Below are 115,343 nucleotides of genomic sequence, written 5' to 3'. Positions count from 1 at the left end.
CTGCAGCTGCGCCGCTTCATAGAGCACGCCCGTGTAGACGGACCTGGCAGGGGCGCACGGCATGTCGTACAGGTTGCGTTGGGCGTGGACTTCGCCGAAGGCTCGTTCGCCGACGCCGAGCGTCGAAAGCGCGTTTTTGCTTCGGGACGCCGCGACGAGTTTGTCGGCCACTGCGCGGCGCGCGTCCGTCAGCTCCGGAAAGGCGAGCGACGGCAGATCGAGTGTCGGCCCCTGCAACGGCGCGGTCTTGCCCTCGGAGGGCGGGAGGAGAATTCGCATGTTCATTCACTCTTTCATGTCTGAATCGGGAGGGCGTGTTTAAATCGTGCGGGGTTTGGCTCTTTGATCAGGCGGCGGCCGGGCCAATGAGGGCGCCCAGGCGTTTGAAATGGCCGCGGGCTCGAGGGACGAGGCCGCCGACGCTTCTGCCGAATCGGCCTCCGAGGCGATTCGAGGTAGGATTCTTCCTGCGAATGAGTCGGCCAGGCGGCCGCGTGGGTCGGCTTCGGCCGCGTCCACGAGGAACGTCCGGGCTCCACAGGGAACGGCGGTGGGTAACACCCACCCGGGGCGACCCGCGGGAAAGCGCCACAGAAAACAAACCGCCGCGCAAGCGGCAAGGGTGAAACGGCGGTGTAAGAGACCACCGCGCTTCGGGCGACCGAAGCGGCAGGGCAAGCCCCGCCGGGAGCAAGGCCAGACAGCGCGCGATGAGGCTTCCCGTCTAGCGCGCGGGTGGGCCGCTTGAGCCGCGCGGCAACGCGCGGCCTAGAGGGATGGCCGCCGCCGGATCCGCAGCGGATCCGGAACAGAACCCGGCGTATCGGCTGACTCATTCGCCCCACCCTCTCAATGGTCCCGCCTTCCACCGGTTCGGCTGCCTCGGCGGCGCCTTTCATTTGCCTGTGTTTCGCCGTCGCCGCTCGCGGCGTGCAGAGAACGACGTCGATCGCCGCCCCGCCCGACGCGTCACGGGCGCAGGCCGAGCTCGGGGTCGGAAGGAAGAGTGAGGATCTCCGCCCCCTCTTCCGTCACCGCGAGGGTGTGCTCCCACTGGGCAGTCCTGCCGCGGTCCCGGGTCACGACAGTCCATCCGTCGTCCCACTGGTCCCAGGCGATGTCGCCCAAGGTGAGCATCGGCTCGATTGTGAAGACCATGCCGACCTCCATGACGGTCGCATGGGAAGGGGCGGCGTCGTAGTGGGGGACGATGAGTCCGGAATGGAAGGCTTCGCCGACGCCGTGGCCCGTGTAATCCTCGACGACGCCGTAGTCGAACCGTTTGGCGTACGATTCGATGACGCGGCCGATGACGTTGATCTCCCTGCCGGGCTTGACGGCTTTGATGCCTCTGAGCGTAGCGGCGCCCGTGCGTTCGACGAGCAGGCGCGACTCCTCGTCGATCTCGCCGACGGCGAACATGGCGTTCGTGTCTCCATGGACCCCGCCGATGTAGGCTGTCACGTCCAGATTGACGATGTCGCCGTCCTTGAGCACGGTCGAGTCTGGGATCCCGTGGCATATGACCTCGTTGACCGACGTGCAGATCGATTTCGGAAAGCCCATGTATCCAAGGCACGAAGGGTAGGCGCCGTGGTCGCACATGTACTCGTGGGCGATGCGGTCGAGCTCGTCGGTCGTCACCCCGGGCGCGACGGCCTTGCCCGCCTCGTAGAGGGCGTCTGCCGCGATCCGGCCGGCCGTGCGTATTCGTTCGATCGTCTCGGCGTCTTTGACGTCGGAGGCGGTGACGGCCTCCGGGCCGGGGTGGAACATGTATTCAGGGCGTTCGATGGCGGGGGGAACGACTCTCGGCGCGGAGACGGCGCCGGGAACGAGGGTGCCCAATGGAGCGCGTTCAGCAAGCATGGTACAAGCATAGCCATGTAAAGCGGTTCCGCTGAGGCGAATGTCCGCCTTCCCCGGCTCGAGCCTCGAAGCCTCCCAGGGTTTAGACGGCGTCCCGGGGGGGGCGGAAGCCGCTCATGGCCCAAGGCGCCGTTCGGACCTTAGAAGCTGTTCTCCTCCGTCGGGAAGCCCCTTCCCTTGACCGCGTCGCGGAAACCGGCGGCTGCTAAGGCCAAGGCGCCTCCCACGTCGCCGAATCGCTTGGAAAACCTGGGGCTCCAATCGGTCATCCCGGCCATGTCCGTCCAGACGAGCACCTGCCCGTCGGTCGCCGCCCCCGCACCGATCCCGATCGTCGGAATGCGGAGAATCCTCGTCACTTTCTTGGCTACGTCGGCTGGAACCATCTCCAGGACGACGGCGGAGGCCCCGGCCTCTTGGACTGCGACGGCGTCCTCGATGACGGCGTCCTTTTGCTCTCCTCGGCCCTGAACCCGAGGGCCGCCGAGCCTGTTCTCCGATTGCGGGGTGAATCCGATGTGGCCGACGACGAGGATCCCGGCCTCGACGATCGCTTTGATGGCGGAGGCCTGCCGGATCCCCCCTTCGAGTTTGACCGCGTGGGCGCCGGCTTTGATCAGGCGGACTGCGCTGGCGACCGCTCGCTCGGACGATTCCTCGTAGGATCCGAAGGGAAGGTCGGCCACGATGAAGGCTCTCTTGGCTCCGCGGGCGACGGCGGCGGTGGCGACTTCCATCTCCTCCAAGCTGACGGAAACGGTGGATTCGTAACCGAGGTAGGTGTTGCCGTAGGAATCGCCGACGAGAAGGACGTCGATTCCGGCGGCGTCGAAGATCCTCGCCGTGACGGCGTCGTAGCAGGTCAACATTGTGATGGGCTCGCGCTGTTCCTTCATCCGGCGAAGGTGCTGGACGCGGACTCGCTTGACTGTGTTCTCGCTCATTGCGCTCCTAACGTTTGCGCCCCATTGTACGGCCGAAAACGGCGACGCGCCCGCGGGGAGACTTCGTTCGCACGCGGGGGAGGCATGCTGCCCCCGCGTCGCAGCCCGAGGCGAGACATGCGCCGAGGGCCAACGCCAAATGGATAGGAATACCCGTTATCGTTGAGTGGGCGACGACGCGTCCAACGGTTGCGTAAGATAGTGGGCGGAAGGAGGAGCTCTGGCATCTCTTATGTATTACGCAGGCATCAGCGGCGGGGAGTTCCTCGCGGGCATCGTCATCCTTGTGCTCTCGACGGTCGTTTTCGTGGCGGCCTTCTGGCCGAATCGTCAGTACAAGGACGTCGAACGGGGGATGTCCCCCAAGCCCGGGAAGCGATCCCGAATCGGCAGGTACCGAGACGGAACCCCTCCGGTCGTTGCCGAGCCCCCGTCGATGACGCCGGCGGAGGCGGGATTCGTCGCACTCGACTGCGGGCCCTCCGACATGACCCTTGCGACGATCGTCGACTTGGCCGCGCGGGGATACCTCTACATCGTCGAGTATCAGGAGCTGGCCATTCCCCGCAGCACCATAGTCGTCGTCGTCCGGAAGAGGCCGGGGCCGGAGTGCGACGAGGTCGAAAGGGAACTGCTCAACCTATTCCAGACGCCGGGGGCCGCGGAGGCCTCGGCCTTCGTTTCCGCCAGACCGTTCGACGCCCGCTACTTCAGGTCGCAGCTGCTCGGCACCGGAGTGGCCAAGCTCGGCGCGCCCACGGCTCGGGCTTCGGGGCTTCGACGCTCGATCTCGCAGCGTTTGGGGGCTTTCGTCTTCCGGCGGGCCGTCGAAGACCACGAGTGGTTCGACCGCTGGCACGAGGCCGTGGTCAGCGCGGGCGCGCTCATGCTGGTAGGCGGCGCCGTTGCGTGGGTCGTCGCTGCGATCGGATGGTTTGCAGGCTACATCAGCCATTTCTGGATGATCGTCTTCGGCATCGCCGCCCTCGCGGGGGCGGCCACTTTCGCCGGGACGGAGGGCCGTTCCGCCGACGGCAGCGTCGCCCACGACCAGGCGCTCGGATTCCGCCGCTTCCTCGTCGAAGGCTCACAGAACGCCGACCCTCGCCGCCTCAGCAGGTACGCGGGGTGGGCGGTCGCCCTCGACTGCGTCGACGAATGGGCGAGGTCCCTCGACGGCCTCACGGAAAAGGGGGCGGTCGAGGAAATGGCCCCGTGGCTCACTTCGACCGAACGGAACCTGGCCGCCTGGAGCGACGTCGCTGATGTGATCAGGCATCTTCGCGCGAGGATCCACGCCGAAGACAGCTCCGACGACTCCTCCGACCCTCTGCCGCCTCTGCGCGCGGGCTGGAATGGCACGCCCTCGTCGTGGCCCGAAGACAAAGCCCGCCCGGGAGGGTGAGCTCCGCCCCGAAGGGTGGCACAATGGGAGCCTAGCGAAGGAGCGTCATGGAGCGACAGCAAGAGTACGTCCTGCGGACGATCGAGGACAAGGGCGTGCGCTTCGTGCGCCTGTGGTTCACCGACGTCGTCGGGCAGCTGAAATCGGTCGCGATCGCCCCGGCGGAACTTGAAGAGGCCTTTGAAGAGGGCATCGGCTTCGACGGTTCGTCCATACAGGGTATGACTCGCGTCTACGAGGACGACATGACTGTGCGGCCCGACGCCGAGACGTTTTCGATCCTTCCGTGGCGCGGCGAAGACGTTCCGGTGGCTCGAATGTTCTGCGACGTGCTCACGCGCGACAACGAACCCGTGCGCTCCGACCCGCGGTCGATCCTCAGGCGCACGCTCGACAAGGCCGCGGACATGGGCTTTTCGTGCTTTGTCCACCCCGAGGTCGAGTTTTACCTTTTCCATCCCGAGAACGATCCGAACAAAGAGCCCGTCCCGATCGACAATTCCTCCTATTTCGACCACGTGACGCGCTCACTCGCGCAGAACTTCAGACGCGACGCGATTCTCACCCTCGAAGACATGGGCATCTCGGTCGAATTCTCCCATCATGAAGCCGGGCCAGGGCAGAACGAGATCGACCTGCGCTCCACCGACGCCCTGAGAATGGCCGACAACGTCATGACCCTCAAAACGGTCGTCGAGCAGATCGCCATCGAACAGGGAGTCCACGCCTCCTTTATGCCCAAGCCGCTCGTCAACTCCCCGGGCAACGGAATGCACACCCACTTCTCGCTCTTCGAGGGGGACAGGCCTGCGTTTCATGACGCGACGGGCCCGGGAGGCCTGTCGCGAACCGGTCAAAAGTTCGTCGCCGGCCTCCTGCGCCATGCCCGCGAGATCACGGCCGTGACGAATCAGTACGTCAACTCCTACAAGCGTCTCTACAGCGGCGACGAAGCCCCCTCCTACGTTTATTGGGGGCCCTACAGCCGCTCGGCGCTCGTGCGAGTGCCGGCGCACAGCCCGAACAAGCCCCAATCGACCAGAGTCGAATACCGCGCCCTCGACTCAGCCGCGAATCCCTACCTCGCCTTCGCCGTCGTCCTGCGCGCCGGTCTGCGCGGAATTGAAAGAGACTACGAACTTCCCGTGCCGACCGAGACCGACGTCGCCTTCATGTCCGACCTTGAGCGCGAAATTTCGGGCATCGAGGGACTCCCGAGCTCCCTGGGGGAGGCCGTCGACCTCATGAAGGCCTCCGAGCTGGTGGCCGAGACCCTGGGCGAGGACTGCTTCGACTACTTCTTGCGCGACAAGCGGCACGAGTGGAACGTCTACCACCGCCAAGTCACGCCGTTCGAACGCACGCGCTTCCTTCCGACCTGTTGACCGCCATGCGCGAACAATCCGTCTCCTCGCGCCTGCGCAAAGCGGGCTTCGCCGACCCCTCCAAGGCCGGACGGCTCCTCGAAGAGTGCGCGCAGCACGGAATCGATCCGCCGCCAGTCGAAGCCTTCGCCCAGGCCGCCAGCCCGGACCAGTGCCTCCTCCTGCTCACGCGCCTGGCCGAGGCGTGTTCCGACAAGCAGGCGTTGAGCAGCCTCCTCGCCGGGCCTTCGCGCCCTCGGCTCTTGGCCGTCCTCGGCCTGTCGAAGGCGCTGGGGGACTTCCTCGTGGCCCACCCCGGCGCCGAGTCGTTTGCGGGGCTCGACGCGGCAGTCTCCCTAGGGGACTTCACCGAGGAAGCGGAAAAGCGCGGCGCACTCGCCGCCGTCGGAGCGGACCGAGGCCGACGCCCCGTCGCCGACAAGGCGGGAGCCGAGCCGGTCAACGCTCTGCGCCGCTGGTACTACGGTCGAATCCTCGCGATTGCGGGGTGCGATCTGACCTGCTCCGACACTCTGGAGGCCATGCCGGAGGTGTCGGCTGCGATCTCCGCCGTCGTCGCCGGAGCGCTGGAGGCCGCGCTCGCGATCGCCCGCGCCGAGACGCCCGGGGCCGAGAACGTCGATCTGACGGTCGTCGCCATGGGGAAGACCGGGGCGAGCGAGGTCAATTACATATCCGACGTCGACGTCGTCTACGTGGCGCGGCCTGCGGCGGACGCCGGACTGCCAGACGGCGCAGGCACAGGGCTTCCAGACGGCGCCAGCGAGGGCGGAGGCGGCAATCGCACAGAACGGACCGAAGAGGCGGTGGAGGACGCACTGGAGGTCGCCTCGAAGCTCGCCTGCCTGACGGCCCGGATTGTCTCGGCGCCCGCAGCGGAGCCGGGGCTGTGGGTCCTTGATGCCAATCTGCGGCCCGAAGGCAAGGACGGACCGCTCGTTCGAACCCTGGAATCGCACGTCGCCTACTACAAGAGGTGGGCCAAAGGCTGGGAATTCCAGGCGCTGCTCAAGGCTAGGCCGATTGCCGGCGACGTCGAACTCGGCGAAGAGTACATGGCCGCGCTGTGGCCGATGGTCTGGGAGGCGGCCGGCCACGAGAACTTCGTCGAGGATTCGAGGGCGATGCGCCGCAGGGTGGAAAACCACGTCCCCGCCCGGGACGCGAATCGCCAGCTCAAATTGGGCAAGGGCGGGCTTCGCGACGTGGAGTTCACGGTTCAGCTCCTCCAACTCGTCCACGGCCGGACCGACCGTTCCCTGAGGGTGCGGGAGACCGTCGAGGGCCTTCGCCGTCTGCGCGACGGCTCGTACGTTTCGCGCGCCGACGCGGAAAAGCTCGACCGCGACTACAGAACCCTGCGTGTGCTCGAGCACCGGGTGCAGCTCAGGCGCCTGCGGCGAACCCATCTTCTGCCCACGGGCCCGGACGACCTGCGCGCGCTCGCCAGGGCAATGGCCCTGCCCGGCGTTTCCAGCGCCGAGGACCTGGAACGTCTGTGGCATTCGACGCGGCGGGAAGTCCGCTCCCTCCATCAGGAGATCTACTATCGCCCTCTGCTCCCGGAGGCCGCACGCCTCTCGCCGGACGACATCGCCCTCGCCGAAGGTCCGGCCAAGGCCCGTCTGGAGGCCATCGGATATAGGGACGCCGCGGCGGCGCTGCGGCACATCGGCGCGCTCACGGACGGAATATCGCGCGGGGCCGCCATCCAGCGCCAGCTTTTGCCCGTCATGCTCGGCTGGTTCGCACAGGGGCCCGACCCCGACGCCGGACTCCTCGCCTTCCGCGTGCTCTCCGAGCGCATGGGCCGCACATCCTGGTTCCTTCGGTCGCTGCGCGACGGCGGGGCGGCGGCCGAGAGGCTGTGCATCCTTCTGTCGACGTCGCGCTATGTCGCCCGAGAGCTGCCGAACATCGCCGAATCGGTGTCGTGGCTCCTCGACGACGGAGGGCTCGCCCCCCGCGGGCGCGAGGAACTCGAAGGCGAGCTGGCCTCTATGATTTCGCGACGGTCGGACCCCAAGGAGATCGCCCGGGCGGGCCGTTACCTCAGGCGGCGCGAGCTGCTGCGCACGGCCATGGGCCAGGTGCTCAGGATGGTCGATCCCGTCTCCTCGCGGGCCGCCATTTCGAGCGCGGCGGACATCGCCGTCGAGGCGGCTCTGCGAGGGGCGGTTCCCGCTGCCTGCGAGAAGCTCGGGCTGGAGGGCGCGCTCAGCTCCTACGTCGTCGTCGCCATGGGGAGGGCAGGCGGCAAGGAGATGGGGTACGCCTCCGACGCCGACGTCGTTTTCGTGCACGAGCCCCACGACGGCGCGGATCCGGCCGCCGCCGCGAGGCTCGCCGAGGAAGTGGCCTCCCAGACGATGAAACTGGCGGGCGACGTCGATAGCGAGCCTCCCCTGCGCGTCGATTCCGATTTGCGGCCCGAGGGGCGCCGCGGCCCGCTGGCCCGCACCCTCGACTCCTACGCCGAATATCTCCGGCGCTGGGCGCATACCTGGGAGCTTCAGGCCCTTCTGCGGGCGCGTCCGTGCGCGGGGGACGAGGCGACCGGTCGGCGTTTCATCGAGACGATCGACGCCTTCCGCTACCCCGAGGGCGGCCTGAGCCAGGAGCAGATCCGCGAGGTGCGAAGGATGAAGGCCAGGGTGGAGACCGAGCGGATTCCGAGCGGGGTTTCGCCGAACCGCCATCTCAAACTCGGGCGCGGGGGATTGGCCGACGTCGAATGGACCGCCCAGCTTCTCCAGCTGTGCCACGCGTGGAACCACCCGGCGCTGCGAACGGTCTCGACGCTCGAGGCGCTTCGCGCCGCCGCCGCGGCGGGTCTCTTATCCGGCGACGAGGAGCGGCGGCTCGTGCGATCGTGGGAGCTCGCCTCTGCGCTTCGCGACATCAACGTCCTCGCATCCGGCAGGGCCTCGGGCAGCAGAATCGACGTCCTTTCGCATGAGATTCGAGACCTCGCGACCGCCGCGACGATCCTGGGGCGCGACGTCGCCGTAAAACACGACATCGAGGAAGAGTACATGCGTTCGGCCCGGCGCGCCCGAGCCGACGTCGAAAAGGTATTCTTCGGCGTGGAGACCTGAAACGAAAGACAATCATGCGAATCTATCTCATAAGGCACGGCCAGACGACGAACAACGTCCGCCGCATTCTCGATTCGAACCCTCCCGGCGCGCACCTGAGCGACCTGGGCCGCGAACAGGCAGCGGGCCTCGTAGGAGCCTTCGACGGCGTGCATTTGGACGCCATTTACGTCTCGTCGCTGCGCCGCACGGGGGAGACGGCCGAGCCTCTTGCCCTCTCGCGCGGCATCGATCCGGTGGAACTGGACGGCCTGCGGGAGATCGAAGCGGGATCCTGGGAGGGCGGAAGCGACGAATCCACCTATCGCGGCTACCTCGGAACGGTTCAACAGTGGCTTTCCGGCCGGCTCGAGGAGCGGATGGGAGGCGGCGTCACCGGAGCGGACGTGCTCGAACGGTACGACGCGGCGATCGGCTCGATAGAGGCTAGCGGAGCACACACTGCGGCCGCCGTCAGCCACGGGGCGGCTATAGGCTTTTGGACGTGCATGAGAGCGTCGGGCATCGACAGCCGCGCCGTCGAACGGGCTTTGAACCTCGACGTGGCCCCTTTGCAGGTGTTGAAGAACGGGCAGATGTGCGTGATCGAAGGAGACCTCGCCAGCGGTTACCGGGTTGTCTCATGGAACGGGGCCCCGCCGGGCGAGAGCCGCTGAGCGGGGGCGCTCGGGCGTTTTCGAAGCACGTCGGCGACATGCGGCCGTTGACGCCGCGTTCAGGAAACCCGGGCGGCGCGCTGTAGAGTGCGGCCGTCTGCGACTGCTTGCCGTTCGGCCTTGAGGGTCCTCGGCCATGGCGTGCCTCACGAGTCGTGGCTCAGGACCTTGTCAAGGAAGTCGCGGGTGCGCTGGTTGCTTGGGTTGACGAGGACGTCCTCCGGGGAGCCGCTCTCGACGATGCTTCCCTGGTCCATGAAGACGACGGTGTCGGACACTTCGCGGGCGAAGCCCATCTCGTGGGTCACGACCAGCATCGTCATACCCGAAGCAGCCAAATCCTGCATGACGGCGAGAACCTCGCCGACCAGCTCCGGGTCCAGCGCGGATGTGGGCTCGTCGAAAAGCATGAGGTCCGGTTCCATCGCCAGAGCGCGGGCGATGGCGACCCGCTGCGCCTGTCCGCCTGAAAGCTGGGCCGGATAATGGTCGGCCCTCTCCGCCAGCCCCACCCGCTCGAGGAGCTCGCTCGCCTTGGCTTTGGCTTTGCTCTTGTTCGCCCCCTTGACCTTGATCGGCGCTTCGACGACGTTCTCGAGCGCCGTCATATGCGGAAAGAGATTGAATCTCTGGAAGACCATGCCGATCGGCGCGCGTTGGGCCGCGAGTTCCTTGGGACGCAGCTCGTACAGGCGCCCTTCGGCATCCTGGCCGTACCCCATGAGTATGCCGTCCACGTGTATCGAGCCCGCCTGAATCTCCTCCAGAACGTTGACGCATCGCAATAGCGTCGACTTCCCCGAACCGGACGGTCCGAGGATCGTGCAAACCTCGCCCGCCTCGACTTCGAGCGACACTCCCTTGAGGACGTGCAGCTCGCCGAAGAATTTGTGGACGTCTTGTATCTCAACCATTGCCATGTGTTTCTCCTAGGGTGTCCATTGGCCCGAGTTGCCGCCCGGCGTCGTGTGGGCGGCGTTGATCGCCTCTTGCCTAGACTCGTTCCGCTTGCGCTTGCGCCGCCGGGATGCGCGCGACGTCGAATTCGTCGATCCCTTTCCGTAGTATGCCTCCAGGCGTGCCTGGCCGATCATGAGCACTGACGTGATGACTAGGTACCAGATCGCGGCGACGACGAGGAATGGAATCGGCAGGAGCGTCTGCGAGCCGTAGTCCGTCGCCACTTTCGTCAGCTCGAAGGTGAAGGGAACGGCGGTGACGAGGGAGGTCGTCTTGAGCATCGAGATCGTTTCGTTGCCGGTGGGTGGAACGATGACTCGCATAGCCTGGGGGATGATGATCCGATAGAGAATTTGCCGGGGGCTCATTCCCAGTGCCTGAGCGGCCTCTTCTTGGCCTTTGTCGACGGAGTTGAGGCCCGATCTGATGATCTCGGAAAGATATGCGCCTTCATTCAGGCCCAGCCCGACGATCGCCGAAACCGCTGCCGTGAACAGGTCGTAGGTGCGGAAGCTGAAGAACTCCTCGCCGAAGGGCACGCCAAAGCTCAGACGAGGGTAGAGAACGCCTATGAGCCCCCAGAAGATTAACTGCGTGTAGACCGGCGTCCCGCGGAAGAACCAAATGTAAAATGTGGCGACCGCCCGCATGATCGGGTTGTCCGAGCGCCGCATAATCGCCATCAGGATCGCCAGGACGATGCCGATGGCCATGGATGCAACCGTCAGAATGAGCGTCCAGCCGATTGCCCGAAAGATCTCCACCGTGAAGAGCGTCTTCCATATGAGCTCCCAGTGGAAGTTCTTGTTCGTGGCGACGCTGTGAATGCCCATCGCGGCCAGGAGGGCGAGGATGGCGGCAGCCAGCCACCGGCCGTAGTGCGGAACGGGGATTGCGCGGATGAGCTGAGGCTGCTCTTCGGCCTGCTGACCGCCCTTTTTAGCCTGTCGGGCAGCGGATTCCGCTTCTTTGGCGGGGCGGGCGGATCCAAGTGGTTTGATTCCCTTGGTTTGTTTCGCCTCTGGAGCCTTGCCTTTTTGCTCGTTGCCGTTTTGCTCGGCAGGCTTGTTTGCAGTGTTCGAATTCATGTCACACCTTCGGATTGAGGAGCGCCTTGGAGGCGATGTTCTCGTCGATGTTCCAGGACTTGAAGATCTTTTTGAGCGTTCCGTCGTCCATGAGGGACTGCAGGGACGCTTGAATGGCTGCCGTCAGAGCAGGGTTGTCTTTTGAGACGACGATTCCTTGCGGCGCCTTCTCCATGATCGGCCCGGCGGCTTCCAATGCGCCCTTGGCTCTGTGGATGGCGTAGTTGATCACCGAGGAGTCGGCGGTCATGGCTTCGATTTTCCCTCCGCTCAGCGCCAGGGTGACGTTCTCTTGGGCGTCATATCGCTGTATCGTCGGTTGTTTATGGCATTTCTTCGCTGTTTTGGCGACGGCCTCGTCTTGGAGAGTGCCCGTTTGGACGCCGATCGTCCGCCCGCATATCGACCCGGGCGTGAACTTCGAGGGGTTGCCGGCCGCCACCGCCCAAGAGGTGCCCACCTCGTAGTACTGGATCATGTTGAAGTTCGCAGTTCGCTCGTTGGTGATCGTGAAGGCCGAGGCTCCCGCTTCGTAACGTTTGGGAATTCGGGGGAGAATCGAATCGAAACTGGACTCTTGGATCTCCAAGTCGAGCCCCATTCGCGCGGCGACGGCTCTCATGACGTCCATTTCGTAGCCGACCGGCGTCTCTCCCTGCTTGAAATCCGCGGGGGCGTAATAGAGGTTCGACCCGATCGTCAGCTTCCCATCGGCTTTTGCGGCCCGAGGAACCATTGCGGCGATCTTGGGGTCGGCGCGCACTGATGAGGCGTCGAAAACCGCTATGTCGGACTGGTTGTAGTCACGGACGGCGTCGTCGGCCGAACCGCAGGACGCAAGTGCAAGCATGCACGCGCACGCGACGGCGACGACGCGGGTCTTTCTCAGCATGGACACTCCAGACTTCAGGGCTTGCGTGTTTTGACTTATCAATAAATAACTATAAATAAATGCTAATAGTTATGCAAGAAGTGTGGCGGACGTTATAAGGCAGCGGGGAGTCCGGTGGGAGGCAGCAAAGTCCGTTAGGAGGCGGCAGAGTCCGGTGGGAGGCAGCAAAGTCCGTTAGGAGGCGGCAGGACGGAGAGCCCTGGCGTTTTATGGGAAGCTTTTATGGATTTTGGGTGTTTTTCATTGATCGCAGGCCGCTTCTCATGCGATCCGGGTACTTTTCTTGGCTCGAGGAGGGGCTTTCATGGACCCCGGATGCCTTTTCGGGCCGCGATGTCAGGCTTGTCCCTGGAGGGCGCCATTGGAAACGGGGGCACCTGGTCATTTACGAGCACGATGTTGTTTACGAGCGCAATCGTTCGACGAACGGCGCCGGATCCAGCCCTCTGCCTGGAAGTCTGGACGGATGAGGCCGCGACGACGTCGGCCCGCCCCGCAGGGCCTGGCCAAACGGACGACGCCGCGAATAAAGCCGATCAGCTCTCCGCCGCCCGCCGGGCCGGGCACGCGGCGCCGCTCCGTTGCCGAGTTGCCGCTCGAACGTCTCGCCGTCCGCCGGGCCCGGCATCTAAGCCGACCGCCGAGCGGGGCGCTGCGCTTCTAGATGTCGTAGTAGAGAGCGAATTCGTAAGGGTGGGGGCGCTGGCGCACAGGAGCTATCTCGTTGGCGGTCTTGTAGTCGATCCACGTGCGGATGAGGTCCTCGGTGAAGACGTCGCCCTCGAGGAGATAGTCGTGGTCCGCCTCGAGCGCGCGAAGCGCGTCCTCGAAAGACTCCGGCAGCTGGTCGATCAGTGCGTGCTCCTCGGGCGGGAGCTCGTAAAGGTCCTTGTCGATCGGCTCGGCCGGCTCCGTGCGATTCTTGATGCCGTCGACGCCCGCCATGAGCTGCGCGGCAAAAGCGAGGTAGGGATTGGCGGAGGGGTCCGGCACCCGATACTCGACCCTTTTCGCCTTTGCGGACGAGCCTGTGACGGGGATGCGGATGCAGGCCGAGCGGTTGCGGGCCGAGTAGACGAGGTTCACCGGCGCCTCAAAGCCGGGAACGAGCCTGTGGAAAGAGTTGATCGAAGGATTTGTGAAGGCGAGGAGCGAAGGGGCGTGCTCGAGGAGTCCCCCGATGTACCAGCGCGCCATGTCCGACAGGCCTCCGTAGCCCCTCTCGTCCGCGAAAAGCGGAACGCCGTTCTTCCACAGTGACTGATGGCAGTGCATGCCGGAGCCGTTGTCGCCGAAAAGGGGCTTGGGCATGAAAGTCGCCGATTTGCCGTGTTCGAATGCCGTGTTCTTGATGATGTACTTGAACTTCATGAGGTCGTCGGCTGCGGCGAGAAGCGTGCTGAAGGTGTAGTTGATCTCTTGCTGTCCGCCGGTGCCAACTTCGTGGTGCGCGCGTTCGACTTCCAGGCCGACGTCGGCGAGGCGAACCGACATCGCGTCTCGCAAATCGCAGAAGTGATCGTTCGGTGAAACGGGGAAGTAGCCTCCTTTGAGCCGCGTCTTGTATCCGAGGTTGGCCCCCGCTTCGTCCCGGCCGGTGTTCCACCATCCGGCCTCGGAGTCGATGGCGTAAAAGGAGGAATTGACCTGTGAGTCGAAGCGGATGTCGTCGAAGACGTAAAACTCCGCCTCGGCGCCGAAGTAAACCGTGTCTGCGATGCCCGTCGAGTGCAGATACTCCTCGGCGCGGCGGGCGATGTTCCGCGGATCGCGGGGATAAGGCTCGCCCGTGAAAGGGTCGACGATGGAAAAATTCATGACCAGGGTCTTTTCGATGCGGAACGGATCGACGTATGCCGATGTCACATCGGGAACGAGCTTCATGTCCGACTCGTGGATGGCCTGGAATCCTCGGATCGACGAACCGTCGAACATGAGGCCCTCGGTGAAGACGTCGTCTTTGAAGGCGTCCACGGGAATGGAGAAGTGCTGCATGACGCCGGGCAGGTCGCAGAACCTGACGTCGATGAACTTGACTCCTTCCTCTCGAGTGTAGGCGATGGCTTCTTCCGCGGTTGAGAACACGGTCACTCCTTAATGCTCTTCGTCTGTGAGGCGATGGGGAGTCCGCCGACGTCGCACACGCGGGCGGAATGCCTCGAACACTTGCATGTTACCCGGCTGTCTGGAGCTTCGCTGCATGTGTTCCAGGGGTGTGACCGACCATGCTTGGCGTTTGGCCGTCTGTTTCTTGCGCGATCCACGGTTGGCTCGACTTGTCGGGGCGGCTGCTTCGCGAGGCGAGTCGGCCCGTGTCAGTTTCCTCGCAGAGCGCGGCGGTTGGCGCGGGCCTTGGCGGGGTCGATGCCCTTCGGGATGGGAAGGGCCTTTGAGTTCAGGGCGTCCAGGCGGTTGGAGAGCGCAGCGACTTCCTGGCTGGTGATGGCCTTGGGGAACTTGCGCATCTCCTTCTCCAGAGCCATGAGTTTTGTCTGATCGTCGTCGTTGCCGACGTTGATGACGTGAATGGGAGTGTTGGGGGCGACGCGCTTGAGGGCGCGCTTCTCCTCGGCGACGAGGTTGCGCACGCGCTGCGTGGGGCCTTCGGTGACGAGGACAATTCCGGCTCGGCCGACCGCCCTGAAGAGGAGGTCTTGGGTGCGGGCGTTGAATCGGACGGGTTCCGTGGTGACGTTCCAGCCGCGCCCGATGTTGTCGAGCACCGCGGAGACGGCTCCCGGCATTCCGTCGATTTGGCCGTAGCTCGCCCGCCGCACGAGCCGCACGAGGGTGATCATCGGCAGGATGAAGGCGAGCATGACGCCGAAGACGATCCAGAAGAAGCCGCCTAGGACGATTGTGAGGACGATGCCGACGAGCAATCCCAGGGCGGCGGCGCCGAGGAGCGCCCAGCCCACCCACGGGTAGGAGCGTTTGGTGATCTTGTATGCCTCGCCGATGACCTTGTACCAGCGTTGCTTTTTGGGCTTTTTGCCGTTCTTGTCCTTGGCCATGTCAGTCCTTCCTCCGAACACCCAGATTCTAGTGGATACTGCCGCGCGGGCCAATGTGATGGGGTCTGTGGGAACGGCGCGTGTGCTCTCGCGGGGGTCTGTGGGAACGGCGCGTGTGCTCTCGCGTTTGTGCTCTCATGGGCTTATGAAGCGAGCGTTGGCGTTGTCATTCGGCGGAGGACTCCGCTTGACGCTGCGACCGGGCGGTGTTTCGACGTCACGGCGGCGAAGTTGCGACGCTGCGGCCCAAGCTGCTGGGCGTAGAGGCGGTCGATGCGCGCACGTGGAGGGTGAGGACGGTTCAGGAGGAGTTCACGACGACGGACGGGTGGTCGGCGGGGCCGCGCAATCCTTGATGTTCGCTTTGGAAAGCCGTGGACAGGCCTTTGCGTTTGCGCGACGTTGCAGAGTGCTCGGCTGCGGCTGCCCTTGCGAAGGGCGGGTCGCCGCGCAGACATGCGAAAGCCCGCAGGGCGTGCCGAGCCTTTCGGTTCGTGGCGCCCTGCGGGCAAAATCGACCGGTCCGCGGCGGGATCGGCTCGTTCGAGCTCGGATCCGAAACCGAGGGGAAACTCAGATTCCCAGATCGCCCTCAAAATCGCCCGACTCGAGTCGCTTCTTCAAGTCGGAGAGGTAACGTCCGGCGTCGGCGCCGTCGACCAGGCGATGGTCGTAGCTCAGCGCAAGGTAGACGAAGGAGCGAATGCCGATCGCCTCGTTGCCGTCCGCGTCCTTGATCACCGCGGGGCGCTTGACGATCGTGCCGACGCCGAGGATCGCCACCTCGGGCTGGTTGATGATCGGGGTGTCGAACAGCGCGCCGGCCGAACCCGTGTTGGTGATCGTGAAGGTGGAGCCGGAAAGCTCGTCTGGCCCGATCTTCCCGCCGCGGGTGCGGGAGGCAAGGTCGGCAATCGACTTGGCGATGCCCGTGATGTTGAGGTCGCCTGCGTTTCTGATGACCGGAACCATGAGGCCCTTGGGGGCGTCGACGGCGATGCCGATGTGCTCGTGGTCCCAGTAGTGCACCTTTTTGCCCTCGATCGACGCATTGATCTTCGGGTGCGACTTGAGCGCGTCGACGGCGGCCTTGACGAAGAAGGGAAGGAACGTCAGCTTCGCCCCCGTCTTCGCCTGGAACTCCTCCTTCTTCGCGCCGCGGAGGGCGACGATGCGGGTGACGTCCGCTTCGATGACCGTGGTCAGCTGGGCGGAGACCTTGAGGGAGTCGACCATGCGCTCGGAGATGACCTGGCGCAGGCGGCTCATCTTCTGGGTGGTGCCGCGCAGCTGCTCTGCCTCGGCCGAGGGCTTGCCCGAGGACGCCGCGGAAGCCGGGGCCTTCGCGGCTGCGGCCTGCCTTTGAGCCTCCTCAGCCTGTCTCTTCGCCTCAACGAGGGCGTCGATGTCCTGCCTCCTGATGCGTCCGCCGACGCCGGTGCCCGTGACCTCGGCGAGGTCGATTCCCTTTTCCTTGGCATACTTCCGGACGATGGGCGTGACGTAGCCCGAGGCCTCTCCGGCGGCTGCGACGGCCGAAGCGGCGTGCTTCGGCGAGGCCGCGCGCTTGGCCGGGGAATCGGCGGCGCCCGGCGTGTTCGACGCCGGAGCTGCGGGCTGGACGGGCTTGGCAGGCGCGGCCGCAGCAGGAGGCGTTTGAGGCGCGGGCGGGGGAGTCGGCGCCGCGACGGCTGGGGCCGGCTGCGCGGGAGCGGCGGCCGGCGCCGCGGAGGCGTCGCCGATCAGGGCGAGGACGGTTCCCACTGCGACGGTCTCGTCCTCGCCCACGGCGATGGAGAGAAGCACGCCGGAAGCCGGTGCGGGGACCTCGGTGTCGACCTTGTCGGTGGAGACTTCCAGAAGCGGTTCGTCGGCTTCGACTGCCTCGCCGACCTGCTTGAGCCAAGTGGTGACAGTGCCTTCGGCGACGGACTCGCCGAGTGCAGGCATGCGGACTTCGACGCCTGCGGCGGGGGCGCCGGACGAGGACGGCGGAGCCGCGTCGCCGCCTGCCGCCGGTTCGACCGGAGCCTGGAGCTCGGGAGCCGGGGCTGCGGGGGCGGGCGTTTCAACCGGAGCCGTCTCCGTGGGCGCAGCGGCGCCCGAGCCGTCGCCGATGTAGCCGAGGACCGTGCCGACGTCGACCTCTTCGTCTTCGCCCACGAGGATCTGCTCGAGCACCCCGGAGGCGGGGGCCGGGACCTCGGTGTCGACCTTGTCGGTGGAGACTTCGAGGACGGCTTCGTCCACCTCGACCGCCTCGCCGACCTGCTTGAGCCACGTGGTGACCGTGCCGCTGGAGACAGACTCGCCCAGCGCGGGCATCTTAATCGGTTCAGACATGATTCCCTACTTCTTAGTTGTGAGTGTGCAAGGGCTTGCCGGCGAGGGCGAGGATCGCCTCGCCGATCGACTCGTTCTGAGTTGGATGGGCGTGAATGAGACCGTCGAAGTCCTCAGGCTGTGCCTCCCAAGAGACGAGCAGCTGACCTTCTCCGACCTGCTCGCCCATACGGGCGCCGATCGCGTGGAAGCCGACTATGGGCCCGTCCTTGACCCGCACGATCTTGACGAAGCCCTGCGTGCCGAGCATCTGCGACTTGCCGTTGCCCGCAAGGTTGAACTCGACTGCCTCGACGTTGCCCTTGCCGTACTTTTCCTCGGCTTTGTTCTGGTTGAGGCCCACGGAGGCGATCTCAGGGTTCGAGAAGGTGACCCTGGGAATGAGGTTTTCGTCGATGGCCCTGGGGTTCAGCCCGGCGATCTCCTCCGCGACGAAGATTCCCTGAAGGAAGCCGCGATGGGCCAGTTGCAGCCCCGGAACGATGTCGCCCACGGCGTACACGCCGGGAACGTTCGTGCGCAGCCGCTCGTCCGTCAGGACGAAGCCGCGGTCCATCGAGACCCCCTGCTCCTCATAGCCGAGGCCCGACGTCGCCGGGCCCCGCCCGATGGCGACGAGCAAATAATCGGCGGTGAAGGACTTTCCGTCCTGCGTGTGGACCGTCACGGAGGATTCGTCCTGCTCGGCGCGTTCGAACATCGTCTTCGTCGAGAACTTGATGCCGCGCTTGCGGAAGGAGCGCTCCAGCTGCTTGGAGACCGAGGGGTCCTCGTTGGGAACGAGGCTCGGAAGGCCTTCGACGATCGTCACGTCGACGCCGTAAGAGCGCCACACCGAGGCGAACTCCACACCGATGACGCCGCCTCCCAGGATGATCGCGGAGTTCGGAACGCGGTCCATGTTGAGGGCCTGGTCGGAGGTGATGATGCGGCCCGCAATCTCCAGGCCCAGGGTTTTCGAGAAGGACCCCGACGCCAAGACGACGTTCTTTCCGCGGTAGAGCGTTCCGTCGACGTCGACGGTGTCTTTCGAGACGAGGCGGCCCCACCCGTTGACCGTCTCGACGCCGCGCGACGCCACGAGCCCCGTCAGTCCCTTGTACATGCGCTGGACGACGCCGTCCTTGTACGAGTTGAGGGCATCCATGTCGATGCCCTCAAAGCTTCCGCGAACGCCGATGGAGCCGCCTTCGCGCATTTCGTCGGCCACTTCGGCGGCGTGCAAGAGGGCCTTCGTGGGAATGCATCCGCGATGAAGACATGTGCCGCCGACCTTGTCCCCTTCGACAAGGGCAACTTTGAGTCCCAGTTGCGCCGCTCGCATGGCCGCGGCGTATCCGCCGCTTCCCGCTCCGAGCACCACGACGTCGTATTCGAGAGTCTCAGCCACGTACCTCTCCTTCGAGTTGATTTAGGTTGGACGTAGTACTTATGTCCCAATTATCCACCTAAGTGGTTGATTTCGCACTCTCCCATTGTGCCACCTTTCTCTCTCTTCCGGCTTACCCTTAGATCCATGGGTCTGTTTTCACGAAAGAGATCGCCGGGCACGTCCGGCTCGTCGAGGCGCGGCCAGGCGCAGGCGCGTTCGGCGACGACCGCGCACTTCCGGGAGTTCGTCGCCACGCGCCAGGGCGTGGAGGCCTATTACGAGGCCGAGACTCCGCGCGAGCCGTCCGCCCTCATGCTCGTCGCGCGCGACGGCGAATGGACGCGCCGCAAGGTCCCCGGCCTCAGAGACGGCGCGAGGCTCGCCAATGAGCTGGGAATTCCGTTTTACGAGGTCGTCAAAACGGGATATCCCGACTCCGTTCGCCAGTGGAACGAAAGGAAGAGGCGCGGCTGACGGCCTAAAGGCCGCTGAGTCCTCGACGCGGCCGCCTTACGCCCGCAGCGGAACCGCGGGATGCCGCAGGCGAACGGGAAGGGGCCTACGCGCCTTGCGAGCCCATCGCCTTTGCGGCCCGCTCAATGTGGCGCACGAGGGTGCGCACGCCGTAGCCGGTCGCCCCGGAGGGAGTGCACCCCCAGCCTTCTCCCGTGTTGAAGGACGGGCCGGCGATGTCGAGGTGGGCCCATTCGGCGTCGCCGACGAAGTGTCGCAAAAAGACGCCCGCCACGAGCATCCCGGCTTCGGGTCCGGCCGTGTTTTTCATGTCCGCGACGTTCGATGAGAGGGAGGTCTCAAGATAATCGGGCAGGGGCATGGGCCAGAGAATCTCGCCGGCGGACTCTGCAGCGGCCGCGATGTCCGAGACGAGGTTCGAAGAGCCCATGAGGCCCGCGCACCGCGTGCCGAGGGCTCGAATCTGCGCCCCGGTTAGAGTGGCGACGTCGATGACCTCGTCTGGACTCTCCCGCGAGGCGAGGGCGAGGCCGTCGGCGAGGACGAGGCGGCCTTCGGCGTCGGTGTTCGTCACCTCCACGGTGGTTCAGTCCGCAATGCGCAGGACGTCCCCGACCCTGATTGCCGAGGCGGAAAGCATGTTCTCCGCGACGCACAGCCAGGCGGTGACCCTCGCGGGAATTCGAAGCCCCGCGCACGCCTGCACAGCCGCCGCGGCGGAGGCGGCGCCCGCCATGTCCGTCTTCATGTCGGCCAGGCCCTCGTGGCTTTTGAGCGACATGCCGCCCGAATCGAAGGTTATGCCCTTGCCGACCAGCGCGATGTGGACGCGGGCGCCGACGGGGTTCCACTCCATCCTGACGAGGCGGGGCGGCTCCTGCGAGCCTTTGCCGACGCCGAGCAGGCCGCCGCAGCCTTTGGCTCGAAGTTCTTCCTCTTCGAGCACTTCGACGTCGATCGCCGAACCGCCTGCGTCGTCGGCCAGCGATCGAATCCGGCGCACGAACTCCGAAGGCCCGAGGTCCCCTCCCGGAGTGTTGACGAGATCGCGCACGGCGCACTGCGCCTCGAGGATGCGGCGAACGCGCTTGACGGGGGCGGCCGGGACGCCAGTGACAACCGACACTTTCGTCGCGGCGCCTGCCCCGCTCTTGTACGCGGTGAAACGATAGGCGCCCAGCCCGGCCCCCTCTGCGAGCGCTTCGAACTCTTTGGCGTTCGCATGCGGCATATCGACGACGACGCTGCGCGCCTCTCCCGCCGCCCGCACGCCTGCGCCCGCGGCTTCGCGCAGATCGCCGGGCGACGGATCCGGCGGCAGCGAGACGGCGATGATTTGGCGATGCTCTTTCGAACGGGAGACAATTCGATGGGTCGCATTGGGCAAGGACATGTCGGCCAATCCCCGAAAGGACGCGAGAATGTCGTCGCGTTCGTCCTCGTCGAGGATGGAGGAGAGGACGTTCCCCCTGGAATGGGCGACCACCGCGGTGGCGTCGGATGGGGCTGAGCTCGGCGAAATCGCGGCAAACGGGGTCATGGACACCATGATAGACGGGAAGGAGCGTCGAATGACCGACGGGGTTGAACTGCACGACGGGCGGCAAACCGCCACGGGCTGGCCGCGCGTCATATTCGTTCTCCTGGCCGTCGGTTCGGCGATTTTTCTGTGGAGGGGAATCGTCGCCTCGACCGACGATTTTCTCGGCGGGCACGGCGCCCGCGGGAGTCTGACCCTCCTTTCCGCCGCCGCTTGGGCGGCGGGGACCATCGGCGTGGTGCACAACGGCAGGAGAATGCGCAGGGTCGCCACCGCCTGCTGGGCGGCCAACCTTTGCGCCCCCTTCGCGGCCTTGACGCCTTTCGGGGACTTTCTCGACCGGGTGAGCCCTTGGCACGACGCAGGAAGCACCTATTTCTATCTTCCGACCGTTGGCGCGCTGGCGGCGCTCGCCTGGTTGGCGTGGTCGATGCCGGCGAAGATAGCCACGCGCAACGGAGGATGAGATGCTCTACCGCCTTCTCTACAAGCACGCTCTGGCGAAAACCGATCCTGAGCAGGCTCACAAAACGGCCATGCGCCTCATCGGAGCCTTTGGACGGTCGCCGTTGGCCCGGCTGAGCTCGGCGACGGTCGGGCATTTGGGCGGCGACCGCCTGCGAGGCCTGCTCGCCCGCCCCGTTCCCGGCAGGCTCGGCCTGGCGGCCGGGCAGGACAAGAATGCCACAGCCGTCCTCGGAACGATCGCCATGGGCTTCGCCTTCACCGAGGTCGGCACGGTCACGCCGTTGCCCCAGCCGGGCAACGACCGCCCGCGGCTGTGGCGCCTGCCGGAGGAGCGCGCCTTCCGCAACCGCATGGGCTTCAACAACGACGGCGCCGACGCCGTCGCCGAGCGGCTCGCCATGCTGCGGCTGACTCGGCGCGGACGGGCCTGCGTCGTCGGCGTCAACGTCGGCAAGAACAAGTGGGTCGAAGCGGCCGACGCCCCTGCCGACTACGCTGTGTGCGCCAGAAAGCTCGCGCCCTACGCCGACTATTTGGTCGTCAACGTCTCCTCGCCGAATACCCCCGGCCTGCGCGATCTTCAAGCCGTCGAGTCGCTCAGGCCGATCGTGCGCGCCACGCGCGAGGCCGCCGATCTCGCCGCCGGCCGCCGCGTCCCGATTCTCGTGAAAATCGCCCCCGACCTCGGCGACGCCGACGTCGACGGCGTCGCCGACCTGGCAGTCGAGGAGGAGATGGACGGCGTCGTCGCGACGAATACGACCGTCGCCCACTCCCACGGCGAAGGAGGACTGTCCGGCGAGCCGGTTCGCGCGAGGGCCCTGGAGGTCGTTTCCCGTTTGAGGAAGAGGCTCGGGCCGGATTACATCGTCATCGGCGTCGGGGGGATCTTCACGGTGAGCGACGCGGAAGCGATGGTGAGCGCCGGCGCCGACCTCCTCGAAGCCCTCACTGGCTTCGTGTACGAGGGGCCTCTCATGCCAGGCCGGATCAACCGCGCTTTGGCCCGCAAATAGCCTTCCGCGCGGTTAGCCTTTTCGCGCAAATAGACCAGCTCGCGCAAGCGGGGCGGCCGAAGTGACTGCCAGCAAGCAAGTTAAAGCCTAGCTCTTCGCGCAAGCGGGGCGGCCGCCGCACGGCCTAGGCCGACGTGCGCGTCGGCGGGCGGCTGCTCCTCAGCCCTTCTTTCGCTCCGCCTTTGCCTCTTTGTAGTCGGCGTCGCCGGCCCCCGCCGGAATGTTCCCGGGCGCGACCTGGGGGCGGGGCATGCGCCAACGCCTGGGATAGAAGGCGCGGCTGAACAGCTGCATGGAGAATCCCCGAGGAATGCGGTCTGCGCCGAACTTGTGCTCCGCCAGCACCCGCGCGCGGCGCACGTTCTTTCCCGTCCACACGGCGATGACGATGAAGATCGCGTAGACAGAGACTGTGAACACGACGAACAGGCGCGGAGCGAATCTCTGAACGAACAGCCCGGCAAGAAGGAGCAAAGCGAGCGGCATGAAGTACGAGCCGGGAGAGAACCGCGAATCGATGACGTCGCGGCCGAAACGGCGAACCGGGCCGGCGTGCTGGGGAGGCATGTTCCGCTCGTCGCCCGTGCGCATGGCCTCCTGCTGCTTGTTCCACCGGGCGGTGTTCGCCTCGGACCGTTCGCGCTTGAGCTCCCTGCGCTCCTCCCTGGACATCGCCTTGCGATTGGCGACGATCGGCTGCCTGTTGGCCGCGTTCGCCTTCTTGCGCGACGGCGTGGGAGTGGCCTTCTTCGGGGTGTAGCCCTTGCGCGGTTTGGGGGCGGCCTCCTCGACTTCAGGCTCGGGGGTCGCCTCGGTTTTCTTCTTGCCGAACACTGCGGCTCCATCTACTCGCGGTCATTGACGCGTATAAGTCTACGTTCCATTTTCCGCTCCGCGCGCCTCCTCCGGTGCGCACACCCGTTCCCCGAGTGTGCGCTCCCGCCTCGGCCCGCCGGCGCCTTTCCCCCGCAGCCTTCGTCTGCGCGATCGTCGTTTCTCGGTTCTGTCTCTTCCGGCCTGTAAAGTCTGTTCTTCCCGACCTGCAAAGCGAGGGGAGGGGACGACGCCGGAAAGCCGGGCTTCGGCACAGAGCAGAGCGCGGAACGGCAGAGCGCAGGGCATCGGTGGAACGGATACCCTAGAAGAATGACTGCTTCAGATACAATCGCCCGTCGCGTAGACGAAAATCTGCCCGCCACGAGGTCGGAGCTGGAATCCCTCGTGAGAATCCCCTCGGTGTCCGCGTACTTCCCAGACAACGCCGACGATATGCGCCGCAGCGCCGAGCGAGTGGCCGAGCTGGCGCGCCTGCGGGGGCTCGACGCAGAAGTCATCGAAGTCGTCGCCCCGGGCGGCCTCGCAGGGCGCCCCGCGGTCCTGGCCCACAGGAAGGCGGCGCCCGGAAAGCCCACCGTCCTCCTCTACGCCCACCACGACGTCCAGCCGGAGGGGGCGCCGGAGGGCTGGAACCAAGACCACCCGTACGAGCCCGTCGAACGCGGCGGCCGCCTGTTCGGCCGCGGAACAGCCGACGACAAGGCTGGAATCATGGTCCACCTCGGCGCGCTCGCGGCTCTGGGGGAGGGCGGCGGCGTCGGCGTCACCCTCTTCGTCGAGGGCGAGGAAGAGGTAGGATCGCCCACATTCCACCATTTTCTGGAGACGCACCGGGATCGTTTGGCCTCGGACGTCATCGTCGTCGCCGACTCGAACAACTGGAAAGCGGGCGTTCCCTCGCTCACCACGTCTCTGCGCGGAATCGCACAGGTGGCCGTCACGCTGAGAATGCTCGACCACGCCGTGCACTCGGGCATGTACGGCGGCCCCGTCTTCGACGCCGCCACCGCCATGTGCCGCCTTGTCGCGAGCTGCCATGACGAGGAGGGCGCGGTCGCCGTCGCCGGGCTCGCCTCCTACGACGACGCCCACGCGGACTACCCCGAGGAGGACCTCAGAGCCGACGCCGGGGTGCTCGACGGCGTGCGCCTGGCCGGAAGAGGCTCGCTCGCGTCGCGTCTGTGGACTCAGCCGTCCCTGACCCTCATCGGGATGGACGTCATGAGCTGCGCCAAGGCCTCGAACACCCTCGTCCCCGAATGCAAGGTGCGCCTTTCCCTTCGGGTGGCGCCGGGTCAGGACGCCGAAGAGGCGGGCCGCGCCCTCATGGCGCATCTGAGCGAGAACGCCCCCTTCGGGGCCCAACTCGAGATGGAGCTGGAGGAGTCCGGCCCGGCCTTCAAAGCAGGAGGGGACACTCCCGCGACCGTCGCCGCGCGGCAGGCCCTCCGCGAGGCGTGGCAGACCGAGCCCGTCGACATCGGCGTCGGCGGCTCCATCCCGTTCATCGCCGATCTGCAGGAGGTCTTCCCCGAGGCCGAAATTCTCGTCACCGGGATTGAAGACCCGGACACGCGCGCCCACTCGCACAACGAATCGCTGCACCTGGGGGACTGGCGCAACGCCATTGTGGCCGAGGCTCTGCTCCTTGACCGCCTGGCGGAGGCCGGCCTTACTCGAAGCGGCGGGGCCGGCGGGCCGGCCGAGTGAGGGTAGCGCTCGCGGCCTCCCCGCTTCCCGGGCTTCGCGCCTCGACGGTGTGCCACGTCGCACGCGAAGCCTGGCGGTCCGAGCGCCCTCGGGATTCGCTTCGCTGCCGCCCGACGAGCGACGGCGTCGCGTCGGCCTATTCCGAGTCGGGGGTCTACGAGCTGCTCGGATTGGACGAGCTGGTCGAACGCGGCGGGCCGCTGCGCCGGTTTGCCGGCGTCTCTCAGAAGAAAATCGCCTTCGATTGGATCGAGTCGCTGCCCGGGCCCTTCTGCGGGGATTCGACGGCGCTTGGCGAGGACATCGCGTGGGCGCTCGGCCGGGGAGTCGATGAGATCGTCGTCGCCCTCGGCGTCCCGGGCGGAATCGGCGATCTCGGCGTCGGCATGATAGGGGCAATCGCGCAGGCGCGGCGCGGGGTGGGACAAGAAGACGGTTCGAGGCGAGCGGGCGAATCGAGGCGAGCGGGCGGTGCCGCCGGTTTGGGAAAGACATCCGAGAAACCCGACGTCGCCGAGGCCGCCGACGTCGCCGACCTCGCGGGGCTCGTCGCCGATGCGCGCGCCGCTGTGGGGACGGTCTGCCTGAGCGTCGTCGTCGGCGGACGGCAGCGCCTCATGGGAATGTCAGGTCTGGCCCGCGCGTGGATGCGCGAGGGGTTGGACGGGCGCCGCGCCCAAGAGGCGGAACGCAGCATCGGCGAGGCAGCCGATCGGCTTGTTCGCGCTGCGAATGCGACGCCCGGGAAGGATCTTGCAGGCCGAAGGCTTTCGACCCGCGGCCCCCATTCCGGTGCGGGAGGGGGCCTCGCGCTCGGCCTCGAGGCCGTCGGGGGGAGGATCGTTCCCGTCGGCGACGTCGTCCATTCCTCTCTCGAAGGGTGGGCCGAGGGCGCGGACCTGTGCGTCTACGTGTGCGGTCGAGTCGGCGACGAGCTCCCCGGGGGCGCCGCGGGCGCAATTCGCCGGGCCCAGGAAGCGGGCCTTCCCGTCGTCCTCGTCTACGATTGCGGTTCCCTGCGCCGCGGAGAGCTCGCCGGGCTCGGGCTTAACGGCGCCTACGAAATGCGGCCCGAGCGTTCCTTCCTCGACGAGCCCGAAACGCCCGAATCGGCCGCGGCGGTCCGCGACAGGCTCGGCGAGGCCATCCGCACGGTCGCCAGGACGTGGGGATGGTGAAGGCCGTCGGAATGAACGGGGCGACGCTCGGACCGGCTGCGAAAGCACAGCGGGGCGACGCGCGGATCGACGGCCGATTCCGGTTCGCCCACAGCGCATACACGAGTTCCCGCTCAGCGCGCTCTTGGAATGTTCCGATTGGGGGAACTACCCTTGATGGGTACACATCCGATTGTCATTGGAGGAAAAATGTCCGAGACGCTTGACGTGGCCCACAACGTCGTGCTCAGCGACGACGCCGTCGCCAAAGTCAAGGCCCTGCTCGAGCAGGAAGGGCGTGACGATCTGCGCCTGCGCGTCGCCGTTCAGCCCGGCGGATGTTCTGGGCTCATGTACCAGCTTTACTTCGACGAGCGCGAGCTCGAGGGCGACGCCATCCGCGATTTCGGCGGCGTCGAAGTCATAGTCGACAAGATGTCCAAGCCCTATCTCGACGGCGCCACCATCGGCTTCGCCGACAGCATCGACCGTCAGGGCTTCACGATCGACAATCCGAATGCCGCCGGTTCATGCGCATGCGGCGACTCTTTCCACTGACGGGAGCGCTGATGTCGCATCGAAAGATCGCCGCCGCATGCGCGGCGACGCTCGCCCTTGTGCTTTCCGCCTGCGGATCCTCTAGCGACGGCGAAAGCAGCAAGTCGCCCACGACTTCCTCGCAGAAGGGCGGTTCCGCCAGCTCCGTTCCCAAAGGAGACAGCCAGGCACCGTCGTTGAACACCTCGGGTCAGACCCCCCTCATCACCTTCCCCAAGACGAAGGCGCCCGACAAGCTGTCCGTGACCGTCCTTGAAGAGGGGACGGGGGCGACGATCACCAAGAAAGACTACATCGTAGCCGACTATGTGGGTCAGGTGTGGGGCAAAAGCAAGCCCTTCGACTCCTCCTACAGCCGCGGGCTTCCGATGGGCACCGACCTCTCCGCAGTGGTCAAGGGATGGGGGGAGGCCATCGCCGGCCACAAAGTCGGAGTCAAGCTTCTCGTGTCGATTCCTCCGGACCTCGGCTACGGGGAAAAGGGCGAGCCTAGAGCGGGAATCGGCAAAGACGACGTGATGACGTTCTACATCACGGTCCATCAAACCTCGAACAAGGAGACCGCCGGGCAAGCCGACGCAAGGACCGAGATGGACCTCGCCACGCTTCCTGTGACCATTCAAGGTGCGATCGGCTCGCCGGTCACGGGGCTGAAGGTCAAGGACGCCTCGGCGAGCATTTCGGAGAAGAGCGTTTCCGTCATCGCCCGAGGCACCGGGCCCGCCGTGGGGAAGACGGGAACGATGACAGTCGCCTACGCCGCGATCTCTCCCGACGGCCAGAATTTCCAAACGACCTGGGGCGAGCGCAACCAGGGCCCGCAGCTGGCCGCCATCGGAAACAAAACCGTTTTCGACTCCCTTGTGGGCCTGCCAGTCGGTTCGCGGGTTTTCATGACCGTCCCCGCCGTCGAGGGGCAGGGTGACCAAGGCTCTTCGCCGGCGATGTACGCTGTGGTCGATATTCTCGGCTACATTCCTCAAAACGCTGAGATTACAAAGCCTCAGAACACGAAGTGACCGAGGGGGCCTGACTGGCCGCCTCTGAAATATGTACGGCAAATGCGGGGGCGGCGGGAAAGGCGATTCTTTCCCGCCGCCCCCGCTGTCGCGTCAGCGAACGATGAGCCCGGCGGCCTGGGCCTTCGCGGCCTCGAGGCGCTCGGCGACGTTCTCCCAGTTGGCGATGTTCCAAACGGCTTTGACGTAGTCCGCCTTGACGTTGAGATAGTCGAGGTAGAAGGCGTGCTCCCACATGTCCAGCATGAACAGCGGAATGGTTCCCGCGGGGACGTTGGCCTGCTGGTCGAAGAGCTGGAAGACGACGAGCTTTTCGGAGATTGAGTCATAGGCGAGCACGGCCCATCCCGATCCCTGAATTCCGGTCGCCGCCGCGGTGAAGTGGGCGACGAACTTTTCGAAGGACCCGAAGGAGTCCTTGACAGCCTCGGCGAGCTCGCCCTCGGGCTGGCCGCCGCCGGCGGGGGAGAGGTTGGTCCAGAAAATCGAGTGGTTGGTGTGCCCGCCGAGGTTGAACGCGAGGTCTTTGGAGAACTGGTTCACCTTGGAAAGGTCGCCCGCGTCGCGCGCAGCTTCTAGGTTCGCGAGAGCCGCATTCGCGCCGGCGACGTAGGCTGCGTGATGCCGGTCGTGGTGAAGCTCCATGATTTTGGCGGAAATGTGCGGCTCGAGGGCTGCGTAGTCGTAGGGCAGCTCGGGAAGGGTGTAAGTCATTGTTCCTCCGGTGGGGCGCCGCCGTCGGCGGCATAGTCGGTGCGGCATGGCCGGTTGCGAAAACCGGCTGTCGGACGCTGTCAAGTATAGGGACGTTAGTCCGTGGCCTAGGTGCGCTTTCGTCCGACGGCGAAAACGCCGTCTGGCCGGGCAGGAGGCGGAGGCCGCACCGGCATTCGCTACAATTGCCTTGGCCAACCCATCGACCACGGAGGATGCCATGAGCGAAACGAGCGCCCCGACCAGAACCGACGCGCCTCCTGCGGCGCAGGAGGGCGCCGACGGGAAGACGACGATCCTCGTGTATTCGGACGATTCGAAGACCCGCAGCGAGGTGCGCGCCTCCGTCGGCCGGAGGGCCGCCAAGGGGTTGCCCGAGATCGCCTGGAAAGAGGTCGCAACGCCCGACGCGCTCATGCTAGAGGTCCGCCGGGGAGGCTGCTCGCTCATGATTCTCGACGCCGAGGCCCCCAAACTCGGCGGAATGGGGCTGGGGAAGACGGTCCACGACGAAGTCGATCCGTCCATTCCTTTCATCCTCCTCGTGGCGCGCCCCCAGGACGAGTGGCTGGCGAGATGGTCCGGGGCGGCTCGAACCCTTGCATACCCCGTCAATCCGCGCGAGCTTTCGGCGGCGGTCGCCGAGCTGTTGAACACCGAGGAGAAATAGTGTCGCTTCCCACGTGGCCCGATGTCATCAGCCGGCTCGTCGGCGGTCGGGACTTGACCCGCGAAGAGGCGGCTTGGGCCGTTGACCAGGCGATGGAAGGGGCGGCGACGTCGGCCCAGCTGGCCGGATTCCTCACGGCCCTTGCGGCCAAGGGAGAAACGCCGACGGAAATTCGCGGAATGGCCGACGCCATGGTTTCGCACGCCCTTCCCGTCGACGTCGAAGGCGAGGTCCTCGACATCGTGGGCACCGGAGGGGACAGGCTCCAGACGGTCAACATTTCCACCATGGCGGCGCTGGTCATCGCCGCCGCGGGCATCCCGGTGGTCAAGCACGGGAACAGAGCGTCGTCGTCGGCCTCCGGCTCGGCCGATTGCCTCGAAGCCCTCGGCGTCAACCTTGACCTTTCCAGCGCCGACGTCGTGCGGATTTTCAACGAGTTGGGCATCACGTTCATCTTCGCGAACGTCTTTCACCCCGCTATGCGCTTCGTTGCGCCGACGCGCCGCGAGCTGGGCGTCGCCACCGCCTTCAACATACTCGGCCCGCTGACGAATCCTGCGCGCCCGGCCGTGTCCGTCGTCGGCGTCTCCCGGCCGGACTACGCGGAGCTGGTCGCGGGGGTCTTGGCCGAGCGCGGTTCGCGGGGTCTGGTGGTGCGCGGACGCGACAACGGGATGGACGAGCTCTCCTCCGTGACGGTCAACGACCTGTGGGAGATCGAGGGCGGCCGCGTCGAAAGGCACGAGTTCGACGCCGTATCGGAGGCGGGGGTCGCTCCGGCAACGGTCGACGATTTGCGCGGTGGGTCCCCGGCTTTCAACGCGGAAGTCGCCAGCGCCTTCCTTCAGGGGCAGGCGGGGGCCGTGCGCGAGGCCGTGCTGCTCAACGCGGCGGGCGCCTTCGTCGCCGCGGGAACGCTTCCGGGCACGGGGGCGCAGAGCGGCTCCTTCGCCGAACGGATCCGCGCAGGAATGCAGATCGCGGCCGACACGGTCGATTCCGGCGCGGCGGCTCGGCTTCTCGACAGGTGGATTGCCCTGTCGAACGAACCGGCTTCATAGGGCTTTCCAAAGGGCCAGTAGGGCTCGAAACCCTAAGATTCCGGAAAGTCCTCAGGGCCTCGGCGCATGGCGTTCGCGAGGCTCCCCGAGCTCTATGCGGGGATCCAAGGCTCTGCGCCGTCCGGATCCAAGGCTCTGTGCCCGCGGCCTCCTCAATCGGCGTCCGGTCCGGCTCAATCGGCGTCCGGCCCGGGAAGCGAAAATCTGAAAGCGCTGGCACGGGGAAGCGCCAGGGGCGCCTCGCCCTCGAGGGAAAGCAGGCGGACGGTCGGTTTCCACAGCCACGCGGCGAGCAGCTCGGTTTCCTCGATCGACGCGACGTCCCCGGGGGCGGCGGGCCTGTCCGTCTGGCTCGCCGAGGCGACGAGCTCGGCCGCCAGCTCCCTCGGATCGGCGTTTCCGGGGCAGCGGCCCGTCGCTGTTAGGCGGCCCCATCGGATTACCGCCACGTCCCACGATCCGTCGTCGTCGCGCCGGGCGCCGACGATCTGACGCGCCGCCAGAAGGGGAAGGATGCGTTCGCGCCGTCGAGCCGCGTCGATCACGCAGCGCAGGCGGTCGCGCTCGACGGCGGCCTGTTCGAACCTCTCGGCCGCGGCGAGGCTCGCCAGTCGTTGCATGCTGCGCTCCCACAGGCCGTCGAGGCCCCCGCCGAGAATCGAGCGCGCGGCCGCAAGCGAGGGGCCGTCGGGATCCCCCGGCAGCGCGCAGGGCGCAGAACAGCGGCCCATGGCATGCAGGTGGCACGGGGCCTTTCGTCCGCTGGGCTTCGCGGGAAGACGCGCCGTGCATGTGCGCAGGCGGGCGTCGTCGGCCACGAGCTCGGCGGCCTGCCGCGCGGCCTTGCGGGATCCGAACGGGCCGAGGGCGGCCGCCGCATCCTCCAGGGCAAGGGACGCCGTCACCTTGAGCCGAGGGTGCGCTTCGTCCGTCAGCGCAAGCCACGGGCGGTTGTCCGGACGGCGCGACCGGCGATTGTACGGCGGGTCGAATTCCGCGATCTGGCGCAGTTCCAGGATTCGCGCCTCGAGCACGGTCGGGGTTTCGTCGACTTCCGCGCGCTCGGCCAGGTCCGCCATCTCGGCCATGCGCTTCCGCGTTTCCGCTGCCGTGAAATATTGGCGCACGCGCGCACGGAGATTCGACGAGGACCCGACGTAGAGGACGTCGCCGGCGGGGCCGATGAAACGGTAGACGCCTGGGGAGCGGGCGATTCCGTCCGCCAGGCGCGCTTTTCTCCGCCGCGCCCGGGGGACCGGGTCCGTGGCGGTCGCGAGGTCCTCCAGATGCGTCACTCCGAGCGGCCCGAGCCTGCCGAGCATCGCGTGCAAAACGTCCACGGTGGCTCGGGCGTCGTCGAGGGCTCGGTGGTTCGGAGCCGTCGTCGCCCCGCATGCGCCCGCCAGGGTCGAGAGTTTGAAGTTGGGAACCTCGTCTGAGGAAAAGGCGCGCCGGGCCAATGCGACCGTGTCGAGCACCCTGACGCTGGGCCACGTAAAATCGGCGCCCGCAAATGCCGCTTTGAGATGGCCGACGTCGAAGCGCGCGTTGTGCGCCGCCACGACGGTGGACGGGCCCGCGCAGAGAAACTCGATGAGGGAGGGGATGACCGCCGCGATCCTGGGCGCCCGGGCCGTCATAGCCGTCGTGATGCCGGTGAGCGAAGTTATGAATGCGGGTATCGGCCGGCCCGGGTTGACGAGAGTGGAGAATTCGCCGACGGTTTCCCCGCCTCGGACCTTGACGGCGCCTATCTCTGTGATCGATTCGGGCCCCGGTTTGGTGCCGGTCGTCTCCAGATCGACGACGACGAACGTCACCTCTTCCAGTGGCGTGCCCAAATCGTCGAAGGACAGCTGACCGGCAGGCCCGCCGTCGTCAAGGTCGAGGTGTGCGCCCGGCGCCCGGGTCCGTCCGCGGGCCCCCGCCCGGCCGTCGCTCAAAGCCTCGCGCCGTCGTCGAAGGGATCGATGTCCTCCGACCGCGGCGATGTGAGGAACGCTGCGACTCCCGCGCAGACGAATCCGGCGGCGCCCCAGGCGAAGGCCAAAGGCGTGCCTCCGGGGGCGAGGTCGAAGGCGGCCAGGACTCCCATGAGCAAGAGAAGCCCGGCTGACAGCCAAAGGAACCGGGACATCGGATGCCCCTCGGGAACCTCCTCGTCGATTGGCATGAGAGTGCCGAGTTCGACGACGTCGACCCCGTCCTCGACGTCCAGTCCCTCCTCTTCCGGCGCGCTCCAATCGCGCGGACCGGCGCGCAAATTCGCCACGACTTCGGGCTCTTCGAAGGGGGCGTCGGAATCGACGTCGTCGCAGAATCGGTCCGTGAACGTGCCGCCGAAACGGCCGGCAAGAGCGCCGTCCAAGCCGTCGTCGAAGCCGCCCTCGGATCCTCCCGGGAGGCCGAGTCCGCCGTCGAAGCCTCTAAGCCCGCCGTCAAGCTTGCCGAGATCGCCGTCGAGGTCCTCGAGCTCGGCGTCGAAGTCCTCGAGACCGGCGACGATCTCCTCCCACCTTTCCTCGAAGTCGTCTCCGACGTCGCCTTTGGGGGCACCCTTCGCCCTGTTCCCAGATGCGCCCTTCACTTGGTTGCCGGATCCGCCCTCGACGCCGCCGTGCAACGTGTCTTCGACATCGTCGTCTCCCAAGCCGTCGCCGGAATCGCCGCGCGCTGTCTCATCGGTCATGACCTCCAGCATACTCATGCATAGAATGGAAGTGTGTGCGTGCCCGCGCACGAAGAACCAAGACCAAAGCACGAAGAATCACGACCAAAGAAAGGCTCACGATGACTGTTCGTCGCGTCGCATTGCTCACCGCCGGCGGTTTTGCCCCGTGCCTCTCCTCCGCCGTGGGAGGACTCATCCAGCGCTACACCGAGATTGCGCCGGACATCGAAATCATCGCCTATCAGTATGGATACCACGGCCTCCTGACGGGCAACTACATCGTGGTCGACGAGGAGGCGCGCCGCAGCGCACACGTCCTGCCCCGTTTCGGCGGATCGCCGATCGGCAACTCTCGCGTCAAGCTGACGAATGCGAAGAACCTCGTGGAGAGGGGCCTGGTCAAGGAAGGCGAGGATCCCCTCGAGGTCGCCGCGGAGCGTTTGAAGGCCGACGGCGTGGACGTGCTCCACACGATCGGCGGCGACGACACCAACACAACCGCCGCGGACCTCGCGGCGTATTTGAAGGACCACGGCTACGAGCTGACCGTCGTGGGGCTTCCCAAGACGATCGACAACGACATCGTCCCGATCCGCCAGTCGCTGGGCGCTTGGACGGCGGCCGAAGAAGCCTCCGGCTTCGCCCAGCACGTTATCGGCGAGCATCGCTCTAACCCCAGGATGCTCATCGTTCACGAGGTTATGGGCCGCAACTGCGGTTACCTCACCGCGCAATCGGCCCAGTACTACCACGCGTGGGTGGGCGAGCAGGAATGGGCGCCCTCCCTCGGCCTTTCGAAGGAACGGTGGGACGTCCACGCCGTCTATCTGCCCGAGTTGTCCATCGACATCGACGGGGAGGCCAAGCGCCTTCGCGGCATCATGGACGAGATCGGCAACGTCAACATCTTCCTCTCCGAAGGCGCCGGCGTCGATGAGATCGTCGCCGAGAAGGAGGCCGCCGGCGAAGAGGTTGGGCGCGATCCCTTCGGGCACGTTAAGCTCGACAGCATCAACCCCGGCCAGTGGTTCGCCAAGCAGTTTGCCGAGCGGCTCGGCGCGGAGAAGGTCATGGTGCAAAAGTCGGGCTACTATTCGCGCGCGTGGCATTCGAATGCGGACGACCTCGCCCTCATCGGCTCAATGGTCGATATGGCCGTGGACTGCGCCCTCGAAGGCAAGCCCGGAGTGATCGGCGAGGACGAGGAGAACGGCAACGAGCTCTCCTGCATCGCCTTCCCGCGCATCAAGGGCCATAAGGCCTTCGACGTCTCCCAGCAGTGGTTCGCCAACCTCATGGGAGCGATAGGGCAGAAATTCCAGGCTCGCTGACAACCCGCTGACAACCCGCCATTCCGGTGAGAACGCCGGCCGCCGCGACACGTGGACGGCCGGCGTTTGTCACGCGGCCTACGCCGGGGACTGTATGCTGGTCCGCATGTTCTCCAACGCGGATTCAATCGACGCTTTTGCCTCGTGGCGCTCCCTTCCGGCCGAGCACCAGCCTCGGTGGCCCGACGAAACTGAGCTGAACGCCGTCGTCGGTTATCTGCGCACCCTGCCTCCGCTGGTTTTCGCCGGCGAAACCGACCAGCTGTTGGAGGAAATGGCGGACGCCTCGCGCGGAAGGGCCTTCGTTCTCATGGGCGGGGACTGCGCCGAATCCTTCGCCGAATCCACTGCTGAGCGCATCCGGGCCAAGATTCGAACGATTCTTCAGATGGCGGTCCTACTCACGTATGGCTCCTCCGTTCCCGTCGTGAAGATCGGACGCATGGCGGGCCAGTATTCCAAGCCGCGTTCCTCCGCCACGGAGGTGCACGAAGGCCGCGAACTTCCCTCCTATTTCGGCGACGCCGTCAACGGGCACGAATTCACCGCCGAGTCCCGCGAGCCGGACCCCCGGCGCCTAATCGAGGCGTATCAGCGATCGGTCGCCACCCTCAACCTCATTCGCGCTTTCACCCAAGGCGGCTTCGCCGATCTGTCGAAAGTGCACGAATGGAATCAGGGCTTCGTCGCCAACCCGGCGTACGCGCGCTACGAGACCGTCGCAGCCGAAATCGACCGGGCCATGCGCTTTATGAGGGCGGCGGGCGTCGACGACCAATCGTTGCGCACCGTCGATTTCTACTCGGCGCACGAGGCGCTCATCCTTCCCTACGAAGACTCGCTGACCCGCATAGATTCGCGCACGGGCCGGCCCTACAACTGCTCCGCGCATTTTCTGTGGGTCGGCGAGCGCACGCGCCAGCCCGACGGCGCCCACGTCGAGATGCTGTCCAAGGTCGCCAATCCGATCGGGGTCAAGATCGGGCCCGACGCGAAGCCCGCCGAGGTCCTCGCCCTCGTGGACAGGCTCAACCCCGGCGGCAAGGCAGGGCGTCTGACGCTCATCAGCCGCATGGGCGCCCGGAAGATCGCGGATCGTCTGCCTGCGATCGTCGAGGCCGTCCGAAAGGACGGTCGGCCCGTGACGTGGGTGACGGATCCGATGCACGGCAACACCATCTCGGCGTCGAACGGCATGAAGACGCGGCGCCTCGAGGACATCCTGGCTGAAATCAAGGGCTTCTTCGCCGTTCACGAGGAGTTGGGGACCCACCCCGGCGGAATCCATGTGGAGCTGACCGGCGACGACGTCACGGAGGTTTTGGGCGGCGCGGAGGAAGTCGTGGAAGACACTCTCGGCGAGCGCTACCGCACCCTGGTCGATCCGCGCCTGAACCATCAGCAGTCGTTGGAAATGGCCTTCATCGTGGCCGAGATGCTCCGCGACGTGAGCCTGTGACTACAGGGCCCCGATCGTCACCGTGGATCCGCGCGGGGCTTTCTTTCCCGACCTCGGAGACTGAAGATTGACGGTGTCGTAGAACGCGCCGAAGAACCTGCGCTTCTTGACCGAGAAACCGGCGGACTTCAGCTCGGATTCGGCGTCGTCGGTGCTTTTGCCCAGGACGTTGGGCACGTCGACGAGGTCGTTGCCGGTGGAGACCTTGATCGTCACATTGTCGTGTCTATGGCTGCTTTCTCCGTCCTCGGGGTCCTGAGAGATCACCGCGTCCTTGGCGACCGAATCCGAGGCTTCTTCCTCGATCGAAACCGTGAATCCGGCGTCTTCGAGCTTGGATACGGCGTCGTTTTTCCACATGCCCACGACCTTGGGAACCTTGATCGGCTCGCGTCCCCCGGAAATCGTGATTTTGACGGCCGAATCGTGCTCCACCCACGCGCCCGCCTTGGACGACTGGGTGACGACGCGGCCCTTTTTCACGGATTCCGAGTATTGGGTGGTCACCTCGTAGGAGAGACGGGCCTTGCGGAGCGCCTCTTTCGCCTGCGCTTCCGTTTTTCCCGAAAGGTCGGGGACCTCCACCTTCTCGACCCCGGCCGACACGGTGACGGTCACGCGCGTCGACGGGTGAATGCTGGTTCCCGCCCCTGGATCGGTCGAAAGAACGCGGCCGGACGGCACCGAATCGGAGTACGATTCCTTCTTCGTCGCGCTCAGCCCCTTTGAGGAGAGCGCGGCGACGGCTTCCTTGTAGCTCTTTCCGGCGACCTTCGGCACGTTCACGCGCTGGCCCGGTCCCGCCATGAAATACCACGCGGTGGCAATCAAAGCGACGATGAGGAGGAGGGCGGTCGCGACGACGATGCGTTTTCTCGATTTGGCCGGCGCGACGCCGGATTCCTGCGGCGCCGCGAGGCCGGAGCCCTGCATCGGCGCCGCAGCGTTCCTGCCCCTCCGGAACAGTCTGCGCGAGCGCTTCGTCTGCCGCGGAGGCTCGGGGGAGCGCTGGAGCGAGGAATCGGGGGAAAAGGCTCCCTGCGGCGGGACGAGCACCGGCTGCGCGTCGACGAGCGTCGCCTGGCGGGCGGGCAGACCGCTCTGCGCGGCGGCCCGGGCGGGTTGGCTCTCTTCGGAGCTTGCCGCTCCGATGACTGCCGTCGGGTCGAGGTCGACCTGCGTGGCCTGCCCCAGGCCCGGGACGACGTCGACCCTCGTCCTTTCCGCGTGGGCCGCGCGTTTCGGTGCGACGGGTATGTACCGGGAAAGGGTTTCGACGTCGATTTTTCGACAGAGGGAGATCAGGTCGTCGAGCGCCTCTTTTGCGTTGGCAGGCCTGTCTTCGGGTTTCTTCGCCGTGAGTTTTTCGACGAAGGCATCGACCTCGGGCGGCAGCCAGTCGGCTTGGTCGGCGATTCGCGGCATGTCGTCGTTGATCTGCTTGTACGCCGTGGCGATGGGGGTTTTGCCCGCGAAAGGAAGGGTTCCCGTGAGGAACTCGTAGAGCAGAACGCCCAGGGCGTACAGGTCGGCCCGTTCGCCCGCGTCGCCGTCGGTGATGACCTCCGGGGCGAGATAGGCCACGGTTCCCATGACCTGCCCCGTCGCCGTCGCGTTCGACGTCACTGCGCGGGCGAGCCCGAAGTCCGTGACTTTCGCGTACACGTCGGGATGGGATTCAAGGGTTTCGGGCGGGTCCGGCACGGGTGCGGTCAGCATGATGTTCTCGGGCTTGACGTCCCTGTGGACGATGCCCGCGGCGTGGGCCGAGGTCAGAGCGCGAAGCACCTGTTCGCCGAGTGTCAGCGAGGTTCCCAGAGTGAAGCTGCCCAGCCGCGAAAGCTCGGCGCGAAGATCGGGGCCTGGCACATACTCCATGACGAGGTAGGCCCGCGTCCCTTCGGGGGAAGCCCACACGCCGCGGTCGTGGACGGCCACGACGTATGGGCTGGAAAGCCTCGCGGCTGCGCGTGCTTCGCGGTTGAAACGTTCGGTGAAGTCGGGGTGCGCGCCCAAGTGCGTGTGCATGAACTTGATGGCGACGTCGCGCTCAAGGCGCTTGTCGCGGGCGCGATAAACGGTGGCCATTCCGCCGCGTCCGATGAGGGCCGTGATGGCGTAACGTCCGTCGACGACTGAGCCGATGAGTGAATCCGACACGAGTCAAGACTACTAAAGGCGCGGCGGCATGCCGAATGCCGGCCGCGCCTTCAGACCGTCAGAAACGCGCCTGCGCCGCTTTGACCCTGTTGACGTATATGGCTGTGTCTGGTTTCATTCCGTTCTTTCGCACGCCGCCCAGGCCCTGGTAGTAGCCTGCGATTCCCTGGTCGGCGCTGTCCGCGTTGCTCTGGAGGTAGCGGATGATGGCGACGCCGGCGACGGCGTTGTCACGCGGATCCAATAGGTTCAAGCGCCTTCCGACGAGCCTGGATGCCCATTCTCCCGACGAGGGAATGACCTGCATGACGCCGATTGCGTTGGCGGGGGAGACCGATCGCATGTCGAAGCCCGACTCGACGTACGCGTGGGCGAGGGCGAGCTTGGGATCGACTCCCATTTGCACGGCCGTGGAGCGGACGATCTCCTGCATCTGGGCGCGGGAGGGGACGGCTGCCCCTTCGAGGGCGAGCTTGTTGGCGTTCGCGGCCGAGTTGGTCGAATCCGGGTAGGTGTAGTGGAGGAAGGTCTTCGGAACGGGGTTCTGGGGCGTCGCCGAGGCCTCCGTGGCCGCTCCCGGGATTGTCAGCGTCTTTCCCGCGTAGATGCGGGCCGGGTCCGCGATTCCGTTGGCCTGCGCGATGGCGGCGACGGTTGTTCCGTGCTGGCGGGCGATCCCGCTGAGCGTATCGCCCCGCTGGACCGTGTGGGACCCGTTCGTCTGCGTCGCGCTTTGGGCCGCGGTCTGAGGCGATGGCTGCGCAGCGGCAGGAATGGCAATCTGCTGGCCGACGTAGATGCGGGCCGGGTCTGCGATTCCGTTGGCCTGTGCGATGGCGGCGACGGTTGTTCCGTGCTGGCGGGCGATCCCGCTGAGCGTATCGCCCCGCTGGACCGTGTGGGAAAGCGAGCCTGAAGGCTCTGCGGGGAGCGGCGCCTTCGGAGCCTCGGAGATCGACGGAATCTTCAGGCGCTGCCCCGTTCGAAGGGGGCCAGTCAGTTCGTTGGCCTGTGCGATCGCCGTGGGCGAGACTCCCGTTCGCTTCGCCACCGTCTCGAGGGTGTCGTGCGAAGCTGCGCGATATGTCAGTGACGGCGCCTTCGTGCCGAGTTTCTCGAGATGGGCGACGTCCGCGGTTTTGACCGACGTGCTCGAATCGGCTGCCGCCGGCGCCATTCCGCCTACCGCAGCGGTTGCGGCGACGGCCACGCTGAGCTGAGTGCGCAAGGACATGTGTGCCTCCAAAATGTCGTGTGCGTACAGCGATGAAAGTGACAAAAGATATGTCTGATTCATCTGTGTTTAAAGTGCCATATGTGACAATAGTGGTTATTGGGGCCTCGCGCCACATGGGAGGCGAATTTGGGTTAGATTTGTGCGCGTGACCACTACTCCTGAGACATGGCTCTCCGTTCCCGAGGCGGCCGAGGCTTTGGGCGTTGCCCAAAGGGACGTGAGGAATATGCTGGCCGATCGGCGGATCCTGGCGGTCCGCAGGGGAGAGGCGGCCGCTCTCGCGATCTCGTCCCTGACGCTGGTCGACGAGGGCGGGAAAGCCGCCGTCCTCCCGTCGCTCCGCGGCACGCTGACAGCCCTTTCCGACGCCGGTTGCAGCGACGAAGAGGCGTGGCGGTGGCTGACCGCGGCGAACGGCGAACTGGGCGAACGTCCGATCGACGCCTTGCGGGCCGGACGCGTGCACGCCGTGCGCAGGGCAGCCGCGACTCTCGCGTTCTGAAGGCGGCCCGCGGCTTCACGCCGCGCCTCGTGGGGTTTGACGCTCCGCCTCGCGGAAGATTCGCGCCGCGCCCCGCGGCGGGTCGCTCCAGTCGCGGGGGCAGCGAGGACGGGCTACGAGACGCGCCCGATCAGACGGGCTACGAGACGCGCCCGATCAGTTCGAAGACGAGGGATTCGGCCATGGCCAGTCCGTCCGCGAGCGCAAGGCCGGAATTGCGGAGGGCGTCCAGAGCGGCCAAAGCCGCAGTTTCGCGACGCCGGATCATGTCTTCGTGCGCGCTGCGGGCGCCCGAGGCGATCCCGGCCTCCTGAATCCAGCGGGCGTCGTCGGGCTCGATCCGCTTGCCGAGGAGGCCGACGAGGCGGCCGCGGTCGGCGCCGTTCAGGCGCTCGAGCATAAGCGCCAGAAGAACGGTCCGCTTTCCTTGGGCGATGTCGCCGCACACCGGTTTGCCCGTCGCCTCCTCGTCTCCGAAGACCCCGAGATCGTCGTCGCGGAGCTGAAACGCCTCGCCCAGAGGCGCGCCTACCCGTTCTAGCAGGTCGAGGACGTCCCCGGAAGCTCCGGCTAGGAGTGCGCCGATGCGCAGCGGAAACACCACGGAGTACCGCGCGCTCTTGTGGGCGACGACGGACAGGGCGGCGCCGACTGAATCGGCGGCGGGCGGGGCGTTTTCGGCGCGGATGTCAAGGTACTGGCCGAAGGCGACCTCGGTGGTCATGCGGGCAAAGGCGCGAAGGGCCGCCCGGCCTGCGCGGGGGCCGACCTGCGCGCAGGCGTCCGCGAAGGCTTCCGTCGACAGCGATAGAAGGAAGTCGCCCAGAAGAATCGCCGAGGATGTGCCGAAATGCGCGCGGTCGCCGCTCCATCCGCTGCTTAAGTGCAGCCGGGCCAGAGCGACGTGGGCGGAAGGCTGGGAGCGCCTCGTCGAGGCGGCGTCGAGGATGTCGTCGTGGATCAAGGCCGAGGTTTGATAGAGCTCCGCCGCGGCGCCCGCAGAAATCGCCGGCTCGCGGTCTTCGGCGGTCGCGCAGGCGTAGCCGGCGGCGAGAAGGGCGGCGCGCGTGCGCTTGCCTCCGGAGAGCAGGCGGCGGGCGGGATCGAGAAACTCGCCCAGGCTTTCGGCGTCGCCCGGGAAATCGATCAACTCGCGCGCTCGGTCGAGGTAGGCGCGCGCCCGCGCCGAGACATCCTCGCGCAGCTCCTCCAACGCGGACTTCTCGCTCATGCGCACAGTTTAACCCGCCGGTCCGTCTAGACCGACGGTTCTCCCAACCCGCCGGTTTGCCGAAGCAGCCGGTTTGCCGAGGTCTGCCGCGCTTCGTTTTGCCCCGGCGGGAGCGCGCTCCGTTCGTCGGGCCCCGGCGTTCGAAGAAGGTCTCCTCTTTGCCGATCGACGAGCGCGCGCTCCGCTCGTCGGGCCTCGGCCGTCGCGCTCGGTCCACAGGGCTCTTTCGCGTTCGCTCCCTTCACAGGCGGCGCACGTCGGCGAACGCGCACGGGCCGCGAGAGGTCTAATCGGCGCATGGTCACCGTCACAACCCCCGAAGAGGCGCTCGTCCTCGTCCCCCACATCCTCGGCTACCGCCCGACCTCGTCTTTCGTCATGTGCGGACTCGACTCGCATTGCACCGACGCCGCCGGAACCGGCTCGTGCGTCGGGCCCATCGTGCACCTTGACTATCGGAGTGAGCCGCTGTCAGCGGACCACGGCAGATTCCTCGCCCAAGTGGCGCGCCGGCACGACGTCACAATCGCCGTTCTCGTCCTTTACTGCCAAAGCTTGAGCGAGTTGGACGTCGGCGAATTGGCGCAACGGATCGCGCTCATACACTCGATGGTCTCTCACGCGCAGCGTCCGGGGGCGGTGCTGTTTTCCTTCGCCGTGGACGCCGAACGCTTCGTCCGCCTCGACGGCGGCTCGCGGGCCGTGCGCGACGTCCGCGAACTCGAATCCTGCGCGACGGCGGCCGAACTTGTCTTCCAGGGAAGCGCCCCGGGAGCCGAGCAACCCGGAATGGCCCTGCCGACAGTGGATCCGCGCATGCGCGCCGCGGCGAGACCCGCCGCCGACGCCGCGATTGCAGCGATTGCCGCCGGCAAGGGCGAGCCCGCCGCCCAGGCCCTGTGGGATCTCTTTGACGCCGCGCAGGCGCACAGCGTCCTCTTCCGGGGAAACGTCTTCGGCCACGTGTCAGAGGGGGCCGAAGGCTGCGCGCGAGACTCGGCGGGAGCGAGCGGCGGCGTCGGTCGACTCGGGTCTGACGAGAGTCTCGCCCGAGCAGTGGGGCAGGCGAGCGCTTCTCTCACCGTCCCCCTCAACCGCGACGCCGCCCTGGCGTGGGGCTTGGAGCCCAGTCTGCAACACGGCGGCGACGCGGACGCGCAGGCGGTCGCCGAGATCCTTGCGGAAGCCGTCTCCAAGCCTCCCTCCATTTCTCGGCTGAAAACCGCCTGCAGGGTGCTTGACCTCGTCGCGGCGCACGACTGCCGCGGATCGGTCGATGCGCTCGCTGCGAGCGCATATCTGCATTGGTGGGCGTGCCTGAATTCGATCGCTGCCGACAGGGCGGAAAGAGCTCTGCGCAAGGATTCGGGGCACTCTTTGACGCGTCTCCTAGTGGATGCCCTCTCCTCGGGAATGATGGCGCCGTGGTACTTCTACGCGCGGGGCGCGGTTTAGGAGGCCCCGGCCCGCTTGAGCCGCTTCAACGACGCCCGGCGCCGAAGCCTTCGTGCTGCTCGTCGCTTCGGCGCCGCCTGTCGAAGGCGGCCCTGCGGCGGTCGGCTTCGTCGTCCTTCGCGTCCTCGCCTCGGCCCAGGCTCTCGCCTTCGCCGTACTTTCCGACGAGTTCGGCCAGCCTCTTCCGGTCGGGGAAGGTCGAAGGGTCGCTTGGGTCGATCGACTCGGCCTTCATGACCTGCTGCAGGCGTTCGATGCTCCTGTCGGCCATTCGCCCGAACTCCGGGTCGCGCAGCACCTCGTAAACGGATCGCCTGCCCTCGAGCATCTCTTTGGCTTTGCGCCGAATGTCTTCGCTTTCGGCGTTTTTGACAAGCCAGGCCAGGCTTTTGCGGTGGTTCGAATAGCGCCGTTCAGTCTCCCGCATGAATCCGTCGGTGAAAGGAGGAGGAGTGCGCGGGAAGCTTTCGGGGAGCGGCTCTTCCATCTTGCCCTCGTCCATCTTCGTTTTCTCTTTTTCAGCCATGTCTGTTTTCCTTTCCTCGGTCGCGTCTGCTTTGTTCACTTGCGGTCATGACTTCTTTTGCCCTTCCGTCATGATTCCTTCTGGTGTATTTCAGCGGTGGACACGCCTTGGAGCTCCCCTTTGGGAGACCCGGGAAGGCCGATGCCGAACATGGACGAACCGGATCCGTCGGCGACGCCGGGCGGCTGAGAGCCGAGCGTTTCGTCGCCCAAAGAGGGGTTTGGCAACGTGCCATTTGCCGTCAGATTGATTTCCGTGTTTCTACCCGTCGCGTGTGCTATCTGCAGACCTTTTATTGCTAGATCATGCGTGTCTATCCAGTCTGACAGTTTGTCGAGGTTCTTTCCCGCCGTGAGGGCTCCCATGCCAATGTCGTCGAGCGTTCCCCAACTTCTTGTGGATCTTCCGGCTGCGTTGAGGTACTTCCCGAAATCGAGGGCGTCTCCCAGCCTGCCCGTTCCTTGCCAGACGAGTTTTCCTATCTTTTCGAACAGCCCCGCCCTCAACGTGCGGACGGCGTCGGCGAGGTTGTCGAACCAGTCGAGGATGCGGCGCACCAACCCAAAGCCTCTGGGGATTTTTTCGAGGAGCGTGGGCCATCCGATGCCGCTTATGGCGGCGAGAACCGTCTCGGTCACCCAGTCGAGGAAGGTCGTCAGGAGCTGGCTGGCGATCATGTACTGGCCGTAGATCCGTTGGGCGGCGTCGTCGAAACCGGCGGAGGCCTCCTTCAGGTTGGCGCCAAGCGTCCGCACTCCGCCGACGAGCTCCGTCATGTGGGCGTCGAAGTTCGCTGACGCGTTCCCCTCCCACATCTCTTGAGCCGTCATGTCTGCGGCTCGTTTGCCCAGCTCGTCGGCGAGTGCGTCGAAGGCCTCGCCGAGTTGCCCGTACGCACTGGCATGCTGCCCCGCCGCCTCGTAGTCTCCTGAGAAGGGCTTAATGATGATCTTCATCGGGTCGAAGTTGAGGCACGAGAGGATCTTGAGCACCCAGTAGGACGGGCTGAGAAGGTCGAAGGCCTCGCCCATGAGGGTGTCGTCAAAGCGCTCGAATTCTTTGGCCGGCGGCGGCGAATCGAGAATGGACTGGGCTGTCATCGGTTTTCTCCCAGTGTCTGGTCGTATGAGCGAGCATTGTCTTCGTCGGTCTTCTCGTAGTAATCGATCGCGCCGTCTACCTGGTTGCACGTGCCGATGAGAACCGTGTGCAGCTGGTTGAAAGTGAGTTGAAGGTTGCTTGTCAGCTGACGGCTCGCCTCGGCGACGGCGTTGTAAAGGCCGGCCGTCGGCAACGCGTTCTGCAAGCCGGGTGCGTAAGAATCGAGGTATTTCTTTGCGGAGGAGGCCACCTCGGCCTCAGATTTCTTCATGGCGTCGTTCTGCGATCGGAGCCCTGAAGCATCGACAACAAACCGTGTCATCTCTATCCTTTGATCTTTTATTAACGTATGAATGCGTTCTTTCATCGAACTCTCGTATCTTACGTTCTAGATTGCGGGAAAACGCTTGTTGACCTGTTTTTGGTCACGTCTCCCCGTGACTTCTCTTGAGCGCGAAAAAGGCGTTCAGTCGGGAAACTGCAATACTCATGCTTGCAATTCGGTGGCTCCCGGTCGACGCCGCAACAGCGGTCGATGGCAACATGACTTTGCAGCGGAAGTGAATTCGGCGGACGCGCGGACGACGGCAGTGAGGCCGGCTCGGCGCGGACGGCGGCATTCGGCGGGCAGGCGACGATCGCCGATCCGGCGTGGGCGCGGCTTCGCGAATCCGGCCGGCGCGCGGTAGCATCGAAACGAAGAATGTGACGCGGCCCATTCGATGGAGGGAAGCGTCCGACAAGACGGTCCAATGGAGGGTCGAGGAGGTCCAATGGAGGAATTGCGCCCGAGCGCGCTATTCGGCGAGCACGTCGCCGCCGGGGCGACTATGACGCCTTTCGCGGGGTGGAATATGCCGCTGAGATACACGTCCGATCGCGAAGAACACCGGGCGGTCCGAGAATCGGTTGGGAAGTTCGACTTGTCCCACATGGGACAGGTCGAGGTCGAGGGGCCTCAGGCGGCCGCGGTTCTCGACTACTCGCTGTGCACGAAGCCTTCCACCATGCCGGCGGGGCGAGCCCGCTACTCGATGATGCTCGCACCGGACGGAGGGATCATCGACGATCTCATCGTCTACCGCCTGGAGGAGGCCAGGTACCTCGTCGTTCCGAACGGGGCCAACAGAATCACGGTGGTCGAAGAGCTGACTCGGCGCGGGCGCGAATGGTGCGCCAAGAACGAGGCCTCCGAAAGCCATTCCATCGTCGACCGCACCCTCGAACGGGCGCTCATAGCTGTGCAGGGGCCGGAGTCGCTCGAGGCCGTCGTCGCGCTGCTCGGCCCGGAGGACGCCGAACGCGTGGCGGCTCTCGGATACTATCGCGCCCTCGAAGCGAAGGTCGACGGCGTCCCCGCCATGATTGCGCGGACGGGGTACACGGGGGAGACGGGCTATGAAATCATGCTCCCCGCCTCCGCCGCACCCGACGTATGGCGGAAAATCGAGGCCAAAGCCTGCGGCCTGGCCTCTCGCGACACGCTTCGCCTCGAGGCGGGAATGCCGCTGTACGGCAACGAGCTCGGGCGCGACGTCACCCCCGCGGACGCCGGCGCCGCGCGGCTGCCGGCGGACCACGAATTCGTTGGGGGCGCGGCTCTGGCCGAACGCAAACCGACGTGGGACCTTTACGCGCTCGTCGGCGAAGGCCGCCGCGCCGCCCGGGCGGGCAACACGGCGATGAGCGAGGGGCGCGAGGTCGGAAAGGTGACCTCGGGCGCGCTGTCGCCGACCCTCGGATATCCCATTGCGCTCGCCCGCCTCGAACCGGGAATCGTCGAAGGCGCCGTTCTCGACGTCGACGTGCGGGGGACGCTGCAGCCCATGCGCGTGACGTCCCTCCCGTTCTACAAGCGGCCCAGGTGAATCCTCAAGCGGCTTGGTGAATCCTCAAGCGGCCCGGGCAGCCGGATGCCTTCCAGGCGAGCGGCCGTCCGCAAATCAATCCGTCCAACAATCAATCCGTCCGAACAAAAGGAACCAAGATGTCATACCCCGATGACCGCCAGTACTCCGAAGACCACGAGTGGATATCCGCCGGCAGCCCCGCCCGCGTCGGCATCACCGAGTTCGCGGCCCGCGCGCTGGACGAGGCCGTGTACGTCGACCTTCCCGAGGTGGGAAGCGAGGTGACTGCGGGGCAGGCATGCGGAGAGATCGAGTCCGTGAAATCGGTTTCGGACTTGGTCGCCCCCGCCGGCGGAAAGGTCGTGGCGGTCAATCAGGACGTCGTTGACGACCCGAAGCTGGCCACGGACGATCCCCATGGAACATGGCTCTACGAAATCGAGGTGGCCGAGCGGCCCGAGCTCATGGACAGCGCGGCCTACGAGGCGTTCGCCAAGGAGGCATGATGTCCTTCGCACGCCGACACGTCGGGACGCAGGGCGCCGACAGGCAGGCCATGCTTCAAACCGCGGGGGCGAGCAGCTTCGACGAGCTCATGGCTAAGGCCCTTCCCTTTCCTGCGCCTCCGCCGAGCCGACTGCCCGAAGCCCTGAGCGAAGCCGAGGTCGCCGCCGAACTCGCCCGGCTCGCGTCGGCCAACAGGGTGACGACGTCGATGATCGGCCAGGGCTTCTACGACACCGTGGTCCCCGCTCCCATCGTGCGCGACATTCTCTGCAATCCCTCGTGGTATACGGCCTACACGCCGTACCAGCCCGAGATCTCGCAGGGACGGCTCGAAGCCCTCCTCAATTTCCAAACGCTGACAACCGAGCTGACGGGAATGGACGTCGCGGGCGCCTCCCTTCTCGACGAAGCGTCCGCGGCCGCCGAGGCCGTCGCCCTCGCCGTGCGCGGCGCCAAGGGAAAGACGAAGGTCGCGGTCGATTCGGACGTCTTCGCCCACACCCGCGCGGTCATCGACACTCGGGCGGCGGCCCTTGGCCTGGAGATCGTCGACGTGGACGTCCTCGGCGGCGACGTCGACGTCTCGGGGTGTGCGGGCCTGCTCGTCCAGTATCCGGCGGCTTCGGGCTCGATCGGCGACGTCGGACGCTATCGGGAGCTTGCTCAGGCCGTTCAAGCCGAGGGCGGAAGCCTCATCGTGATTGCAGACCTTCTCGCCCTTGCGCTCCTGACCCCGCCCGGGGACTTCGGCGCGGACATCGTGGCCGGAAGCGCGCAAAGGCTCGGGCAGCCGATGGGCGGCGGCGGTCCGCACGCCGGCTACATCGCCGCGCGCAAGGCCCGCGAACGGCAGCTCCCGGGCCGTCTTGTGGGCGTCTCCCGCGACGCCGACGGCCATCCTGCCTACCGATTGGCGCTCCAGACGCGCGAACAGCACATCCGCAGGGAAAAAGCGACGTCGAACATCTGCACCGCGCAGTCCCTGCTCGCCATTCTCGCCTCCATGTACGCCGTCTACCACGGACCGGAGGGCCTGCGCCGGATCGCTTCGGAGGCACACGAGAAAGCCCGCGCCCTCGCGCGGGCCCTGGACTCGGCGGGAGTGCGAGTCAAGCCGGAGCCGTTCTTCGACACCCTCGAGATTTCGCTGCCGGGCCGAGCCGAGGAGGCCGCCCAGGCGCTCGCCGAACGCGGCGTCCGGGTCTTCGTCAGGGATTCCTCGACGATTCGCCTCTCAACGGACGAAAGGACCCGTGCGGGCGACCTCGACGTCGTCGCACAGACCCTGTCCGCCTTCGGCGAGGAGGATCCGGCGGCGGAGGGAAAGTCGGAAGGCAGAGCGGCGCCGGCCACCGCAAAGGAGACAGGAATCGGCGACATACCGGCCTCGGGGCTGCGAGCGGACGGCTTCCTCGCGCAGGAGGCCTTCCACTCCCATCGGACCGAAACGGAGCTCATGCGGTACATGCGCGAGCTCGCGGCGAAGGACTACGCCCTCGACCGGGGGATGATCCCGCTCGGCTCGTGCACCATGAAGCTGACGGCCGCCGCGGAGGCAGAGGCCATAACGCTTGAGGGCTTTGCCCGAATCCACCCCTTCGCGCCGCAGGAGGACACGGCAGGATATCGCGAGATGATAGGCGACCTCGAGAGGTGGCTCGCCGACATCACGGGGTACGACGCCGTCTCCGTCCAGCCGAATGCGGGAAGCCAGGGGGAATTCGCGGGTCTGCTCGCCATACGCGCCTACCACGAGTCGCGCGGCGAGGCGGATCGGAACGTCTGCCTCATTCCGGCGTCGGCCCACGGAACCAACGCGGCCTCAGCGGCGCTGGCGGGATTCAAAGTGGTCGTTGTGGGCACGGCGCGCGACGGCTCCACGGACATGGACGCCTTGCGCGAGGCGCTGGCCGACAACGAGGGACGCGTTGGCGCCCTGATGATCACGTATCCGTCGACCCACGGCACATTCGAGCCGCACGTGCGGGAAGTGACCGCCGCCGTCCACGAGGCCGGAGGACAGGTCTACATCGACGGCGCGAACCTCAACGCCCTCGTCGGCTATGCGCGGCCCGGCGACCTCGGAGGCGACGTGTCACACGTCAACCTTCACAAAACCTTCGCGATCCCGCACGGGGGCGGCGGGCCGGGCGTCGGCCCCGTCTGCGCCAAGGGGCATCTGGCGCCCTTCCTCCCGGGCGAGGGGCGAAGGGTCGCGGCAGCACAGTGGGGTTCCGCGGGAGTCCTTCCCATCACGTGGGCCTACCTGCGGCTCATGGGCGCCGACGGTTTGAAGGAGGCGACCGCCAGCGCGGTTCTCGCGGCCAATTACGTGGCGAATCGGCTGGAAGGCGCCCTACCCGTCCTCTATCGCGGGCCCGGGGGCTTCGTGGGCCACGAGTGCATCCTCGACACGAGGGTCCTCAAGGAATTCGGGGTGACGGTCGACGACGTCGCCAAACGGCTCATCGACTACGGATTCCATGCCCCGACGATGAGCTTCCCCGTTCCCGGAACCCTCATGGTCGAGCCGACCGAGTCAGAGGGCAAAGGCGAGCTCGATCGGTTCTGCCGCGCGGTCGAGGCGATAGTCTCCGAGGCCAGGGACGTCGGCGAAGGAAGGTGGCCCGCCGAGGACAACCCGTTGGCCAACGCGCCGCACACGGCCGAGTGCATCGCTGCGGACGAATGGAGCCATCCCTATTCGCGCGAGCTCGCGGCCTACCCGGGGGCGCTGGCGGCCAGGAAGGGGGGCGACGACGCCCGGCGCGTACGCCGCCTCGTCGAGACGAAGTACTGGCCGCCCGTCCGGAGGATCGACGGGCCGTGGGGAGACCGAAACTTCAGCTGCACGTGTCCTCCTGTCGAAGTCTTCGAGGACTAGGCTCCTCGAGGCAGATCTGGAGAACTAGCTCACAGTCGCAAGCGGCGGGAATTGCCTCCGCCGCTTGCGCGTTATAGACACTATCTAGAACTATGCCCACAATCGGCTGGTTCGGGAGAAAACCTAGGTGAAAGGTCCCACGTGGCAACGATATCCGCACAGGCAACCGAGAACGAGACGGCTTCGCAGGCGCAGGGCGAGGACGGCGCCGAGAAGCCAGCCACGAACAAGCCGCAGTCGGCCAAGAGCAAGGAGACGGCGGCCTCCGGGGAGAAAAAGGCCGGCGAGGCCTCCGAGAAGGAATCCTCCGCGAAAAAGTCTCCCGCGAAGAAGGCGAAGGCTGCTGGGAAGGGCGCAAAGGCCGCCGCCAAGAAGACGGCGACGAAGAAAACGGACGCCAAGGCAGCCGAGGGCGAGGACGGCTCGAAGGAGGCGAAGGGAAAGGACGGCCAGGAGGGTTCCAAGAAGCCTTCGACGAAGAAATCGGAGTCGAAGAAGGCCGCGCCCAAGAAGTCTGGAACGAAGGCTTCCGCGAAGAAGGCCGCGCCCAAGAAGTCTTCGGCTTCGAAGTCCGAGGCCGATGAAGAGGCCGCCGGGCAGGGCGCCGCAGACGAACAGGCCTCCGAGTCGAAAGCCGCGGCAAAGCCCGCCAAGAAGTCTAAGAAGGCCTCCTCGAAGAAGAAGTCTTCGGCGAAGCGCGCCGATGAAGGCGGGCACGCCGAGGGCGAGACGGGCGCAGCGCAGAACGGGGGCGTCGATTCCGACGTCGATATGGACGATCTCGACCGGGGCTCCGACGAACTGGACGATTCGGCGGACGCGGAGGAGGCCGATGCGGACGCCGACTCGGACGAGGAAGGGGAAGATTCCGACGACAAGGATGGAACGGAGCGCCCCCGCGGGAGGAACCTGACGGAGGACGCGATCCCGGCATCCAAGGGCGCTTTCACGATGAAGGACTCGGACGAGTCGGACGAGCCCGCCGTCCGCGTCCACGTGGCAGGCGCCACTGCCGACCCCGTCAAGGACTATCTCAAGCAGATCGGCAAGGTTCCGCTCCTCAACGCCGAAGAGGAAGTGGAACTCGCCCGGCGCATCGAAGCCGGACTTTACGCCCAGCACATCCTCGAATCCGGTTCGCTCGACAAGGCCAAGGACCGCATGTACATGCGCGAGCTCAAGCTCATTTCGCGCGACGGGCAGCAGGCGAAGAACCACCTCCTCGAAGCCAACCTCCGCCTGGTGGTTTCCTTGGCCAAGCGTTACACGGGCCGCGGCATGCTCTTCCTCGACCTCATCCAAGAGGGCAACCTCGGGCTGGTTCGCGCCGTCGAGAAATTCGACTTCACGAAGGGCTTCAAATTCTCCACGTACGCCACATGGTGGATTCGGCAGGCGATCACTCGCGCCATGGCCGACCAGGCGCGCACCATTCGAATCCCCGTCCACATGGTCGAAGTGATCAACAAGCTCGCGCGGGTTCAGCGTCAGATGCTTCAGGACCTCGGCCGCGAGCCGACCACGATCGAGCTCGCCAAGGAACTCGACATGACCGAGGAAAAGGTCATTGAGGTCCAAAAGTACGGGCGTGAGCCGATTTCGCTGCACACGCCCCTCGGCGAGGACGGAGACTCCGAATTCGGCGATCTCATCGAGGATTCGGAGGCGGTGGTCCCGGCCGACGCCGTCGGCTTCACGCTGCTTCAGGAGCAGCTGCGCCAGGTCCTCGACACGCTCTCGGAGCGGGAGGCGGGCGTGGTTGCGATGCGCTTCGGCCTGACCGACGGGCAGACGAAGACCCTCGACGAGATCGGGAAGGTCTACGGCGTCACGCGCGAGCGCATCCGGCAGATAGAGTCCAAGACGATGTCGAAGCTTCGCCATCCCTCGCGCTCTCAGGTGCTGCGCGACTATCTCGACTGATCGGCGGGCTGCGCGTCCGCTGCCCCGGCTAACGCGCAGGCGCCGTGCCGCAGGACGGCGAAATAGAGCGTCGGCTGCTGCGCTTCGAAGGCCCCGATCCGCGTCAGAAAAGGAAATCGGGCCAACTGAGCTCCGCGGCCGCGCCGCGCGCCTCGATCCACGCTGCGGGCTCTACGGCCTCGCCGCTGCGCGAGAAAGCCCTTTCCGCGTAGCGAACTCCGTCGGCTTCGGCGTTCAAGTAGTGCCGCAGCAGGCCGGCAGCCGTGTGCGCGTCTGCCAGCGCGCGGTGACGCTTTGCCGTCGCCACGCCGGCGCGCTCGGCCGCGGCGGCCAATCCGTGCCTTCCCGGCGGAAGGTAGATCTTCGACAGCTCCATCGTGCACACCGTCGCCTCGCGCGGAACGTGCATGCCATAGCCCGCCCGGGCGAAAGACGCGTTGAGGAATCCGACGTCGAACGTCGCGTTGTGCGCCACGAGTGCCCTGCCGGAGAACAGCCCGCGAATCTGCGGAAGCAGATCGGCAAGCGTCGGGGCGTCGGCGACGTCGGCATCCGTCAGGCCGTGCACGAAAACCGCCCCCATCCCGCGCAGAGGATTGACGAGGCTCTGCCATTCGCCCTCCGGCTCGCCCGACTCGTCCAGCAAGACGACTCCGATCTCCACGATCCGATCGCGCACAGGGCTGAGCCCCGTCGTTTCTACATCGACGACGGCATACCCCATGGCCCCTCCATTCGCGCTCGGCCCGTCGATGCGCGGACGCCGCCAGGCTCCTCAAAGAGCGAAAGTCCCGCTGTGTGCGTGTCCAAAGAATTCTACGCCCTCTGCCTCGCGGCAAACGTCGGGCCCGCCCCGACGGCCTCGTGGAAGCCGCTTCGACCATGGAAGTCCCTTCGACGGCGTCTGCCTCCCGCTTTCTGCGCAATGCCGATGGCCTCCCGCTTTCTGCGCAATGCCGACGGCCTCCCGCTTTCTGCGCAATGCCGACGGCCTCCGAACGGATTCTTCCTCGCCGCCGCCTTCCGATTCTGCCTCGCCTTCCGATTCCGTCTCGCCGCCGCGCCCAAGCCCGCCGGGGGCACGCGAGTGTAGCAGAGCGCTCATTTAGCCCGAGGTGAAAGCGGGGCTTTCGGCGCTGGCGTAGGCCGTCTCACGTGCTTGTATATACCCGTGGCTACTTTGACGAACGACGAGATGAAGCACGACTCCGCCGTCCACGACGGCGCCATGACCGCTCTCGACCGGTGCGACGCCTGCGGCGCGCAAGCCTACGTTCGCGTGGAGATGCCCTATGGGGTTCTTATGTTTTGCGGACATCACGCGAATGCGCACCTCGAGAAGCTGGTGGCCTCGGCGGTTTCGGTGCGTGACGAGCGCGAACGCATCGGCTGAGGCAGGCTAAAACGAGCCCATCGGCTGGCGGCGGCGTTCGCTGTCGAATAAAAGTGCGAAAGTGAGATTCGCCCGATTGTGCGAGCCGATGCCTGAAAAGGGGCGCGTGTGAGTACGATGTGCGAGTGACGTCTAACGAAAGCTACACCGCGAGGCACCTTCAGGTCCTCGAAGGCCTCGAGGCGGTCCGCAAGCGACCCGGAATGTATATCGGGTCCACCGACTCGCGCGGCCTCATGCATTGCCTGTGGGAGATCATAGACAACGCCGTCGACGAGGCGCTGGAAGGCCACGCGGACGCCGTCGAGGTCCGCCTCTACGCCGATGGATCGGTCGAGGTGCGGGACAACGGCCGCGGCGTCCCCGTGGACGAGGTTCCGGGCGTGGGGCTCTCAGGCGTCGAAGTCGTCTACACCAAGCTGCACGCCGGAGGGAAGTTCGGCGGAGGGTCCTACGGTTCCTCCGGCGGTCTGCACGGCGTCGGGGCCTCCGTGGTCAACGCCCTGTCCGAACGCATGGACGTCCAGGTCGATCGCGGCGGGAAGACCTACCAGATGCAGTTCCACAGGGGGGAGCCGGGGCGCTTCTCCGACGGCGCATCCGGCCCCGACCCCCGCGCCCCCTTTTCGGCGTTCACCGAGTCCTCGGTGCTCGACGTCGTCGGCAAAGTCGCCAAGAACAAATCCGGCACGCGGGTGCGCTACTGGGCCGATCCCGAGATCTTCCTCGCCTCGGCGGCCTTCTCCTATGAAGAGCTCGTCGAAAGGGCCCGCCAGACGGCCTTCCTCGTGCCCGGCCTGACCATCTCCCTCGTCGACGAGAGGGAGGGCACTGCAGGGGAAAATGCCGAAGGGGAAGGCGACGAAGGGCAGGCCCCGCACGAGGGCCCTCGCACGGAAACCTTCCGCTTCGACGGCGGGACCGTGGACTTCGTCGATTTCCTCGCGCCCGACTCCGCGGTCACGGCGACGATGCGCCTGACCGGCGAGGGGACGTTCGCCGAGAAGGTCCCCGTTCTCGACGCCGAATCGGGCCACCTCGTCAGCCGCGAGGTTGAGCGAGCCGTCGCCGTCGACGTCGCGCTGCGCTGGGGCAAGGACTACGAGACGCGAGTGGAGTCTTTCGTCAACATCATTCGCACTCCGGGAGGGGGAACGCACCAGAGCGGATTCGAGCAGGGGCTCATGAAAGTCGTGCGCTCGCTCGTCGAATCGAATTCTCGGCGCCTGAAGATGAGCGCGAAAGACCCGAGGATCGAGAAGGACGACGTCCTGGCCGGCCTGACAGCCGTGGTGACCGTGCGCCTGCCCGAGCCGCAATTCGAGGGGCAGACCAAGGAGATCCTCGGCACGTCCGCCGTTCGCGGGATCGTCTCCGGCGTGGTCGAGAGGGAGCTGGGCGCGATCCTCGGATCGTCCAAGCGCGACCAGAAGACGGAGACGTCCAGGCTGCTGGAGAAGGTCGTGGCGGAGATGCGCGCCCGCGTGACAGCGCGCATGCACAAGGAGATCTCTCGGCGCAAGAACGCCCTCGAAGCCTCGAGCCTTCCGGCGAAGCTGGCCGACTGCCGGAGCGAGGATGTGGCCGAGACCGAGCTTTTCATCGTCGAGGGGGATTCAGCCCTGGGAACCGCCAAGCTCGCGCGGTCGAGCGAATTCCAGGCCCTTTTTCCCATCCGCGGCAAAATCCTCAACGTCCAAAAGGCTTCGACGGCGGACATCCTCAAAAACAAAGAGGTCTCCGAGATCATCCAGGTGGTCGGGGCGGGAAGCGGGCGGACCTTCGACCTTCCCGCGGCGCGCTACGGCAAGGTCATTATGATGACAGACGCCGACGTCGACGGCGCCCACATTCGCACCCTTCTGCTCACCCTCTTCTTCCGCTACATGCGCCCGCTCGTTCAGGAGGGGCGAGTCTACGCCGCGGTGCCCCCGCTTCACAGAATCGAAGTTTCCGGCGGCAAAGGCGGCAAGAAGAGCTACATATACACGTACTCGGAGGACCAGCTCCACGCCGAGCTTCGCAAGCTCGAGCGCGCGGGCAAGAGCTACCGCGAGCCCATTCAGCGATACAAGGGCCTCGGCGAGATGGACGCCCACCAGCTCGCGGAGACGACGATGGACCCTTCGCGTCGAACCTTGCGGCGGATCCGCATGGAGGACGAACGGGCGCTTATGGAGGCTGAGACCGTCTTCGAGCTGCTCATGGGCAACGACGTCGCTCCGCGCAGGGAATTCATCGTCGAGGGGGCTGCGGCTGTGGACCGCGATCGGATCGACGCCTAAAATTGCCAAAGATGGGGTGGGTTGAGTTAGGGCCCGCAGACGCGGGCGAAATCTATGCTGTCGTCGGCGCCATCGAAGCGGCCGACGACAGCCCGCTGCGCACCAGCTTGGAAGAGATCGAGAGGTTCTTCGATCCCGCTTTGGCGTGGCGCGCCATCGGCGTTCGCGCCTCCGATTCGAGCCTTCTGGCCGTCGGGATGGCCCGAATCGTGCGCAGCGGGGGCGAAGTGCGTCTTTTCGGCGGCGTCCACCCGGACGCCCGCGGCGAGGGGATTGGAAAGCTGCTCGCGGCCGAACAGGTCAAGTCCGCGCGCGCCATCGGCGGCAGCAGCGCGATCGTCCACGTCGACGGGGCCAACGCCGGGCTTGCCGAGCTCTTGGCGCGCGAGGGCTTCGAGCTTTCGCACGAGTACGTGCAATTGCGCAAGAGCGTGGCGAGCTTTCCGCGTTTCGACGTTCCCCCGCACATGAAGATCGTCCCCCTGACGGAGGATCTCGACGAGGACGTCCTGCGCTTCTACAACGCCGTGCAGACGAAGTCCGGCGGGGAGCCCTCGGCGCGCGGGGATTGGCAGGCCGAACACGCAGCCATCGACCGAACGTGGAGCTTCGTCGCGCTCGACGTGCGCGGAGACCGCCCGAGGGTCGCCGCCTATGTGGTGTGCGAACGCTACGACGAAGAATGGGAGGCCCTCGGATGGTCCGAGGGCTACCTAGCCGAAGTGGTCCTCGGCGAGGAGCATCGGGGGATCAACCTGGTTTCCGTGCTGCTCCGCCAAACGATCGACGCGGTCAAAGAAGTCGGCGTCTCATACGTAGGCGTAGACGTTCCCGAGGGGGACTACCTGCTGAGCACCTTCCTCGACCGGGGCTTCGAACGCATGGGCGTCACCCGCGTATACGTCAACCGTTTCTGAGCGTCCTTGTTGGCCGCCTCGATTCCGCGCGCGCGGCGGCGCGCCACGCTCCGGGCGACGCATCGAAAGCCTCTCGCGCTCGATTCCGCGCGCGGCGGCGCGCCCGATTCACGGATGCGCTTCCTTGGCTTGAGTGCGCGCTGACTGCACGGGGTTTGCACGGGGTCTGAACTGCGACCGGGCGCACTCAGCCGATGGCCGCGACGGGCGCGGCCAGGGGCTGGCCAGAGCCGTCCCGCCTTTCGTCCGTCTCGGGCAGGCCGATCGGCTGGCCGCCCGCGCCGACGGCGTGAAGCGGCGCCTGTCCCACGGCCGCGAGCTGCAGGCAGTCCTCGCCGCGCAGGAACCGTTGGGCCCTGACTCCGCCGGTTCCGCGGCCCTTTGCCGGGAACCGGTCGAGCGGCGTGACCTTCGCGTTTCCCGCCACGGTTCCCTCGAGCGCGTCGCGGCTTCCCGAGACGGTTGCGACGAGGGTTCCGCCGACGTCGTCGCCCGGAACGACGCCCAGGGCGATGACCTTCGCCTCTGCTCCCAGGCGGATTCCCGCGACGCCGCGCCCGGTCCGGCCCTGAGGGCGCACGGACGAGCCGTCGAAGCGAAGCAGATGGGCGTCGGAAGAGACGAGGACGATCTGGTCCGCGTCCGCGCAATGCCCGCACCCGATCACCGAATCGCCCTTTTCTAGCCCGATGAGCTCCCACGAATCCTTGCCGGGGTGGCCCGCGCCGACCCTCTTGATCCTGCCGCGCTCGGTGGCGAGAACAGGCGGGGCGGCCGCCTCGGAAAGGTCGATGAGGCCGACGGCGCGCTCGCCCTCGGCGAGGGAGACAAGCTCGCGCAGCCGCGCTCCGGCGGCGAGGGAGGGGGCGTCGGGCGCGACGGGAACGTCGAGGACGTCGAGCCGAACCGCCCGGCCCGCCGACGTCACGACGCCGATCTGCCCGCGCGCGGTGGCTGGGACGGACGCGAGGATCGCGTCGTGAGGCCCGCGCTCGCCCTCCCTGGCCGGCGGCGAGGAATCCGCGGTCCGCGCCACCAGGCCGGTTCCCGACAGAAGGACGAAGCAGGGGTCGTCGGCCACCTCGAGCGGGAGGGCGGCCGAGCTTCCCGCCTCCGTGGCGCCGTCGGATTCGAGGAGGACCGTCCTGCGGGGGGTGCCGTGGGCCCGGGCGACCTCGTCCAGCTCGGCCGAGACGAGGTCACGCAGGCGCTCGGGCGAATTGAGGACGTCCTCGAGGTCGGCGATGGCCTCCAGGAGTTCGCTTCGGCGTTGCTCGAGCTCGATCACCGAGTACTTCGTCAGGCGGCGCAGCCGAAGCTCCAGAATGTACTCGGCTTGGGGCTCGGTCAGGTCGAAGACCTGCATGAGGCGCGTGCGCGCCGTCGCGGCGTCGTCGGAGGAGCGGATGAGCGCGATGACCTCGTCGATGTTGACGACTGCCACCAGCAGGCCGTCCACGAGGTGAAGCTCGCGGGAGGCTTTGTCGAGTCTGAAGCGCGAGCGGCGCCTGGTCACGTCGAGGCGGTGGTCGAGGAAGACGCGCAGCAGCTCGATCAGCCCGAGGGTCTGCGGCTGGCCGCCGACGAGCGCCACGTTGTTGATGCCGAAGGAATCCTCCAGCGGCGTGTGCCGGTAAAGCTGAAGCAGGACGGCCTCGGGGTTGAAGCCGTTCTTGACCTCGACCACCAAACGCATCCCGTGATGGCGGTCGGTCAGATTCTGGATGCCCGTCACGCCCTGGACCTTCTTGGCGTTGATCGCGTCCTTGAGCTTCTCGATGACCTTCTCCGGCCCCACGAGGTAGGGGAGCTCGGTGAAGACGATTCCCTTCTTCCTCGCCGTGACGTTCTCGATGTGCGCCGTGGCGCGGGTTTTGAAGATTCCCCGGCCGGAGGCGTAGGCCTCGCGGATGCCCTCCAGCCCCACGATCTTCCCGCCCTCGGGAAGGTCGGGCCCGGGCACGAACCGCATGATCTCCTCCAGGTCCGCCTCGGGATTGGCGAGGAGGCAGCGGGCCGCGGCGATCACCTCCACGAGGTTGTGGGGCGGCATGCTCGTCGCCATTCCGACGGCGATCCCCGAGGACCCGTTGACCAGGAGGTTCGGGATGGCGGCGGGAAGCACCTCGGGCTGCTCGAGGGTGTTGTCGTAATTGGGCGCCATGTCGACGGTGTCCTCGTCGAGCGAGGAAATCATCGCCATGGCAGCGGGCGCCATGCGCACCTCCGTGTATCGGGGCGCCGCCGGCCCGTCGTCGAGCGAACCGAAATTGCCGTGCCCGTCGATCATCGGCAGCCTGAGCGTGAACGGCTGGGCCAGCCTGACCATCGCGTCGTAGATGGCGACGTCGCCGTGCGGATGGAGCCTGCCCATGACGTCCCCCACGACCCTGGAGGATTTGACGTGGCCGCGGTCGGGGCGAAGCCCCATCTGTCCCATTTGGAAGAGTATGCGCCGTTGAACGGGTTTGAGCCCGTCTCTGGCGTCGGGGAGGGCCCGCGCGTAAATCACGGAGTACGAATACTCGAGGAAGGACGTGCGCATCTCCTGCGTGACGTCGATGTCTATGACCTTCTCCGCAGACGGCTCGCTAATCTTTGGCATGCGAACAAGTATTCCCCTTGTTCCCGGTTTCCCGCCCGTCATTCAAGGTGATATTGGCGACGCCCGGCCGCCTCGCGAGGGTCCGCCGGGCAGGCCGTGCGTGCGTGGGATCGATCAAAATGAGACAATCGGCGAGTGAACGCTAATCGTTACGAGGATTTCATATCGGAACTCAACGAATTGGACGACGGCGACGCCCCTGTGGCTCGAGACGTCGCGGCGGCGTTGAAATCCGATCCCGAAATCTTGGCGTATTTCGTGCGTCCCCAAACCCTTTTCGACAGCGACTCCGTCTACGAGTCCGTCACATGCTACGCCGTGACGGACTCCTCGCTGCACGTGATTTCCTCCGACGTCTCCTACGAGTTCGCGCCGGAAGGCGAACTGTTGACGAGCGTGCGCACCCTGCCCTTGTCGATGCTCCGCGACGTCCAGCTCCTGCGGCGGCGCAGCCTTCAGGGGCCGCATGCGGGCGAGCTTTCGGCCATCGGCGTCCACGCAGTCTGGGGAGGGTCCTGGCTGATCGACAGCTTTCCGGCGGGATGCGAGGACCCGTCCTGCACCCTCGACCACGGCTCGATGGCCCACGCGGTGGCCGAGGACCTCGACGTGTTCGTCGACACGTCGCTCGACGCCGCGGTCTTCTCCAAGGGCGCCGAATTCATCCTCCGCCTCCACGAAATCCTCGTCGGGGCGGGCCGGTGAGCCAAACCGCCCGGCCCTTGGCCGATGATTTTCCAGTCCCCGGAAAACGGCGCCTTCGGGCGGCGCTTTCGGCCGCCATGGACGCCGTCGGCTTGGCGACGGCGACGTCGGCCTCGGATTCCGAACGCGACAGAGCGGCGCTCGGGCTGCCCGAGGCCGACCGCGTCTGCTTCGTCATGGTCGACGGGCTGGGCGCCGAGAACCTCGACGCCAGAGGCGGCCACGCCCCCACGCTTCGGTCGATGACCCATTTTGAGCCGCTTGCGACCGTGGCGCCTTCGACTACCGCCGCCGCCATAACCGCGGTGGGAACGGGCGAGCCGCCGGGAAAGACCGCGATGATGGGGTATTCGCTGCGTTCCCCGGCCAGCGGCAGGCCGTTTTCCCTCATCAAATGGGACGACCCCGGGCTCGACCCGCTTTCGTGGCAGAGCCAGCCGACGCTGTTCGAAAGGCTGGGTCCGCGCGCGCAGGCCTGCCGCGTCGTCCAGCCTTCCGCTTTTGTCGGCTCGGGACTGACGTTGGCCGCCCTCCGGGGCGCGGAGGCCGTGCCCGCCGAAACCCTCGACGAGCGGGTCGATGCGGCCGCCAGGGCTTTGCGGCGCGGGGCCGAATGCGTCTACCTCTACTGGGGCGAAATCGATCATGCGGGCCACGCCGCGGGGTGGACGTCCGGTGAATGGGTGGCCGAGCTGGAGAGCTTCGACTCCGCCGTCGCCTCCCTGGCCCGCTCCGTCCCTCGCGGGACGCTCATCGTCATCACCGCCGACCACGGAATGGTCGACGTCGGCACAAGGATCGACCTCGCCGATTCTCCCCGGCTGCGCGAGGGGGCGGACCTCGTCGCGGGCGAGGACCGCGCGGTTCAGGTGTACACCCGGGAACCGGAGGCCCTCGTGGCGCGGTGGAGGGAGGAGCTCGGCGAGTCTGCGCTCGTCCTGACGGCCGACGAAGCCGTTGCAACGGGAGTCTTCGGCCCCGTCGGAGATTTCGCCCGCTCCGTCATGGGCGACGTCGTCTCCTTCCAACGCGGCGATTGCGCCGTCTTCGACTCTCGGGGGCGCACGGGCCCGCCGATGCGCGGCGTCCACGGATCCCTCACGTCCGTCGAAATGCTCGTTCCTCTCATCGCGGAGGTCGTTTGACAGTGGAGGTCATTTGATGTTTGTTGCTGGAGCCGCCTGATGGCGGAGCTGGTCTTCTTTTCGGGGACGATGGACTGCGGGAAGTCCACTTTGGCGTTGCAGACGGCGTACAACCACGAACGACGCGGCATGAGGGGCCTTCTCTACAGCCGCAACGACAGGGCGGGAACCGGCAGGCTCTCCTCGCGCATCGGCCTGGAGTCGCGGGCTTTCGAGGTGGACGAGAGCACCGATTTCTGGAAGGCCGTGGCGAGGGAGCGGACCGACGGGCGGGAGGTCGATTTTCTCATCTGCGACGAGGTCCAGTTCTACACCGAGGCCCAGATCGAGCAGCTGGCGAGGATAGTGGACGAGATCGAAATCGACGTCTTCGGCTTCGGAATCACGTCGGATTTTATGACGAGGCTGTTTCCCGGATCCGCGCGCATGATCGAACTTGCCGACAGAGTGGAGGTTTTGCAGGTCAGGGCGCTGTGCTGGTGCGGAAAACACGCCACGCACAACGCGCGCACCGTCGACGGCGCCATGGTCACGGAGGGGGAGCAGGTCGTCGTCGGCGACACCGACGCCGGAAAGGCGGGCTACGAGGTGCTGTGCCGATATCACCACATGAGGCGAATGACCGCGAGCGCGGCCCGTGCGGCGAAGCAGCTCCCCCTCGGCGAGCCCTAACCTTGTTCTTGCAGACTGTTCCTTTTCTTTCGGGCCGTTCTTTGCGAATCGTCTAGCCCTTCTTCGAACCGTCTAGTCTTTCTTCCCGAAGACGATTTCGTCCCAGCTGGGCATCGACGGGCGCGAGCCTCGCCGTTTTTTCGAGCGATCGGATCGCCGTTCGGACGGGGCGAAGGCGTCCGGAGAGGCCTGTTCGGCCTTCGAGTCTCCCTTCTCTCCCTCGGGAGAGCGCCCGCCGCGGGCCGCGCCGTCTGCCTCCGCCGATGCGCCCTTTCCGCCCTTGCCTTCTTTGCCTCGGGAACGCTTGCCTTTCGCCTTCTGAGGGGGTTCATTGCCCCATCGGTCCGGGCGTGCGCCGCTGCCCGCCCGCTCGTTGGGCTTGGGTTGTTCGTTCGCCGCGGAATTTTGTTCGCGATCGGCGGTCGAACGGCGGGGCAGGCTCAAAATCGTCGCGTCGCGGGCCGTCTCCGGGGCGGAAGCCGGAGGGTGAGCGCCGTCGTAGTCGGGGTCTTCCTCGACCTTCGGCATCGGACGGACCCTGCCCCTTTGAGTGTCGAGGGAGGCGAGAACCTCTTCGATTCGCCCCTTTTCATCGGCTTTGCCGCGACCGTCTGCCGCGTCCGCGTCGCCGTTCGCCTTTCGCGCGTTCGCCGGCGCCTCGGCCGGAGCGTTCCCGCCGCCCCCGTCTGCCTTTTCTCGGTCATCGCCGCCCGCTCTGTGCGAGTGGCGGCGATGTCCTTTTTCGCTCTGAACTAAATCCACCGGCGCAGGCGGGGTGTTCACGGCCCGCCAAGTTCCTGTCGAAGCCGGCAGCTGGGTCTCCGAGAGCCAGGCGGCTTCGTCGTCGAGCGCCTCCAGGAGGCGCCGCTCCAGATCGACGTGCCACGTGGCGCGATGCTCGCGGTCGCCCGTGACGAAGACGGCGACGAGCGTCCAAGGCTCGCCGTTCTTGCGCAAGGAGTCCCAGGTGATGTCGTTTGGATTGACGCCGCGGCCGACGAGGCGCGATGCGACGAGCTCCTCGAGCGTCAGGCCGGCGCTGTCGTGGCCGATTGAGAAGGACCGGGCAAGCTGGGCGGTGTACTCGCGTTCCGCGACGATCGGAAACGCGAGGGGGTTGACTCGGGAGGCGGGAAGCGCGGAAAGCTCGCACACGTCCTCGACGGACAGCCCCTCGCGTATATAGGACTGGATTTCCCGCGGCGTCATCTGCCGTTTCGATTCGGACGGGTTCTCGACGACGGGCTTATCGCGTCTGAGCGTTGCGCGCAACAGGTCGGTGATGGGTAGGATATACCTATTGCCTTCGGCGTCATTGAGCGTGAGAGTCTCGCCGTCGGGCCCGAGTCCCAAGAGCTCCAGTTTTTTCATGTCTCCCCTTGAAATCGTAGTCACCTTAAGGTTGCCACACGACGGGCGGAATGGGCCGATTCGCCCGGGTGTGTCACGCTTGGCGCTCTGCTGTGCGTTTCGCTTGTGGATTGACAGACTGGACGAATCCGAAAAACCTGATACATTGTGGGCGCACGCGGGGCCGGACGGGGTGTCCGCGGCCTAAACAGCGGCAGACGATGCCGCCAAGACAAGACGAGTGGAGCTGACAATGGCAACCGATTACGACGCACCGCGCAAGCAGGACGAAGAACTCCGCGAGGATTCCCTCGAGCAGCTCAAGGCTCGGCGCTCAGAGCATCAGTCGGCGGAGGTCGAGGAGGACGAGGTCGAGGCCGCCGAAGGCTTCGAGCTGCCCGGGGCCGACCTGTCGAACGTCGAGCTTTCGATCAGCGTCGTGCCCGCCCAAGACGACGAATTCACGTGTTCGCAGTGTTTCCTGGTGCACCATAGATCACAGCTTGCCTACGAAGAAGGCGGACTGCCCGTGTGCACGGAGTGCGCGGGCTAAAATGGTGCGCATGGTCCGACCGAGCGAACCGCGATTCTGAAAGGGTTGACACGTGGGACTATTTGGGAAGAAAAGGGCCAAGGCCCGAGAGGCGGAGGCCGACGTCGCCGAGGCCGAGGTCGAGAAGACCGTTGGGCCCTACGACGAAGCCGAGGCGCCCGAAGACGACGAGCTGCTCGAATGCGGCGCCCTCAGGCTGCCGCCGGTTGAGGACGCAACGATCCAGTTCACGGTCGAGCGCAACCGCGAAGTGGTCCTGGGCGCCGTATACATCGTGGGCGAGAGCGCCCTTCAGCTTCAGGTCTTCGCGGCCCCGAAGTCGAGCGACCTCTGGGACGACGTGCGCGCCGACATGATTTCCTCGATTGCCTCGCAGGGAGGGTCTTCGCGCGAGGCCGACGGAGAGTACGGGCGGGAGATCCACGCGCAGATGCCGGTCGAGGGGTCGAGGACGGTCAACCCCGTTCGATACCTGGGAATCGACGGGCCTCGGTGGCTGCTGCGGGCGACGCTGACGGGCAGAGCCGCCGTCGACGACGCCGAGGCGCGCAACTTGCTCCACGCCGTGCTCGACAGGCTCGTAGTGGTCAGGGGCGTCGCCGCCCATCCGCCGCGCGACATTCTTCCGCTGGAAGTGCCCCGTTCGGGCAGCAAGCATTCCGAGCCTCAGCGCGACAGGCTTTCGCTTCCGCGCCGCGGACCGGAAATCTCGGAGGTCCGCTGAGGTGAGCCCTCGCCGAGTCGAAGTGACCGGCGAGATCACGTCGATCGCATATCCCGGCGCGGGGAACTCGCCGGTCCTTCGAGCGAGGATCAAGGCTCCGGAGGGGGAGTTCGTCCTCGCATTCCTGGGGCGGACCATCGTCCGCTGCATTGAGGTGGGCTCGCGTTTGACCGTGCGCGGGGCCGTTTCCGGCCGGGACGCCGTCCCGACGATCTTCGACCCGGCTTACACGGTGCTGCCGAGCGAGTGACGCCCTCAGTCCAGGCGGCGCCCGCGGCTCAGAAAGAGCGCTGCGGCGACGGAATCGACGAAGCCAGCAGAACAGCGACAGAACAGAATCGACGCGGCGGAAAGGAACGACGTGACCGAGAGGGTCGATGTGACAGATCAAGCGGCTGACGAGGAGCAAGCCCCGGATCGTGCGGAGGAGGCCGCCGGAAGGCAGTCGGCCAGGCGCAGAGGCGGCCTGGCGGCCGCCGTCGGCGAGGACTTCGACCTGTCGAGGGCCGTGGGCGGCAAGCGGGGCGTCGTCGAAAGCGTCGCCCCCGGTGCGATCTTCCTCGTCGTCTACATAGCGACCAAAGACGTCGTCGTCTCCTCGGTCGCTCCGGTGGCCGCCGCGGTCCTCGCCCTGGCAGCCCGCCTTGTCGGCAGGCTCGACGTCACCCCGGCGGTCAGCGGCCTCCTCGGCGTCGGCGTCTCGGCTTTCTGGGCGCTGCGCACGGGCCAGGCATCCAATTACTTCACGGTCGGACTGCTCCTCAACGCCGGGTATCTGGCCGCGCTCGCCCTTTCCCTCGCCGTGCGTTGGCCGCTGATGGGCCTCGTGCTCGGATTCCTGCGCGGGGATGCCACGCGATGGAGGAGGGCCGACGACGAGGACGGGCTCGCGACTCGCCGCGCGTACACCCGTTTGACGTGGCTGTGGGCCGGGGTGTTCGCCTTGCGCCTCCTCGTTCAGACGCCTCTCTACTTGACGGATGCGACGACGGCCCTCGCGGTGAGCAAGCTCGTCATGGGCCTGCCGCTCTTCGCCCTCGCGGCCTGGGCGACGTGGATGACGGTCCGCGCGCTTCCTCCCGCGGCCGAATCGTCGGCGGCCGGGCCGGGGCAGGGCCCCGCCGGAGCAGACGAGCGCGGATGACGGACGGCTGCGAGCACCGCTGAACGGGTCGGCGAGCGCGGCCGACGGACGGAAGCGGAGCCGGCCGGAGAGGCGAAACCGCCGTCGGAAAACGGGGTCGCCTGCTAGATCGATTCGAGCGAGGCGTCGTCGCCGATGAGCTCGCGCACGATGTCGAGGTCTTCTTCCGCCTCGGCCGAGCGCAGGAAAAGCACCTGGTCGCCGGCTTCGACCGTCAGATCGGGTTCCGCCGTGAACGGCACCCCGTCCCGGACGATCGCGTTGAGGACGATCGAGGGCGGGAGGACGACGTCGGAGACGGCAAGCCCGACGATCGGGGCCTTGGGCGGAAGGGTCGTCTGCAGGAGGGCCGCCCCCGAGCTGTGGAAGTGCATGACCGTTGCGAGGCGCCCGTTGGCGACCGCGTCCTCGACGTATGGCGCTATGACGCGCGGCGTCGAGACGGCGACGTCCACTCCCCACGACTCGTCGAAGAGCCACTCGTTTTTCGGGTTGTTCACGCGGGCGATGACCCTCTCGACGCCGAATTCGGTTTTGGCCAGGAGCGAGACGACGAGGTTGACCTTGTCGTCGCCCGTCGTCGCCACGACGACGTCGGCCTCGTCGAGGTTCGCCCGCTGGAGGCTCGTGAGCTCGCAGGCGTCGTCGAGCTGCCACTCGGCCTCGGGGACGGAGGCGACTTTCATCGCCGAGGGGTGGCGGTCGATGATCGTGATGTCGTGGCCGGATTGGACGAGCTCCTTGGCGATCGACCTGCCGACGGACCCGGCCCCCGCGATGATGACTTTCACAGATCCTCCTGGGCTGGATGGTTCGCGATTCTTTGGACGGCGCCGGCCCGATCGGTTTCGACCGTCATGTGCAGCGCGTCGCCGTCTTGCAGCACGAGGCTGGGCGAGGGAAGCGTCCCTCTGCCCAAACGAGTGAGATAGGTCACTCTTGCTTTCGTCGCGCGCTCCAAATCGGAAACGCTGCGTCCGAACCAGGAAGGGTCGAGGTCGATGCCGACGATCGCGATTCCGGCGTCGTCTTCGATCCAGTCGAAGTGCGGCCCCAGCGGGATGAGATGCCGGAAGACCTGCTCGACCGTCCATTTGACCGTTGAGACTGTGGCGATTCCGAGCCGCTCGTAAACCTCTGCGCGCGTCGGATCGTATATGCGGGTGACGACGTTGGACACCCCGAAGGTCTCGCGGACCACGCGGGCGGCGATGATGTTCGAGTTGTCGCCCGAGGAGACGGCGGCGAAGCCGTGGGCGTCCTCGATGCCGGCCTGGATCAACGCCTCGCGGTCGAAGCCCATCCCCGTGACGCGCTGGCCCGAAAAACCTTCCGGGAGCCGCCGAAACGAGTCGGGGCTGTGGTCGATGACGGCCACGGAGTGGCCGTACTCCGTTAGATTCGCGGCCAACGTCGCTCCGACGCGACCGCACCCCATGATGACAAAGTGCACGCTAAGAACGCTACCTCAAACCGCGACGTGGCGTAGCCTGAACACTGTGACGAACGAAATACCCGCCCGCTCGGCAGCGGCCGACACCACGATGATCGTCCTCTCGGCCGTCATCGTTCCCCAGATCATTCTTCGTTCCGTCCCCTCGGGGGCGAATTCCGCGGACATCACAGCAGCCGCCGCCGTGGCGGTTCTCAGCCTCCTGGCGGCCTTCCTCGGGGCGACGTGGGTGGGGCGCCTCGTTCCGCGCCGCCTCTCCTACCAAATTGTGGCCTCCCACATCGGCCCGGGGATGGGCGTGGTGGCCGCCTCGGCGCGCTACCTGTGCTACGTCATCGTCATCGTTCTGGGCGTCGGCGTCGCAACGACGAGTCTCGTGGAAGTCTTCCCGGCGCTGCCGCGCGGGCCCCTTCTCTACGGGCTCGTCCTGGCGCTGGCCCTTCCCGTGCTTTTGCGAAGGGGAAGGGAATCGCGGCTGTACTGGGTCACCGCCGCCCTCGGTGCCCTCGCGATCGCAACCGTTCTCGTCTGGGGCCTTGTCGTCGAGCTCAGCGACGGATCCACGGCCGACGCCGCCATGTCCGCGCGGCGCCAGGCGGTCCTGTCGGGCCGCAACCCGGGGGTCTCCCATCCGCTCATGACGGCCGTCATGGCCGCCGTGTTTCCGGCCTGCCTTCTCGTGCTCCTGAGCGAGCGCGTCCACGGCGGCGCGCGCACCCGCAGGGTCCGCCCGCCTTGGCTTGCCGCCCGCTTCGGCGGCGCGACCGTCGCCATAGCAGTCACCCTCTACCTGTCCATACTTTTCGAGCTTCCCGGCCAGCGGCTCGGCATACCGAGCCTGTCGATCGCCCACGGCCTCTTGGGGGGAGGCGGCTACAAGGCGGTTGCCGCGGGATACGCCCTGCTCGGCGTCTCCGCGGCACTTGCAGCGTACGCCCGCCTGCCCTTCCTGCTGAGCGAGCTCGCCACAGACGGCATCCTCCCGCGCCGCCTCGGCACTCGCGACGCGATCAAGCCGCGCCTGGTCATCGTGGGGCTGACGGCGGTCCTCGCCGCGGGGTTCGCGGGGGTGCTCGTCTCCAGCCTGGCGGGGGCCACCGTCTTCGTCGTCTGCGCGTTCCTGCAATTCGGCTTGACGTGCGTGGCGATGACGCTGCGCTCGGTGGGAATACTCAAGGAGTCGCTGGATCGGGCCGAGCGCAGGAGCGCGAGTCTGACGAAATGGGCCTTCGCCGCCATGGCGGGCGTGTGCGGCGCCGGGCTTGGCCTGACGGTTTTCATCGAACGCACATGGCTTGCCGTCTCCCTCGTCGGCCTGGCGGTTCCCGCGCTCATCATGCTCCTGGCGCGCCGGAGCATGGGCAAGGTCGCCCGAACCCTCGCCGTGGCGAATCTTTCGGCGGGCCGCCGCCTGCCCACGCGCATCCACGGAGTCGTGCTCGTCAGCGTGGTCGATGACCCGACGCTGCGCACGTTGAGCTACGCTCGGGCCATGAGGTTGTCGAGCCTGACCGCCTTGACGGTCGATTTCGATCCGAATCGCACGCGCCAGCTTCGCGACGACTGGAAGGAGGCGGGCCTTCCCGTCGACCTCACGGTTCTCGGCACGCCGCAGGGGGCCACGCGCGGGCACATCGTCGACTACGTCCACTCTTTGCACCAGATGCATCCCGGCGACGTCGTGGCCGTCTTCTACCAGAGGATCCTAGCGGCGGGCGTCTGGGAGGGATATTTTCTGCGAAGGTCGATGCCGAGCGTCATAGCCGATTTGCGCCACGAACCCGGGGTGATCCTCGCCGAGGTTCCCTATCTTTTCCATCCGACCGAGGAGGACGAATGACAACGCTCGACATAGATTTGACCGACGTCGCCCACGGCGGGTCCGCCGTCGGCAGGGCGGAGGACGGCAGGGTCGTCTTCGCCCGCTTCGGCCTTCCCGGCGAGCGCGTGCGAGTTCAGGTGACGGGGCAGCGCTCGACGCTCATCCGCGGCGACGTCGTGGAGGTCCTGTCGAACCCCTCCGAGCACAGGGTCGACTTGGTGTGGCCGGAGGCCGGGCCGCTCGGCGTCGGCGGGGCCGATCTCGGGCACGTCGCCTTCGACTATCAGGCGGAGTGGAAGAGCCACGTCCTTGCAACGACCCTCGGCCGAATCGGCGGCCGCGACCTTCAGGAGCATTTCGCCGAGCAGGGCCTTTCGCCGCGGGTCGCCGCCCTTCCCGGCGACGCCGAGACCTCCGGCTGGGCCACTCGCACCCGGATCGAATTCGTCGTGGGCGAGGACGGCCGGCCGGCGATGTACAGGGATTCGAGCCACGAGCTCATGGGGGTGGCGAGCTTTCCTCTGGCCGTCGAGGAGATCGGCGAGCTCGACCTCTTCGGCGGCTGGCGTTCTTGGTGGAAGCCGGGGGAGCGAGTCAAGGCGCTTGCCCCTTCCGGGTCGGACCCCGCCCTGTTCGTCGGCGGGGATGTGTGGTGGGCGCCGGGCATGCGGGCCGACGAGGTCGTCCGCGAGGACGTCGTGGTCGGCGGCGAGCTCTACGCCTACCAGGTCCACGCAGGCGGATTCTGGCAGGTCCACCGTGCAGCGGCGGCGAGCCTCATCGAGCTCGTCATGCGCGGGGCGAAGGTCCAACCGGGGGACCGCGTCGTCGAACTCTACTCGGGCGCCGGCCTGCTGACGCAGCCGCTCGCTGTCGCGACGGGAGAAGCGGGCGCCGTCTACGCGATGGAGGCGACTCGAGAGGCGGTGGACGATGCGAGGGCGAACCTTCGGGATCTGCCGTGGGCACGCACCCGCGCGGCGAGGATCGACGCCCACGCGCTGGAGGGGGTCAACGGCGACGTCGTCGTGGCCGATCCGCCCAGGGCGGGGCTTGGCACGGAGCTGGCGGCGATGCTCGGCGAGGCGAAGGTCGGCAGGATCGTCCTCGTCTCCTGCGACCCGGCGTCCATGGCGCGCGACGTCGCAGTCATGCGGGGATGCGGGCGCAAGGCAACCTTCTTTGAGGCGGTCGACATTTTCCCGAACACACATCATTTCGAATGCGTAACCGTAGTAGAGTGATGCGAATCGAGTGATCCGCGTCTCGGAATGCGTTCTGTGCGCTGCACGTTGTATGCAACGGATGGGAACGAGCCCATGCCGCATAAACGCAAAATATACGGAGGAATACGATGGCAAGCGCGCCCGAAAAATACGATCTTGTGGTCGTCGGAGGCGGAAAGGCCGGAAAGTCTCTCGCCATGCTTCGTGCGAAGATGGGCGACAAGGTCTTCATGGTCGAGCGGGACAAAATCGGCGGGACGTGCATCAACGTCGCCTGCATCCCGACGAAGACGCTCGTCTCGAGCGCGCGAAGGCTTGTCGAGGTTCGCACGGCCGCGTCTTACGGGGTCGATCTGCCCGGGGCCGACCTCGCCTCGGCGAGAGTGGACCTTCAGGCCTTGCGGGCCCGCAAGGAGAGCGTGGTCGGCGGCATGGTCGAGGCGCATAAGAAGATGTTCGCCGCGCCCGGGCTGGATTTCGTTCTCGGAACGGCCAAGTTCGTCGGGCCGAAGACGGTCGAGGCGACGCTGGCCGACGGATCGGTCCGCGTGGTCGAGGGCGAGAAGGTCCTGATCAACACGGGGACGACGCCGGCGATTCCTCCTATCGAGGGATTGGGCGACGTCGCCTACTGGACGAGCGAGGACGCCCTTCGCCTGACCGAGATCCCCGATCGCCTCGTCATTCTCGGCGGCGGAGTCATCGGCGTCGAGATGGCCTCGATGATGGCGGCCTTCGGGGCGAACGTGACCCTCATCGAGGGCGGGGAGCACATTCTTGCCAGGGAGGATGCGGACGTCGCCGAAGAGATGGCGGCCAACCTCGCCGCGCAGGGCGTGACGGTGCGCACCGGCGAGCGCGCGATGCGCGTGTCCTCTGACGGCGAGGGGGTCGTCGTCCACACGACTGCCGGCGAGGTCGCGGGAACGCGCCTCCTCGTGGCTCTGGGACGCACTCCGGTCACGAAGGGCCTGGGCCTGGAAGCGGCTGGGGTCGAGCTGACCGAGCGCGGCTTCGTCAAGGTCGATTCCCGCCTCGAGACGACGGCGCCCGGCGTCTACGCTGCGGGCGACGTCGCCGGAACGCCCCAATTCACGCATGCCTCGTGGAACGATTTCCGCGTGTTGCGCGATCTCTTTGCGGGCAAGGAGGCCTCGACGGAGGGCCGCCTCATCCCGTGGGCGGTCTTCGCGACCCCCGAGCTCGGGCGCGTCGGAATGAGCGAGAGCGAGGCCCGCGCGGCCGGAAGAGACATCCGGGTGGCGAAGGTCGCCGCGGCGGCGGTACCGCGCGCCAAGACGCACGGCCACGTCGAGGGCTTCTACAAGGTCGTCGTCGACGCGGAGACCGAAGAGATCCTCGGCGCCGCGATCGTCGCCGAAAGCGCGAGCGAGGTCATCGCCGCCGTTCAGACGGCCATGCTGGGCGGCCTTCCCTGGCCCAAACTGCGCGACGCAGTCATCGCCCACCCGACGATGGCCGAGGGCCTGAACATCGTGCTGGATTCGCTTGGCTGACGGGGAGACGGCCGGACCGCCTCTTTCCGGGCGGGCGCCCTTCTGACGGCCGCGTCGCGCCGAAAACAGTGTCACGTCCGCGCCGGCCCTTCGCACACATGGGCGGAGGGCCGGCGCGGCGCTGCAACGGCCGACCGGGCGGTTAGAATGGACGATGGCAAAAGGAGGTCGCCTTGGGACTCATTGAGGGCATACTCGGACCTGACGACGTAAAGGGTCTGCCGCCGGAGCGGCTTGAGGGCCTGGCCGAGGAAATCAGGGCCTTCCTCGTTGAGAACGTTTCGAAGACGGGCGGCCATCTGGGCCCCAACCTCGGCGTCGTCGAGCTGACGATAGCCCTCCACCGGGTCTTCTCCTCCCCGTCGGACGTCCTCGTCTTTGACACCGGGCACCAGAGCTATGTGCACAAGATCCTCACGGGGCGCCGCGATTTCTCCACGCTGCGCCAGGAAGGCGGGCTGTCGGGGTATCCCGCGCGCAAAGAGTCGGTCCACGACGTCGTCGAAAACTCGCACGCCTCCACCGCGCTCTCCTGGGCCGACGGGATCGCCCGTTCCTTCGAGCTTCGCGGAGAGGACCGCCGCGTCGTGGCAGTCATAGGCGACGGAGCGATGACAGGGGGAATGGCATGGGAGGCCCTCAACAACATCGCCGAGGATCCGAAGCGGCCCATCGTCGTCGTCCTCAACGACAACGACCGCTCCTACGCGCCGACGGTGGGCGGAATCGTCCGCAAGTTCGAGCCCGTCAGGCGGTTGGACAACTTCCGCCTCAATAAGAACTACGAGGCCTTCCTCAAATGGACGAAACGCCATCTATTCGGCGCGGGAGTGCCGGGGAGGGCCGCCTACGGCGCCCTCCATTCGATCAAAAAGGGCGTCAAGGACATCTTCGTCGACGCCGGAATCTTCGACTCGCTCGGCCTGAAGTACATCGGCCCCGTGGACGGGCACAACCTCAAGGACCTCCAGGAGGCCTTCGCCTTGGCGAAGGACTTCGGGGGGCCGGTCGTCGTGCACACGATAACCGAAAAGGGCAGGGGGTATCGCCCCGCTGAGGAGAATGCCGACGATCGGTTCCACGCTGTGGGGCGCATCCACCCCGAGACCGGGCTGCCGATCGAGCCCGCGCGCTTCGGATGGACCGCCGTGTTCGCCGAGGAAATCGCGCAGATTGCGCGCGAGCGCGAAGACGTCGTGGGTGTGACGGCGGCGATGCTGCGGCCAGTCGGACTGGGCGCTTTCGCCGACGCCTTTCCCGAGAGGGTGATCGACGTCGGAATCGCCGAACAGCACGCCCTGACGATGGCAGCCGGCCTGGCGTACGCCGGATGCCATCCAGTCGTCGCCCTCTATTCGACCTTCATGAACCGGGGCTTCGACCAGCTGCTCATGGACGTGGCCCTTCACAATGCTCCCGTCACAGTGGTCCTCGACCGCGCCGGGATAACCGGCGACGACGGAGCCTCCCACAACGGCATGTGGGACCTTTCGCTCGCCGCGATGGTCCCCGGCCTGAGGGTCGCCGCCCCCCGCGACGCCGAGCGGCTGAGGGAGCTATTGCGCGAGGCGCTCGACGTCGAGGGGCCGACGCTCGTGCGCTATCCCAAGGGGGAGGCGCCGCCTCCGATCGAAGCCGTGGGCGCCGTGGACGGCGCGGACCTCGTCTATTCGAGGGGCGGGGCAAGGACCGCCGTCGTCGCGGTCGGGGCGGCGGTTCCCGCGGCGATCGAGGCAGCGGTAGACCGCGGCGACGCGGACGTCCTCGACCCTCGCTGGGCGCTGCCGGTCGATCCCGCGCTCGTCGAGACTCTGCTTTCATACGACGCCGTCGTCACCGTCGAGGACGGCCTTGTCGACGGCGGGGTCGGAAGCGAAATCGCCCTCGCCCTCGGCGAGGCGGGGTATGGCGGAAGGCTGCGGCATCTGGGGATCGGTCGGCGTTTCCTGCCTCACGCCTCCCGCGCATCGGTCCGCCGCGCAGAGGGCCTGACACCGGAGGCGATTGGCTCGGCCATCGATTCGGTGCGGCAGGGGATCCGCTCCTAGGCTCCCGGCGAAGCCCCGCGCTGCGGCCGCCGGCAGCTAGGGGCGAGGCGGCTGGGACCGAGGTTTTTCCGCCCTGCGCGCCGCGGCCACGAGAACCTGGCCGACGTTGTCGACCTGCCACGGGCGCGCGCCGAGGGCGGCCAGCAGAATCGGGATCTCCTCGGGGTCGTCCCACCCGTCCCAGGCGAGCGCGCGCTGATAGGCGGGCTTGAGAAGAATCTCCTGGCGAATTCCAAGATCGTCGGCGCGTGCCAGCACCGTGCTGCGAACGACTTTCCATCGCGCCGCGGCATCGGGGTTGGCGCGCTCCCAATTGCGGGTGGCCGGGAAAGGCTCGGCGGACTCGTGGAAGACGCGCTGGGGCAGTTCCTCCTTGGGGACTGCCCAGGCCGAGGAAATGGCGTTCCACCACGTATGCGCGTCCTTGCGCCGCATCCTCGACTGGAGCAGGGGCGAGCGCGCGACGTCGGCGTGGGAACGGGGCTTGCGGGAGGCCAGCTCCGCCAAGACCTTGGAAGGAAGCACCTTTTCCGGGGCAAGGTCGCGTTCTTTGGCCAGCTTCTCGCGCGAGCGCCACAGGGACTCGAGTATGCCCAGCGCCCGTCTGTCCGTCATTCCGTTCCTCCTGGCAGACTTGCGCCACGGCTGGGGCGAAGGGGTTTTCGGCTCGCGCAGCCGTATTTCCTCGCACTCTTCGTGAAGCCATTCGAGGCGCCCGGCTGCGCGCAGCATGGCCGTGAGCCGCTCCCGCAATTCGATGAGCAGTTCGACGTCGAGCGCCGCGTACGCCCGCAGCTCCGGGGCGAGGGGGCGCTCCGACCAGTCGGCCATGGAATGCTCTTTGGCCAGGCCGTATCCGAGGACTTCGGCCACTTCCGCCTGAAGCGAGATGCGTTCGAAGCCGAGGAGGATGCCCGCGACTTCGGTGTCGAAGATCTCGGGCGGATTGAAGCCGAGTTCGCGCAGGCACGGCAGGTCCTGATCGGCCGCGTGGAGGATCCACACGTCCGTCGCCAGGAGCTCGGCGAGGGGGCCGAGGCGGTCTTCGATGCCGATGGGGTCGATGAGGAAGGTTCCTGCGCCCTCTCGGCGGATTTGGACGACGTACGCCCTTCCCGAGTAGCGGATGCCCATGGCGCGCTCGGTGTCGATGGCGAACGGGCCGCGGCCGGCGCCGAGGGCGGAGACGGCGTCGTCGATGTCGAGGTTCGTCAGTTCGGGGATTCCCCCGCTTGGGACGTCGAGCGGCTGTATGTCTACCGAATCCGACATTAAAGAGCTCCCGAGGAACGGGGAAGAGCCGCGACGCCGTCGGGGCCCAGCCCGCACACGCTCGCGGCAAAGTCCGCCCAAGCGTCGAGGTGGGCGGAGACGTCGGCATAGTCGGGGCTCCACGAGGCTCTCACCTCGAGGTCGATCGTCGAATCCGTCATGTGCATTCCTGTAAATGTTTCGTTGTAGTTTCGAGTGACCGTTCCCGTCAGGTTGTGATACTCGGCGCCGCGGGCTTCGAGAGATTCGGCCAACCATGTCCAGGATACTTCGCCCAGCAGGGGATCGCCGCCCATGTCGGATTCTACGGGGGCGTTGGCGTAGGCGACTATTCGGATGGTGCCGTCCCACGCTGGCTGGCCTTCGGGGTCGTAAAGGAGAACGAAACGCGCGTTTCCGCGATAGGAATCGGGATCGAGCGAGGCGGAATCGTTGATTTCGGCTTGAAGCGCCACCGCCCACGGCGCAATTTTCGCCGGGGGCGGTATCTGACTCACGTGGAGTTCGCTGCGGAACGCGTGCCCCTTGAGGGACTCGAGGGCCGTGAGGAACTCGGCAGGCGCTTCGATTTGTGGCACGTCGCAACACTACTCGGACGAAGGGCTCGGGCTGAAGCTGGCGCGCCGAATGCAGGTAGGCTTACACCATGAAGACAAGCAGATTCGAAGATGTAGGCTCGGAATTCGAAAGCTTGGCCGAAGAAGCGAAGGTCGATTTGCCTCTCGAACAGACCTCCGCCTGGGAGGTCTTCGACTGGGCCGTGGGCGGGCGGCTTCCGTGGCGCAAGCTCGTGTGGCTGGTCGACGGCGAGCCCAGGGCCTTTCTCACCGCCACGAAGATGCGGGGGCGAGGATTCACGTACCTTTGGGCGAAGCACGGCCCCGTTTGGGCCGGCCCCACTCCCAGCGCGCGGGAAGAGGCGGCGTTTCGCTCCGACCTCGTCAGGGTGGTCCGCAGCATCGAACCCGAGGTCGATTTCGTCCGGCTTCACGCGCACCATCGTGCCGGCGACCTTCGCGAGCTCCTCCAATCGGTCACCTATGACAGAACCGTTGTCCTCGATCTGAGAAAGGACGCGGACGCCCTCCTCGCATCGATGAAGAAGCGCGGGCGGCGCGATGTGCGCAAGGCCATGCGCGACGAATCTCTCGTCGCCGCCGACGAAACCGAGAATGCGCACGCTGTTTTCGGCGAGCTCTACGAGCTGCTCGTCGAGACGGGCGAGCGCGATTCTTTCGGTATTTTGCCGCAGGAAACGTATGAGGCGATGCTCGTCGGGCTCGGGCCTGAGCACTGCCGCCTGTACACCGTTCGGCGCGAAGGCCGGCCGCTGTGCTGGGGAATCGTCACGACCACCGCCTCTCAGGCCACCTACTATTACGCGGCGTCGAACGACGAGGGCCGCAAAGCCGGCGCCCCCGACTTGCTCGTTTTCGCCATGGCCCGCTTCCTGCGCGAGCGTGGAATCGAGAGCTTCGACCTCATGGGCATCGATTCGGAGCGTGCGCCGCAATTGGCGGGCGTGCGCGGATTCAAGACCAAGTTCAGCGAGGAGATCGCCGAAGTCCCCGGCGCATGGGACGTTCCGGTCTCGCGTTTGCGTTACGAGGCTTTGGTCAAGGCCCTGGCCGCCAAGCGCTGGGCGACGGCGAAGCTCGACTCGGTGCGGCAGCGCTTGCGAGGAGACTCGGAAGACCAGGATTCGTAAGGGCCGACAAGGGCGAGGCCCCGTTTTCCGGACAGCCTCGCCCCCGTCTTGCCCGTCCTCCCGGGTTTACGGTTTGTCCGGCGCGCCTTTGGCCGACGCGCCCTCGCCTTTGCCGGGTGCGTCCTTGCCGCGGACGGTCCCGTCTTTCCCGTCTTTGTTTTCGGTCCTGTCCGGCTCGCCTGAGCCGCTTGGCGCGCCTGATCCTGCCAACGGGTTCGGCGTGCTCGATTCGGCTGGGCGGCCCGATTTCACTGCGCCCTTAGAAGCAGAGCCGTTGCCCGGACCTTTCTCTGAAAGCTCGTCCTGGCCCTCCTGCGAACCGTCCAGGATTCCTTCCGAGCCTTCGCCTGAACCGAGCGCACCGTCTGCCTGGGCCTCTGCAGGTGCCTCCGCCGCCTCGTCTGCTGGGTCTGGGGTGGCGCCGTTTTCGGAGTCGCCGCCGCCTTCCGCGTCTGGGGCGGCGCCGTTTTCGGGATTGGAGGTCGCGCCGCCCTCAGAGCCCGCTGCAGTTCCGCCTTCGGAGGAGTTGCTGCCCTCAGGGTCGCGGGTCGCTTGGATTCCATCGGAGTCGCAGTCGCCCGGGCATTCGACGTTTGCGAACCTTGGGTGGCTCTCCGGAGGGAAGGCGAAATGCGGCTTGATGCACTGGGTCAGCTCCTCGCTGCGGGCTTTAAGGCTCAGCGGGACTTCGCCGTCGACCCTGATGAACACACGCATCGAGTGTTCTTCGACCTTGACGGAATCGCCCGGCTCGTAGCGGCGTTCGGCATTGATGTGGTTGCCCGTGTCGAGGACGTCGGCCCATGTTCCGCCGTACAGCTCGCTCGGAATCGTGAAGGTCTGGTCGGCGACGTCGGCGTTGAACATCAGCAGAACGTCGTCGTCGTAGACGTCCTCGCCGCGGTCGTCGGGCTCTCCGATGGCGGAGCCGTTGTAGTAGACCATGAGCGACCGGGCGTAAACGGTGGTCCAGTCCGATTCTTCCATGGTGGTCGCATCGGGCCGGAACCATTCGATCTCGCCGATCTCCGAACGGCCGCCTTTCTCGGAGTCGCCCGCGAGGAAGCGACGCCGCCTGAAAACGGGATGCGCTTTGCGGAACTCAATGAGCTGGCGGGTGAACTCGAGCAATCCGACGGCCTCGAGGTCGAGGTCCCAATTGATCCAGGAGAGTTCGTTGTCTTGGCAGTAGGCGTTGTTGTTGCCCTGCTGCGTTCGCCCGAGTTCGTCTCCGTGCGCGAGCATCGGCACGCCCTGGGACAGCAGGAGCGTCGTGAGGAGATTGCGGATTTGGCGGTTGCGCAGCACTTTGACCGCATCGTCGTCGGTCGGGCCCTCGGCGCCGCAGTTCCACGAGCGATTGTAAGATTCGCCGTCGTTGCCGCCCTCCAGATTCGCGTCGTTGTGTTTTTCGTTGTAAGAAACGAGGTCGCGCATAGTGAAGCCGTCGTGGGCGATGACGAAGTTGATCGACGCCATCGGACGCCGCCCGCTCGACGCATACAGGTCGGAAGATCCCGTCAGGCGCCCGGCGAGCTCGGAAAGCATCGCGGGCTCGCCCCGCCAGAAGTCGCGGACGGTGTCGCGGTACTTGCCGTTCCACTCCGTCCACAGAGGCGGAAAGCCGCCGACGTTGTAGCCGCCGTCGCCGATGTCCCAGGGCTCGGCGATGAGCTTGACCTGAGAGATCAGCGGATCTTGCTGAATGATGTCGAAGAAGCTGGAGAGCTTGTCCACGGCGTGGAGCTCGCGCGCCAACGTCGAGGCGAGGTCGAAGCGGAACCCGTCGACGTGCATGTCCGTGATCCAGTACCGCAGCGAATCCATGATGAGCTGCAGTGTGTTGGGGGAGCGCATGTTGAGCGAGTTTCCCGTTCCGGTGGTGTCGAAGTAGTGCTCCGGGGAGTCCTCGACGAGCCGGTAGTAGGAGGGATTGTCGAGGCCGCGGAAAGCCAGGGTGGGTCCCATGTGGTTGCCCTCGGCCGTGTGGTTGTAGACGACGTCCATGATGACTTCGATGTCCGCCTCATGGAAGGCCTTGACCATTGCCTTGAACTCGTCGACCTGCCCGCCGAGCCAGTCGGTGGAAGCGTAGCCGTTGTGGGGGGCGAAGAAGCCGATGGTGTTGTAGCCCCAATAGTTTGACAGGCCCTTGGCCTGCAGCGCGGTGTCGTTGACGAATTGATGGCAGGGCATGAGCTCGATGGCGGTGATGCCCAGGCTCTTGAGGTAGTCGATGATGACGGGGTGCGAGATTCCCGCGTAGGTTCCCCGGACCTCCTGTGGAATGTCCGGGTGCGTCATGGTCATGCCGCGTACGTGCGCCTCGTAAATGATTGTGTCGTTGTAGCGGTGCTTCGGAGGGCGGTCGTGCCCCCAGTCGAAAAACGGGTTGATGACTACCGAGACCATCGTGTGGGGCGCGGAATCGAGTTCGCTTCTCTTGGAAGGGTCGTTGAAATCGTAGGAGAAGAGCGCTTGCTCGTTGGCGATCTTGCCGGTGATCGCTTTCGCGTAGGGGTCGAGAAGCAGTTTCGAGTAGTCGCAGCGCAGGCCCTTGGAGGGATCGTAAGGGCCTTTCACGCGGAATCCGTAGCGCTGCCCGGGGCGCACTCCGGGCAGATAGCAATGCCACACGCCGGCGTCGACTTCTCGCAGCTCGATTTTCGTCTCGCCGACGACGTCGTCGATAAGGCACAAGTCGATTCCTTCGGCGATGGAAGAAAAAACGGCAAAATTCGTCCCGGAGCCGTCGTACGTGGCTCCGAGTGGGTATGAACGTCCAGGCCATATTTGCATACAGCAATTCTCGCACTTCGCGGTGGGCCTTGTCCGCCGTTTTCCCACGCGAGCCGCGAGGAAAATATAAGCGAACACAGGAAAATTGTGTATACAGGAAGGCAAGGCAAGCTCGCAACGGAGCCAAGGCATCCTTGTAGCTGACGCAAATCAGACAAGTGAACAGTTAAGCCAAGGTTATCCGCGACTGGGCAGGCGGATTTAAAACCCGGATAAACTTGCAACCCGAATAAAAGGGAGTGGGCGATACTGGGTTCGAACCAGTGACCTCTTCGGTGTGAACGAAGCGCTCTACCACTGAGCTAATCGCCCTTCTGCGCACCTGAGATTAGCCTGAAAGCGCAGTTCGGTGCAAGAACGACCTGCGTGGCGTGGACCTCATCATAAAGGTTGGACATCTCCGCTGAGACCGGTCTATAGTTAGTGAGCGCCGTTCGGGCGAAAGCCGGGCGGACGCGCGGATGTGGCTCAGTTGGTAGAGCATCACCTTGCCAAGGTGAGGGTCGCGGGTTCGAGTCCCGTCATCCGCTCGGAGGATCGAAAGTTGTTTCGGTTCGCACGGTGGGTTGGCCGAGAGGCGAGGCAACGGCCTGCAAAGCCGTGTACACGGGTTCGAGTCCCGTACCCACCTCGCATGGGCGATTGGCGCAGCGGGAGCGCGCTTCCCTGACACGGAAGAGGTCACTGGTTCGATCCCAGTATCGCCCACCACGGCCCCGGAGAGATCCGGGGTTTTTGCGTATGCGGCCGACGCCGAGATGCCGGGCCGCTCGAAACCGCCGGCTCTCCTTGCCCGGCTTCCCCGGCGTCGGTCCTTCCTCAGCCGTTCCTTTCAGACGCCGTAGGCCTTGCCGGTGAGAGTCTCGACGGCAAGGCGGCCCAAGGCGTTGGCGGCCAGCGGACTGTCGCCGGTGAGGAGAAGGCGGTCCCGATGGATCTGTCCGCTCGCGCCGTCATTGACGATCGTCAGCCCTTGCCGCTTGAGGCGCTCGCCCAGCCTCCATGTGAGCCGGCCCGGCAGATAGCCGCTCTCTACGAGGGGGCCGACGTCGAACGAGTCGGGGAAAGCGCACAGGGAATAGCCGGCGAAATGGGAGGCGCCGCCCTCGTCCACCGCGGCGCACAGCGCGGCCGGGCCATGGCACAGAGCGACGACAGGCCGTTCGTTCTCCAGCGCCCAGACGAGGACGTCTCTGACGGCTGGGCTGTCGGGAATGCCGCCGCCCATGGCGCCGTGCCCTCCCGGAACGAAGACGGCGGCGTAGTCCGAATCGGGGCCGAGCCCGGCGGCGACGTCCGCAAGGCGCCGGGGCTTGAGCAGCGCCGGGAGCAGCTCCTCGTAGCCTGCCGTGATCGCCTCGTCTTCCGTTGGCATCGCCCACATCTCGAACTTTGCCATGTTCCCAGAGAGGGTTGCGACCTCGATTTCGTAGCCGGCCGCTCGCAAGTGCATGAGCGGCACCAGCGTTTCGACGGGGTGGTTTCCGGTTGAGAAGAGTCCGCCGTCGGTGGGCAGGTAACGCTCGTCGACTGCGATCGTGAGAATCTTGCGGGGCCCGGACGTAACTTGCGGCGCCCCGGCCGCGCCGTCGAAATCGGTTTTCTTGGACACGTACTGCCCGATCGAGTAGTCCGAGGGGAAGAACGCGTTGTGCTCGGCCCGATCGGGGACGGGATCCTTTGAAGCTGACATGTGTCGACCTTTCGTTGAGGCGTGCTCGGACGCCTGATGACGCCGGACTTGGGTCAGATGGGTGGCGGAGCCTCGCGGAATGGACTTGCCCGGCAAAGCCCACAATGGACTCGCTCAGGCAAAGCTACGTCATCGACCTCGCCGTTTCGAGCAAATCGCCGATCTGTTCTTCGACAGCGATAGAGTTTTTCAACCCGCCGGTTTCGCGTAAGCGATTTGGGCGCCCGTCGCCCTCTTCACGCCGTCCGTCCGCTCTTGGCAGGTAGTATTGAGCCTGCGTGCCCGGTATGTGCGCTCAATTTTGATGTTTAAGGAGTTTACGTGCCCGTCAACCTGTCAATCGACGGAAATGCAACGGCCATCGAAGGGCCGCGTTCGGGGATTGAGTTCTTCGCCGACCGCAAGAACGTCGTCGCCCTGAGGGTCGACGGCGAACTCAAGGACCTGGCGACGAATCTCGCGTCCCTTCCCGAGGGCGCCGTCGTCGAAGGCGTCGACGTTTCAAGCGACGACGGTTTGAACATCCTCCGCCATTCGACCGCCCACGTCCTCGCACAGGCGGTCCAACAGGTCTTTCCCGACGCCAACCTCGGAATCGGCCCGTTCATAACGGACGGTTTCTATTACGATTTCGGGAACATCGACGCCGTGACGCCCGAACTCCTGCGCGACCTGGAAAAGCGGATGAAGCGGATCGTCAAGGAGGGGCAGACTTTCCGCCGCCGCGAGATCGCGGACGCCGACGCGGCCGCCGAACTTGCCGGCCAGCCCTACAAACTCGAGCTCGTCGGCACGAAGGGCGCCGGGGCCGAGGGCGCCTCCGTCGAGGTCGGCGGGGCCGCATTGACGATGTACGACAATTGCTCGCGCGACGGCTCCGTCGTGTGGACCGACCTGTGCCGCGGCCCGCACCTGCCTTCCACGCGCTTCATTGGGAACGGGTTTGCGTTGACGAAGGCCTCCGCCGCGTACTGGAAGGGCGATCAGGCGGGCGACCGACTCCAGCGGATCTACGGAACGGCGTGGCCCACGAAGGACGAACTCGCCGCCTACCAAAAGCGCATCGCCGAGGCCGAACGCCGCGACCACCGCCGCTTGGGCGCCGAGCTTGACCTCTTCTCCTTCCCCGAGGAAATAGGGCCGGGCCTCGTTGTGTTCCACCCCAAAGGCGGCATCTTGCGCCACATCGTCGAATCGTATGTGACCCGGCGGCACCTCGAGGAAGGCTTCGACTTCGTCCACACGCCTGAGATCTCAAAGGGCGGGCTCTTCCACACGTCGGGCCATCTTCCGTACTATGCGGACACGATGTTCCCGCCCATGAAGGTCGACGAGGAGCGCGGCGCCGACGGCGAAGTGACGAGGGCGGGCCAAGACTACTACCTCAAGGCCATGAACTGCCCCATGCACAATCTCATTTTCCGCTCCCGCGGACGCTCGTATCGGGAGCTGCCGCTGCGCTTCTTCGAGATGGGCCGCGACTACCGCTATGAGAAGTCGGGAGTGGTCCACGGACTCACCCGCATGCGTGGCTTCACCCAGGACGATTCGCATACGTACTGCACTCCGGAGCAGGCCAAGGGGGAAATAGAGATGCTTCTCAATTTCTTCTTGGACATTCTGCGCGATTTCGGGCTGACGGACTTCTACCTCGAGCTCTCCACCCGCGACGAGGGGAAGAAGAAGGACAAATTCATCGGCTCGGACGAAGATTGGGCGGCTGCGACCCGCATCCTCGAGGAAGCCTGTGCGGCCACCGGGCTCGACCTCGTTCCCGACCCGGGCGGGGCCGCCTTTTACGGGCCAAAGGTCTCCGTGCAGGTCAAGGACGCGCTGGGCCGCACATGGCAGATGTCGACGGTGCAATACGACTTCAACCAGCCCGAGCGTTTCGATTTGGAATACACCGCCCCCGACGGTTCGAGGCGAAGGCCGGTCATGATCCACTCCGCCAAACTCGGGTCGGTCGAACGTTTCATCGGCGTCCTCACCGAGCACTACGCCGGGGCGTTCCCCGCCTGGCTCGCCCCGGTCCAGGCGCGGCTCGTTCCCGTTGCAGAAGCCTTCAACCCCTACTGTGAAGAGGTCGCGGCCAAGCTCCGAGCCGCGGGAATCAGGGTCGACGTCGATCTGTCCGACGACCGTTTCGGCAAGAAAATCCGCAATGCGGCAAAGGAGAAGATCCCCTTCACCCTCATCGCGGGCGGAGAGGACGCCGAGGCGGAGGCCGTTTCCTTCCGCTACCGCGACGGGCATCAGGAGAACGGCGTTTCCGTGGACGAGGCGGTGGCCCACATCGGCCGCGTCGTCGCCCGCAGGGTCAACGATCCGGCTTGCGAGCGTCTGGTTGAGGCGTCCGGGGGAGGGGAAAAATCGGGCGAAGGCGCGAAGGGCAAGCCCGCCGCAGACAGGGCTTGTGCCGAAGGCGCCTCCGGGGGAGGGAGTCGATGACCGACGGTTTGAGCTCCTCGGAAAGTCTCGGCTCCTCAAAGGGCCTCGTCGACGCGGCAGGCCTTCCCGGAGCCCCGGATGGTTTCTTGCGTCTGTGGACGCCGCATCGAGCGGCGTACGTCTCAGGCGCCGCCAAGCCTGAGAAAACGGGAGAGTGCCCTTTTTGCGTCGCGCCGTCGCTGAGCGACGCGGAGGCCCTCATCGTCGCCAGGGGCCGCGCGTGCTTCGCCCTTCTCAATCTCTACCCTTACAATTCCGGCCATATTCTGGTGTGCACGTATCGCCACGTCTCGCTCTACACGGACCTGACGGACGAGGAGCGGATCGAGATGGGGAGCATGACGGCACGGGCGATGGAGGCGTTGGGCGAGGCTCTTCGGCCTGCCGGCTTCAACCTGGGGATGAACCAAGGCGATGTCGCCGGCGCCGGCATCGCCGCGCACATCCATCAGCACGTCGTTCCCAGGTGGCTCGGCGACGCCAATTTCTTGCCGATAATTGCTCAGACGAAGGCGATTCCGGCAATTCTCGCCGACACCAGGAACCTTGTTTCCGAGGCCTGGTCGCGCATCGACCGCGGATCGACGGGCGAAGGCTCAATGCGCGGAGGCGCGACGGGCAAAGGCCCTGCCCGGGAAGACCCGGCGGGCGAAGAAGGGAGCGGAAATGCTCAGTAGGACTGGCCGACCATTCGTTCAGACGGTTTTTGGGCCCATCGCGAAGCTTTTCGTCAAGATGGGAGTGAGCGCGGACGCGGTGACTCTTACGGGCACGGTCCTCGGCGTGGCGCTGTCGCTCACCCTGCTTCCGACGAATCGCCTCGTCGTCGGCTCTCTCAGCCTGGGAGGGCTCGCCCTGTTCGACAGCATCGACGGGCAAATCGCGCGTTTGACGAACACGTCGTCGAAATGGGGCGCCTTCTTAGACTCGACCCTCGACCGGATCACCGACGTCGCCATTTTCAGCGGCCTGCTCGCCTGGGCGTATCTGCACGGCGAGAGCGGCGCGATGCGAACCTTCCTCATGATCGGTCTGCTTGCGGCCATGGGGACGGGATCCGTCGTGCCGTACGCCAGAGCGCGGGCCGAAGGCCTCGGCATGACCGCCTCGGTGGGGATCGCCGAAAGGGCGGACAGGCTGGTCATCATCCTTTTCAGCGCCCTTTTTGTGGGCCTCGGGCTGCCGCAGTGGGTTCTTCTCGCGTCGGCCTGGTACCTGGCGGCCGCCGGCCTTGTCACGGTCGTCCAAAGGATGGCGGTCGTTTACCGGCAGGCCCACGAGACGACGGAGTGACATGGACGCCGTTCGCCTTTTCCGCTTTGCCGACGCCGCCGCAGGAGCCTTGCCGGAGGCCGTCGGCAGGGCCGTTTTCGACGCGGTGGGAACCGTCGCGGGGACGCTCCCGAGCGCAGGGGTCCGCAGGCTTCGCGCGAACGAGGCGAGGATTCGCCCGGGAATGACGCCCCGGCAGAGCCGGGCATTGGCCAGGCGGGCCATGCGTTCGTACATGCGTTACTACTACGAGGCGCTGAGGCTGCCTCGCATGAGCAGGGAGCAGATACGCGCGAGAGTGCGAATCGACAACAGCGAGTGGCTGCGCGAGAAATTCGCCGAGGGACAGGCCGCCGCCGCGGCCCTCATGCACTCGGGAAACTGGGACCTGGCGGGGGCGTGGGCTGAAATCGACCTCGTCCACGTCCACACCCTGGCCGAAAAGCTCGAGCCTCAGGAACTCTACGATTTCTTTGTCGGGTACCGCACCGCAGTGGGAATGTCGGTCTATCCGGCCGGCGCCGGGGCGATCCACCGGATCGAAGAAGCGATGCGCGAGGGCGCCTGCCTGGCGCCGATTCTGGCCGACCGCGACCTGACGGCCAGCGGCGTCGAGGTCGAGTTCTTCGGCAGCGCAATGCTGGTGGCGGCGGGGCCCGCGCTGCTCGCGCAGAGGGTCGGCGTCCCCGTCTATCCGGTTTTCTCCTTCTACGAGAAGATTTCCGGGAAGCGGCGCCGTCGCGCGGGCACGCGGTGGGGGATGCGCCTGCTCGTCGGCGAACCGGTTTGCGCGCGCACGGACGCCTCCTCTCCGAGCCACGAACGCGCGGCCGACATCGCTCGAATGAGCCAGGAGTGGGTCTCCCAATTCGAGCCGTGGGTGGGCGAGCACCTCGAGGACTGGCATATGCTCCAAAAGGTCTTCGTCGAGGACCTCGATCCCGAGCGCCTCGCCCGAACCCGCCGTCGGGCCGCCGAGGCTCTAAGAGAGAAGCCGAAAGACGCGAAGGCGTTTGGGGCGGGCCATGAGCCGCCTTCGAAGGCCGAGAATGCGCCGACGGCGGCGAGGGCGTTTGCGGAAGAAAAGAAGACGGCCGCGACGGGCGCAGGCGAGGCCGTCGCCGAATCGGAGGCCCGCCTGTGAGAAGTGTGGAGGATCGACCGTGAGAATAGGAATCGCATGCCCTTACTCGTGGGACGTCCCCGGCGGGGTCGGCGTCCACATCCGGGATCTCGCCGAGGAGCTCCTCCGCCGCGGGCACGACGTCGGAGTGGTCGCCCCGTCCGAGGCGAAATCCCCGATTCCCGACTATCTCACTGCGACGGGGTCGGCCATCTCGATTCCGTACAACGGCTCGATCGCCAGGCTCGCCTTCGGCCCGCGCGTCAACCGCGAGGTGCGCGCTTGGCTGAGGGGCGGCGGCTTCGACGTCGTCCACGTCCACGAGCCCTTCGTCCCCTCGGTGTCGATGCTCGCGCTCATGAGCGCCGAGTGCCCGGTTGTCTCGACGTTTCACACGGCCATGGACCGCTCGAGGGCCTTCGAGGTGTTCACGCCCGTGCTGCGCCCGGTGCTCGAAAAAATCCAGGCGAGGATCGCGGTCTCCCAGGAGGCCCGGCGCACGGCCGTCCAATACCTGGGGGGCGACGCGTTCGTCATACCGAACGGCGTCTACACTCGCCAGTTCGTCGAAGCGGCGCGGGACGGGCGCTTCACGGGAACGCCTGACCGCCCGACGCTCGGATTCCTCGGCAGAATAGACGAGCCTCGCAAGGGGCTCCCCGTGGTCGCCCGCGCTTTCCCGGCCGTCCGCGAGGCGCTTCCGGGCGTCCGCCTTTTCGTCGCGGGACGGGGAGACATCGACGAGGCCAGGCGGCTTTTCGGCCCGCACGCCGAGGCGGTGGAGTTCCTCGGAGGCGTCTCCGACGCAGACAAGGCGGCCCTCCTTTCCTCCGTGGACGTCTATCTCGCTCCGAACACCGGCGGAGAGTCCTTCGGAATCATCCTCGTTGAGGCGATGAGCGCCGGAAGCTTCGTCGTCGCCTCGGACATCCCCGCGTTCAGGGCCGTCTTGGGCAACGGAGCCTTCGGATCGCAATTCGCCAACGAAGACTCGGACGGTCTGGCCGACGCGGTCGTCAAGGCCATAGGCGATCCGGCCAGGCGAGCCTCCGTCACAGCCTCCGCCCAGGAAGAAGCCGGAAGATACGACTGGCACACAGTTGCCTCACAGATCTACGCGGTATATGAAACGGCCGTTCGCACGGCCGGAATGGAGGTGGAGGATTGAATCACCCGTCGCTTCTCGTCGTCGCGTGCGTGCTGGCGGGCCTGCTCGTCCTCTATCTCACTCTCGCAGCACGCCGCCTCGACCGGCTCCATCAGACGGTCGTCAAGTCTCGCAGGGCCCTCGAGCTCGCCCTCCACGCCAGGGCGGAATATGCCCGGGAATTCGCGGCCGAGGGCGGGCTGGACGTCGCCGCATCCATCCTCTTGACCGATGCGGCGGACGCCTGTCTGCGCGAGGGCATCAACCCGATAGTCGACGACGGCCTGGACGGCCTGCCTCTCGACGTCGCCCGAGGCGCGGCATCCGATCGGCGGACGATCGAATCCTCCATGTCGCGAACCCTAAGGCTCACGGTAGACGAGCTCGAAGAAGAAGACGTCTCAGCCGAGTTCAAGCCGCTTCTAGACAAGCTGTCCCGAGCTCGCCTCGACGTGCGCCTTACCCGAACGTTCCACAATTCGCACGTCGATCAGATACGGCGTGTTCGCAGGTCCTTTTACGTTCGGCTTTTCTTTCTTGCAGGGCGGGCGCCGGCACCCGCCACCGTGGACATCGACGACGAGTGAGGGGTTGCGTGACAGACCAGTTCATCCCACAGGATCCTCCAGCTTCCGGCTCGCCCAAGTCCGAGACGGCTCCGGTCTTCGAGGCGGCTACCGAACCCGAGACGGCTCCGGTGTCCGAGGGGATCCCCGGTTCCGGTTCGCCAGAGTCCGAGGCGGTTGACGACGAGCTTCAGAGACTCGTCGAACCGGCCGACGGGCACGCCGACGTCCCGGACGAGGCGGAGATGCCCGTCCAGTTTCCGCCGAGTCAGGCCGACGCCGGGGCTCCGCCTTCGCAGCGGCCTCGCCCGGCCCGGCAGGAGCCGCCGAAGGGCCGGGTTGCACCGGCCCCCAGATGGCGGCTGTCCCCGAATTGGTCGTGGCAGACGCTTGTGGCATGCGTGATCTTGGTCGGAGTGACCGTCGTCGCCCTCACTCTCGCCTTCGGGCTGATCAAGGACCAGACCCAGGCACTGTTCGACTACGCTTCGCGCAGCTCCGGCCACAAGTACGAAGAGGACGTCCCCTACCCGCTCCTCATCTGCCTTGCGCTGGTCCCTGCTGTGGTGATCGGCGCCGCCGTGTGGTTCATCGATCGCTGGGAGCCAGAGCCGGTCGTCATGTACGTGATCGCCATAGGATGGGGCGCCGGGGTCTCCGTGCTGGTCTCATTCGACGGCAACGGGTGGTGGTCGCAGCGCGTCCTCGGCACGGCGGCGAACAGCGCCCAGTACGACGTTATGACGAAAGCCGTGGGAGCGGCGATCATCGAGGAGTCCGCCAAAGGCCTCGGCCTGCTCGTCATATTTTTCGCGCTCAACAAGTACGTCAACGGGCCGATGGACGGCCTCGTCTACGGCCTCCTCGTCGGGATGGGCTTCGCCTTCACCGAGAACATCCTCTATTTCGCCAGAGCCTCGGTGGCCGAGACCGTGGGCGGCTCAGTGGACCTTTCCGGCATGGAGACGTGGACGATAGGCTCCCTTTTCTTCGCCCGGGCGATTCTCACGCCGCTCGTCCATCCGCTTGCGACGGCCATCACAGGCCTGTTCGTCGGCTTGGCCACGACGTCGCGAAAGCCCTACATCGCAATCTTCCCAATGGCGATTGTTGGCTGCGCGTTGGCCGCCTTGCTGCACGGCCTTCACAATTATTCCTCAATCAAGCGGTTTGCCGACGAGCCCGCAACGCGCATGATGCTCCAGCTTCCCGTCTACATCGGCGCGGCCGTCCTCATTTACTTTGTTGCGGGGATGCAGCGGCGAGACGTCCACAGGGGCCTCGTTGAATACTCGCGGGCGGGGTGGCTCAGCGCCAACGAGGTGCGCATGGTCATGAGCCTCGTCAACCGCCGGAAGGCCCGCCTGTGGGCGGGAGCGTCCGCGGCCGAACTGGGCAGGACCGTCGAAGCGGGGAGCAAGGCCATGCGCTCCTTCCAAAACGAGCTCATTCACCTCGGGTACACGAGGAGCATCAACGTTCAGCGGCGCACCGCGCATACGGAGCAGGTCCGGCGCAAGGAGGCGGAGCGCCTGGCGTACATCACCGAATTGCGCAAGGTGTTCACGACGCCGGCGAAAGGCCGGGAACAGCATGCCGGAATCTGAGGCGATGAGCGGAGGCGCGAACATATCGCCCTGCGAGGGGGCGGGCGGCGCGGACGCGCCCGGAGCGGGTTGGGTCAACGGCGTCGCGAATCCGCCGGAAGCCAAGGGGATGAGCGTCGAAAAGCACGCGAGCCGCGCGGGAGATCCGTCGGACAAGGTCCGCGACAGTTGGCTTGACGAGTGGTCTCCGGACGCCGACGGCGTTCCCTACAGGCGGGCTGCGCGCGTCGTCGTCGTCGATCCCGAGGGACGCGTTCTTCTCGTGCACGGCCACGACTTCGACGACATCGACCATTCATGGTGGTTCACCGTGGGCGGCGGTTTGGGCGACGAAGGGCCTCGCGAGGGCGCCGTGCGCGAACTGCGCGAGGAGACCGGCGTGAGCGCCGACCCCTCGCGGCTCGTTGGGCCGGTGTTGCTGCGCAGCGATGAGTTTCGGTTTGCCGCGCGAACCGTGAGGCAAGACGAAGTGTTTTTCGTCCTCGCGGTGAGCGGAGAAGAAGCGCGTTCGGCCAGGCCGGGATACGATCTGACGGCCGCCGAGCGGGAGACGCTTGACGAGTTTCGGTGGTGGAGCCTGGCGGAGATCCGCGAGGCCGAAGCAAAGGGCGAGACCTTCTATCCTGCGGGGCTGGCCGATTTGGTCGAGACATGGTGGCCCAAATGGGACGGAATCGTCAGAAATGTCACGGATAGGGCGTTGGAGTAAGGGGCCGTCTCCCCAAGAGTCGCGTGGGCTTTCCCTCCCAGATTAGGATGCACGGTGGAACGTTGAAAGGAGTGGACGTGGCTCAACATCAGCAGTACGCGCCGGGCGGGCAGATTCCCGCCCAGCTGTACCCGCAGGGCTCCGGAAATATGCGTCCCCCGGCCTACCCACAAGGGTACGGGCAGGTAAAGGCTCAACCTCGACGCCTCAACCTTCCCGGCCGATGGACGCCGGGTTCGCTTGTTTTTGCAATATGCATCATCGTGCTTGCCGTGGTGGCGATCATCGTCTCGTTCGAACTCATCAACGACATGGTCGAAGAGCAATACCAGGTTCTGGGCAGGAGGGCCTCGCAGAAGTTTGAGAACACCACGAGCATCCTCAAACTTACGATCGTCGCGCTCATCCCGCTTCTTGTCATCATCGCCCTGGTCCGATGGATCGACAGATGGGAGCCCGAGCCCATCCTCTTCTACGTCCTCTCTCTCGGCTGGGGCGCCGGCGTCTCCGTCTACCTCGCCTTCGAGGGCAACAAGTGGTGGGGCAACGAGATGAAGAAATGGCTGTTCGAGAACCGTCAGCTCAGCGACCGAGACGGCGGAATACCGTACATAAAAGGCGATGACGGAATCGCTTTGCTGTATAACATTCTGCACACTGCAGTCGGGGCCGGCGTCATCGAAGAGGGAGTCAAGGGCCTTGGGCTCCTCCTCATGTTCATTTTCTTGAAGAAGTACATCAACGGGCCCATCGACGGAATGATCTACGGGACGCTCATCGGCGCGGGGTTCGCCTTCACCGAGAACATCCTTTATTTCGCCACAGCCGACGTCAAAAACAACTTCATAAAGCAAGCTGGGATGGACGCGTCTCAGGACGTTTTGGGGCAGACCATCGTCATACGAGCGGTGGCCTCGCCTTTCGTCCATCCAATATGCACGGCCATCACCGGATTGCTCATAGGGCTCGCGGCCACACAGAGGCTTTCTTGGCTGTTCGTCCTTCCGCTCGGGCTTGCGGGATACGCCATGGCCGCCGGGCTGCACGCGAGCCACAACTTCTCCGGAATCATCCGAATCGCCGAGGACACCTGGACAAGGATCCTCATCCAAATCCCGGTCTACATTTCCGCGATCGCGATGATCATAGTGGTCAAGAATCTCCAACGAACCACCGTCAAACGCGGGATACGACTGCTCGTCGCCGACGGTTTCATCGGCAAAGAAGACGAGACGATGCTGATGAAGTCTAGCTTGAGGTCTCGGGCCGTCGCCTGGGCGGGCGAGCGCCTTGCGGCGAGCGGGGGAGTGGCTCAGGACGGCCGCAAGGCCATGCGGCGGTATCAGAGCGAGTTGCTTCAGGCTGGTTTTTTCCGGGCTCTGCTGGCGGACAATGAAAAGTCTCCGGACCTCGCGGTCATCAGGCGCGAACGCGAAAGAATGTCGTTCATTTTGAAACTGCGCAGCGTTTTCCTTCCTTCGACGACGTCGAAGCCCAACGCGGCCCCGGCGTCGGCTCCCGTTCCGGTTCAGGCCGCTGTCGCCCCGGTGCACGCCACTCCGGCTCATCCGCAAGCCGTTTCTGCGGCTCGGTCGCGGTCGGCTTCGGCGGGCCAGTCTCAGTCGCCTTCGGCGGGTCGTCCGGCGCCGACTCCGGGCCGTCCGCAGGTGCCGTCTCCTGGCCGTCCGCAGCGCCGTCAGCCCGCGTCCGTTCCGCAAGCTTCTCCGGGGCGGATGCAGCCTCCGCGTCATGGTCAGCCGCAGGCGCAGCCGCGAGGACAGTCTCAGCCGCGAGGCCAGTCTCCGCATCAAAGTCAATCGCAGAATGGAGGCAGCGGACACAACGGCCAGCCGCGTCCCCAGGGGCATGAACAGCCGCGCTCCGACGGCCAGCCGCGTCCCCAGGGGCATCCCCAGCAGAACTCGCAGCAGGCTGGCTCCGGCGGCTACCGTCCTCCACAGCAGTCCGACGCGGACTACCCGCCCGCCGCGCCCCCGCCTCAGGGACGGCCGCGGTTCCGACCCGGCGGCCGGACACCCTAATCTGATAAACGGAGTCGTACGGGCTAAATTGACCGAGGCCTCGGCAGGCTAAATGGAGTCTTTACCGGCCTAGAGCCGCCTCAGCCAGCTCGGCGGGCCCGAAGAACGCGCCGATTGATTTTCTCGTCGATCCCTCTGGCCGGGGCTGTCTTTGGCATCTGACTGTCGATCGCCCTCTTGCCTCCCGCCAGGTGTGTCGATGCATGCACAAGGCGCGGAGTCACTCAATTCATGCCTGCCGTGCGATCCTCGGCCGAGACTGCACTGGCCTAGGATCCGACGGCACCCTGACACCTGAAACCCTGCGGTGAGGAAACCTTCTGGGACAGCCACCTCGAACGCCCGACGCAACCACGTTCCCTGCATCGACCGCTCCAACATCCGCAGACGCCACTCCTTCCGCGGCTACCAGCCCTCAACAATCTACGAGTAAACAACCACTGCTAAACTCGCGGCCTAATACCACCGTATCCACAAAACAGGGACAATTCTGTGGAGGTATATCCCTTGTTCATGGACTCAGACTGACCTTGCGTCGTTGCTGCCCTAGGGTCTGAAAAAGCTTCTGCCGGAGTTCTGATCTTGGGATTCGGTAGCGTTGGCAGCATGGACGAGGGCTTCGGAGTGGCTGTCGAGGCGCTTGGAGAAAGTGGTGCGTGCTTTTACAAGCGCGTTGGCGGCGCGTTCTGCCGCGGCGTCCAGGTTTGTTCCCGCGAGTTGGTCGTTGGAGGCACGCACTTCGTCTTCGCTCGACGTGATACGGATGCGTGAGGCGATTTCGGTGACTTCCGTTCCTGCGTGCCTAACGGCGTTTGGGACCATGTACATATCGTTCATTTTTCTCTCCTTCAGGTGATTAGTGAGATGGCAAAAGATGCATCAGGTTCGGTGATTGTCATTGTCGAGTTGTCCGAGCTATTGAATGACCGGGTTGCCTGAGTTACGGGATGTAGGGGAAGCGTGAGGAGGTCAGGTTGGCTTTCCCGGTTGAAAGGCCGGCTTGTCCGGGGGAAGCTGTTCCGGGAGACGGCGCAGGGGTGTTGCCGTTGGTTTGCGGCGTGGAAGGAGAACCGGGCGTCTGCGGCTGTCCGGTGTCCGAAGGCGGCGCGGCGGTCGGCCAGATTTCGTGGTCGAGGTCGATGGGGGCGCGGCCCGTGGTGCGCAGATGCTCGGGCAGGACCTCGGTGCCGTCGGGCCAGCCTTCCCATTCTCCGCCCTTGGCGCAACCGGTGTTGACGATAATTACCGTGGCTTTGTCGTATCGAATCTCGACGCGCCCGCCGGTGTCGGGGTGGGGGAAGACAGTGATGTGGTCGTTGCGGATTTGCCGCATAGCCGGTTTGTCGTATCCGAGGGGTTTGAGGATCGTGTAGACGCGTTCGACGGCATTCCTCCACTGGGAATCTTTGATTGGCCCGGCAGTGGCAAAGTCCCAGGACTCGGTGACGTACTCGTCGGGGCAGGTCACCGTCGATGACGCCGTTACCTGGGAGTTCTTCTGGGGCGGGTTCCACTGCCCGACGCCGTATTCTTGGGTGAGGAGGCTTTGGATTTTGAGTTCGAGTTGGATGGCGTTGCGCCTGGCCTCGACTAGGGGAACGACCCGGGTAGGTGAAAAGGTCTCTTCTCCCTGGCCGTGTCCGGGTTCGGGAGTGGTGCTGCAAGCGGCCATAACTGCTCCTAAAATTGTTATCATTGATACGATTTGTTTTCTTTTGCTTGTCAATGGCATTCCTTAGTATTTTAAGGGATCGGACAGAGCCGCGCCCTCGTCGGGAACCGCGACGCCGTTGCCGATGAGGATGCTTCCCTGGTTGTGGGTGGAGGTATACCCCTTGTTCATGTACTCGGAGTGGCCCTCGGACATCTTGTATTCTGTGCCGTCCGGGGCGGTCCACTTATAGCAGCTCCAGTGGGTGAATTCTCTGCTTTGGGAGGGGATACCGCCAAATCTTCCCAGGCTTGCCACGGCGTCCCGCGCGGCGTCGCCGACATTCGTGTGGCCGGGGAGCATGTTGAGGTCTTTGTTCTGCATCGTTGTTGCTCCCGGGGAGCCGGAGACCGCGACGTCGTCGGCGACCGTCGAGTGTTGGAGCGCCCAGCCGGTCGCCGACGACCCGTAGGAATGGCCCGAGGCGACCAGGTGGGGATCCCCGGAGTGGGTGGCCTGGACGGCGTAGAGCATGTCCGCCCCCGACTTTCCGCCAACCTCGACCTGGTGGTCCCCGGCCACCGAGTGATTTCGCGTTGCGATCTCTCCCCAGCGCGGAGCGTCGTAATTGAGGACGGTGATGCCGGCAACCTTCTCGTCGCGTCCGGTTGACTCTAGTTGCGCTTTGCCTTCAGCAAGGACGTTGTCGACGCCGGAGACGCCCGATCCCCACCCTTTGCCCTTGCCCATGAGGTGGGATTCGACGGTGGCCGTCATTCCCGGGGTATGAACCATGACGTGGTCGGCGTTGTCAATGTCGCCCGAACCGACCGCGGCCCACAGATGGTCCCCTTTTTCCGCGTCTAAGCTTACTAGAGAATGCGAATGACTCGACGATTCCCCAAACTTGCGTTTGACCGACAGTAGGTCGCGATACTTTTCTTGGAGGATCCTTAGCTCTTGTTTCTCCATGTACAACTTGATTCCGTCATGGAAACCGGTGCCGTGCTCCTCTAAGTAGGCTATGTTCCTCTGTGCCTGTGCGATCCGTTTGTTGATGTCGGAGAGCATGGGGTTGATGCGGCGGCGGTTGGCTCGGTCGCGCACGTCGAAAGGCACGCCCCCGAGGTTGCCGATCCAATCGGGATGCATGACCTCGATCTTCTGACGCTCCTCAACTGACAGCGAGGTCCACCAGTCATTGACCTCCTCAACATTCCACGACGGGTCCGGCTTGGCTGCGCCGTGGGAAAGAATCGCGGCGCTCGGCGCCTCTGCCCGCTCTTGAAGATCCTCAAGGGTCTTGTACGCTAACTCCAGTGAGTTGACGATCGCGAGAAAATCACCCAAGATAACTCTATTGCCTTCGAGTAGCTCCATTTGTGAATGTGATGGCGCGTCGTCGCTCACATGTAGAATTTCGTTACCAAAATTGCCAAATTCTCCATTGCGGATCCGACGAACGAAATCGCCGGTTTTCTTCACCAACGCATCGACCGCTTCGGCGATTGCGAGGAACTGGTGTGCCGCGCGTTCGAGTTGTTTCTGCATATCGCCGGCGTCGTCTACAAGCGCCCTGCGCGCCCGCGCCTCGGCCTGCGCATACAAACCTAGAAATTCCTCCGTAAACAGACGATTGAGCACATCGTGGGTAAGTTCGTATTCGCGACTGTCCCTGATTAGCGCGTCGTGAGTTCGCCTCAGTCCATCGCTTTTCCACGATAGAATGTCATCATAGAGCGACATTGATTTTCCTTTCCGCTTCGATTTGAACTGCCACCATCCTAACGCTGCGTAAACGACTTGTTCTATGGGGAGTGTTTCCCATTCACCTGAGAGTTGGGGAGCCTTGGTTTATGTCGCTGTCAGTAGTGAACTTGATTTCTGTTTCGCCTTAATAGCAAGACGGCTTTTCTTCCTGGTGAATTGGACTGCCAGGCCGCCCGTCGGCCCTGTCTCAGCCCAGTCCCCGGCCGGCATGGGTTCCGTCCTTTTTCTATGCCGTGAATGCCATGTGGACGGCAATCCTGTCCAGCTCGGGCCCGGTCCTCCTCTTAGGCAAAGGTGGAGAGGCTCCTTCACATGCTGCTGGGCTTGAAACCGGCGCCGCTCGTCCCCTCTCCAGTTCGCCTCCGCCGCGAAGCCCTCGGTGACGGAGCGCACCGGCTTCGAAGGGGAAGCGGCCGTTTCGCCCGCGCGGCATTTTGCTGAAGCCGGTAGAATGCCCCTTGGAAAACTACGAACCGAGGAGAACCCAGTGTCAGGACACTCGAAGTGGGCCACGACCAAGCACAAGAAGGCTGCCAACGACGCCAAGCGCGGCAAGCTCTTCGCCCGCTTGATCAAAAACATCGAAGTCGCCGCTCGCACGGGCGGGGGCGACCCCGCGGGCAACCCCACCCTCTTCGACGCCATCCAGAAGGCCAAACGCAATTCGGTTCCAGCGGACAACATCGATCGCGCGGTCAAGCGAGGCTCGGGAGACGGCGCAGACGCGGTCAACTATGAGTCGATTACCTACGAGGGCTACGCCTCGGGCGGCGTCGCCGTCCTCATCGAATGCCTGACGGACAATCGCAACCGCGCCGCGTCCGAAGTGCGCGTCGCCCTGACCCGCAACGGCGGGCAGCTCGCCGACCCCGGCTCGGTCGCCTACATGTTCGCCCGCAAGGGAGTCGTCGAGGTTCCCTCCGAGGGCGTGAGCGAGGACGACGTTCTCACGGCGGTGCTCGAGGCCGGCGTCGAGGAAGTCGAGGACGAGGGCGAGTCGTTCTCGGTCTACTGCGAGCCCGGCGACGTCGTCGCCGTGCGATCGGCCCTTCAAGACGCCGGGATCGAATACAACTTGGCCGAGGTCCAGTTCGTCCCTTCCATGAAGGTGGAGGTCGACGCCGAAGGGGCCCGGAAGGCGCTCAAGGTCATCGACGCGCTCGAAGACTGCGACGACGTCCAAAACGTCTTCTCGAACCTCGACGTCCCCGAGGCGGTCATGGCCGAGCTGGAGGCCGAGGGCTGACGTGCGCGTGCTCGGCGTCGATCCGGGATTGACCCGGTGCGGAATGGGGACGGTCGATGCCGGGGGAGCCAGGCGAGTGAGCCTGGTCGACATGAGGGTTGTGCGCTCGCCCGCCGAACTTGCCCCGCATAAGCGCCTCCTCATCATCGCCGACGGGCTCCAGGAGGTCATCGACGCCTTCAAGCCCGACGTCGTCGCCGTCGAAAGGGTCTTCGCCCAGTCCAACGTCAGGTCCGTCACCGGCACCGCGCAGGTGGCGGGGATCGTCATGCTCGCGGCGGCGAGGGCGGGACTGCGCCTGGCGATGCACACGCCTTCGGAGGTCAAGGCCGCGGTGACCGGGAACGGGCGCGCGGACAAGCGCCAGGTGCAGGTCATGGTTCAGCGGATTCTTAGGCTTGCGAGCCTTCCGCGGCCGGCCGACGCGGCCGACGCCGTCGCCATCGCCATCGCCCATTCTTGGCGCGGCAGCGCGCTTTCCGACGAGGAGCCCGACCAGGCGCAGCACGGCGGCGCAGGGACGCTGCCGCGGGCGACCGGCGGCGACCTCACTCCCGCTCAGAGAATGTGGGCCGGAGCAGAGCGGATGTCGCGGCGCCACGGCGCGGTTGCGCCCGCCGCCAAGAATGACGTGTAGTCTTAATCTGCAAACAAAAGTTCGAAAGGGTCGATGCGGAGGAGGGCCGATGATAGCGGCGCTGCGAGGGAGCGTTCTCAGCGTTGAGCCGACGGTGGCGGTGATTGAAGCCGGCGGCGTCGGATACGCCGTCCAGGCGACGCCCGCCACCTTGGCGGGGTTGCGCGTGGGGCAGGAGGCGTTTGTCCACACCTCGCTCGTGGTGCGCGAAGATTCGATGACCCTTTTCGGTTTCGCCGACGCCGACGAGCGGGAGGTTTTCGATGTGCTTCAGACCGTCTCGGGGGTCGGGCCGAAGCTCGCGCTCACCATTCTTGCGACCTTGACTCCCGACCAGCTGCGTCAGGCTGTGGCCAACGCCGACATCGCGGCCCTCACGCGAGTCTCCGGCGTCGGAAAGAAAGGCGCCCAGCGTTTGGTCCTGGAAATCGGGGCGAAGCTTGGGCCTCGGCGGGGAGGCGACCTTGAAGCGCCTTCCTCGAACGCTCGGTCCGGCGACGTCGTCGCCGCGCTCGTCGGGCTCGGCTTCTCCGAGCGCGACGCCGAAAGCGCGTTCTCCCAGGTCGAAAAGGCGACGCCCGAGGCGGAGGTCCCCGAACTCCTGCGCGCCAGCCTGAAGATCCTCGGGGCTGGGAGGTAGCCGGTGGCAGACTCGAAAAGCTCGGACGCGAATTCGAAGGGCATCGTCTCGCCGGCGGCCTCCGAATCCGAACGCGCGGCCGAAGCGGCCCTGCGCCCGCGGCAGCTCAGCGAGTTCGTCGGCCAGGAAACCGTGCGCTCTCAGCTATCGCTCGTGCTCGAAGCGGCGGTGGCCCGGGGGAAGACCCCGGACCACGTCCTGCTTTCGGGCCCGCCGGGGCTGGGCAAGACGACGCTGTCGATGATCATCGCCGCGGAGGTCAACGGCTCGCTGCGCCTGACCTCCGGCCCGGCGATTCAGAACCCCGGAGACCTGGCCGCCGTGCTTTCCTCCCTCCAGGAGAACGACGTCCTTTTCATCGACGAGATCCATCGCCTCGCCCGCACGGCCGAGGAGATGCTCTACCTGGCGATGGAGGATTTCAGGGTGGACGTCATGGTCGGCAAAGGGCCCGGCGCAACGTCGATCCCGCTTCCGCTGCCGCCCTTCACGGTGGTGGGGGCGACCACGCGCGCCGGCCTCCTCCCGGCCCCGCTGCGCGACCGCTTCGGCTTCACCGGCCACCTCGAGTACTACGAGGAGGAAGAGCTCGCCCTCATCGTCACCCGCAACGCCGTCAAACTCCAGGCAAACCTCGAAGCCGACGCGGCACACGAGATCGCCTCGCGCTCGCGCGGCACGCCGAGAATCGCCAACAGACTGCTCAGGCGCGTGCAGGATTGGGCGCAGGTCCGCGGAAACGGCGTCCTCGATCTCGCCGCCGCGCGCGCCGCGCTCGACGTGTTCGAAGTCGACAGGCGCGGGCTCGACAGGCTCGACCGCGCCGTCCTCGAAGCCGTCTGTGTGAGGTTCAGAGGAGGGCCTGTGGGGCTCACCACTCTCGCGGTGTCCGTGGGAGAGGAGCCCGAAACGGTCGAGACGGTCGCCGAGCCCTACCTCGTTCGGGAGGGCTTCCTCGTGCGAACGCCGCGAGGAAGGGCCGCCACGCGCCTGGCCTTCGACCACCTCGGTCTGCCCGGCCCGGCGCCGGAGGAGACGCTCTTCGGCTGACGGACGCGTCGGTTGAGAGCCGAGTGTCGGTTGAAGCGCGCGTCGGCCAGCCGCATGCCTGCTTTGCGGCCGCCGACTGCAGGCGGCTTGGAAATCGGCGTCGCCCGAAAGTGAATTTCGTCCGAGAGCCAGGTTGTGCTTCCCCCGGGAGAGCAAGCGCGCGTACACTTGTGCGGGTACGTGTCTTTTTACAGCTAGGAGACTTCGGAATGGATCCGACAATGATCGCCCTCCTCGTCGGCATGGTGATTTTGTTCTTCTGGATGTCCTACTCCGGACGCAAGGCCCGCGAACGCCTCAACCAAGAGCGGGAAGAGATCATCGTGGTCGGCAAGGACATCATGACGACTGCCGGATTTTACGGAAAGATCGTCGACATCGACGGCGACGCTGTCACGCTCCTGAGCCCGGCCGGCGACGAGACCGTCTGGGACCGGCGTGCGATTTCGAAGGCAGCCGAGCTTCCGCTGGCGGAATCCGAGGAAGTCGATTCCGAGGACGACGCCGAGGGCCAAGCTGAGGCCGACGTCGAAGCCGAGTCCGCAGACGCGCCGGACGAGGACCATCCCAAGCCTTCCTCACCCTTCTCATCGGATCGATAGAAAAGCACACGTATGGCAAAGCGCACCGCAACGCGTTCCTCCGAGGTGCCTCGGAAACGCCTCGTCCTGTTGATGCTGATGATTATCGCGCTCCTCGCGACGCTGACGATCGGAAGCTGGGGCAAATCTTCGAAGTGGGCTCCCGAGCTCGCCCTCGACCTCCAAGGCGGCACCCAGATCATCCTCACTCCTGAGACGACCGACAACTCGGAGATCACCCAGTCCGACGTCAATCAGGCGATCGAGGTCATCCGCCAGCGCGTCGACGCCTCCGGCGTCGCCGAGGCGGAGATCAGCTCCCAGGGCGGCAAGAACATCATCGTGGGCCTCCCGGGCAGGCCGTCGGAGCAGACTCTCAGGCTTGTCCGCACGTCCGCGGTCATGCGCATGCGTCCGGTGCTTGCGATCGCCGGCGACGCGGGCTCGCTCACTCCCGCGAAGGTCGCGAGCATTGACAAACAACAGAAGGAAGCGCAGAAAAGCGCGAGTCCCTCGGCGAGCGCAAGCCCGTCTGCAAGTCCGAGCCCTTCCACGTCGGCGACGCCGACCCCCGATCCCAAGGCGACGTACGGCACCGAAGAGCTGAAGAAGGTCGCCAGGGAAAAGGCTGACGAGAACCACGACGGCAAGATCTCCGACCAACCGAAGTCCAAGCCGACCAACGCCTCGGACGCGGACAATTGGAGAACGGAGAAGCTCACCTACGACGCCTTGGTTTTGGATTGCACCAAGCCGTCGTCGAAGTTGAACATCGTAGACGATCCGAAGAAACCGCTTGTGGCCTGCGACCGCTCACGGGGCCAGGCGACGAAGTACATCCTCGGCCCGGCTGAGATCGAGGGGACCCAGCTGACCAAAGCCTCCTCTGGATTCGACCAGAGAAGCAACCAGTGGATCGTTCAGATTCAATTCGACTCCAAGGGCACGAAGGCTTTCGCCGACGTGACCCGTCGTCTCGTCAAGCTTCAGCGGCCGCGGAACCAGTTCGCGGTAGTCCTTGACGGGTCGGTCATCTCCTCTGCTGCACCGAGCGAGGTCATTTCGGGCGGTCAGGCGCAGATTTCGGGCTCCTTCACCGACCAGACCGCCAAGACGCTCGCGAACCAGCTGAGTTTCGGATCGCTTCCGCTGAAATTCAACGTTCAGTCGGAGGAGCAGATATCCGCCACCCTCGGCTCCGAATCGCTGCGAGGCGGCCTCATCGCCGGTGCGATCGGCGTCGCTTTGCTCGCCCTCTACCTGCTGTGGACGTATCACGGGCTGGGAATAGTAGCCATCGGCTCGATCGCATTGGCAACCGGGCTTTCCTATCTCATCGTCGCATTGATGTCGTGGACCATCGGCTATCGTCTCTCGATGGCGGGCGTCGTCGGCTTCATCATATCGATCGGCATCACCGCGGACTCCTTCATCGTCTTCTTCGAGCGAATACGCGACGAGATCCGAGAGGGCCGCTCGGTCAGAGCCGCGGTCACGCACGGATGGCACAGGGCCAAGCGAACGATCTATGTCGCCGACGGCACGAACCTGCTGTGCTCGCTCGTCCTCTACTTCCTCGCCGTCGGCTCCGTCCGAGGTTTCGCATTCACTCTCGGATTGACGACGATTCTCGATCTCGTCGTGGTAGTCATGTTCACCTACCCGGTCATGGCGATCCTCGTCCGCGGCAGCTTCTTCGGCGAAGGCCACCGGTGGTCGGGCATGAGCGCCATCGTCTTGGGCAACGCCCCCGCCTACAGCGGCCGAGGCTCCTTCCGCCGCCGCAGCGACCGTCATGTGGACGTCAAACTGGTCGTGGACGAGGAATCGTCGGGCTCGGCTGTGGACACGGCCGTCGTCGTCACCGAGTATTCGGAGGACGACGGCGCGGACGCCCCCGGAAGCCGCTCGCCGGAGGATTCTTCCGAAAACCGCGCAGCCTCCTCTCGTCGCTCTCGCAAAGACGTCGGTTTTTCCCGCAGGGGTTCGGCTCCTTCCCGGAAGGCCGAGGCGGAAGAGGACGACGCGATCGGCGCCGGAGCGAACTCGGTGAACGACGAAGAGGCCTCCCATCCGAAGCCTCGGGAAGAGTTGTCCGAAGAGGAAAAGGGCCTTTCTCTGGCGGAGAGAAAGGCGCTCCGACGCAGGAAAGCCCGCGAGGAAGCCCGGAAGAACGGCTTCAGTGGCCACGCGACGCAAGGGAAGGAGAACGGCGATGTCTAAAGGTTCCATCGGCAACGATCTCTACACGGGACGGCGTTCTTTTCCTTTCATCGCCAAGAGGAAGTACTGGTTCGCCATTTCGCTTGCCCTCATCGCGATTTCTGCGGTCACCCTCGCGGTAAAGGGTCTGAATCTGGGCATCGAGTTCACCGGCGGTTCCCAGTTCACTGTCTCGCATACGAAGGTCACCGATCAGAAACCGGCGGCCGACATCATGAGAACCTATGCCAAGGACACCGCAGCCCGCGTGGTCCAGGTGGGCGATTCGACGCTGAGAATCCAGACGGCCGAAACGAAGCTGAGCGACGACAACGTTAGGACGGTGCGCTCGGAGTTGGCCAAGTCCTACAAGGTCTCTCCGTCGAACGTCGCCTCGACCTTCATCGGACCGACGTGGGGGCAGGACATCTCCTCGAAGGCGCTCAAGGGATTCATCGCCTTCCTTGTGGCCGTCGCCTTGGGTCTGACCCTCTACTTCCGAAGCTGGCGCAACGCCGCCGGCGCGATTCTTGCGCTTTTCAACGACCTCGTCATCACCATAGGCGTCTACGCCCTCTTCGGATTTGAGGTCACCCCGTCCACGATCATCGGCCTGCTGACGATCCTCGGGTATTCTCTTTACGACACCGTCGTTGTCTTTGACAAGGTGCGGGAGAATTCCGCGAAGCTCCTGTCGCAAAGCGACTACACCTTCGCGGAGTCCGTGAACCTCGCGGTCAACCAGACTCTCATTCGATCGCTCAACACCTCGGTCACGAGCCTTTTGCCGGTCGTTTCCATCCTTTTCATCGGCACCTACTTTTTGGGCGCCGGCACGCTGCGGGACCTTGCCCTCGTCATGTTCGTCGGCATGATTCTCTCGACGCTTTCCTCGATGTTCATCGCCTCGCCCATCGCTGTGCAGCTGGCCCATCTCGATCCAAAGATTCGCCAGCACACCGAGAAGGTCGAGAAGGCGCGCGGAGAGCTGAGGGAGCGAATCGCCGAGCGCAGGGCCGCCGGCGAGGAGATTTCGAGCGAGGAGGAAGAGGACATGGTGGTGCACGCGGGGCACGTCATCCGCACGCCGGGGCGGCATTTAGGTACGGCGGCTCAGCCCCACCGCAAGAACAGGAAGAAGAAGTGAGCAGTCAATCCGTGTTCCCTTCTGACGCAGTCTCCCTCGTCGAATCCCATCTGCGAGAAGTTCCGGACTTTCCGGCGCCCGGTGTCCTCTTTCGCGACATCACGCCGCTCATAGCCGATCCTCAAGCGTTCAAGGTCCTCATCGAAACGATAGCCGAGCGCTACAGGGGCCAAGTGGACGCCGTCGCGGGGCTGGAATCGAGAGGATTCATTCTTGGCGCGCCGCTCGCAATAGAGATGGGCGTGGGAATGCTGACGGTGCGGAAGGGAGGGCGGCTTCCGGGCCCCGTCGTCGGAGTGGACTACGACCTGGAATACGGTTCGGCCCGAATGGAGCTGCAACCATTTACGGTTGCCGACGGGCAGAGGGTCCTCGTGATCGACGACGTCCTCGCGACGGGAGGAACCGCCAACGCCGCTTTCGAGCTCATAGAAAGGGCGGGCGGCGTTCCGACTAGGCTGTGCGTGCTCATCGAACTTCGGGAGCTCGGAGGTCGCGAAAGACTCGCTGGCCGCGAAGTGGATGCGGTTCTCACCTATTGATCGACGGTGACGGCCTATGGCCGTCACCGTTTTATATCCGCTCTCCAGAGTGCTATAACCATATTGTTCTGGGAAAGGGGGACGCCATGGGAGAATCAAGCCCGCGCCTTCGATCGCGTCTAAGCTGGCTGGCGGGCAGGTCGGGACCGCAGATTCCGTCCACGCTCGAGCCGCTTATGCGCGCCCTCGGAACGAAAAGCGTCGATAAATCCAGAATCCTCCACGCCTTCGAGGTGGCCGATCACTGCCATGAGGGCCAAACGCGCAAATCGGGGGAGCCATACATCACCCATCCCGTCGCCGTCGCGACGATCCTTGCAGAACTCGGAATGGATGAAGACACGATCATCGGCGCGCTCCTGCACGACACGGTCGAAGACACCGACTACCAGCTCTCCGATCTGCGCAGGGAATTCGGCTCCGCCGTCGAAGTGCTCGTCGACGGCGTCACGAAGCTCGACAAGGTCGAGTACGGCGAGGCTGCGCAGGCGGAGACCGTGCGAAAAATGGTCATTGCGATGTCGAAGGACATCCGCGTCCTGCTCATCAAGCTGGCTGACCGCCTTCACAACGCGCGCACATGGAAGTATGTCTCGGCTGAAGGCGCCAGGCGCAAGGCCCGCGAAACTCTTGAAATATACGCCCCTCTCGCCCACCGCCTGGGAATGAACTCGATCAAGTGGGAGCTTGAAGACCGATCCTTCAAAGTTCTTTACCCCACCGTCTACGGCGAGATCGAAAGGCTCGTCACAGACAGGACCCCCGAACGCGAGGCGTACATTCTCCAGGTGCGCGACATCCTCGAGAGCGAGCTGAAAAACGCCAAGATCAAGTGCACGATTACCGGACGGCCCAAACACTATTATTCGATCTATCAGAAGATGATCCTCCGCGGAAAGGACTTCGAGGACATCTACGATCTCGTGGGCGTGCGCGTGCTGGTGGAGACAATCGCCGACTGCTATGCGGCCCTCGGCGTCGCCAACACTGCATTCACCCCGATCCAAGGCAGGATCAAAGACTACATCGCCACTCCGAAGTTCAACTTCTACCAGTCGATTCACACGACGGTCATCGGCCCGGGCGGGCGGACGATGGAGATCCAAATCCGAACCTACGACATGCACAAGCGGGCCGAGTACGGAGTCGCCGCCCATTGGCGGTACAAGGAGGACGCGGGGCAGTCCAAGGGCGGCGTCGGACCGACGTCGGAAGAACAGACCCAGCTCAATTGGCTCCGCCAGCTCGTCGATTGGCAGCGTGACACGGCCGACCCGACGGAGTTCCTCGACTCGCTTCGATACGAGATCTCCGGGAGCCAGGTCTACGTTTTCACCCCCAAGGGGGAGGTTTTGGAGCTTCCCGCAGGGTCGACGCCGGTCGACTTCGCATACGCCGTCCACACGGAAGTGGGGCATCACACGGTCGGCGCGCGCGTCAACGACCGGCTCGTGACTCTCGACCATCGCCTCGAGTCCGGCGACAACGTTGAGATCATCACGGCGAAGAATCCCGACGCGGGGCCTTCCCGCGGATGGCTTGACTTCGTCGCCTCCCAGCGGGCGCGGGCGAAGATCAAGGCGTGGTTCAAGCATTCGCGCCGCGAGGAGTCCGTCGATTCCGGGAAAGACAAGCTCGCCAAAGCGATCCGCCGGAAGAATCAGCCGGTTCAGCGGCTGATGAGCCACGATACGCTTCGGGGCATCGCCCAGGACCTCAACAAAAACGACGTGACCGATCTGTACGCCGCGATCGGCGAAGGAGTGATCTCAGCCGAAACGGTGGTCAGACGCCTCATACAGACGCAGGGCGGCGAGCCCGGCGTCGAGGAGACGCTGTCCGAGGCGGTGACCCCCACGCGCATCGCCCACCGCTCCAGCGCCAGCGGCGATTCCGCCGTCATTGTCGAATCCATGGATTCCGGCGACGTCCTCGTCAAACTGGCCAAGTGCTGCACGCCCGTCCCTCCCGATGCGATCGTCGGCTTCGTCACGCGGGGGAACGGTTTGTCGGTCCATCGAGTCGATTGCCCGAACGTGCTGCCCCTCAAGCGGGAGCCGGAGCGTTTCATCGACGTCGCCTGGTCGGAAGGCTCGGAGGCGACATACCTCGTCCAGGTGCAGATCGAGGGGCTTGACCGGCAGGGTCTGCTCTCCGATCTTTCTCGCGTTCTGTCCGAGCACGGAATCAACGTCCTCCAGGGAACGATGACGACCACGAAGGAGAGGATGTCGAAGTTGAGCTTCACCTTCGAAATGGCCGAGCCTTCGCATCTGGAGCGCATTTTGCGCGAGTTTCGAAAAGTGGACGGAGTCTACGACGCCTATCGCGTGACCGGCTCGAAGAAGGGCAGCGAAAGGCGGGCTTAGGCTACTTCGTTTCCTCGATGTAGGTTTTCAGGGCCTTCGCCGCCTTTCGGGCGAAGGGCCCGCCCCGCCGCCGCCTTTCCCGCTTGCTGTGCAGCAGCAAATCTTCCGGGTTGAGGCCGCTCCGCAGAAGGCGTATGACGCATTCGACGGCGACGCCGGGTTCTTCGATCGCGAGAAGGTCGAAGGCGGTTCGCGCCGTCGTCGGAACCGTAAAGCCCCCAAGCTCCCGGGAGTATTCCTCCTCGAGCTGCGCGCGGTAGACGACGCAGTGATGGCGGCTCGTTGGGTGAGCCGCGCACAGACGCTTGAGCCGGGAGGGCGGCCACCATCCCGTGTAGATCCATGCGGCAGTAAGGGTCGCGGGCGTCGAGCCGTCGGGCAGCAGGGGGCACACCAGCCGGGCGCGCATGGCCGGCGTCGCCGCGAGGTCAGCAGCGGCTATGCGCCCAGGAGCGTATTCCACCGCCAATCCGTCGTGCACGAGCGTCTGACGCCCTCTTGACAGCTGCGCGGGCCTCCACGTTTTCATGGCAACCGTTCTACATCAAAAGAAGCGGCCGCCGCGCTGTCTGCCGCCAGCCTGTGCACAACTGTCTGTCTCGAAAGGCGCTCAAGCCGCGTCGAACCCTGTCCCGAAAGGCGCTCCAGCCCCGAAGGGCCCGGTCGCGCAAGAACGTCCGGTCGCGTTGGAATCCGCGGCGGGGAGGGCGTCAGAGGTCGGAGTTGACTTGGTCGAGCCAGGCTTGTCGTGCTTGCCGGGCTTCGTTGAGCTCCTTGACCTTGGCCTCGTCTCCGGCCTCTTTAGCGGCGGCTATTTCCCCGTCGAGTTCGGCGATGAGCGCTTCGAGCTGGGCCGCCATGCCGGTCGAACGCTGCTTCTTCTCCGGATCGGTCCGCCGCCACTGCTCGTCCTCGGCACGGCGGATCTCGTCCGCGATCTGCCTCATTCGGCCCTCGACCCGCGGATAGTCGGAACGCGGCACCATGCCGATGGCCTCCCAGCGTTCGCCGATGTCGCGGTACGCCGCCCGGGCGGCGTCGAGGTCGTCGATGGGTAGAAGAGCCTCCGCCTCGGCCAACAACTCGAGCTTGGCGGCCAGATTGTTCGCGAACTCCTGGTCGACGGCGGCGTGGTGCGCCGAACGCGCGGAGAAGAAGACCTCACGCGCGGCCATGAAACGCTCCCACAGGACGTTGTCGTCATGTTTGGACGCCCTTCCCGCTGCTTTCCATTCGTCCATGAGGCGCCGCATTTCGTTGCTCGTCTCACGCCAATCGGTCGATTTAGCGATCGCCTCGGCCTCGCTGATGAGCCGTTCTTTCGCGGCGACGACGTGCGCGCGCTCCTTCTCGAGCCTGGCAAAGAACGCTCTGCGGGCGTCCTCGAACACCTTGCGCGCGTGCGAGAGGCGCTTCCACAGCGCGTCGTTCGTGGACCTGCTGATGCGAGGGCCGTTCTTTTGCGCGTCTTTCCAACGTTCGAAAAGCTCCATGAGCTCTGCCCGCGTGTCCCGCCAGTTGATCGGCGTGTTGACCGAGGCCGCAATGGCCTCGGCGCGTTCGACGAGCGCCTCGCGCTGAGCGCGCGCTTCTGCCTTCGCTTGTTCACGCTTGGCTTTGTGCTCGGCTCGAAGCTCTGAAATCCGGGAGGCGAGGGCGGCGGAGCGATTTCGAAGCCCCTCGATGTCGCCCACCGCCGAAGGCTTGACGATTTGCTTGTCGAAGGCCCGCAGCGCCGAAGCCGACTCTTCGGGGTTGACAGTTTCCACACGCGCCTCAATGAGGGCGAGCTGAGCTTCCAAATCAAGGTAACGGCGGACGTAGATGGCCAAGGCGTCCTTCTTCGACCCCTCGGCGGCATATTGCCCGACGATGCGTTCGCCGTCGCCCGAGCGCAGCCACACGTTTCCCTCGTCGTCCACCCTTCCCCACGCTGCGGCCTCCGCCGCAGCGGAGTCGCTTCGCGAAGGCGCCGGTTTGGCGGCCCCGACCGGATGGGGCTTGGGAATCGGACGCGGCACTGGCTTAGGCGTCGGAGGCGGGGTCGACTCGGTCATAGAAGCTCCTCGGGGAGACGGCGTGACTGTACGCCGTAAGAAACAGCGTTGTAGAAGACATTGTAAAACCAAAATCGCGGCCTCCGCCCGGGTTGTCCACCCTGCGAACGCCGTCGCCCCGTCGACACGGAAGCCTTGAAAACGATAGCGTACAACCATGATCTTTCTCCGCTACAATCGGACTCTCATCGAAGCGAATTGCTATATACTCGCCGATTCGCAGCAGCGGGTCGCCCTCGTCGTGGACCCCGGCGCGGGATCGGCCGAATGGATCGAAGAAACCCTGACTTCTCGCCGACTGAGCCTCGGCGGCGTGCTTTGCACCCACGGGCACATCGACCACGTGTGGGACTCGGGGCTGATTGCCGGCGAAGCGCCGGTCTACGTTCCCGGCCCGGACCTGTACAGAATGGAGGACCCGGCGGCCATGGGCCCCGCCGCGGCGGGCGTATTCCCCGAAGCCAGCGGGCATTCCTGGATCAAACCGAAGGGAACCGCGGCGCTCCCCCGAGAATTCTTCGAGGGCGAGGGCGGGCAGATCGTGCCCGGCGTGGCGATGCGCGCGGTCCCTGCGCCGGGGCACACGGAGGGTTCGTGCGTTTTCCTTCTATCGGGGAAAATCGATCCGGATCGCGAATCCGTGGTCTTCCCCGAGGGCGTTTTCGGCGAGAAGCTCATGCTCAGCGGCGACGTGCTCTTTAGAGACGGCGTCGGGCGGACGGACCTTCCCGGGGGCGACCCCGTTGCGGCCGCAGAGTCGTTGCGGACGCTGGCGGGAGTGATCGATCCCGCAACCGTCTTCTTCCCCGGGCACGGCCCGTCCTCGACGATGGGGCGGGAAAAGGAGCGCTCGCATTATCTGAAGCTTGCAATTTCAGGCGAAATGGCCTGAAATCGGATCGAATGCGCGCCCTTTCTCTCCGGCGATTTGCCCGGATGCCGGGGATGGGCGCCAATCGTGGAACAATAGTCCCCATGAAGATTGCCCCTCTCTCCGGATTCCCCGAGTGGTTGCCGCAGGACAGGATCGTCGAAGACCGCATTCTCGACGCTCTGCGGCGCACCTTCGAGCTGCACGGTTTTTCGGGGATTGAGACCCGCGCGGTCGAGCCTCTCGACCAGCTGTTGCGCAAAGGCGAGACCTCCAAGGAGATCTACGTCCTGAGCCGCCTCCAGGGCGGGCCGTCCCAAGATTCGGAGATGGGCCTTCATTTCGACCTGACGGTTCCGCTAGCCCGGTACGTTTTGGAACACGCGGGAAAGCTCGACTTTCCATTCAAGCGCTACCAGATGCAGAAGGTTTGGCGCGGGGAACGGCCGCAGGACGGGCGTTTTCGCGAGTTCGTGCAGGCTGACGTCGACGTCGTCGGCGAGCAAACGCTTCCCTTCCACAACGAGGTCGAACTTCCCCTCGTCATGGTCGACGCGCTGTCGGGTCTGCCGATCCCGCGGGTCGTCGTCCGAGCCTCCAACCGGAAGATAGCCCAGGGGTTTTATGAGGCGGTCGGAATCGAGGACGTCGGCGAGACGCTGCGGATCGTCGACAAGCTTGACAAGATCGGCCCGGCCGCGGTCGCGGAGACTCTCGTCGAGAAGGCGGGGACGACGCCGCAGCAGGCCGATCTCGCCCTCAGGCTCGCTGACGTCTCGGGAAGCGACGCATCGGTGGCCGACCGCGTTCGGGAGCTCGGGCAGCGTTCGGATCTGCTCGAGGAGGGCCTCGACGAGCTCGTGCGCCTCGTCGAAGGGGCCAACGCGCTCATTCCGGGCTCGGTCGTGGCCGACCTCAAGATCGCCAGAGGCTTGGATTACTACACCGGCTCGGTCTACGAGTCCGTTCTCGTCGGCCACGAGGATCTGGGGTCGATCTGTTCCGGCGGGCGGTACGATTCGCTCGTGAGCGACGGCAAACGCACGTATCCCGGCGTTGGGCTTTCCATCGGGGTTTCGAGGCTCGTCTCGCGTTTGATCGGCAAGGCGACGGTGAGCGCGACGAGGAAAGTCCCCACCTGCGTTCTCATCGCCGTCAACGACGAGGGTGCCAGGGCTGCCGCGACGGCTACAGCCATGAAGTTGAGACGTCGCGGGATTCCCACTGACGTCTCGCCAACCGCGGCCAAATTCGGCAAACAGATCAAGTTCGCCGACAGACGCGGCATTCCCTTCGTCTGGTTCTCGACCGACGAGGGGGAGCAGGTCAAAGACATCCGTACGGGCGAACAGGTCGAAGCCGACCCCGACGCATGGGTGCCAGAATCATCGGATTACTTCCCGCAGTTGAAAGAGACTAAATGAGCATTCCCATAGCTTCTCAGGAGGAACTCGAGGAGGCGCTCGGCGCGCTGCGCGACATCCTCGAAGACGTCTCGTTCCCTCTCGAGACGCCCTTGGCTTCGGACGGCGCCAAAGCGACGTCCGAAGTTCTCCGTCAGCTTGACGACTACATCCTTCCCAGGCTTTCGCGGATCGACGCGCCGCTGTTGGCCGTCGTGGGAGGTTCGACGGGCGCGGGCAAATCGACGCTCGTCAACTCGCTGCTCGGCGAGAACGTGGCCAAGGCGACAGCTATCAGGCCCACGACGCGGCGTCCGCTGCTCGTCCATCGCGAAGAGGACGGGGCCTGGTTCGCGGATCAGAGCATTTTGCCGAGCTTGGCAAGGGTGCAGAGCACGGACGTGGACGACGGCGCCCACTCCGAGCTCGCCTTGGCCGACAGCAAGGAGCTGCCCGAGGGGATCGCGCTTCTCGACTCTCCTGACATCGACTCGGTCGTCGAAGACAATCGGCGCCTCGCCGCCCAGCTGCTCGCAGCCGCCGACCTGTGGCTCTTCGTCACGAGCGCGGCCCGGTACGCCGACGCGATTCCATGGTCGATGCTCAACGAAGCCGTTTCACGCGACATCGTCATTGCGGTGGTCCTCAACCGGGTCCCTTCGGGCGTCGGCGCGCAGGTGCGCTCCGACCTTTCTCACAGGCTCGCCGAGCGCGGTCTGGGACACGCCCCGCTTTTTGCCATATCCGAAAGGATCGACGGCGACGGCCGGATCCCTTCGGAGGACGTCGCCCCGATCAAGACGTGGCTTGCGGGGCTCTCGCACGACGGGCCGGCTCGTGCCTCCGTTGCCAGGCAGACCCTGGCTGGAGCCGTGGACTCGCTGATTGAGCAGTGCGACCCGATCGTCGAGGGGCTTAAGGAACAGATCGATCTTCAGCGCGCCATGCGCGGCGACATCGCCAGAGCCGACGGCGTCGCCATCGGATCGATCATCGCCTCCGTCGAGGACGGGCGCCTCGTGCGCCGCGAGGCTCTAAGCAGGTGGAACGATGCCGTCGGCGCGAATCGGACGATGCGTTCGATCGTCGGATCGGTCGGGGGAATCCGCGACCGCGTCGCCGGATGGCTTAAGGGAAAGCCAAAAGCCAACGATCCGCTGCCGGTCGCCGAAATCGAGGCGAACCTCGAGGCTGCCCTGGCCGCTTCGTTGACGGCGGAGGCCGAAAGGGCGGCGCGGTCGGTGGACGACGCATGGCGTCAAAGGTCCGGCGCCGAGGCGTCGCGTGCCGCGGCTGGCGAGAGTGTGCGTCCCAATGACGAACGGGGACGGCAGGCAGTTGAAACGGTCCGCCGGTGGAGACAGGCGCTTGCCGCCATCGTGCAGGAGCAAGGCGGCGGAAAGGCGGCCTCGGAGCGGGCCGCGTCGGTGGGCGCGAAGGCGATAGAGGCAGCCCTGATCATCGTCACATTCGCCTCTGCCAAGGGACTGGCCAACGGAGACGGCGTCACGGGAGGCACCGCAGCTCCCTCTCGAAAGCTGTTGGAGGCCGTTTTCGACGGCGACGCCGTTCGGAAGATGGCGAAACGGGCACGCGAGGAGCTCCTTGTGCGCGCCAGGAAGTTCGTTGGAGCCGATCTCGATCCGTTCCGCGACGTGTGCCGCGAGGCCGAGACGGATCCCGGGATTGCCGTGGGAATCCAGACTGCGTGCGACGACATCGAGTCGGCGCGCGAAGAGAAGGGATGAGAATGAGCGCCGAGATGAGTATCGAAGCGGGCTTGCTGGAACTGGATGACGCCATCGGGGCCGCTCGCCTGTATTTCCGGGACGAATGCGCGGACGCCGAAAAGGTGGCGGCCCGCGTGCGAGACCGGGTCCAGATCGGGGGAGAGAACACCGTCGTCGCTTTCGCGGGCGCGACGGGAAGCGGAAAATCCTCGCTCGTCAACGCCCTTGTCGGCGAGACCGTGGCGGAAGTCGCACCCACGAGGCCGACGACCGCCGAGCCGCTCTCGGTTTCGGGGAGCGAGACCTCTGAGGTCCTCGACTGGATGGGCGTCGGCCCCCGCCACGTCCTTCCGGGGGCCTTCGGCGACGACAGCGTGATTCTCGTCGATTTGCCCGACCTCGACTCTACGGAGGAGGAGCATCGCAGCGCCGCCGATCGGGTGATTGAGAGGGCCGACGTCGTCGTTTTCGTCCTCGACCCGCAAAAGTATGCCGACGCCTTGCTGCACAGGGAGTACCTCAAGCATTTCGGCGAGCACGGAGCGGTCACCCTCGTGGTCCTCAACCAGGTCGACAGGCTCGCCCAACGAGAGAAGAACGTCGTTCTCGTCGATGCGCGGGGGCTGCTGGCCACAGACGGGCTTCGCGATCGATTGATCCCGACGTCGGCGCGAACGGGCGAGGGCGTTGAACAGCTTCGCCGTTCCATCACCGAGATCGTGTCCAAACGAAACGCGGCCCGCTTGCGATTGGGGGCGGATCTTCGATCCGCGGGCGAGGCGTTGGCCGTGGCTTCGCGCAAGGACGGCGGAGCTTCTCCGAGCCCCGTTCACGCTGACTTCATGCCTGCGGCCCGCGCGATGGTCAGCGCCGCGGGAGGAGAAGCCGTCGCGGAGGCGGCTGCACGTTCGTACGACCTGCGAAGCAGGCGAGAGACTCCGTGGAAGTCGCGGAGCGCGCATCGCGCTCCCGATCCGCTCGACGCCGTCGTCGGGCCCAGCGGGATCCCTCGCTACATACCCGAGCCGGCTCGGATACCGGCCGCTCAGATGGCTGTGCGGACCTATGTCGACAGCGAGTTGGCCGCGCTTCCGACGTCGTGGAAGTCTTCGGTCGCGCGGGATGTCGATGCCCGCACCGTGAGGCTCATTGAAAGCACGGGAGACGCGGCGAAAGACATCGAAGTGGGCGATTCGGAGCAGCCGTCCTGGTGGGGCGTGACTCGCGCCCTTTTCAGGGCTTCGTTGGCGACTGTCGTCGTCGGGGTTCTCTGGCTCTTTTTCTGGGCCGCTTTGGGGATGTTCGATCCGCCGAAGGCGGTCGGCGTCGGGTTGCCGATCATTCTCATCGGTCTGGGGCTTCTCGCTGCCCTGGCGGTGTGGATCAGCGTGGGCGTCATGCGCTCTCGGGGATCGAATGCGGCGCGAGAACGGGTGATGTCACAGCTTGCCAGAGCGCTCGACGAGCGGGCTGGATTTGCGGTGCGCGAGCCTGTGGAGGCTCAACGCGCCGAGTATTCTCGCTTCGTCGAGGCGATTGGGAATCTTTCGCGCGTCCGATGAGCGCGGCGGGCGTTTCGGCGCCGCCCCGTCTCTGCCGAGGCATGTTTCCGCCCCACAAGAGCGTATAGTTATTCGCGATGACGCATCTGCTTACGTACTTTCGTTCGGATCGGAGTGAATGATGGCTAGCGGGCCCGTGCCGACGTCGCGAACCGCGCGGCAAGCGTTGATAGTGAGCATCCTTGCGGACAAATCCGTCGGGTCTCAGGGTGAGCTTCGCGCCCTTTTGCGCGAAGCCGGAATATCGGTCACGCAAGCGACCCTTTCTCGCGATCTGGACGAGCTCAAAGCGATCAAGGTTCGCAACAAGAGCGGGCGTCAAATCTACAGAATCCCGGACGAGGCCGAGCTGTACAAGGCCGCACAGGGTGCGCGCGCCCAGCTCGAGCGCTGGTGCCCCGAGGTGCTTGTGAGCGCCCAGTGCGCGGGCAGTCAACTCGTCTTGCGCACGCCCCCGGGCGCCGCCAACATCCTGGCCGTCGGGATAGACAGGGCGATGATCGACGGGGTGCTCGGGTGCTTGGCGGGTGACGACACCATCCTCGTGATCACCTCTAGTCCCGAACGGGCCGAAGAAATCCGCTCTGAGCTTCTTTCTCTCGCCTAGTCTTTCCTTCTCGCACAGCATTTGCCTCTCGCCTGGATTCTTTCGCTGAGACGGCGAACTGCCGCCGTTTCGTCGCCGTTCGAAGGCTGCGTGCGACGAGCGCGAAAACTGAGAGGGAACCTATACGAAAGTGAGAGAGGCCATGTCGGCGCCGCCACTGAAAGGGCGCGAAAGAGGGCGAAGCCGAGAGAGGCCGCGAGGACGACGCTAAGCCTCCCTTTTGCGGCGATAAACTCGCAACATGGACGACAGCGCAAGGCAAGGCGCCCCTGCCGAGGAAGCGAGGCCGACGCGACGCGCCTTTCTCTTCCTCGTCAACCCCAAACTGCACTACGACCCTTATCCCGACTGGGCAAAGTGGCTGCCGATCGTCGACGGCGGCGGGGCGATCGACATGCAGTGGAACACCGGCTCGCGTCGCTCGGGGATGGAGCCGGGCGACCTCGCCCTTCTCGTGAAGGTCGGCGTCGCCCCGAGAGGGCTCGTCGCCTTGGGCAAGGTGACGAGCACGATTTACGAGGGACCTCACTGGAACCCTGACGCAGCCCGCCCGGTGACCGGCTGGGTCGACATCAGACTGACTGCGCTTCTCGACCTCGACGATCCATTGCCCCTGTCGGTGCTCAAGGAGATCGGGCCGGGGATTCGTTGGACTCCGCGTATGTCCGGCGTCGAAGTGCCCATCGACGTCGGAGAGGAAGTCAGGGGCCTCGTCGTGGCCGATGTGTGATCTCGCTGCCGCGAATCCGCGGCTTTCCGATCGCCGCCCATTCCGCTCACGACGCCCTCGCGGGCTCCGTGAGGGGCCTGTGGCATACTTGAAAATCAGGAAATCTCCCAGCTGTCAAATACGAGATCGAAAGGCACGGAACCTTGACGGACATCCTCGACGAGCTTCAGTGGCGCGGGCTCATCGCCCAACACACCGACATCGACGCGTTGCGCGCGGCGCTTGCCGAAGGCCCCGTCACCTTCTATTGCGGCTTTGATCCGACGGCGGCCTCCCTCCATCACGGGCATCTCGTCGCGGTCAAGGTGATGAGGCACCTCCAGATGGCCGGCCATAATCCGTTAGCCCTAGTCGGCGGGGCCACGGGGCTCATCGGCGATCCCTCGGGGCGCAAGGAGGAACGCAACCTCAACGAGGCCGACGTCGTCGCCGGTTGGGCCGCGGCTCTGCGCGGCCAGCTTGAATCGCTGCTCGACTTTGAAGGGGAGCACCCCGCCCGGATCGTCAACAACCTCGACTGGACCGGGCCGATGTCGACCATCGATTTCCTGCGGGACATCGGGAAGAACTTCCGGCTCGGAACGATGCTCTCGAAGGACACCGTCGCTCGCCGGCTCGAATCCGACGAGGGCATCTCCTTTACGGAATTCAGCTACCAGATTCTTCAAGCCAATGACTACCTCCAGCTGTATCGCCGCTACGGTTGCACGTTGGAAGTCGGCGGGAACGACCAGTGGGGCAACCTCGTCGGCGGCATGGACCTCATCAGGAAGGTCGAGGGAAAATCCGTCCACGTCATGACGAATCCGCTTATCACGAAGTCGGACGGAACGAAGTTCGGCAAGACCGCCGGAGGGGCGATCTGGCTCAATCCCGAGATGTTCAGCCCCTACAGGTTCTACCAGTTCTGGCTCAACACCGCCGACGACGACGTCATTCACATGCTCAAGGTCTTCACGTTCAGAACCCGCGAAGAAATCGCCGAGCTTGAAACGGCTCTGGCGGAGCGCCCGCACGCCCGCGAGGCGCAGAAAGCCTTGGCGGAAGACGTGACGACATGGGTTCACGGCGCAGATGCGACCGAGCGCGTCAAAGCCGCTTCTCGAGCCCTTTTCGGCGGGGGTGGCCTCGAGTCCCTCGACGCCCGCACGCTCGCCGACGCCGTTGCAGAGCTTCCCCGCGCGGAAGGGGCAGTGGGGACGCCCCTCATTGAGCTATTTGTCGCAACGGGCCTTGAAAAGGGCTTGGGGGCGGCTAGGCGCACCGTTGCGTCGGGCGGTTTGTACCTGAACAACGTGAAGATTGACGATGGCGCGAAGGTTCTTGGTTTGTCGGATCTTCTTCCGGGGGGTGTGGTTCTTTTGCGCAGGGGGAAGAAGAATTTGGCTGTGGTTGGGGTTGTGTAGATCTGGTGGTGCGTGGGTTGGGGGTGTGACGGCGACGCTGGGCTGTGACGATGGCGAAAAGGTTTTTGGTTTGTCGGATACTTTTCCTGGGGTGTGTGGTGGGG

The 115,343-nt window shown here is 65.6% G+C and carries 94 protein-coding genes, 4 tRNA genes, 1 other RNA gene and 3 pseudogenes (1 of these 102 running past the window's edge); 66 read left to right on the top strand and 36 right to left on the bottom strand.

Going from position 1 to position 115,343, the window contains the following annotated elements:
* A protein-coding gene (locus A4H34_RS09035; protein WP_064231874.1) for a YaaA family protein crosses the window boundary here: on the bottom strand, nt 1–285 show its beginning. It extends 411 nt beyond the left edge of the window; 285 of the gene's 696 nt are visible here — the first part of the coding sequence; its start codon is at nt 283–285; the stop codon falls past the left edge of the window.
* Nucleotides 286–474: 189 nt separating this feature from the next.
* On the opposite strand from A4H34_RS09035, the gene rnpB reads away from it, so the two are divergent.
* Nucleotides 475–839, top strand: an RNA gene (gene rnpB / locus A4H34_RS09030) — RNase P RNA component class A.
* A 130-nt stretch (nt 840–969) separates the two neighbouring features.
* Here rnpB and map read toward each other — a convergent pair.
* Together map and panB are read right to left on the bottom strand one after the other, a co-directional pair.
* Complete coding sequence (gene map, locus A4H34_RS09025) at nt 970–1,869, bottom strand: type I methionyl aminopeptidase (RefSeq protein ID WP_050758848.1); 900 nt, start codon at nt 1,867–1,869, stop codon at nt 970–972.
* Nucleotides 1,870–2,009: 140 nt separating this feature from the next.
* A complete protein-coding gene (gene panB / locus A4H34_RS09020; protein WP_009199722.1) occupies nt 2,010–2,813 on the bottom strand; it encodes a 3-methyl-2-oxobutanoate hydroxymethyltransferase in 804 nt (267 codons plus the stop codon).
* Nucleotides 2,814–3,168: 355 nt separating this feature from the next.
* Between panB and A4H34_RS09015 the strand changes: the two genes are divergently transcribed.
* From A4H34_RS09015 to A4H34_RS09000, 4 genes are read left to right on the top strand one after another with little or no spacing between them, the layout of a single operon-like run.
* Complete coding sequence (locus A4H34_RS09015) at nt 3,169–4,218, top strand: DUF2207 family protein (protein ID WP_407946342.1); 1,050 nt, start codon at nt 3,169–3,171, stop codon at nt 4,216–4,218.
* A 47-nt stretch (nt 4,219–4,265) separates the two neighbouring features.
* Entirely contained in the window at nt 4,266–5,603 is a 1,338-nt protein-coding gene (locus tag A4H34_RS09010; protein ID WP_009199720.1) for a glutamine synthetase family protein, read from the top strand.
* Between the two features lie 5 nt (nt 5,604–5,608).
* A complete protein-coding gene (locus A4H34_RS09005; RefSeq protein ID WP_064231872.1) occupies nt 5,609–8,701 on the top strand; it encodes a bifunctional [glutamine synthetase] adenylyltransferase/[glutamine synthetase]-adenylyl-L-tyrosine phosphorylase in 3,093 nt (1,030 codons plus the stop codon).
* 14 nt (nt 8,702–8,715) lie between these two features.
* The gene (locus A4H34_RS09000; protein WP_009199718.1) at nt 8,716–9,357 is read left to right on the top strand and encodes a histidine phosphatase family protein; all 642 of its coding nucleotides are present in this window, start codon (nt 8,716–8,718) and stop codon (nt 9,355–9,357) included.
* Nucleotides 9,358–9,503: 146 nt separating this feature from the next.
* On the opposite strand, the gene A4H34_RS08995 is transcribed toward A4H34_RS09000, so the two are convergent.
* The 5 genes from A4H34_RS08995 to A4H34_RS08970 all read right to left on the bottom strand — a co-directional run bounded on the left by A4H34_RS08995 (nt 9,504) and on the right by A4H34_RS08970 (nt 15,311).
* Nucleotides 9,504–10,277 carry an amino acid ABC transporter ATP-binding protein gene (locus A4H34_RS08995; RefSeq protein WP_064231871.1) on the bottom strand — a complete coding sequence of 258 codons (774 nt, stop codon included), beginning with the start codon at nt 10,275–10,277 and terminating at the stop codon, nt 9,504–9,506.
* A 9-nt stretch (nt 10,278–10,286) separates the two neighbouring features.
* Nucleotides 10,287–11,405, bottom strand: a complete 1,119-nt coding sequence (locus A4H34_RS08990) for an amino acid ABC transporter permease (RefSeq protein WP_156510312.1) — start codon at nt 11,403–11,405, stop codon at nt 10,287–10,289.
* A gap of 1 nt (nt 11,406) precedes the next feature.
* The gene (locus tag A4H34_RS08985) at nt 11,407–12,297 is read right to left on the bottom strand and encodes an ABC transporter substrate-binding protein (protein ID WP_064231870.1); all 891 of its coding nucleotides are present in this window, start codon (nt 12,295–12,297) and stop codon (nt 11,407–11,409) included.
* 660 nt (nt 12,298–12,957) lie between these two features.
* Entirely contained in the window at nt 12,958–14,382 is a 1,425-nt protein-coding gene (glnA, locus tag A4H34_RS08975) for a type I glutamate--ammonia ligase (RefSeq protein ID WP_064231868.1), read from the bottom strand.
* Nucleotides 14,383–14,612: 230 nt separating this feature from the next.
* Nucleotides 14,613–15,311, bottom strand: coding sequence for a DUF4191 domain-containing protein (locus A4H34_RS08970; RefSeq protein ID WP_009199711.1), 699 nt, complete (start codon nt 15,309–15,311; stop codon nt 14,613–14,615).
* A 206-nt stretch (nt 15,312–15,517) separates the two neighbouring features.
* On the opposite strand from A4H34_RS08970, the gene A4H34_RS11080 reads away from it, so the two are divergent.
* Nucleotides 15,518–15,667, top strand: a complete 150-nt coding sequence (locus A4H34_RS11080; RefSeq protein WP_009199710.1) for a hypothetical protein — start codon at nt 15,518–15,520, stop codon at nt 15,665–15,667.
* Between the two features lie 217 nt (nt 15,668–15,884).
* Here A4H34_RS11080 and sucB read toward each other — a convergent pair whose 3' ends face one another.
* Both sucB and lpdA read right to left on the bottom strand, forming a co-directional pair.
* Nucleotides 15,885–17,654 (bottom strand): 2-oxoglutarate dehydrogenase, E2 component, dihydrolipoamide succinyltransferase, encoded by a 1,770-nt coding sequence (sucB, locus tag A4H34_RS08965; protein WP_064231867.1) that lies wholly within the window; start codon nt 17,652–17,654, stop codon nt 15,885–15,887.
* Between the two features lie 13 nt (nt 17,655–17,667).
* Nucleotides 17,668–19,044 (bottom strand): dihydrolipoyl dehydrogenase, encoded by a 1,377-nt coding sequence (gene lpdA, locus A4H34_RS08960; protein WP_064231866.1) that lies wholly within the window; start codon nt 19,042–19,044, stop codon nt 17,668–17,670.
* 126 nt (nt 19,045–19,170) lie between these two features.
* Between lpdA and A4H34_RS08955 the strand changes: the two genes are divergently transcribed.
* Nucleotides 19,171–19,500 carry a hypothetical protein gene (locus tag A4H34_RS08955; RefSeq protein ID WP_009199706.1) on the top strand — a complete coding sequence of 110 codons (330 nt, stop codon included), beginning with the start codon at nt 19,171–19,173 and terminating at the stop codon, nt 19,498–19,500.
* 85 nt (nt 19,501–19,585) lie between these two features.
* Here A4H34_RS08955 and A4H34_RS11075 read toward each other — a convergent pair.
* Nucleotides 19,586–20,893 (bottom strand): annotated as a pseudogene (locus A4H34_RS11075) (leucyl aminopeptidase).
* A 178-nt stretch (nt 20,894–21,071) separates the two neighbouring features.
* On the opposite strand from A4H34_RS11075, the gene A4H34_RS11070 reads away from it, so the two are divergent.
* Together A4H34_RS11070 and A4H34_RS08940 are read left to right on the top strand one after the other, a co-directional pair.
* Nucleotides 21,072–21,506, top strand: a complete 435-nt coding sequence (locus A4H34_RS11070; RefSeq protein ID WP_040323547.1) for a hypothetical protein — start codon at nt 21,072–21,074, stop codon at nt 21,504–21,506.
* A 1-nt stretch (nt 21,507) separates the two neighbouring features.
* A complete protein-coding gene (locus A4H34_RS08940) occupies nt 21,508–22,524 on the top strand; it encodes a quinone-dependent dihydroorotate dehydrogenase (protein WP_064231865.1) in 1,017 nt (338 codons plus the stop codon).
* A gap of 159 nt (nt 22,525–22,683) precedes the next feature.
* Here A4H34_RS08940 and A4H34_RS08935 read toward each other — a convergent pair whose 3' ends face one another.
* On the bottom strand, nt 22,684–23,358 hold the full coding sequence (locus A4H34_RS08935; RefSeq protein ID WP_009199702.1) for a DUF3043 domain-containing protein: 675 nt from the start codon (nt 23,356–23,358) through the stop codon (nt 22,684–22,686).
* 312 nt (nt 23,359–23,670) lie between these two features.
* On the opposite strand from A4H34_RS08935, the gene A4H34_RS08930 reads away from it, so the two are divergent.
* From A4H34_RS08930 to A4H34_RS08915, 4 genes are all read left to right on the top strand, one after another.
* Nucleotides 23,671–25,071, top strand: coding sequence for a dipeptidase (locus A4H34_RS08930; RefSeq protein WP_064231864.1), 1,401 nt, complete (start codon nt 23,671–23,673; stop codon nt 25,069–25,071).
* Nucleotides 25,068–26,249, top strand: a complete 1,182-nt coding sequence (locus A4H34_RS08925; RefSeq protein WP_064231863.1) for a glycerate kinase — start codon at nt 25,068–25,070, stop codon at nt 26,247–26,249. Before A4H34_RS08930 ends, A4H34_RS08925 begins: the two co-directional genes overlap by 4 nt.
* Nucleotides 26,250–26,438: 189 nt before the next feature.
* The gene (locus A4H34_RS08920; RefSeq protein WP_009199697.1) at nt 26,439–26,786 is read left to right on the top strand and encodes a HesB/IscA family protein; all 348 of its coding nucleotides are present in this window, start codon (nt 26,439–26,441) and stop codon (nt 26,784–26,786) included.
* An 11-nt stretch (nt 26,787–26,797) separates the two neighbouring features.
* On the top strand, nt 26,798–27,805 hold the full coding sequence (locus A4H34_RS08915; protein WP_009199696.1) for an FKBP-type peptidyl-prolyl cis-trans isomerase: 1,008 nt from the start codon (nt 26,798–26,800) through the stop codon (nt 27,803–27,805).
* A gap of 93 nt (nt 27,806–27,898) precedes the next feature.
* On the opposite strand, the gene A4H34_RS08910 is transcribed toward A4H34_RS08915, so the two are convergent.
* A complete protein-coding gene (locus A4H34_RS08910; RefSeq protein WP_009199695.1) occupies nt 27,899–28,519 on the bottom strand; it encodes a superoxide dismutase in 621 nt (206 codons plus the stop codon).
* Nucleotides 28,520–28,739: 220 nt separating this feature from the next.
* Between A4H34_RS08910 and A4H34_RS08905 the strand changes: the two genes are divergently transcribed.
* Nucleotides 28,740–29,189: a DNA-binding transcriptional response regulator gene (locus tag A4H34_RS08905; protein WP_050758847.1), complete on the top strand. Its 450-nt coding sequence runs from the start codon at nt 28,740–28,742 to the stop codon at nt 29,187–29,189.
* On the top strand, nt 29,189–30,253 hold the full coding sequence (gene trpD / locus A4H34_RS08900) for an anthranilate phosphoribosyltransferase (protein ID WP_064231862.1): 1,065 nt from the start codon (nt 29,189–29,191) through the stop codon (nt 30,251–30,253). The genes A4H34_RS08905 and trpD overlap by 1 nt, the downstream gene beginning before the upstream one ends.
* A 173-nt stretch (nt 30,254–30,426) precedes the next feature.
* Here trpD and A4H34_RS08895 read toward each other — a convergent pair whose 3' ends face one another.
* Nucleotides 30,427–32,196, bottom strand: coding sequence for a DEDD exonuclease domain-containing protein (locus A4H34_RS08895; protein ID WP_064231861.1), 1,770 nt, complete (start codon nt 32,194–32,196; stop codon nt 30,427–30,429).
* A complete protein-coding gene (locus tag A4H34_RS08890; RefSeq protein ID WP_197480469.1) occupies nt 32,193–32,942 on the bottom strand; it encodes a hypothetical protein in 750 nt (249 codons plus the stop codon). Before A4H34_RS08890 ends, A4H34_RS08895 begins: the two co-directional genes overlap by 4 nt.
* Nucleotides 32,943–33,043: 101 nt before the next feature.
* On the opposite strand from A4H34_RS08890, the gene A4H34_RS08885 reads away from it, so the two are divergent.
* On the top strand, nt 33,044–34,255 hold the full coding sequence (locus A4H34_RS08885) for a pyrophosphate--fructose-6-phosphate 1-phosphotransferase (RefSeq protein ID WP_064232049.1): 1,212 nt from the start codon (nt 33,044–33,046) through the stop codon (nt 34,253–34,255).
* A 94-nt stretch (nt 34,256–34,349) separates the two neighbouring features.
* Nucleotides 34,350–35,714, top strand: coding sequence for a class II 3-deoxy-7-phosphoheptulonate synthase (locus A4H34_RS08880; protein WP_064231859.1), 1,365 nt, complete (start codon nt 34,350–34,352; stop codon nt 35,712–35,714).
* Here the strand turns inward: A4H34_RS08880 and pknB are convergent, their stop codons facing one another.
* Both pknB and A4H34_RS08870 read right to left on the bottom strand, forming a co-directional pair.
* Nucleotides 35,715–37,874, bottom strand: coding sequence for a Stk1 family PASTA domain-containing Ser/Thr kinase (gene pknB, locus A4H34_RS08875; RefSeq protein ID WP_064231858.1), 2,160 nt, complete (start codon nt 37,872–37,874; stop codon nt 35,715–35,717).
* 58 nt (nt 37,875–37,932) lie between these two features.
* Complete coding sequence (locus A4H34_RS08870) at nt 37,933–39,108, bottom strand: lytic transglycosylase (protein WP_064231857.1); 1,176 nt, start codon at nt 39,106–39,108, stop codon at nt 37,933–37,935.
* 148 nt (nt 39,109–39,256) lie between these two features.
* On the opposite strand from A4H34_RS08870, the gene A4H34_RS08865 reads away from it, so the two are divergent.
* Nucleotides 39,257–39,613: an Rv2175c family DNA-binding protein gene (locus tag A4H34_RS08865; protein ID WP_231871014.1), complete on the top strand. Its 357-nt coding sequence runs from the start codon at nt 39,257–39,259 to the stop codon at nt 39,611–39,613.
* A gap of 139 nt (nt 39,614–39,752) precedes the next feature.
* Here the strand turns inward: A4H34_RS08865 and A4H34_RS08860 are convergent, their stop codons facing one another.
* Nucleotides 39,753–40,844: a polyprenyl synthetase family protein gene (locus tag A4H34_RS08860; RefSeq protein ID WP_064231856.1), complete on the bottom strand. Its 1,092-nt coding sequence runs from the start codon at nt 40,842–40,844 to the stop codon at nt 39,753–39,755.
* Nucleotides 40,845–41,141: 297 nt separating this feature from the next.
* Here A4H34_RS08860 and A4H34_RS08855 point away from each other — a divergent pair, with 297 nt between their 5' ends.
* Nucleotides 41,142–42,299 (top strand): DUF4192 family protein, encoded by a 1,158-nt coding sequence (locus A4H34_RS08855; RefSeq protein ID WP_064231855.1) that lies wholly within the window; start codon nt 41,142–41,144, stop codon nt 42,297–42,299.
* Nucleotides 42,300–42,324: 25 nt separating this feature from the next.
* Here the strand turns inward: A4H34_RS08855 and A4H34_RS08850 are convergent, their stop codons facing one another.
* The 3 genes from A4H34_RS08850 to A4H34_RS08840 form a co-directional block, all read right to left on the bottom strand.
* Nucleotides 42,325–42,825, bottom strand: coding sequence for a hypothetical protein (locus A4H34_RS08850; RefSeq protein WP_009199683.1), 501 nt, complete (start codon nt 42,823–42,825; stop codon nt 42,325–42,327).
* A gap of 68 nt (nt 42,826–42,893) precedes the next feature.
* Nucleotides 42,894–43,925, bottom strand: a complete 1,032-nt coding sequence (locus tag A4H34_RS08845; RefSeq protein WP_009199682.1) for a WXG100 family type VII secretion target — start codon at nt 43,923–43,925, stop codon at nt 42,894–42,896.
* Nucleotides 43,922–44,248 carry a hypothetical protein gene (locus A4H34_RS08840; protein WP_040323442.1) on the bottom strand — a complete coding sequence of 109 codons (327 nt, stop codon included), beginning with the start codon at nt 44,246–44,248 and terminating at the stop codon, nt 43,922–43,924. The genes A4H34_RS08845 and A4H34_RS08840 overlap by 4 nt, the downstream gene beginning before the upstream one ends.
* A gap of 451 nt (nt 44,249–44,699) precedes the next feature.
* Here A4H34_RS08840 and gcvT point away from each other — a divergent pair, with 451 nt between their 5' ends.
* The 4 genes from gcvT (at nt 44,700) to A4H34_RS08820 (ending at nt 51,090) form a co-directional block, all read left to right on the top strand.
* Nucleotides 44,700–45,794 carry a glycine cleavage system aminomethyltransferase GcvT gene (gene gcvT, locus A4H34_RS08835; protein WP_009199680.1) on the top strand — a complete coding sequence of 365 codons (1,095 nt, stop codon included), beginning with the start codon at nt 44,700–44,702 and terminating at the stop codon, nt 45,792–45,794.
* 119 nt (nt 45,795–45,913) lie between these two features.
* Nucleotides 45,914–46,282: a glycine cleavage system protein H gene (locus tag A4H34_RS08830; RefSeq protein ID WP_064231854.1), complete on the top strand. Its 369-nt coding sequence runs from the start codon at nt 45,914–45,916 to the stop codon at nt 46,280–46,282.
* On the top strand, nt 46,279–49,167 hold the full coding sequence (gcvP, locus tag A4H34_RS08825; protein ID WP_064231853.1) for an aminomethyl-transferring glycine dehydrogenase: 2,889 nt from the start codon (nt 46,279–46,281) through the stop codon (nt 49,165–49,167). Before A4H34_RS08830 ends, gcvP begins: the two co-directional genes overlap by 4 nt.
* Before the next feature lie 141 nt (nt 49,168–49,308).
* On the top strand, nt 49,309–51,090 hold the full coding sequence (locus A4H34_RS08820) for an RNA polymerase sigma factor (protein ID WP_064231852.1): 1,782 nt from the start codon (nt 49,309–49,311) through the stop codon (nt 51,088–51,090).
* Between the two features lie 103 nt (nt 51,091–51,193).
* Here A4H34_RS08820 and A4H34_RS08815 read toward each other — a convergent pair whose 3' ends face one another.
* The gene (locus A4H34_RS08815) at nt 51,194–51,814 is read right to left on the bottom strand and encodes a 3'-5' exonuclease (protein WP_009199675.1); all 621 of its coding nucleotides are present in this window, start codon (nt 51,812–51,814) and stop codon (nt 51,194–51,196) included.
* Between the two features lie 447 nt (nt 51,815–52,261).
* Between A4H34_RS08815 and A4H34_RS08805 the strand changes: the two genes are divergently transcribed.
* The 3 genes from A4H34_RS08805 (at nt 52,262) to A4H34_RS08795 (ending at nt 55,685) form a co-directional block, all read left to right on the top strand.
* Nucleotides 52,262–52,483, top strand: a complete 222-nt coding sequence (locus A4H34_RS08805; RefSeq protein WP_331711617.1) for a DUF7455 domain-containing protein — start codon at nt 52,262–52,264, stop codon at nt 52,481–52,483.
* 125 nt (nt 52,484–52,608) lie between these two features.
* Nucleotides 52,609–54,768, top strand: coding sequence for a DNA gyrase/topoisomerase IV subunit B (locus A4H34_RS08800; protein WP_082903180.1), 2,160 nt, complete (start codon nt 52,609–52,611; stop codon nt 54,766–54,768).
* Nucleotides 54,769–54,779: 11 nt separating this feature from the next.
* Nucleotides 54,780–55,685, top strand: coding sequence for a GNAT family N-acetyltransferase (locus A4H34_RS08795; RefSeq protein ID WP_064231848.1), 906 nt, complete (start codon nt 54,780–54,782; stop codon nt 55,683–55,685).
* A gap of 187 nt (nt 55,686–55,872) precedes the next feature.
* Here the strand turns inward: A4H34_RS08795 and A4H34_RS08790 are convergent, their stop codons facing one another.
* Nucleotides 55,873–58,290: a DNA gyrase/topoisomerase IV subunit A gene (locus A4H34_RS08790; RefSeq protein ID WP_064231847.1), complete on the bottom strand. Its 2,418-nt coding sequence runs from the start codon at nt 58,288–58,290 to the stop codon at nt 55,873–55,875.
* Between the two features lie 135 nt (nt 58,291–58,425).
* On the opposite strand from A4H34_RS08790, the gene A4H34_RS08785 reads away from it, so the two are divergent.
* From A4H34_RS08785 to A4H34_RS08775, 3 genes are read left to right on the top strand one after another with little or no spacing between them, the layout of a single operon-like run.
* On the top strand, nt 58,426–58,995 hold the full coding sequence (locus A4H34_RS08785; protein WP_064231846.1) for a DUF5998 family protein: 570 nt from the start codon (nt 58,426–58,428) through the stop codon (nt 58,993–58,995).
* Nucleotides 58,992–60,140 (top strand): alkaline phosphatase family protein, encoded by a 1,149-nt coding sequence (locus A4H34_RS08780; RefSeq protein ID WP_231871013.1) that lies wholly within the window; start codon nt 58,992–58,994, stop codon nt 60,138–60,140. Before A4H34_RS08785 ends, A4H34_RS08780 begins: the two co-directional genes overlap by 4 nt.
* Nucleotides 60,141–60,179: 39 nt before the next feature.
* A complete protein-coding gene (locus A4H34_RS08775) occupies nt 60,180–60,812 on the top strand; it encodes a thymidine kinase (protein WP_064231845.1) in 633 nt (210 codons plus the stop codon).
* A gap of 72 nt (nt 60,813–60,884) precedes the next feature.
* On the opposite strand, the gene sepH is transcribed toward A4H34_RS08775, so the two are convergent.
* The gene (gene sepH / locus A4H34_RS08770) at nt 60,885–62,183 is read right to left on the bottom strand and encodes a septation protein SepH (RefSeq protein WP_064231844.1); all 1,299 of its coding nucleotides are present in this window, start codon (nt 62,181–62,183) and stop codon (nt 60,885–60,887) included.
* A gap of 232 nt (nt 62,184–62,415) precedes the next feature.
* Here sepH and A4H34_RS08765 point away from each other — a divergent pair, with 232 nt between their 5' ends.
* The 4 genes from A4H34_RS08765 to A4H34_RS08750 all read left to right on the top strand — a co-directional run bounded on the left by A4H34_RS08765 (nt 62,416) and on the right by A4H34_RS08750 (nt 64,583).
* Nucleotides 62,416–62,715, top strand: a complete 300-nt coding sequence (locus A4H34_RS08765) for a DUF4193 domain-containing protein (RefSeq protein WP_009199663.1) — start codon at nt 62,416–62,418, stop codon at nt 62,713–62,715.
* 52 nt (nt 62,716–62,767) lie between these two features.
* Nucleotides 62,768–63,439 carry a DUF3710 domain-containing protein gene (locus A4H34_RS08760; RefSeq protein ID WP_009199662.1) on the top strand — a complete coding sequence of 224 codons (672 nt, stop codon included), beginning with the start codon at nt 62,768–62,770 and terminating at the stop codon, nt 63,437–63,439.
* 1 nt (nt 63,440) lies between these two features.
* Nucleotides 63,441–63,689: a single stranded DNA-binding domain-containing protein gene (locus A4H34_RS08755; RefSeq protein ID WP_040323433.1), complete on the top strand. Its 249-nt coding sequence runs from the start codon at nt 63,441–63,443 to the stop codon at nt 63,687–63,689.
* Between the two features lie 111 nt (nt 63,690–63,800).
* Nucleotides 63,801–64,583, top strand: coding sequence for a DUF3159 domain-containing protein (locus tag A4H34_RS08750; protein WP_009199659.1), 783 nt, complete (start codon nt 63,801–63,803; stop codon nt 64,581–64,583).
* 104 nt (nt 64,584–64,687) lie between these two features.
* Here A4H34_RS08750 and A4H34_RS08745 read toward each other — a convergent pair whose 3' ends face one another.
* Both A4H34_RS08745 and A4H34_RS08740 read right to left on the bottom strand, forming a co-directional pair.
* Nucleotides 64,688–65,374: a potassium channel family protein gene (locus tag A4H34_RS08745; RefSeq protein WP_009199658.1), complete on the bottom strand. Its 687-nt coding sequence runs from the start codon at nt 65,372–65,374 to the stop codon at nt 64,688–64,690.
* Complete coding sequence (locus tag A4H34_RS08740; protein WP_009199657.1) at nt 65,371–66,021, bottom strand: potassium channel family protein; 651 nt, start codon at nt 66,019–66,021, stop codon at nt 65,371–65,373. The genes A4H34_RS08745 and A4H34_RS08740 overlap by 4 nt, the downstream gene beginning before the upstream one ends.
* Nucleotides 66,022–66,082: 61 nt before the next feature.
* Here A4H34_RS08740 and A4H34_RS08735 point away from each other — a divergent pair, with 61 nt between their 5' ends.
* The 4 genes from A4H34_RS08735 (at nt 66,083) to dxs (ending at nt 72,649) form a co-directional block, all read left to right on the top strand.
* On the top strand, nt 66,083–67,876 hold the full coding sequence (locus A4H34_RS08735; RefSeq protein ID WP_156510308.1) for an APC family permease: 1,794 nt from the start codon (nt 66,083–66,085) through the stop codon (nt 67,874–67,876).
* A complete protein-coding gene (locus A4H34_RS08730; RefSeq protein WP_064231842.1) occupies nt 67,873–69,102 on the top strand; it encodes a class I SAM-dependent RNA methyltransferase in 1,230 nt (409 codons plus the stop codon). The genes A4H34_RS08735 and A4H34_RS08730 overlap by 4 nt, the downstream gene beginning before the upstream one ends.
* A 110-nt stretch (nt 69,103–69,212) precedes the next feature.
* The gene (locus A4H34_RS08725) at nt 69,213–70,601 is read left to right on the top strand and encodes a dihydrolipoyl dehydrogenase family protein (protein WP_064231841.1); all 1,389 of its coding nucleotides are present in this window, start codon (nt 69,213–69,215) and stop codon (nt 70,599–70,601) included.
* A 173-nt stretch (nt 70,602–70,774) separates the two neighbouring features.
* Nucleotides 70,775–72,649, top strand: coding sequence for a 1-deoxy-D-xylulose-5-phosphate synthase (gene dxs / locus A4H34_RS08720; RefSeq protein ID WP_064231840.1), 1,875 nt, complete (start codon nt 70,775–70,777; stop codon nt 72,647–72,649).
* Between the two features lie 36 nt (nt 72,650–72,685).
* Here the strand turns inward: dxs and A4H34_RS08715 are convergent, their stop codons facing one another.
* Nucleotides 72,686–73,921, bottom strand: a complete 1,236-nt coding sequence (locus A4H34_RS08715; protein ID WP_064231839.1) for an HRDC domain-containing protein — start codon at nt 73,919–73,921, stop codon at nt 72,686–72,688.
* A complete protein-coding gene (locus tag A4H34_RS08710) occupies nt 73,921–74,499 on the bottom strand; it encodes a DUF3000 domain-containing protein (protein ID WP_009199651.1) in 579 nt (192 codons plus the stop codon). Before A4H34_RS08710 ends, A4H34_RS08715 begins: the two co-directional genes overlap by 1 nt.
* Before the next feature lie 68 nt (nt 74,500–74,567).
* Between A4H34_RS08710 and A4H34_RS08705 the strand changes: the two genes are divergently transcribed.
* The gene (locus tag A4H34_RS08705; protein WP_009199650.1) at nt 74,568–75,629 is read left to right on the top strand and encodes a lipid II:glycine glycyltransferase FemX; all 1,062 of its coding nucleotides are present in this window, start codon (nt 74,568–74,570) and stop codon (nt 75,627–75,629) included.
* A 702-nt stretch (nt 75,630–76,331) separates the two neighbouring features.
* On the opposite strand, the pseudogene glgX reads toward A4H34_RS08705, so the two are convergent.
* Nucleotides 76,332–78,428 (bottom strand): annotated as a pseudogene (gene glgX / locus A4H34_RS08700) (glycogen debranching protein GlgX); the annotation flags it as partial.
* Between the two features lie 240 nt (nt 78,429–78,668).
* Nucleotides 78,669–78,740: transfer RNA gene (locus tag A4H34_RS08695), tRNA-Val, on the bottom strand.
* A gap of 145 nt (nt 78,741–78,885) precedes the next feature.
* On the opposite strand from A4H34_RS08695, the gene A4H34_RS08690 reads away from it, so the two are divergent.
* The 3 genes from A4H34_RS08690 (at nt 78,886) to A4H34_RS08680 (ending at nt 79,139) form a co-directional block, all read left to right on the top strand.
* Nucleotides 78,886–78,958, top strand: a tRNA-Gly gene (locus tag A4H34_RS08690).
* A 30-nt stretch (nt 78,959–78,988) separates the two neighbouring features.
* Nucleotides 78,989–79,059: transfer RNA gene (locus A4H34_RS08685), tRNA-Cys, on the top strand.
* A 5-nt stretch (nt 79,060–79,064) separates the two neighbouring features.
* Nucleotides 79,065–79,139: transfer RNA gene (locus A4H34_RS08680), tRNA-Val, on the top strand.
* Between the two features lie 121 nt (nt 79,140–79,260).
* Here the strand turns inward: A4H34_RS08680 and hchA are convergent.
* Nucleotides 79,261–80,121 (bottom strand): glyoxalase III HchA, encoded by an 861-nt coding sequence (hchA, locus tag A4H34_RS08675; protein WP_064231837.1) that lies wholly within the window; start codon nt 80,119–80,121, stop codon nt 79,261–79,263.
* Nucleotides 80,122–80,481: 360 nt separating this feature from the next.
* Here hchA and thrS point away from each other — a divergent pair, with 360 nt between their 5' ends.
* From thrS to A4H34_RS08630, 9 genes and pseudogenes are all read left to right on the top strand, one after another.
* Nucleotides 80,482–82,572, top strand: coding sequence for a threonine--tRNA ligase (gene thrS, locus A4H34_RS08670; RefSeq protein ID WP_407946341.1), 2,091 nt, complete (start codon nt 80,482–80,484; stop codon nt 82,570–82,572).
* Nucleotides 82,569–83,147: pseudogene (locus A4H34_RS08665) on the top strand (HIT family protein); the annotation flags it as partial. The gene thrS and the pseudogene A4H34_RS08665, both read left to right, overlap by 4 nt.
* Nucleotides 83,148–83,238: 91 nt before the next feature.
* Nucleotides 83,239–83,865 (top strand): phosphatidylinositol phosphate synthase, encoded by a 627-nt coding sequence (gene pgsA / locus A4H34_RS08660; RefSeq protein ID WP_064231835.1) that lies wholly within the window; start codon nt 83,239–83,241, stop codon nt 83,863–83,865.
* Between the two features lies 1 nt (nt 83,866).
* Nucleotides 83,867–84,988: a phosphatidylinositol mannoside acyltransferase gene (locus A4H34_RS08655; protein WP_064231834.1), complete on the top strand. Its 1,122-nt coding sequence runs from the start codon at nt 83,867–83,869 to the stop codon at nt 84,986–84,988.
* A 19-nt stretch (nt 84,989–85,007) separates the two neighbouring features.
* On the top strand, nt 85,008–86,135 hold the full coding sequence (locus tag A4H34_RS08650; RefSeq protein ID WP_064231833.1) for a glycosyltransferase family 4 protein: 1,128 nt from the start codon (nt 85,008–85,010) through the stop codon (nt 86,133–86,135).
* A complete protein-coding gene (locus A4H34_RS08645) occupies nt 86,132–86,701 on the top strand; it encodes a hypothetical protein (protein ID WP_064231832.1) in 570 nt (189 codons plus the stop codon). The genes A4H34_RS08650 and A4H34_RS08645 overlap by 4 nt, the downstream gene beginning before the upstream one ends.
* A gap of 8 nt (nt 86,702–86,709) precedes the next feature.
* On the top strand, nt 86,710–88,287 hold the full coding sequence (locus tag A4H34_RS08640; RefSeq protein WP_064231831.1) for a PrsW family intramembrane metalloprotease: 1,578 nt from the start codon (nt 86,710–86,712) through the stop codon (nt 88,285–88,287).
* A 4-nt stretch (nt 88,288–88,291) separates the two neighbouring features.
* A complete protein-coding gene (locus A4H34_RS08635) occupies nt 88,292–88,996 on the top strand; it encodes an NUDIX hydrolase (protein WP_064232047.1) in 705 nt (234 codons plus the stop codon).
* 77 nt (nt 88,997–89,073) lie between these two features.
* Nucleotides 89,074–91,038 (top strand): PrsW family intramembrane metalloprotease, encoded by a 1,965-nt coding sequence (locus tag A4H34_RS08630; protein WP_064231830.1) that lies wholly within the window; start codon nt 89,074–89,076, stop codon nt 91,036–91,038.
* Nucleotides 91,039–91,584: 546 nt separating this feature from the next.
* Here the strand turns inward: A4H34_RS08630 and A4H34_RS08625 are convergent.
* The 3 genes from A4H34_RS08625 to A4H34_RS08615 form a co-directional block, all read right to left on the bottom strand.
* The gene (locus A4H34_RS08625; RefSeq protein WP_009199634.1) at nt 91,585–91,875 is read right to left on the bottom strand and encodes a hypothetical protein; all 291 of its coding nucleotides are present in this window, start codon (nt 91,873–91,875) and stop codon (nt 91,585–91,587) included.
* A gap of 103 nt (nt 91,876–91,978) precedes the next feature.
* Nucleotides 91,979–92,710, bottom strand: coding sequence for a hypothetical protein (locus A4H34_RS08620; RefSeq protein ID WP_064231829.1), 732 nt, complete (start codon nt 92,708–92,710; stop codon nt 91,979–91,981).
* A 63-nt stretch (nt 92,711–92,773) separates the two neighbouring features.
* Complete coding sequence (locus A4H34_RS08615) at nt 92,774–94,039, bottom strand: alpha/beta hydrolase (protein WP_231871012.1); 1,266 nt, start codon at nt 94,037–94,039, stop codon at nt 92,774–92,776.
* Between the two features lie 907 nt (nt 94,040–94,946).
* Between A4H34_RS08615 and A4H34_RS08610 the strand changes: the two genes are divergently transcribed.
* From A4H34_RS08610 to A4H34_RS08570, 9 genes are all read left to right on the top strand, one after another.
* Nucleotides 94,947–95,705, top strand: a complete 759-nt coding sequence (locus tag A4H34_RS08610; RefSeq protein ID WP_064231827.1) for a YebC/PmpR family DNA-binding transcriptional regulator — start codon at nt 94,947–94,949, stop codon at nt 95,703–95,705.
* A gap of 1 nt (nt 95,706) precedes the next feature.
* Entirely contained in the window at nt 95,707–96,342 is a 636-nt protein-coding gene (ruvC, locus tag A4H34_RS08605; RefSeq protein ID WP_064231826.1) for a crossover junction endodeoxyribonuclease RuvC, read from the top strand.
* A 49-nt stretch (nt 96,343–96,391) separates the two neighbouring features.
* Nucleotides 96,392–96,982: a Holliday junction branch migration protein RuvA gene (gene ruvA / locus A4H34_RS08600; RefSeq protein WP_064231825.1), complete on the top strand. Its 591-nt coding sequence runs from the start codon at nt 96,392–96,394 to the stop codon at nt 96,980–96,982.
* A gap of 3 nt (nt 96,983–96,985) precedes the next feature.
* Nucleotides 96,986–98,032, top strand: coding sequence for a Holliday junction branch migration DNA helicase RuvB (ruvB, locus tag A4H34_RS08595; RefSeq protein ID WP_064231824.1), 1,047 nt, complete (start codon nt 96,986–96,988; stop codon nt 98,030–98,032).
* A 209-nt stretch (nt 98,033–98,241) separates the two neighbouring features.
* Nucleotides 98,242–98,634: a preprotein translocase subunit YajC gene (locus tag A4H34_RS08590; protein WP_082903177.1), complete on the top strand. Its 393-nt coding sequence runs from the start codon at nt 98,242–98,244 to the stop codon at nt 98,632–98,634.
* A 12-nt stretch (nt 98,635–98,646) separates the two neighbouring features.
* Nucleotides 98,647–100,836 (top strand): protein translocase subunit SecD, encoded by a 2,190-nt coding sequence (secD, locus tag A4H34_RS08585; RefSeq protein ID WP_064231823.1) that lies wholly within the window; start codon nt 98,647–98,649, stop codon nt 100,834–100,836.
* Nucleotides 100,829–101,962, top strand: coding sequence for a protein translocase subunit SecF (secF, locus tag A4H34_RS08580; RefSeq protein ID WP_009199624.1), 1,134 nt, complete (start codon nt 100,829–100,831; stop codon nt 101,960–101,962). Before secD ends, secF begins: the two co-directional genes overlap by 8 nt.
* On the top strand, nt 101,959–102,504 hold the full coding sequence (locus A4H34_RS08575) for an adenine phosphoribosyltransferase (RefSeq protein WP_009199623.1): 546 nt from the start codon (nt 101,959–101,961) through the stop codon (nt 102,502–102,504). Before secF ends, A4H34_RS08575 begins: the two co-directional genes overlap by 4 nt.
* An 86-nt stretch (nt 102,505–102,590) precedes the next feature.
* Nucleotides 102,591–104,873: a RelA/SpoT family protein gene (locus A4H34_RS08570; protein WP_040323421.1), complete on the top strand. Its 2,283-nt coding sequence runs from the start codon at nt 102,591–102,593 to the stop codon at nt 104,871–104,873.
* 1 nt (nt 104,874) lies between these two features.
* Here A4H34_RS08570 and A4H34_RS08565 read toward each other — a convergent pair whose 3' ends face one another.
* Both A4H34_RS08565 and A4H34_RS08560 read right to left on the bottom strand, forming a co-directional pair.
* The gene (locus tag A4H34_RS08565) at nt 104,875–105,402 is read right to left on the bottom strand and encodes a hypothetical protein (protein ID WP_156510306.1); all 528 of its coding nucleotides are present in this window, start codon (nt 105,400–105,402) and stop codon (nt 104,875–104,877) included.
* 181 nt (nt 105,403–105,583) lie between these two features.
* Nucleotides 105,584–106,930 (bottom strand): DUF349 domain-containing protein, encoded by a 1,347-nt coding sequence (locus tag A4H34_RS08560; protein WP_064231821.1) that lies wholly within the window; start codon nt 106,928–106,930, stop codon nt 105,584–105,586.
* A 157-nt stretch (nt 106,931–107,087) separates the two neighbouring features.
* On the opposite strand from A4H34_RS08560, the gene A4H34_RS08555 reads away from it, so the two are divergent.
* From A4H34_RS08555 to tyrS, 7 genes are all read left to right on the top strand, one after another.
* Nucleotides 107,088–107,822: an MBL fold metallo-hydrolase gene (locus A4H34_RS08555; RefSeq protein ID WP_064231820.1), complete on the top strand. Its 735-nt coding sequence runs from the start codon at nt 107,088–107,090 to the stop codon at nt 107,820–107,822.
* An 83-nt stretch (nt 107,823–107,905) separates the two neighbouring features.
* The gene (hisS, locus tag A4H34_RS08550; RefSeq protein WP_064231819.1) at nt 107,906–109,225 is read left to right on the top strand and encodes a histidine--tRNA ligase; all 1,320 of its coding nucleotides are present in this window, start codon (nt 107,906–107,908) and stop codon (nt 109,223–109,225) included.
* On the top strand, nt 109,222–110,952 hold the full coding sequence (locus A4H34_RS08545; RefSeq protein ID WP_064231818.1) for a dynamin family protein: 1,731 nt from the start codon (nt 109,222–109,224) through the stop codon (nt 110,950–110,952). The genes hisS and A4H34_RS08545 overlap by 4 nt, the downstream gene beginning before the upstream one ends.
* 14 nt (nt 110,953–110,966) lie before the next feature.
* Nucleotides 110,967–112,496, top strand: a complete 1,530-nt coding sequence (locus tag A4H34_RS08540; protein ID WP_197480467.1) for a dynamin family protein — start codon at nt 110,967–110,969, stop codon at nt 112,494–112,496.
* A gap of 118 nt (nt 112,497–112,614) precedes the next feature.
* Nucleotides 112,615–113,103, top strand: a complete 489-nt coding sequence (gene argR, locus A4H34_RS08535; RefSeq protein ID WP_009199615.1) for an arginine repressor — start codon at nt 112,615–112,617, stop codon at nt 113,101–113,103.
* Between the two features lie 241 nt (nt 113,104–113,344).
* Nucleotides 113,345–113,833 carry an EVE domain-containing protein gene (locus A4H34_RS08530; RefSeq protein ID WP_064231816.1) on the top strand — a complete coding sequence of 163 codons (489 nt, stop codon included), beginning with the start codon at nt 113,345–113,347 and terminating at the stop codon, nt 113,831–113,833.
* A 143-nt stretch (nt 113,834–113,976) separates the two neighbouring features.
* Complete coding sequence (tyrS, locus tag A4H34_RS08525) at nt 113,977–115,239, top strand: tyrosine--tRNA ligase (protein ID WP_064231815.1); 1,263 nt, start codon at nt 113,977–113,979, stop codon at nt 115,237–115,239.
* Nucleotides 115,240–115,343 lie beyond the last annotated feature (104 nt).

This window comes from Peptidiphaga gingivicola (genome assembly GCF_001652275.1).
Lineage (GTDB): Bacteria > Actinomycetota > Actinomycetes > Actinomycetales > Actinomycetaceae > Peptidiphaga > Peptidiphaga gingivicola.
This window is presented reverse-complemented; position numbering and strand designations above follow the sequence as displayed.

Excerpts from the sequence above, each read along its gene's own strand:
- A4H34_RS08740 (WP_009199657.1), bottom strand. The coding sequence starts at position 66,021 with ATGGGGTGCGGTCGCGTCGGAGCGACGTTGGCCGCGAATCTAACGGAG.
- A4H34_RS08870 (WP_064231857.1), bottom strand. The coding sequence starts at position 39,108 with ATGTCCTTGCGCACTCAGCTCAGCGTGGCCGTCGCCGCAACCGCTGCG.
- secF (WP_009199624.1), top strand. The coding sequence starts at position 100,829 with ATGTCTAAAGGTTCCATCGGCAACGATCTCTACACGGGACGGCGTTCT.
- A4H34_RS08840 (WP_040323442.1), bottom strand. The coding sequence starts at position 44,248 with ATGACACGGTTTGTTGTCGATGCTTCAGGGCTCCGATCGCAGAACGAC.
- A4H34_RS08995 (WP_064231871.1), bottom strand. The coding sequence starts at position 10,277 with ATGGCAATGGTTGAGATACAAGACGTCCACAAATTCTTCGGCGAGCTG.
- A4H34_RS11070 (WP_040323547.1), top strand. The coding sequence starts at position 21,072 with ATGACCGACGGGGTTGAACTGCACGACGGGCGGCAAACCGCCACGGGC.
- A4H34_RS08725 (WP_064231841.1), top strand. The coding sequence starts at position 69,213 with ATGGCAAGCGCGCCCGAAAAATACGATCTTGTGGTCGTCGGAGGCGGA.
- A4H34_RS08860 (WP_064231856.1), bottom strand. The coding sequence starts at position 40,844 with ATGAGCGAGAAGTCCGCGTTGGAGGAGCTGCGCGAGGATGTCTCGGCG.
- A4H34_RS09010 (WP_009199720.1), top strand. The coding sequence starts at position 4,266 with ATGGAGCGACAGCAAGAGTACGTCCTGCGGACGATCGAGGACAAGGGC.
- A4H34_RS09000 (WP_009199718.1), top strand. The coding sequence starts at position 8,716 with ATGCGAATCTATCTCATAAGGCACGGCCAGACGACGAACAACGTCCGC.
- A4H34_RS08930 (WP_064231864.1), top strand. The coding sequence starts at position 23,671 with ATGACTGCTTCAGATACAATCGCCCGTCGCGTAGACGAAAATCTGCCC.
- A4H34_RS09005 (WP_064231872.1), top strand. The coding sequence starts at position 5,609 with ATGCGCGAACAATCCGTCTCCTCGCGCCTGCGCAAAGCGGGCTTCGCC.
- A4H34_RS08565 (WP_156510306.1), bottom strand. The coding sequence starts at position 105,402 with ATGAAAACGTGGAGGCCCGCGCAGCTGTCAAGAGGGCGTCAGACGCTC.
- argR (WP_009199615.1), top strand. The coding sequence starts at position 112,615 with ATGATGGCTAGCGGGCCCGTGCCGACGTCGCGAACCGCGCGGCAAGCG.
- A4H34_RS08540 (WP_197480467.1), top strand. The coding sequence starts at position 110,967 with ATGAGTATCGAAGCGGGCTTGCTGGAACTGGATGACGCCATCGGGGCC.
- gcvT (WP_009199680.1), top strand. The coding sequence starts at position 44,700 with ATGGAGGAATTGCGCCCGAGCGCGCTATTCGGCGAGCACGTCGCCGCC.
- A4H34_RS08940 (WP_064231865.1), top strand. The coding sequence starts at position 21,508 with ATGCTCTACCGCCTTCTCTACAAGCACGCTCTGGCGAAAACCGATCCT.
- A4H34_RS08915 (WP_009199696.1), top strand. The coding sequence starts at position 26,798 with ATGTCGCATCGAAAGATCGCCGCCGCATGCGCGGCGACGCTCGCCCTT.
- A4H34_RS08880 (WP_064231859.1), top strand. The coding sequence starts at position 34,350 with ATGCTGGTCCGCATGTTCTCCAACGCGGATTCAATCGACGCTTTTGCC.
- A4H34_RS08730 (WP_064231842.1), top strand. The coding sequence starts at position 67,873 with ATGACAACGCTCGACATAGATTTGACCGACGTCGCCCACGGCGGGTCC.
- sepH (WP_064231844.1), bottom strand. The coding sequence starts at position 62,183 with ATGAAAAAACTGGAGCTCTTGGGACTCGGGCCCGACGGCGAGACTCTC.
- A4H34_RS08985 (WP_064231870.1), bottom strand. The coding sequence starts at position 12,297 with ATGCTGAGAAAGACCCGCGTCGTCGCCGTCGCGTGCGCGTGCATGCTT.
- A4H34_RS08775 (WP_064231845.1), top strand. The coding sequence starts at position 60,180 with ATGGCGGAGCTGGTCTTCTTTTCGGGGACGATGGACTGCGGGAAGTCC.
- panB (WP_009199722.1), bottom strand. The coding sequence starts at position 2,813 with ATGAGCGAGAACACAGTCAAGCGAGTCCGCGTCCAGCACCTTCGCCGG.
- A4H34_RS08815 (WP_009199675.1), bottom strand. The coding sequence starts at position 51,814 with ATGGGGTATGCCGTCGTCGATGTAGAAACGACGGGGCTCAGCCCTGTG.
- A4H34_RS08830 (WP_064231854.1), top strand. The coding sequence starts at position 45,914 with ATGTCATACCCCGATGACCGCCAGTACTCCGAAGACCACGAGTGGATA.
- hisS (WP_064231819.1), top strand. The coding sequence starts at position 107,906 with ATGAAGATTGCCCCTCTCTCCGGATTCCCCGAGTGGTTGCCGCAGGAC.
- A4H34_RS08620 (WP_064231829.1), bottom strand. The coding sequence starts at position 92,710 with ATGGCCGCTTGCAGCACCACTCCCGAACCCGGACACGGCCAGGGAGAA.
- A4H34_RS08855 (WP_064231855.1), top strand. The coding sequence starts at position 41,142 with ATGGTCACCGTCACAACCCCCGAAGAGGCGCTCGTCCTCGTCCCCCAC.
- A4H34_RS08635 (WP_064232047.1), top strand. The coding sequence starts at position 88,292 with ATGAGCGGAGGCGCGAACATATCGCCCTGCGAGGGGGCGGGCGGCGCG.
- A4H34_RS08920 (WP_009199697.1), top strand. The coding sequence starts at position 26,439 with ATGTCCGAGACGCTTGACGTGGCCCACAACGTCGTGCTCAGCGACGAC.
- A4H34_RS08970 (WP_009199711.1), bottom strand. The coding sequence starts at position 15,311 with ATGGCCAAGGACAAGAACGGCAAAAAGCCCAAAAAGCAACGCTGGTAC.
- A4H34_RS08955 (WP_009199706.1), top strand. The coding sequence starts at position 19,171 with ATGGGTCTGTTTTCACGAAAGAGATCGCCGGGCACGTCCGGCTCGTCG.
- hchA (WP_064231837.1), bottom strand. The coding sequence starts at position 80,121 with ATGTCAGCTTCAAAGGATCCCGTCCCCGATCGGGCCGAGCACAACGCG.
- A4H34_RS08555 (WP_064231820.1), top strand. The coding sequence starts at position 107,088 with ATGATCTTTCTCCGCTACAATCGGACTCTCATCGAAGCGAATTGCTAT.
- A4H34_RS08705 (WP_009199650.1), top strand. The coding sequence starts at position 74,568 with ATGAAGACAAGCAGATTCGAAGATGTAGGCTCGGAATTCGAAAGCTTG.
- sucB (WP_064231867.1), bottom strand. The coding sequence starts at position 17,654 with ATGTCTGAACCGATTAAGATGCCCGCGCTGGGCGAGTCTGTCTCCAGC.
- A4H34_RS08890 (WP_197480469.1), bottom strand. The coding sequence starts at position 32,942 with ATGACCGATGAGACAGCGCGCGGCGATTCCGGCGACGGCTTGGGAGAC.
- A4H34_RS08545 (WP_064231818.1), top strand. The coding sequence starts at position 109,222 with ATGAGCATTCCCATAGCTTCTCAGGAGGAACTCGAGGAGGCGCTCGGC.
- A4H34_RS08715 (WP_064231839.1), bottom strand. The coding sequence starts at position 73,921 with ATGTCGGATTCGGTAGACATACAGCCGCTCGACGTCCCAAGCGGGGGA.
- A4H34_RS08905 (WP_050758847.1), top strand. The coding sequence starts at position 28,740 with ATGAGCGAAACGAGCGCCCCGACCAGAACCGACGCGCCTCCTGCGGCG.
- A4H34_RS08590 (WP_082903177.1), top strand. The coding sequence starts at position 98,242 with ATGGATCCGACAATGATCGCCCTCCTCGTCGGCATGGTGATTTTGTTC.
- pgsA (WP_064231835.1), top strand. The coding sequence starts at position 83,239 with ATGCTCAGTAGGACTGGCCGACCATTCGTTCAGACGGTTTTTGGGCCC.
- A4H34_RS08790 (WP_064231847.1), bottom strand. The coding sequence starts at position 58,290 with ATGCCAAAGATTAGCGAGCCGTCTGCGGAGAAGGTCATAGACATCGAC.
- A4H34_RS08765 (WP_009199663.1), top strand. The coding sequence starts at position 62,416 with ATGGCAACCGATTACGACGCACCGCGCAAGCAGGACGAAGAACTCCGC.
- A4H34_RS08910 (WP_009199695.1), bottom strand. The coding sequence starts at position 28,519 with ATGACTTACACCCTTCCCGAGCTGCCCTACGACTACGCAGCCCTCGAG.
- A4H34_RS08850 (WP_009199683.1), bottom strand. The coding sequence starts at position 42,825 with ATGGCTGAAAAAGAGAAAACGAAGATGGACGAGGGCAAGATGGAAGAG.
- secD (WP_064231823.1), top strand. The coding sequence starts at position 98,647 with ATGGCAAAGCGCACCGCAACGCGTTCCTCCGAGGTGCCTCGGAAACGC.
- gcvP (WP_064231853.1), top strand. The coding sequence starts at position 46,279 with ATGATGTCCTTCGCACGCCGACACGTCGGGACGCAGGGCGCCGACAGG.
- A4H34_RS08655 (WP_064231834.1), top strand. The coding sequence starts at position 83,867 with ATGGACGCCGTTCGCCTTTTCCGCTTTGCCGACGCCGCCGCAGGAGCC.
- ruvA (WP_064231825.1), top strand. The coding sequence starts at position 96,392 with ATGATAGCGGCGCTGCGAGGGAGCGTTCTCAGCGTTGAGCCGACGGTG.
- A4H34_RS08570 (WP_040323421.1), top strand. The coding sequence starts at position 102,591 with ATGGGAGAATCAAGCCCGCGCCTTCGATCGCGTCTAAGCTGGCTGGCG.
- A4H34_RS08845 (WP_009199682.1), bottom strand. The coding sequence starts at position 43,925 with ATGACAGCCCAGTCCATTCTCGATTCGCCGCCGCCGGCCAAAGAATTC.
- A4H34_RS08990 (WP_156510312.1), bottom strand. The coding sequence starts at position 11,405 with ATGAATTCGAACACTGCAAACAAGCCTGCCGAGCAAAACGGCAACGAG.
- A4H34_RS08795 (WP_064231848.1), top strand. The coding sequence starts at position 54,780 with ATGGGGTGGGTTGAGTTAGGGCCCGCAGACGCGGGCGAAATCTATGCT.
- A4H34_RS08530 (WP_064231816.1), top strand. The coding sequence starts at position 113,345 with ATGGACGACAGCGCAAGGCAAGGCGCCCCTGCCGAGGAAGCGAGGCCG.
- map (WP_050758848.1), bottom strand. The coding sequence starts at position 1,869 with ATGCTTGCTGAACGCGCTCCATTGGGCACCCTCGTTCCCGGCGCCGTC.
- A4H34_RS08625 (WP_009199634.1), bottom strand. The coding sequence starts at position 91,875 with ATGAACGATATGTACATGGTCCCAAACGCCGTTAGGCACGCAGGAACG.
- A4H34_RS08560 (WP_064231821.1), bottom strand. The coding sequence starts at position 106,930 with ATGACCGAGTCGACCCCGCCTCCGACGCCTAAGCCAGTGCCGCGTCCG.
- A4H34_RS08885 (WP_064232049.1), top strand. The coding sequence starts at position 33,044 with ATGACTGTTCGTCGCGTCGCATTGCTCACCGCCGGCGGTTTTGCCCCG.
- A4H34_RS09015 (WP_407946342.1), top strand. The coding sequence starts at position 3,169 with ATGTCCCCCAAGCCCGGGAAGCGATCCCGAATCGGCAGGTACCGAGAC.